This window comes from Methylomusa anaerophila, from assembly GCF_003966895.1.
GTDB classification, from domain to species: domain Bacteria; phylum Bacillota; class Negativicutes; order Sporomusales; family Sporomusaceae; genus Methylomusa; species Methylomusa anaerophila.
Genome location: NZ_AP018449.1, coordinates 2,533,530 through 2,648,872 on the forward strand (window position 1 = coordinate 2,533,530; position 115,343 = coordinate 2,648,872).

110 protein-coding genes and 1 pseudogene (2 of these 111 cut by a window edge) are annotated in these 115,343 nt (G+C 48.1%); 92 read left to right on the forward strand and 19 right to left on the reverse strand.

Annotated features, from left to right (window positions below; translation table 11 throughout):
• On the reverse strand, window positions 1–2,245 hold the 5' portion of the coding sequence (locus MAMMFC1_RS11465) for a HEAT repeat domain-containing protein (protein ID WP_126308638.1). 464 nt of this gene lie to the left of the window's left edge; only the first 2,245 of its 2,709 coding nucleotides appear in the window; its start codon is at window positions 2,243–2,245; the stop codon falls past the left edge of the window.
• Window positions 2,242–3,669 carry an NACHT domain-containing protein gene (locus tag MAMMFC1_RS11470; protein WP_126308639.1) on the reverse strand — a complete coding sequence of 476 codons (1,428 nt, stop codon included), beginning with the start codon at window positions 3,667–3,669 and terminating at the stop codon, window positions 2,242–2,244. Before MAMMFC1_RS11470 ends, MAMMFC1_RS11465 begins: the two co-directional genes overlap by 4 nt.
• Window positions 3,670–4,019: 350 nt before the next feature.
• On the opposite strand from MAMMFC1_RS11470, the gene MAMMFC1_RS11475 reads away from it, so the two are divergent.
• The 12 genes and pseudogenes from MAMMFC1_RS11475 to MAMMFC1_RS11525 all read left to right on the forward strand — a co-directional run bounded on the left by MAMMFC1_RS11475 (window position 4,020) and on the right by MAMMFC1_RS11525 (window position 19,079).
• Entirely contained in the window at window positions 4,020–4,223 is a 204-nt protein-coding gene (locus MAMMFC1_RS11475; protein WP_126308640.1) for a hypothetical protein, read from the forward strand.
• A gap of 313 nt (window positions 4,224–4,536) precedes the next feature.
• Window positions 4,537–6,687 (forward strand): peptidase domain-containing ABC transporter, encoded by a 2,151-nt coding sequence (locus MAMMFC1_RS11480; protein WP_126308641.1) that lies wholly within the window; start codon window positions 4,537–4,539, stop codon window positions 6,685–6,687.
• 1 nt (window position 6,688) lies between these two features.
• A complete protein-coding gene (locus tag MAMMFC1_RS11485; protein WP_232035424.1) occupies window positions 6,689–8,056 on the forward strand; it encodes an HlyD family type I secretion periplasmic adaptor subunit in 1,368 nt (455 codons plus the stop codon).
• A 5-nt stretch (window positions 8,057–8,061) separates the two neighbouring features.
• Entirely contained in the window at window positions 8,062–10,224 is a 2,163-nt protein-coding gene (locus tag MAMMFC1_RS11490) for a peptidase domain-containing ABC transporter (RefSeq protein WP_126308642.1), read from the forward strand.
• Window positions 10,225–10,238: 14 nt separating this feature from the next.
• Window positions 10,239–11,843 carry a tetratricopeptide repeat protein gene (locus tag MAMMFC1_RS11495; protein ID WP_126308643.1) on the forward strand — a complete coding sequence of 535 codons (1,605 nt, stop codon included), beginning with the start codon at window positions 10,239–10,241 and terminating at the stop codon, window positions 11,841–11,843.
• Entirely contained in the window at window positions 11,813–12,385 is a 573-nt protein-coding gene (locus tag MAMMFC1_RS11500) for a class I SAM-dependent methyltransferase (protein WP_197723804.1), read from the forward strand. Before MAMMFC1_RS11495 ends, MAMMFC1_RS11500 begins: the two co-directional genes overlap by 31 nt.
• A 58-nt stretch (window positions 12,386–12,443) precedes the next feature.
• Window positions 12,444–13,649, forward strand: a complete 1,206-nt coding sequence (locus MAMMFC1_RS11505) for a glycosyltransferase family 4 protein (RefSeq protein WP_126308645.1) — start codon at window positions 12,444–12,446, stop codon at window positions 13,647–13,649.
• Between the two features lie 75 nt (window positions 13,650–13,724).
• Window positions 13,725–14,222, forward strand: a pseudogene (locus MAMMFC1_RS22900) (hypothetical protein); the annotation flags it as partial.
• Window positions 14,211–14,891, forward strand: a complete 681-nt coding sequence (locus MAMMFC1_RS22905) for a glycosyltransferase (RefSeq protein WP_408631245.1) — start codon at window positions 14,211–14,213, stop codon at window positions 14,889–14,891. The pseudogene MAMMFC1_RS22900 and the gene MAMMFC1_RS22905, both read left to right, overlap by 12 nt.
• A gap of 22 nt (window positions 14,892–14,913) precedes the next feature.
• Window positions 14,914–16,140: a glycosyltransferase gene (locus MAMMFC1_RS11515; protein ID WP_126308647.1), complete on the forward strand. Its 1,227-nt coding sequence runs from the start codon at window positions 14,914–14,916 to the stop codon at window positions 16,138–16,140.
• A gap of 18 nt (window positions 16,141–16,158) precedes the next feature.
• Window positions 16,159–17,379, forward strand: a complete 1,221-nt coding sequence (locus MAMMFC1_RS11520) for a glycosyltransferase family 4 protein (RefSeq protein ID WP_126308648.1) — start codon at window positions 16,159–16,161, stop codon at window positions 17,377–17,379.
• A 20-nt stretch (window positions 17,380–17,399) separates the two neighbouring features.
• Window positions 17,400–19,079, forward strand: coding sequence for an O-linked N-acetylglucosamine transferase, SPINDLY family protein (locus MAMMFC1_RS11525; RefSeq protein WP_126308649.1), 1,680 nt, complete (start codon window positions 17,400–17,402; stop codon window positions 19,077–19,079).
• On the opposite strand, the gene MAMMFC1_RS11530 is transcribed toward MAMMFC1_RS11525, so the two are convergent.
• Window positions 19,045–20,850 (reverse strand): tetratricopeptide repeat protein, encoded by a 1,806-nt coding sequence (locus tag MAMMFC1_RS11530; RefSeq protein WP_126308650.1) that lies wholly within the window; start codon window positions 20,848–20,850, stop codon window positions 19,045–19,047. The two genes, MAMMFC1_RS11525 and MAMMFC1_RS11530, sit on opposite strands and share 35 nt — an antisense overlap.
• Window positions 20,851–21,157: 307 nt before the next feature.
• Here MAMMFC1_RS11530 and MAMMFC1_RS11535 point away from each other — a divergent pair, with 307 nt between their 5' ends.
• Together MAMMFC1_RS11535 and MAMMFC1_RS11540 are read left to right on the forward strand one after the other, a co-directional pair.
• The gene (locus tag MAMMFC1_RS11535) at window positions 21,158–22,849 is read left to right on the forward strand and encodes a calcium-binding protein (RefSeq protein ID WP_126308651.1); all 1,692 of its coding nucleotides are present in this window, start codon (window positions 21,158–21,160) and stop codon (window positions 22,847–22,849) included.
• Between the two features lie 421 nt (window positions 22,850–23,270).
• On the forward strand, window positions 23,271–28,814 hold the full coding sequence (locus MAMMFC1_RS11540) for a tetratricopeptide repeat protein (RefSeq protein WP_126308652.1): 5,544 nt from the start codon (window positions 23,271–23,273) through the stop codon (window positions 28,812–28,814).
• 90 nt (window positions 28,815–28,904) lie between these two features.
• Here the strand turns inward: MAMMFC1_RS11540 and MAMMFC1_RS11545 are convergent, their stop codons facing one another.
• The gene (locus tag MAMMFC1_RS11545; RefSeq protein ID WP_126308653.1) at window positions 28,905–29,282 is read right to left on the reverse strand and encodes a hypothetical protein; all 378 of its coding nucleotides are present in this window, start codon (window positions 29,280–29,282) and stop codon (window positions 28,905–28,907) included.
• Window positions 29,283–29,424: 142 nt separating this feature from the next.
• Here MAMMFC1_RS11545 and MAMMFC1_RS22910 point away from each other — a divergent pair, with 142 nt between their 5' ends.
• On the forward strand, window positions 29,425–29,601 hold the full coding sequence (locus tag MAMMFC1_RS22910) for a cytidylyltransferase domain-containing protein (protein WP_126308654.1): 177 nt from the start codon (window positions 29,425–29,427) through the stop codon (window positions 29,599–29,601).
• Window positions 29,594–30,910, forward strand: coding sequence for a UDP-glucose dehydrogenase family protein (locus MAMMFC1_RS11555; RefSeq protein ID WP_126308655.1), 1,317 nt, complete (start codon window positions 29,594–29,596; stop codon window positions 30,908–30,910). Before MAMMFC1_RS22910 ends, MAMMFC1_RS11555 begins: the two co-directional genes overlap by 8 nt.
• A 108-nt stretch (window positions 30,911–31,018) precedes the next feature.
• Here the strand turns inward: MAMMFC1_RS11555 and MAMMFC1_RS11560 are convergent, their stop codons facing one another.
• Together MAMMFC1_RS11560 and MAMMFC1_RS11565 are read right to left on the reverse strand one after the other, a co-directional pair.
• On the reverse strand, window positions 31,019–31,276 hold the full coding sequence (locus tag MAMMFC1_RS11560) for a Txe/YoeB family addiction module toxin (protein ID WP_126308656.1): 258 nt from the start codon (window positions 31,274–31,276) through the stop codon (window positions 31,019–31,021).
• The gene (locus MAMMFC1_RS11565; protein ID WP_126308657.1) at window positions 31,269–31,526 is read right to left on the reverse strand and encodes a type II toxin-antitoxin system Phd/YefM family antitoxin; all 258 of its coding nucleotides are present in this window, start codon (window positions 31,524–31,526) and stop codon (window positions 31,269–31,271) included. The genes MAMMFC1_RS11560 and MAMMFC1_RS11565 overlap by 8 nt, the downstream gene beginning before the upstream one ends.
• A 217-nt stretch (window positions 31,527–31,743) precedes the next feature.
• On the opposite strand from MAMMFC1_RS11565, the gene MAMMFC1_RS11570 reads away from it, so the two are divergent.
• From MAMMFC1_RS11570 to MAMMFC1_RS11610, 9 genes are all read left to right on the forward strand, one after another.
• The gene (locus MAMMFC1_RS11570) at window positions 31,744–33,126 is read left to right on the forward strand and encodes a mannose-1-phosphate guanylyltransferase/mannose-6-phosphate isomerase (RefSeq protein ID WP_126310584.1); all 1,383 of its coding nucleotides are present in this window, start codon (window positions 31,744–31,746) and stop codon (window positions 33,124–33,126) included.
• A 14-nt stretch (window positions 33,127–33,140) separates the two neighbouring features.
• Complete coding sequence (locus MAMMFC1_RS11575; protein ID WP_126308658.1) at window positions 33,141–34,520, forward strand: phosphohexomutase domain-containing protein; 1,380 nt, start codon at window positions 33,141–33,143, stop codon at window positions 34,518–34,520.
• Window positions 34,521–34,643: 123 nt separating this feature from the next.
• Window positions 34,644–34,922 carry a type II toxin-antitoxin system ParD family antitoxin gene (locus tag MAMMFC1_RS11580; RefSeq protein WP_126308659.1) on the forward strand — a complete coding sequence of 93 codons (279 nt, stop codon included), beginning with the start codon at window positions 34,644–34,646 and terminating at the stop codon, window positions 34,920–34,922.
• Between the two features lie 209 nt (window positions 34,923–35,131).
• Entirely contained in the window at window positions 35,132–35,449 is a 318-nt protein-coding gene (locus MAMMFC1_RS11585) for a nucleotidyltransferase family protein (protein ID WP_158618741.1), read from the forward strand.
• Window positions 35,425–35,823 (forward strand): HI0074 family nucleotidyltransferase substrate-binding subunit, encoded by a 399-nt coding sequence (locus MAMMFC1_RS11590; protein ID WP_126308661.1) that lies wholly within the window; start codon window positions 35,425–35,427, stop codon window positions 35,821–35,823. The genes MAMMFC1_RS11585 and MAMMFC1_RS11590 overlap by 25 nt, the downstream gene beginning before the upstream one ends.
• A gap of 23 nt (window positions 35,824–35,846) precedes the next feature.
• Entirely contained in the window at window positions 35,847–36,776 is a 930-nt protein-coding gene (gene galU / locus MAMMFC1_RS11595; protein WP_126308662.1) for a UTP--glucose-1-phosphate uridylyltransferase GalU, read from the forward strand.
• 166 nt (window positions 36,777–36,942) lie between these two features.
• Complete coding sequence (locus MAMMFC1_RS11600; RefSeq protein ID WP_126308663.1) at window positions 36,943–38,421, forward strand: glucose-6-phosphate isomerase; 1,479 nt, start codon at window positions 36,943–36,945, stop codon at window positions 38,419–38,421.
• Window positions 38,422–38,621: 200 nt separating this feature from the next.
• Window positions 38,622–39,281 carry a response regulator gene (locus tag MAMMFC1_RS11605; protein ID WP_126308664.1) on the forward strand — a complete coding sequence of 220 codons (660 nt, stop codon included), beginning with the start codon at window positions 38,622–38,624 and terminating at the stop codon, window positions 39,279–39,281.
• A gap of 88 nt (window positions 39,282–39,369) precedes the next feature.
• Window positions 39,370–39,846, forward strand: coding sequence for a hypothetical protein (locus MAMMFC1_RS11610; RefSeq protein ID WP_126308665.1), 477 nt, complete (start codon window positions 39,370–39,372; stop codon window positions 39,844–39,846).
• Here MAMMFC1_RS11610 and MAMMFC1_RS11615 read toward each other — a convergent pair.
• Complete coding sequence (locus tag MAMMFC1_RS11615; RefSeq protein ID WP_126308666.1) at window positions 39,794–40,450, reverse strand: hypothetical protein; 657 nt, start codon at window positions 40,448–40,450, stop codon at window positions 39,794–39,796. The two genes, MAMMFC1_RS11610 and MAMMFC1_RS11615, sit on opposite strands and share 53 nt — an antisense overlap.
• A gap of 295 nt (window positions 40,451–40,745) precedes the next feature.
• Entirely contained in the window at window positions 40,746–41,237 is a 492-nt protein-coding gene (locus MAMMFC1_RS11620) for a hypothetical protein (protein ID WP_126308667.1), read from the reverse strand.
• Between the two features lie 439 nt (window positions 41,238–41,676).
• Here MAMMFC1_RS11620 and MAMMFC1_RS11625 point away from each other — a divergent pair, with 439 nt between their 5' ends.
• A complete protein-coding gene (locus MAMMFC1_RS11625; RefSeq protein ID WP_126308668.1) occupies window positions 41,677–43,569 on the forward strand; it encodes an ABC-F family ATP-binding cassette domain-containing protein in 1,893 nt (630 codons plus the stop codon).
• A gap of 303 nt (window positions 43,570–43,872) precedes the next feature.
• On the forward strand, window positions 43,873–44,019 hold the full coding sequence (locus MAMMFC1_RS21480; RefSeq protein WP_158618742.1) for a hypothetical protein: 147 nt from the start codon (window positions 43,873–43,875) through the stop codon (window positions 44,017–44,019).
• A gap of 136 nt (window positions 44,020–44,155) precedes the next feature.
• Here the strand turns inward: MAMMFC1_RS21480 and MAMMFC1_RS11630 are convergent, their stop codons facing one another.
• Entirely contained in the window at window positions 44,156–44,593 is a 438-nt protein-coding gene (locus tag MAMMFC1_RS11630) for a hypothetical protein (RefSeq protein WP_126308669.1), read from the reverse strand.
• 430 nt (window positions 44,594–45,023) lie between these two features.
• Between MAMMFC1_RS11630 and MAMMFC1_RS11635 the strand changes: the two genes are divergently transcribed.
• From MAMMFC1_RS11635 to MAMMFC1_RS11650, 4 genes are all read left to right on the forward strand, one after another.
• Window positions 45,024–45,524: a sigma factor gene (locus MAMMFC1_RS11635; protein ID WP_126308670.1), complete on the forward strand. Its 501-nt coding sequence runs from the start codon at window positions 45,024–45,026 to the stop codon at window positions 45,522–45,524.
• A 105-nt stretch (window positions 45,525–45,629) separates the two neighbouring features.
• Complete coding sequence (locus MAMMFC1_RS11640; RefSeq protein WP_126308671.1) at window positions 45,630–45,854, forward strand: DUF1659 domain-containing protein; 225 nt, start codon at window positions 45,630–45,632, stop codon at window positions 45,852–45,854.
• Window positions 45,855–45,897: 43 nt separating this feature from the next.
• The gene (locus MAMMFC1_RS11645) at window positions 45,898–46,110 is read left to right on the forward strand and encodes a DUF2922 domain-containing protein (RefSeq protein ID WP_126308672.1); all 213 of its coding nucleotides are present in this window, start codon (window positions 45,898–45,900) and stop codon (window positions 46,108–46,110) included.
• Between the two features lie 11 nt (window positions 46,111–46,121).
• A complete protein-coding gene (locus tag MAMMFC1_RS11650) occupies window positions 46,122–46,265 on the forward strand; it encodes a YvrJ family protein (RefSeq protein ID WP_126308673.1) in 144 nt (47 codons plus the stop codon).
• A gap of 65 nt (window positions 46,266–46,330) precedes the next feature.
• Here the strand turns inward: MAMMFC1_RS11650 and MAMMFC1_RS21485 are convergent, their stop codons facing one another.
• Window positions 46,331–46,474 (reverse strand): hypothetical protein, encoded by a 144-nt coding sequence (locus MAMMFC1_RS21485; RefSeq protein WP_158618743.1) that lies wholly within the window; start codon window positions 46,472–46,474, stop codon window positions 46,331–46,333.
• Between the two features lie 271 nt (window positions 46,475–46,745).
• Here MAMMFC1_RS21485 and recD2 point away from each other — a divergent pair, with 271 nt between their 5' ends.
• Both recD2 and MAMMFC1_RS11660 read left to right on the forward strand, forming a co-directional pair.
• Window positions 46,746–48,923, forward strand: coding sequence for an SF1B family DNA helicase RecD2 (gene recD2 / locus MAMMFC1_RS11655; RefSeq protein WP_126310585.1), 2,178 nt, complete (start codon window positions 46,746–46,748; stop codon window positions 48,921–48,923).
• Window positions 48,917–49,579, forward strand: coding sequence for a ComF family protein (locus tag MAMMFC1_RS11660; RefSeq protein WP_126308674.1), 663 nt, complete (start codon window positions 48,917–48,919; stop codon window positions 49,577–49,579). The genes recD2 and MAMMFC1_RS11660 overlap by 7 nt, the downstream gene beginning before the upstream one ends.
• 381 nt (window positions 49,580–49,960) lie before the next feature.
• Here the strand turns inward: MAMMFC1_RS11660 and MAMMFC1_RS11665 are convergent, their stop codons facing one another.
• A complete protein-coding gene (locus tag MAMMFC1_RS11665) occupies window positions 49,961–50,557 on the reverse strand; it encodes an HD-GYP domain-containing protein (protein WP_232035425.1) in 597 nt (198 codons plus the stop codon).
• A 234-nt stretch (window positions 50,558–50,791) separates the two neighbouring features.
• On the opposite strand from MAMMFC1_RS11665, the gene MAMMFC1_RS11670 reads away from it, so the two are divergent.
• The 8 genes from MAMMFC1_RS11670 (at window position 50,792) to csrA (ending at window position 56,525) form a co-directional block, all read left to right on the forward strand.
• Window positions 50,792–51,214, forward strand: a complete 423-nt coding sequence (locus MAMMFC1_RS11670) for a flagellar protein (protein WP_126308676.1) — start codon at window positions 50,792–50,794, stop codon at window positions 51,212–51,214.
• 79 nt (window positions 51,215–51,293) lie between these two features.
• Window positions 51,294–51,581: a flagellar biosynthesis anti-sigma factor FlgM gene (flgM, locus tag MAMMFC1_RS11675; RefSeq protein ID WP_126308677.1), complete on the forward strand. Its 288-nt coding sequence runs from the start codon at window positions 51,294–51,296 to the stop codon at window positions 51,579–51,581.
• 45 nt (window positions 51,582–51,626) lie between these two features.
• Window positions 51,627–52,115 carry a flagellar protein FlgN gene (locus MAMMFC1_RS11680; RefSeq protein WP_126308678.1) on the forward strand — a complete coding sequence of 163 codons (489 nt, stop codon included), beginning with the start codon at window positions 51,627–51,629 and terminating at the stop codon, window positions 52,113–52,115.
• Window positions 52,116–52,299: 184 nt separating this feature from the next.
• Window positions 52,300–54,114: a flagellar hook-associated protein FlgK gene (gene flgK / locus MAMMFC1_RS11685; protein WP_126308679.1), complete on the forward strand. Its 1,815-nt coding sequence runs from the start codon at window positions 52,300–52,302 to the stop codon at window positions 54,112–54,114.
• 14 nt (window positions 54,115–54,128) lie between these two features.
• On the forward strand, window positions 54,129–55,169 hold the full coding sequence (flgL, locus tag MAMMFC1_RS11690) for a flagellar hook-associated protein FlgL (protein WP_126308680.1): 1,041 nt from the start codon (window positions 54,129–54,131) through the stop codon (window positions 55,167–55,169).
• A gap of 27 nt (window positions 55,170–55,196) precedes the next feature.
• Window positions 55,197–55,757 carry a DUF6470 family protein gene (locus MAMMFC1_RS11695; RefSeq protein WP_126308681.1) on the forward strand — a complete coding sequence of 187 codons (561 nt, stop codon included), beginning with the start codon at window positions 55,197–55,199 and terminating at the stop codon, window positions 55,755–55,757.
• A gap of 86 nt (window positions 55,758–55,843) precedes the next feature.
• A complete protein-coding gene (fliW, locus tag MAMMFC1_RS11700; protein WP_126308682.1) occupies window positions 55,844–56,293 on the forward strand; it encodes a flagellar assembly protein FliW in 450 nt (149 codons plus the stop codon).
• Window position 56,294: 1 nt separating this feature from the next.
• Window positions 56,295–56,525 carry a carbon storage regulator CsrA gene (csrA, locus tag MAMMFC1_RS11705; protein ID WP_126308683.1) on the forward strand — a complete coding sequence of 77 codons (231 nt, stop codon included), beginning with the start codon at window positions 56,295–56,297 and terminating at the stop codon, window positions 56,523–56,525.
• 17 nt (window positions 56,526–56,542) lie between these two features.
• On the opposite strand, the gene MAMMFC1_RS21490 is transcribed toward csrA, so the two are convergent.
• Window positions 56,543–56,707 (reverse strand): hypothetical protein, encoded by a 165-nt coding sequence (locus tag MAMMFC1_RS21490; protein ID WP_158618744.1) that lies wholly within the window; start codon window positions 56,705–56,707, stop codon window positions 56,543–56,545.
• A gap of 15 nt (window positions 56,708–56,722) precedes the next feature.
• On the opposite strand from MAMMFC1_RS21490, the gene MAMMFC1_RS11710 reads away from it, so the two are divergent.
• The 19 genes from MAMMFC1_RS11710 (at window position 56,723) to MAMMFC1_RS11800 (ending at window position 74,989) form a co-directional block, all read left to right on the forward strand.
• Window positions 56,723–57,538, forward strand: a complete 816-nt coding sequence (locus MAMMFC1_RS11710; RefSeq protein WP_126308684.1) for a flagellin N-terminal helical domain-containing protein — start codon at window positions 56,723–56,725, stop codon at window positions 57,536–57,538.
• Between the two features lie 108 nt (window positions 57,539–57,646).
• The gene (locus MAMMFC1_RS11715) at window positions 57,647–57,910 is read left to right on the forward strand and encodes a hypothetical protein (RefSeq protein ID WP_126308685.1); all 264 of its coding nucleotides are present in this window, start codon (window positions 57,647–57,649) and stop codon (window positions 57,908–57,910) included.
• Window positions 57,907–59,754: a motility associated factor glycosyltransferase family protein gene (locus MAMMFC1_RS11720; protein WP_126308686.1), complete on the forward strand. Its 1,848-nt coding sequence runs from the start codon at window positions 57,907–57,909 to the stop codon at window positions 59,752–59,754. Before MAMMFC1_RS11715 ends, MAMMFC1_RS11720 begins: the two co-directional genes overlap by 4 nt.
• Before the next feature lie 8 nt (window positions 59,755–59,762).
• The gene (locus MAMMFC1_RS11725) at window positions 59,763–60,773 is read left to right on the forward strand and encodes an NAD-dependent 4,6-dehydratase LegB (protein WP_126308687.1); all 1,011 of its coding nucleotides are present in this window, start codon (window positions 59,763–59,765) and stop codon (window positions 60,771–60,773) included.
• Window positions 60,770–61,942: a LegC family aminotransferase gene (locus MAMMFC1_RS11730; protein ID WP_126308688.1), complete on the forward strand. Its 1,173-nt coding sequence runs from the start codon at window positions 60,770–60,772 to the stop codon at window positions 61,940–61,942. Before MAMMFC1_RS11725 ends, MAMMFC1_RS11730 begins: the two co-directional genes overlap by 4 nt.
• A gap of 32 nt (window positions 61,943–61,974) precedes the next feature.
• Complete coding sequence (locus MAMMFC1_RS11735) at window positions 61,975–63,363, forward strand: B12-binding domain-containing radical SAM protein (RefSeq protein WP_126308689.1); 1,389 nt, start codon at window positions 61,975–61,977, stop codon at window positions 63,361–63,363.
• A gap of 61 nt (window positions 63,364–63,424) precedes the next feature.
• Window positions 63,425–64,588: a UDP-N-acetylglucosamine 2-epimerase gene (gene neuC / locus MAMMFC1_RS11740; protein WP_126308690.1), complete on the forward strand. Its 1,164-nt coding sequence runs from the start codon at window positions 63,425–63,427 to the stop codon at window positions 64,586–64,588.
• Window positions 64,589–64,704: 116 nt separating this feature from the next.
• Entirely contained in the window at window positions 64,705–65,781 is a 1,077-nt protein-coding gene (gene neuB, locus MAMMFC1_RS11745) for an N-acetylneuraminate synthase (RefSeq protein WP_126308691.1), read from the forward strand.
• Entirely contained in the window at window positions 65,771–66,424 is a 654-nt protein-coding gene (locus tag MAMMFC1_RS11750) for an acetyltransferase (RefSeq protein ID WP_232035426.1), read from the forward strand. The genes neuB and MAMMFC1_RS11750 overlap by 11 nt, the downstream gene beginning before the upstream one ends.
• Window positions 66,421–67,470, forward strand: a complete 1,050-nt coding sequence (locus MAMMFC1_RS11755; protein ID WP_126308693.1) for a nucleotidyltransferase family protein — start codon at window positions 66,421–66,423, stop codon at window positions 67,468–67,470. Before MAMMFC1_RS11750 ends, MAMMFC1_RS11755 begins: the two co-directional genes overlap by 4 nt.
• On the forward strand, window positions 67,467–68,174 hold the full coding sequence (locus tag MAMMFC1_RS11760; RefSeq protein ID WP_126308694.1) for an acylneuraminate cytidylyltransferase family protein: 708 nt from the start codon (window positions 67,467–67,469) through the stop codon (window positions 68,172–68,174). The genes MAMMFC1_RS11755 and MAMMFC1_RS11760 overlap by 4 nt, the downstream gene beginning before the upstream one ends.
• Before the next feature lie 610 nt (window positions 68,175–68,784).
• A complete protein-coding gene (locus MAMMFC1_RS11765; RefSeq protein ID WP_126308695.1) occupies window positions 68,785–69,177 on the forward strand; it encodes a flagellar protein FlaG in 393 nt (130 codons plus the stop codon).
• A 26-nt stretch (window positions 69,178–69,203) separates the two neighbouring features.
• On the forward strand, window positions 69,204–70,676 hold the full coding sequence (gene fliD / locus MAMMFC1_RS11770) for a flagellar filament capping protein FliD (protein WP_126308696.1): 1,473 nt from the start codon (window positions 69,204–69,206) through the stop codon (window positions 70,674–70,676).
• Window positions 70,677–70,692: 16 nt separating this feature from the next.
• Window positions 70,693–71,118, forward strand: a complete 426-nt coding sequence (gene fliS / locus MAMMFC1_RS11775) for a flagellar export chaperone FliS (RefSeq protein WP_126308697.1) — start codon at window positions 70,693–70,695, stop codon at window positions 71,116–71,118.
• Window positions 71,078–71,458 carry a hypothetical protein gene (locus tag MAMMFC1_RS11780; RefSeq protein ID WP_232035427.1) on the forward strand — a complete coding sequence of 127 codons (381 nt, stop codon included), beginning with the start codon at window positions 71,078–71,080 and terminating at the stop codon, window positions 71,456–71,458. The genes fliS and MAMMFC1_RS11780 overlap by 41 nt, the downstream gene beginning before the upstream one ends.
• Window positions 71,459–71,584: 126 nt before the next feature.
• Window positions 71,585–73,333 (forward strand): motility associated factor glycosyltransferase family protein, encoded by a 1,749-nt coding sequence (locus MAMMFC1_RS11785; RefSeq protein WP_126308699.1) that lies wholly within the window; start codon window positions 71,585–71,587, stop codon window positions 73,331–73,333.
• 24 nt (window positions 73,334–73,357) lie between these two features.
• Window positions 73,358–73,669, forward strand: a complete 312-nt coding sequence (locus MAMMFC1_RS11790; protein ID WP_126308700.1) for a hypothetical protein — start codon at window positions 73,358–73,360, stop codon at window positions 73,667–73,669.
• A 38-nt stretch (window positions 73,670–73,707) separates the two neighbouring features.
• Complete coding sequence (locus tag MAMMFC1_RS11795) at window positions 73,708–74,298, forward strand: Uma2 family endonuclease (RefSeq protein ID WP_126308701.1); 591 nt, start codon at window positions 73,708–73,710, stop codon at window positions 74,296–74,298.
• A 391-nt stretch (window positions 74,299–74,689) separates the two neighbouring features.
• Window positions 74,690–74,989 carry a zinc-ribbon domain containing protein gene (locus tag MAMMFC1_RS11800; RefSeq protein ID WP_126308702.1) on the forward strand — a complete coding sequence of 100 codons (300 nt, stop codon included), beginning with the start codon at window positions 74,690–74,692 and terminating at the stop codon, window positions 74,987–74,989.
• A gap of 42 nt (window positions 74,990–75,031) precedes the next feature.
• Here the strand turns inward: MAMMFC1_RS11800 and MAMMFC1_RS11805 are convergent, their stop codons facing one another.
• Window positions 75,032–75,706: a Fic family protein gene (locus MAMMFC1_RS11805; RefSeq protein WP_232035428.1), complete on the reverse strand. Its 675-nt coding sequence runs from the start codon at window positions 75,704–75,706 to the stop codon at window positions 75,032–75,034.
• 68 nt (window positions 75,707–75,774) lie between these two features.
• On the opposite strand from MAMMFC1_RS11805, the gene MAMMFC1_RS21495 reads away from it, so the two are divergent.
• Entirely contained in the window at window positions 75,775–75,924 is a 150-nt protein-coding gene (locus MAMMFC1_RS21495; RefSeq protein ID WP_158618745.1) for an AAA family ATPase, read from the forward strand.
• Window positions 75,925–76,047: 123 nt separating this feature from the next.
• Here the strand turns inward: MAMMFC1_RS21495 and MAMMFC1_RS11810 are convergent, their stop codons facing one another.
• Together MAMMFC1_RS11810 and MAMMFC1_RS11815 are read right to left on the reverse strand one after the other, a co-directional pair.
• Window positions 76,048–76,314 (reverse strand): type II toxin-antitoxin system RelE family toxin, encoded by a 267-nt coding sequence (locus MAMMFC1_RS11810; RefSeq protein WP_126308703.1) that lies wholly within the window; start codon window positions 76,312–76,314, stop codon window positions 76,048–76,050.
• Window positions 76,304–76,552 carry a type II toxin-antitoxin system prevent-host-death family antitoxin gene (locus MAMMFC1_RS11815; protein ID WP_126308704.1) on the reverse strand — a complete coding sequence of 83 codons (249 nt, stop codon included), beginning with the start codon at window positions 76,550–76,552 and terminating at the stop codon, window positions 76,304–76,306. Before MAMMFC1_RS11815 ends, MAMMFC1_RS11810 begins: the two co-directional genes overlap by 11 nt.
• Before the next feature lie 23 nt (window positions 76,553–76,575).
• Between MAMMFC1_RS11815 and MAMMFC1_RS21500 the strand changes: the two genes are divergently transcribed.
• From MAMMFC1_RS21500 to hpf, 6 genes are all read left to right on the forward strand, one after another.
• On the forward strand, window positions 76,576–76,767 hold the full coding sequence (locus tag MAMMFC1_RS21500) for a hypothetical protein (RefSeq protein ID WP_158618746.1): 192 nt from the start codon (window positions 76,576–76,578) through the stop codon (window positions 76,765–76,767).
• Between the two features lie 192 nt (window positions 76,768–76,959).
• Window positions 76,960–77,751, forward strand: a complete 792-nt coding sequence (locus tag MAMMFC1_RS11820; protein WP_126308705.1) for a basic amino acid ABC transporter substrate-binding protein — start codon at window positions 76,960–76,962, stop codon at window positions 77,749–77,751.
• A gap of 216 nt (window positions 77,752–77,967) precedes the next feature.
• Complete coding sequence (locus tag MAMMFC1_RS11825) at window positions 77,968–78,633, forward strand: amino acid ABC transporter permease (protein WP_126308706.1); 666 nt, start codon at window positions 77,968–77,970, stop codon at window positions 78,631–78,633.
• Window positions 78,620–79,339 carry an amino acid ABC transporter ATP-binding protein gene (locus tag MAMMFC1_RS11830; RefSeq protein ID WP_126310587.1) on the forward strand — a complete coding sequence of 240 codons (720 nt, stop codon included), beginning with the start codon at window positions 78,620–78,622 and terminating at the stop codon, window positions 79,337–79,339. Before MAMMFC1_RS11825 ends, MAMMFC1_RS11830 begins: the two co-directional genes overlap by 14 nt.
• Before the next feature lie 111 nt (window positions 79,340–79,450).
• Window positions 79,451–79,648, forward strand: coding sequence for a cold shock domain-containing protein (locus MAMMFC1_RS11835; RefSeq protein WP_126308707.1), 198 nt, complete (start codon window positions 79,451–79,453; stop codon window positions 79,646–79,648).
• A 433-nt stretch (window positions 79,649–80,081) separates the two neighbouring features.
• On the forward strand, window positions 80,082–80,627 hold the full coding sequence (gene hpf / locus MAMMFC1_RS11840; RefSeq protein WP_126308708.1) for a ribosome hibernation-promoting factor, HPF/YfiA family: 546 nt from the start codon (window positions 80,082–80,084) through the stop codon (window positions 80,625–80,627).
• A gap of 67 nt (window positions 80,628–80,694) precedes the next feature.
• Here the strand turns inward: hpf and MAMMFC1_RS11845 are convergent, their stop codons facing one another.
• The gene (locus MAMMFC1_RS11845) at window positions 80,695–80,910 is read right to left on the reverse strand and encodes a hypothetical protein (RefSeq protein WP_126308709.1); all 216 of its coding nucleotides are present in this window, start codon (window positions 80,908–80,910) and stop codon (window positions 80,695–80,697) included.
• 319 nt (window positions 80,911–81,229) lie between these two features.
• On the opposite strand from MAMMFC1_RS11845, the gene MAMMFC1_RS11850 reads away from it, so the two are divergent.
• The 20 genes from MAMMFC1_RS11850 (at window position 81,230) to uvrA (ending at window position 107,986) form a co-directional block, all read left to right on the forward strand.
• Window positions 81,230–82,489 carry a [FeFe] hydrogenase, group A gene (locus tag MAMMFC1_RS11850; protein ID WP_197723806.1) on the forward strand — a complete coding sequence of 420 codons (1,260 nt, stop codon included), beginning with the start codon at window positions 81,230–81,232 and terminating at the stop codon, window positions 82,487–82,489.
• Window positions 82,490–82,697: 208 nt separating this feature from the next.
• Window positions 82,698–83,009: an iron hydrogenase small subunit gene (locus MAMMFC1_RS11855; protein ID WP_126308711.1), complete on the forward strand. Its 312-nt coding sequence runs from the start codon at window positions 82,698–82,700 to the stop codon at window positions 83,007–83,009.
• A 17-nt stretch (window positions 83,010–83,026) separates the two neighbouring features.
• Complete coding sequence (locus tag MAMMFC1_RS11860) at window positions 83,027–83,728, forward strand: cytochrome b/b6 domain-containing protein (protein ID WP_126308712.1); 702 nt, start codon at window positions 83,027–83,029, stop codon at window positions 83,726–83,728.
• A 156-nt stretch (window positions 83,729–83,884) separates the two neighbouring features.
• A complete protein-coding gene (gene secA / locus MAMMFC1_RS11865; RefSeq protein ID WP_126308713.1) occupies window positions 83,885–86,395 on the forward strand; it encodes a preprotein translocase subunit SecA in 2,511 nt (836 codons plus the stop codon).
• An 83-nt stretch (window positions 86,396–86,478) separates the two neighbouring features.
• A protein-coding gene (gene prfB, locus MAMMFC1_RS11870; RefSeq protein WP_194085692.1) for a peptide chain release factor 2 occupies window positions 86,479–87,589 on the forward strand; the annotation gives its coding sequence in 2 pieces (ribosomal slippage) (window positions 86,479–86,550 and window positions 86,552–87,589; 1,110 coding nt in all).
• A gap of 31 nt (window positions 87,590–87,620) precedes the next feature.
• Window positions 87,621–88,313: an LmeA family phospholipid-binding protein gene (locus MAMMFC1_RS11875; RefSeq protein WP_126308715.1), complete on the forward strand. Its 693-nt coding sequence runs from the start codon at window positions 87,621–87,623 to the stop codon at window positions 88,311–88,313.
• A gap of 233 nt (window positions 88,314–88,546) precedes the next feature.
• Entirely contained in the window at window positions 88,547–90,622 is a 2,076-nt protein-coding gene (locus tag MAMMFC1_RS11880; RefSeq protein WP_126308716.1) for a DUF5693 family protein, read from the forward strand.
• Complete coding sequence (csaB, locus tag MAMMFC1_RS11885) at window positions 90,615–91,721, forward strand: polysaccharide pyruvyl transferase CsaB (RefSeq protein ID WP_126308717.1); 1,107 nt, start codon at window positions 90,615–90,617, stop codon at window positions 91,719–91,721. The genes MAMMFC1_RS11880 and csaB overlap by 8 nt, the downstream gene beginning before the upstream one ends.
• Window positions 91,722–91,979: 258 nt before the next feature.
• Complete coding sequence (locus MAMMFC1_RS11890) at window positions 91,980–92,825, forward strand: YitT family protein (RefSeq protein WP_126308718.1); 846 nt, start codon at window positions 91,980–91,982, stop codon at window positions 92,823–92,825.
• A 114-nt stretch (window positions 92,826–92,939) separates the two neighbouring features.
• Window positions 92,940–93,782, forward strand: a complete 843-nt coding sequence (locus tag MAMMFC1_RS11895) for a transketolase (protein WP_126308719.1) — start codon at window positions 92,940–92,942, stop codon at window positions 93,780–93,782.
• 204 nt (window positions 93,783–93,986) lie between these two features.
• A complete protein-coding gene (locus MAMMFC1_RS11900) occupies window positions 93,987–94,922 on the forward strand; it encodes a transketolase family protein (RefSeq protein WP_408631246.1) in 936 nt (311 codons plus the stop codon).
• An 86-nt stretch (window positions 94,923–95,008) separates the two neighbouring features.
• Window positions 95,009–95,749 (forward strand): site-2 protease family protein, encoded by a 741-nt coding sequence (locus tag MAMMFC1_RS11905; RefSeq protein WP_126308721.1) that lies wholly within the window; start codon window positions 95,009–95,011, stop codon window positions 95,747–95,749.
• Window positions 95,750–95,944: 195 nt separating this feature from the next.
• A complete protein-coding gene (gene ftsE / locus MAMMFC1_RS11910; protein WP_126308722.1) occupies window positions 95,945–96,631 on the forward strand; it encodes a cell division ATP-binding protein FtsE in 687 nt (228 codons plus the stop codon).
• The gene (gene ftsX, locus MAMMFC1_RS11915; protein WP_126308723.1) at window positions 96,621–97,508 is read left to right on the forward strand and encodes a permease-like cell division protein FtsX; all 888 of its coding nucleotides are present in this window, start codon (window positions 96,621–96,623) and stop codon (window positions 97,506–97,508) included. Before ftsE ends, ftsX begins: the two co-directional genes overlap by 11 nt.
• Before the next feature lie 272 nt (window positions 97,509–97,780).
• Window positions 97,781–98,911 (forward strand): murein hydrolase activator EnvC family protein, encoded by a 1,131-nt coding sequence (locus MAMMFC1_RS11920; protein WP_126308724.1) that lies wholly within the window; start codon window positions 97,781–97,783, stop codon window positions 98,909–98,911.
• A gap of 116 nt (window positions 98,912–99,027) precedes the next feature.
• Window positions 99,028–100,173 carry a S41 family peptidase gene (locus MAMMFC1_RS11925; protein WP_126308725.1) on the forward strand — a complete coding sequence of 382 codons (1,146 nt, stop codon included), beginning with the start codon at window positions 99,028–99,030 and terminating at the stop codon, window positions 100,171–100,173.
• Window positions 100,174–100,346: 173 nt separating this feature from the next.
• Window positions 100,347–101,606, forward strand: coding sequence for a PDZ domain-containing protein (locus MAMMFC1_RS11930; protein ID WP_232035429.1), 1,260 nt, complete (start codon window positions 100,347–100,349; stop codon window positions 101,604–101,606).
• 36 nt (window positions 101,607–101,642) lie between these two features.
• Window positions 101,643–103,718, forward strand: coding sequence for an excinuclease ABC subunit UvrB (gene uvrB / locus MAMMFC1_RS11935; protein WP_126308726.1), 2,076 nt, complete (start codon window positions 101,643–101,645; stop codon window positions 103,716–103,718).
• Window positions 103,719–103,742: 24 nt separating this feature from the next.
• On the forward strand, window positions 103,743–105,038 hold the full coding sequence (locus MAMMFC1_RS11940; RefSeq protein WP_232035430.1) for a S41 family peptidase: 1,296 nt from the start codon (window positions 103,743–103,745) through the stop codon (window positions 105,036–105,038).
• Window positions 105,039–105,142: 104 nt separating this feature from the next.
• Complete coding sequence (gene uvrA / locus MAMMFC1_RS11945) at window positions 105,143–107,986, forward strand: excinuclease ABC subunit UvrA (protein ID WP_126308727.1); 2,844 nt, start codon at window positions 105,143–105,145, stop codon at window positions 107,984–107,986.
• A gap of 117 nt (window positions 107,987–108,103) precedes the next feature.
• On the opposite strand, the gene MAMMFC1_RS11950 is transcribed toward uvrA, so the two are convergent.
• From MAMMFC1_RS11950 to accC, 3 genes are all read right to left on the reverse strand, one after another.
• Window positions 108,104–108,442, reverse strand: a complete 339-nt coding sequence (locus MAMMFC1_RS11950; protein WP_126308728.1) for a type II toxin-antitoxin system RelE/ParE family toxin — start codon at window positions 108,440–108,442, stop codon at window positions 108,104–108,106.
• Window positions 108,443–108,445: 3 nt separating this feature from the next.
• Window positions 108,446–108,745, reverse strand: coding sequence for a type II toxin-antitoxin system RelB/DinJ family antitoxin (locus MAMMFC1_RS11955; RefSeq protein WP_126308729.1), 300 nt, complete (start codon window positions 108,743–108,745; stop codon window positions 108,446–108,448).
• A gap of 194 nt (window positions 108,746–108,939) precedes the next feature.
• Window positions 108,940–110,271, reverse strand: a complete 1,332-nt coding sequence (gene accC, locus MAMMFC1_RS11960) for an acetyl-CoA carboxylase biotin carboxylase subunit (protein ID WP_126308730.1) — start codon at window positions 110,269–110,271, stop codon at window positions 108,940–108,942.
• A gap of 264 nt (window positions 110,272–110,535) precedes the next feature.
• On the opposite strand from accC, the gene uvrC reads away from it, so the two are divergent.
• From uvrC to MAMMFC1_RS11990, 5 genes are all read left to right on the forward strand, one after another.
• The gene (uvrC, locus tag MAMMFC1_RS11965; protein WP_126308731.1) at window positions 110,536–112,347 is read left to right on the forward strand and encodes an excinuclease ABC subunit UvrC; all 1,812 of its coding nucleotides are present in this window, start codon (window positions 110,536–110,538) and stop codon (window positions 112,345–112,347) included.
• Between the two features lie 856 nt (window positions 112,348–113,203).
• Window positions 113,204–113,362: a rubredoxin gene (gene rd / locus MAMMFC1_RS11975; protein WP_126308732.1), complete on the forward strand. Its 159-nt coding sequence runs from the start codon at window positions 113,204–113,206 to the stop codon at window positions 113,360–113,362.
• Window positions 113,363–113,777: 415 nt separating this feature from the next.
• Window positions 113,778–114,149 (forward strand): four helix bundle protein, encoded by a 372-nt coding sequence (locus MAMMFC1_RS11980; protein WP_126308733.1) that lies wholly within the window; start codon window positions 113,778–113,780, stop codon window positions 114,147–114,149.
• Window positions 114,150–114,219: 70 nt separating this feature from the next.
• Complete coding sequence (locus MAMMFC1_RS11985) at window positions 114,220–115,125, forward strand: BRO-N domain-containing protein (protein ID WP_126308734.1); 906 nt, start codon at window positions 114,220–114,222, stop codon at window positions 115,123–115,125.
• A gap of 153 nt (window positions 115,126–115,278) precedes the next feature.
• Window positions 115,279–115,343 carry the 5' portion of a methylated-DNA--[protein]-cysteine S-methyltransferase gene (locus MAMMFC1_RS11990; RefSeq protein WP_232035431.1) on the forward strand. It continues 481 nt past the right edge of the window, so only the first 65 of its 546 coding nucleotides appear in the window; the start codon lies at window positions 115,279–115,281; the stop codon falls past the right edge of the window.

A 115,343-nucleotide genomic window follows, 5' to 3' on the forward strand; every position in this document is an offset into this window, starting at 1 on the left:
CGATCGCTCCCAGCGTTTTAGCGATAGAAGCACGAATGTCAGGATGCAGGCTCTGGTCTTTTAGGGCAACAATCAAAGGCTCCACGGCTTTTTCGCTGCCGATCGCTCCCAGCGTTTTAGCGACAGAAGCACGAGTGTAAGAATGCAGGCTCTGGTCTTTTAGGGCATCAATCAAAGGTTCCACGGCCTTTTCGCTGCCGATCGCTCCCAGCGTTTTAGCGATAGAAGCACGAATGTCAGGATGCAGGCTCTGGTCTTTTAGGGCAACAATCAAAGGCTCCACGGCTTTTTCGCTGCCGATTGCTCCCAGCGTTTTAGCGGCAGAAGCACGAATGGAAGAATGCAGGCTCTGGTCTTTTAGGGCAACAATCAAAGGCGCTACGGCTTTTTCGCTGCCGATCGCTCCCAGCGCTTCAGCGACAGAAGCACGAATGTAAAAATGCAGGCTCTGGTCTTTTAGGGCAACAATCAAAGGCTCTACGGCTTCGCTGCCGATCACTCCCAGCGCTTCAGCGACAGCCCAACGAATGTAAAAATCCAGGAGTTCGTCTTTTAGTGCCTCCAGCAAAGGCTTCACGGCCTTTTCGCTGCCGATCGCTCCCAGCGCTTCAGCGACAGAAACACGAATGGAAGAATGCAGGCTCTGGTCTTTTAGGGCAGCCAACAAAGGCTCCACGGCTTTTTCGCTGCCGATCGCTCCCAGCGTTTTAGCGACAGAAGCACGAGTGTCAGAATGCAGGCTTTTGTCTTTTAGGGCAGCCAACAAAGGCTCCACGGCTTTTTCGCTGCCGGTCGCTCCCAGCGTTTCAGCGATAGAAGCACGAGTGTCAGAATCCAGGTGTTGGTCTTTTAAGGCAGCCAGCAAAGGCTCCACGGCCTTTTCGCTGCCGATCGCTCCCAGCGTTTTAGCGGCAGAAGCACGAATAGAAGAATGCAGGCTCTGGTCTTTTAGGGCAACAATCAAAGGCTCCACGGCTTTTTCACTGCCGATCGCTCCCAGTGCTTCAGCGACAGAAGCACGAATGCAAGAATGCAGGCTCTGGTCTTTTAGGGCAACCAGCAAAGGCTCTACGGCTTTTTCGCTGCCGATCGCTCCCAGCGTTTCAGCGACAGAAGCACGAGTGTCAGAATGCAGGCTCTGGTCTTTTAGGGCAACCAGCAAAGGTTCCACGGCCTTTTTCCCGCTGATGTCTCCCAGCGCATAAACGACAGCCTTACGAATGTAAGAATGCAGGCTCTGGTCTTTTAAGGCAGCCAGCAAAGGCTCCACGGTTTTTTCGCTGCCAATCGCTCCCAGCGCTTTAGCGACAGAAGCACGAGTTTCAGAATTTAGGAGTTGGTCTTTTAGGGCAACAATCAAAGGCGCCACGGCTTTTTCGCTGCCGATCGCTCCCAGCGTTTTAGCGGCAGAAGCACGAATAGAAGAATGCAGGCTCTGGTCTTTTAGAGCAACCAGCAAAGGTTCCACAGCTTTTTCGCTGCCGATCGCTCCCAGCGCTTCAGCGACAGAAGCACGAATGTAAGAATGCAGGCTCTGGTCTTTTAGGGCAACCAGCAAAGGTTCCACGGTTTTTTCGCTGCCGATCGCTCCCAGGGCTTCAGCGACAGCCCTACGATCGTATGGAGGAATCAGACTCTGGTCTTTTAGGGCAGCCAGCAAAGGCTCCACGGCTTTTTCGCTGCCGATCTTTTTCAGTGCCTTAGCGACAGCCCTACGAATGGCAGAATGCAGGCTCTGGTCTTTTAGGGCATCAATCAAAGGTTTCACGGCCTTTTCGCTGCCGGTGTCCCCCAGCACATAAACGACAGCCCTACGAATATAAGAATCCAGGTTCTGGTCTTTTAGGGCAACAATCAAAGGCCCAACGGCTTTTTCGCTGCCGATCTTTTTCAGGGCATCAACTATATATTCATGGACTACTCTACTATGATCGCTATAGTAGATCGTTTCAAGTAAGGAAATTGCCTGTTCGCTTTCTGTTTCTCCTAAAAGACATATTTTAACAATCAGCGGTAGTTCTTGGTTCATGATAAGTTGTAATGCATCTTTCCGGAACCTTTTATTAACAGCTCCCGCCAATCTGGCGCCAAGAAATATATCAACTTCTAATGCGGCTTCAACGATATCCAGCGTTAATTGTTTTCTTTCCAATAAGTTCAGTAGGATTACAAACGGTTCTGTCCATTTGGTGTAATTTAAATATGCTGCTTTTAATTCTTCGGTCTTTATATCATTTTGTTTCAAAAAATTTCTATACAGGTATTCAGCGCTATAATACTCTTGAAACAATTGATGGGGAAATTCCAATTCATCAGTGGAAGTAGTTTGCAATAGATAATATTTAACGAGCTTTCAATATTTCTTCGTGCAACCTTTATTGGAATTTGTCCTTCTGTCGCAATTTTTTCTTCAACTAAATACTTCTCCCATATTATTTCCACCTCGTCCGGTGGTATGGTAAGGCGAATATCCTTGCTGCTGTCTCCCGTAGTCATCATATGAAAGGATAGTTCTTGCAATAAATCACCTGGAGACGGGAAAATATTCCAGTATATAAAATCTTTATGTCCTGTTTCGTAGGTTTCTATGAACCTGCGAAATAACTGGCCGGTGTTTTCCGGCAGCTTGTTTTGGTTATCATACACAACGGCGCAAACCATTTCCAGGAATAGCGGCGTTTGGCACAGCTCTTTAAACTTTTTATAAATATAAGCAATAATTATTTGACTATTCTTGGGAAAATAATGGGTTACATATTTTTCGATTTGTTCAGGTGTGAGCAATTGTATTTCAAATTTATTAACAATACCGAGTCTATATTCGAAAGAGCTGATCATTCTGGTAGTAAATACCATTGGACATTTGTTATAAGTGTCTTTAAAGTTTTTTAGGCTATTTCTTGCATACTCACTCGGCAATTCATTAATTCCGTCGAAAAGTATTAAAAATTCCCCTTTTTTCAAACAGGAAACAATATTATTGTCCGGCAACGGATTTCCGTTGCTTATAAGCCATTTTTTAATTAAAAGCACCAAATCTTGTTCATTTTTATCTTGTCTGAATTCCGGTTGTTTCGCCGGCATATGCCTTAACTCAATATAAATTGGTATAATTGGAGAAGCTTTCTCCTTATGCTTAGCAGCTTCTTCATAAAGAAGCTGTTTTAATGCCGTCGATTTGCCTGAACCCGGTTTGCCGACCAGCAGTACATGTTGGTCGGCATATTTTCTTATTCCTTCAACAGCTTCGATAATCTTCTTCTCTTTATTACTCGGCTGGTCATTCATTTCTTTTATATCAATTTTAAAATTAAATGGAGATTCATCTTCAGCAGATGGGCTTTGATTTTCTACATTCGTTCTGATATAAAACGATTTCTTTTTTTGATGTCTTTCACAAATTTCAGTTAAATATGAATTTTTGAAAGAAGGATCAAAATCGCCGGATGGGCTGTTTTTTCCTTCTTCTTTATATGCAATATGAATTTTTTTATCGCTTTCAATATTATTATTGTTTTTATTATCTTCATCTCCGCGATTGTCTTCGCGCAATGCGCATGAGTTTTGGAATGCTTTTACAAGCGCGGCTTTTATAATATCCTCAATTTTTTCGTCTCTTGTTTTTTCAATACCTATATTTTTACATAAATCCCTAATTTCAGAATCCATCACTTCTTTTTTATTAGGTTTTTCTTCCTTAAGCTTTTTTTCTACTCCCCGCCAAATAGCCGCAATAACTGGTGAAAATTCGTTTTCCGGTATTTTTTCGTTACTTTTCAGTTGTCGGCGTACAGATTCATAACTCTGCCCGAAATAATACCTGGAACTTCTGGGAATTTCACAAATATCAAGAATAAGGCTTCGAATAAATTCATTTCAGGTATAATTCTGCAAAATGTCCACCTCAATATATGTCAATTTGTCAACACTGTCTACTTAAAAATCTAATAGACACTTTTTCATATAGAATAAAAACATAAGGTGCGCACCTGAATTAAAAAATTGGAGGAATACACGTTATGAAAAAGTGGAAAACTTCAATTCCAGTATGGCTGGCAGGTATGGCAGCTTTGGTGTTGTACCTATTGACCATTGTAGATCACTATGCTCCCAGCCCATACGATCCTTTTCTGAAAAATATCGTATGGGGAATTCGCGATTTAGCTGCGTCCTTCTTTATATTCACTGCGTACGAAATTTGGAAAGATAAAAATGAGAAATGAGATATAATAACCATTTTAACAAATGACCGCTAATAAACATTAGCGGCCATTTGTTTCTCCCAAAGCAACTCTTGATGTCTGCTAATGATTCAATTAAAATAAGATTAACATGTCCGCTAATACAGGTCAAGATACGCTTGGTCCCGCGTTTAATTCGTTCTTTTCGGAAGGATATTAAAGGATATTAAAGGATATTATCTATTTGTGTCGAAATAAAATATCCTGTATCAGAGCCGCCGGGGTCTTTTATTCCATTCCCGTTAACGGGACCGGCGGCGTCAACTATCAACTATCTAGGGACAAGGGGTATAGAATGACAATAAGGAAAAATAATGGATCAGGGAAAGCTGACGGTGAGGCAGGCTTTGACAGCGGTCTGGAATGTCTGTTGATGATCGCCGGCGTTTTTCATATTCCCGTCCAGCGGGACAGCCTCCGGGAGCCGGCAAAACTCAGCGGCGGCGGCATGACCAATGCTGCCATAATAAAAGCCGCCCGGTCGCTGCGCTTAAAGGCGGCGGTGGAAAAGCCAAAGCCCCAGGAGTCTTCGCCGCTGCCGTCGCCGAGCATCGCGCGGCTGAAGGACGGGTCTTATGTCTTGCTGGGCCGGAATGACCGGGGCAGGGTATTTTTGTTTTTGCCCCAGGGGCAGAATGTAGTTGTCGCTTATGAGGAGTTTGTCCAAAAGTGGAGCGGGGAGCTGATCGTATTCACCCCGATGTTTTCCTGGAGCAATTTCAGCCGCAAGTATAACCTGCAATGGTTCACCTCGGTAATCATGCATTACAAAAAGTATTTTGCCGAGGTGATCGCCGCCAGCTTTTTTTTGCAGCTTTTTGGACTGCTCACACCCCTGTTTACACAAGTGGTGGTTGATAAGGTGCTGGGCAACCGGGCCGTGGCCACTTTGGATATTTTAGCCGGCGCCTTGGTATTTTTATATCTGTTTCAGTCGGCTATCGGCGTATTGCGCACTTATTTACTGACTCATACCACCAATAAACTGGATGTTATATTAGGCGTCCGCCTGTTTCGCCAGTTGGTGGCCTTGCCGTTGCCTTATTTCGAGAACCGCCGCGTAGGGGATACGATGATGCGGATCGGCGCCTTGGCCAGCGTGCGGGATTTCCTGACGGGACAATCCATCACCTATTTGCTGGATGCTTTTTTTGCGGTAATTTTTATTTTGGTAATGCTGTACTACAGTGTGCCGCTGACGTTATTGGCGCTTTTGACTTTGCCGGTGTTTTTGGCCATGAATTACTATGCCACGCCGGTATACAAACAAAGACTGGAAGCCACCTGGGAAACCGGGGCGGAAAATAACGCCTTTTTGGTGGAGGCGGTGACCGGCATGCATACCATCAAATCTTTGGCGCTGGAGCCGCAGTTCAACCACCGCTGGGAACAGCTGCTGGCCCGGTACGTCCGGACGACTTTTGACCAGGCGACATTCGGCATCGGCATCAGCAATGCCAGCACTTTGATCCAAATGCTGTCCGGGTTCAGCATACTATGGTTCGGCGGTCATCTGGTGATGGAAGGCCGGATGACTCTGGGCCAGCTGATTGCCTTTCAGATGCTGGCCGGCCAGGCGACTGCGCCCATCATGCACCTGGTGGCCATGTGGCAGTCGCTGCAGCAGGCCGGGCTGTCCATGGAACGGCTGGGGGATATTTTGAACAACCGGCCGGAGCCGGTGCTCGCCCCGGTTAACAGCCAGCTGCCGCCGGTCAAAGGGGAAATCGTGCTGGAAAATGTTAATTTTCGCTACCGGATGGATTTTGAGCTGGTGTTGAAGGATATCCAGCTCCGCATACCGGCGGGCAGCCGGGTGGGAATCGTGGGCCGGTCGGGTTCCGGCAAAAGCACCCTGACCAAGCTGGTTCAGCGCTTGTATGCGCCGGAGACCGGCCGGATTACCGTTGACGGGGTGAACATCACAGAGGTGGAACCGCCTTGGCTGCGGCGGCAAATCGGCGTAGTCATGCAGGAAAACTATTTATTCAACGGCAGTGTCCGGGATAACATCGCTGTCGCCCGGCCCGGCGCCAGCATGGAGGAAGTGATTCGGGCCGCCCGGACTGCCGGGGCTCACGACTTTATCCTGGAATTGCCGGAAGGTTATGATACCAAGGTGGGGGAACGGGGGGCCTCCCTGTCCGGCGGCCAATGCCAGCGGATCGCCATTGCCCGGGCTTTGCTGACCAACCCGAAAATTCTCATTTTTGATGAGGCGACCAGTGCCCTGGACTATGAGTCGGAACGGATCATTATGGAGAATCTGGAGCAGATTGCCGCCGGCCGCACGATGCTGATGATTGCCCACCGGCTGTCGACGGTCCGCCGCTGCGACAGCATCATCGTGATTGAAGAAGGCCGGATTGTTGAACAGGGCAGTCACGAGGAACTGATGGCGGCGCAGGGGCTGTATCAAAAATTGTATGCACAACAAGAGAGGTAATATGATCAATAAGCTGTTAGACATGTTTCGAAAGCGCAAACCGGGTGAGTTAAGCGGCCAGGAAACGGAATTCTTGCCGGCGGTCCTGGAGGTGACGGAAACGCCGCCGTCGCCGGTAGGCCGCCTGGTGCTCTGGACGATTATTATTTTACTGGTGGTTGGTCTGGGATGGACGATTTTCGGCCATATTGACGAGGTGGCGGTGGCCAATGGGAAAATTATCCCGGTCGGCCAGGTCAAGGTGCTGCAGTCCGAGGATAAGGGAGTGGTGAAAGCCATCTACGTCAAGGAAGGCCAGGAAGTTAAGAAAGGCGAGCTTTTGATGGAGCTGGACCAGACCATGTCCGCCGCCGATGTGGCCCGGCTGAGAAAGCAGGTTGCTTATTATACCGTGGAAATTGACCGGCTGCTGGCGGAGCGGACCGGACAGGCTTTTGCCCCCCAGCCTTCGCCGGATTTGGATCCCAAGGACTTGGAGGCCCAGTTGAGTCTATACCGGAGCAGACTGGCTGAATATGAAACGAAGAAGGCTAATGCCGAGGCGGGAGTCCGGCAGAATCTGGCAGCCCAGGACAGCGCTGCGGCCAACAGGGAAAAGTTTGCCAAACTGCTGGTTATAGCCCGGGAACGGGAGGAACGGATGGCCGGACTGGTGGAGGAAAATGCCGTAGCCTTGTTTCAATTCATGGATTATCAATCCAAGCGGATGGAACTGGAGCAAAATCTGGCGGCCCAGGAAGCGGAAATCGCCCGTACCGACGCGGCGCTGGCCGCCAGCCAGGAGGCTCTGTCCAATGTTACGGCGGCCTGGAACAAGGACATTGATACCAAGCTGACTGATGACCGGAAAGAACTGGCGGCCTATAGCGAAGAATTGAAAAAAGCCGACGAAAAGAACCGTTTGGCCAAAATTATATCGCCGGTGGACGGGCGGGTGAACCAGCTGCAAGTACATACACTGGGGGGCGTGGTTAAGGAAGTGCAGTCTTTAATGATGATTGTCCCCTATGATGTGACGCTGGAAGTGGAAGCCTGGGCGGCCAACAAGGATATCGGCTTTCTCCAGGTGGGGCAAAAAGCGGAAGTAAAGGTGGAAACCTTTAACTTCCAAAAATTTGGCACCATTGACGCGGAAGTGGCGGAGATCAGCCCGGATGCGGTGGAAGACAGCCAGGACAAGGACAAGACCATGAAGTACCGGGTGATGCTGAAGCTGGACAAGAACGACATGCTGGTCAATGACCGCAAAGTGCCTCTCAGCCCGGGTATGTCGGCTGTTGCGGAAATCAAAATTCGCCGGAAACGGATCATAGAATACTTCCTTGACCCGTTCCGCCAATATCAAAGCGAGGCGCTTAGGGAGAGGTAAAACAGATGACAGATACTTCGCAACAGCCCTTGGAGTCCGGGCAGAATCAGGCAAGGCGGGGCAAGCCGGATACCGGCCTGGCGTGCCTGGTGACGGCGGCCCGGATTTTAGGGATTCCCGCCGACCAGGAACAAATGCGCCGGGCTTATGTTACCGGCAGCGGCGGCATGGACACCCTTACCATGCTGCGGGCGGCTAAAGACCTAAGTTTAAAGGCCCGCCAGGCCAGACCGCCCCAGGACATTTTTTTCCGTCTGCCTTTTCCGGCCATTGTCCGCTTGAACAACGGCAATTACGCCGTTGTCGTCCGCACCGACGGCAGCAATGTGCTGGTGATTGACCCTTGCCGGCCTCAGCCCTTTGCCATTCCGGCCGAGAATTTCTTCCGGGTCTGGGAAGGGGAAATGATTTTTTTGACCCGCCGTTTTTCCCTGCCGGCAAAGGCGAAGAAATTCGGCATCAGCTGGTTTTTGCCGATTGTGATCCAGTACCGGAAATTTTTTATTCAAGTCCTGTTTTTGTCTTTTATTTTGCAGTTATTTGGCCTGGTCAGTCCTTTGTTCACCCAGATTATTATCGACAAGGTCCTGGTTCACCGGGGCCTGGGCACTCTGGACGTACTGGTGCTGGGGATGAGTGTTATGGCCGTGTTTCAGGCATGGATGACCGGCCTGCGCGCTTATTTGTTCACTCATACCACCAATAAAATCGACGTGGTGCTGAGCAGCCAGCTTTTCCGCCATATTATGGCCTTGCCGTTGAAATACTTCGAGACCTGGCAGGTGGGGGACGTGGTGTCCCGGGTCCGGGAGCTGGACCATATCCGCCAGTTTATTACCGGTTCCTCCCTGACCCTGGTGCTGGACATAATTTTTGCTGTCGTGTATGTGGCGGTGATGTTTACCTACAGCAGTTTGCTAAGCATAATTGCGCTATTGGCTTTACCAGTGTTTATTATTTTGAACCTGATCGTTTCTCCCCTGTTCCGCCGGTTGTTGAATGAACGCTTTTTAATCGGGGCGGAGAATCAGTCCTTCCTGATTGAGACAGTGACCGGGATGCAGACTGTCAAGGCGATGGCGGTGGAACCCCAATTGGTGCAAAAGTATGAACAAATCCTGGCCCGTTATGTCAAGGCTGTTTTTTCTTCTACCAATCTGGCCAATGTGGCCGGCAATATCGGCACCTTTATCCAGCAATTTTTTAATTTGGCGATTTTGTGGGTCGGCGCCCATACCGTGATGGACGGCAAAATGTCCGTGGGTCAGCTTATTGCTTTTCAGATGCTGGCCGGCCAGGTGACGGCGCCGGTTATGCGGCTGGTCAACATGTGGCAGTATTTTCAGCAGACCATGGTTTCCGTGGACCGGGTCGGCGATATCATGAATGAAACGGCGGAGCCGGCTTTTAATCCCAGCCGCACCACATTGCCGGCTATCCGGGGGGAGATTGTCCTGGACCGGGTAACTTTCCGCTACCGCCAGGATACCAGCGAAGTATTGCACCAGGTGAGCCTGCATATCAAGCCGGGCATGCGGGTGGGCATTGTGGGCCGCTCCGGGTCGGGCAAAAGCACGTTGACCAAACTGGTCCAGCGCTTGTATGTGCCGGAGTCCGGCCGGGTGCTGATTGACGGGGTCGACTTGTTTCAGGTGGAACCGGCCTGGCTGCGGCGGCAAATCGGGGTGGTGCTGCAGGAGAACTACCTGTTTAGCGGCAGTGTGGGGGACAACATTGCCCAGGCCGATCAGTCGGCATCGCCGGAAGCCATTATGCGGGCGGCGGAGATAGCCGGCGCCCGGGAGTTTATTGCCAGGCACCCGGCCGGGTACGACATGCCGGTGGGGGAGCGGGGCTCGTTGTTGTCCGGCGGTCAGCGGCAGCGGATCGCCATTGCCCGGGCCTTGCTGACCAATCCGAAAATCCTGATTTTTGACGAAGCCACCAGCGCCCTGGACTATGAATCAGAGCGGATTATTATGGAAAATCTGGACCGGATTGCCGAAGGCCGCACCATGGTTTTGATTGCCCACCGGCTTTCCACGGTGCGGAATTGTGACAAGATTGTGGTCCTGGAACGGGGCAAAATAGTGGAGCAGGGAACGCATGAGGAGCTTATGCAGCGGCAAGGCTACTATTACCGGATGTATCAGCAACAGGAACGGTAGAAAGGGTATTTTGTATGCAACGGCAAAACAAAGAAATCGAGTCCCTGTTTGAACAAGCGGCGGGAAATCACAGAAAAGGTCATCGGCAGCAGGCGGAACAGCAATACCGCGCTTTGCTGGCGGTTGAACCGGACCATGTGAATGCCTTAAACAATTTGGGCGCTATATATAAAGATCAGCAGCGTTACGGGGAAGCCGAGGACTGTTTTCAGCGGGCGGTTGCCATAGACAGCCGGTCAGCGCCGGCTTATTATAATTTGGGCACTATTTACCAAATGCGGCATGAATTTGCCGGTGCCATAAAACATCTGGCAATAGCCCATGAGCTTGCGCCGGATAAGTTTATGGTGGTATTTGCCCTGGCAAACGCATGCTGGGAAAACGACGATTCCGACAAAGCCGAAATGTACTATCGCCGGGCATTGGCGCTGGAGCCGCGGCGGGCGGATGTGCATAACAATCTGGGAGTTGTTCTCATTAAGAAGAATAATTATCCTGCGGCCGTTGCTTGTTTTCAGACAGCGATTTCCCTTCAACCGCAATATGCCGACGCCTACCGCAATTTGTCCGGGGTGTATTATAAAATGGGATTATATGAGCAAGCCCTGGAATGTTGCGGCAAGGCGCTGGCCATAAATCCCGAATTGGAGGAGACCCGCTTTTTTCAAGGCTGTATTTTGCTGGTGCAAGGTCAGCTTGAAGAAGGCTTTAAATTATATGAATCCCGGTTTTTCGGCGAAAAGAAAAATGCCGGTGACTGGGATGTCCGGTATTTTGGGTCGATTCCCCGCTGGCGCGGCGAATTCTTTTCCGGTAAAAAATTATTGGTGCGGTCGGAGCAAGGGTTTGGCGACTGCTTGCAATTTGCCCGTTATTTGCCCCAGGTAAAGGCCAGAGGCGGATATGTCGCCTTGGCGGCAGCCGGTGAACTGCTGCGGCTGTTTCATTCCCTGGAGGGGGTGGATGAGTTGGTTCTTCATGCCGAAGAAGACTTGCGCAGCCGGCGCTTTGATTTGGAGGTTCCGCTCATGAGTCTGCCTCTTATTTTTGGAACGACGTTGAATACAATACCGGCTGCTGTTCCTTATTTGCGGGTAGACGGAAATCTTATTGAAGCCTGGCGGCGGAAGATAACCGGAGATTTGCCGCGGGTAGGTCTGGTTTGGGCGGGAAGCGCCGAGAACAAACTGGCAATCCAGCGGACCTGCGGCTTGCAGGCGATGGCAAAACTGGCCGCTGTGAAAGGCGTATCCTATTACAGTTTGCAAAAGGGCGAAGCCGCCGGCGAATTGCAAAATCCGCCCGCCGGTTTGCAGGTGGCGGATCTGACGGCGGACATCGGGGATTTTGCCGATACCGGGGCCCTGATTGAGAATCTTGATTTAGTTATTTCGATTGATACCTCGGTGGTGCATTTAGCCGGGGCTCTGGGTAAACCGGCGTGGGTGCTGCTGCCCCATGACCACGAATGGCGCTGGCTTTTGAATCGGGATGACAGCCCCTGGTATCCCGGCATGCGGATTTTTCGCCAAAAAGCGGCAGGCGATTGGAATGACGTGATGGGGCTGGCGGCTCTGGAATTGCGAAAATGGGTGAAAGGCAGGATAAAAGCGGGATGAAAAAGTTTCTTCATGTGGGCTGTGGTCCGCATAATCCGAAAAGGACGGCGGATATTTTTCCGCCGGCGGAGTGGGAAGAAGTACGGCTGGATATTGACGCGAATGTAAAACCGGATATAGTCGGCGATATTACTGATATGGCGGCGGTAGCCGCGGCGGAATACGACGCCTTGTTTTCGTCCCACAATCTGGAGCACCTGTATGCTCATCAGGTGCCCCTTGCCCTGGCCGAGTTTTTCCGGGTTCTCAAAAGCGGCGGTTATGCAATTATTCGAGTACCCAATATCCAAGAGGTAGCCGAAGAAGTTGCCAAAGGAAATTTGGAGGGCTTGCTCTATACCGCGCCGGCGGGTCAGATTGCGGCGATTGACATATTATACGGGTTCCGCCCTTCCGTCGCCGCCGGTAATTATTTTATGGCTCATAAAACAGCGTTTACGCCTCAGACTCTGGGAATGAAACTGGTTTCAATCGGCTTTAAGGACGTGAAACTCCGCCGGGACAGCCCGTATGGCATGGAAGCGGTTGCTTACAAGGCTTAGGCCGGGCAGGGGAGTTTGCAGGCAGAATCACTTATTGTAAAGTAAAGGCAGGTTTATTATGCGGCTTCTTGTGATGCACCCTAATTTTCCGGCTCAATTTTTGTATTTGGCCCACTACCTTCGTCAAATGCCGGACAATCAGGTAGTATTTATCACTGCCAATGAAGAAAATAGTATGCAGAATGTCCATAAGGTCCTCTTCAAACCAGCCAGAGAACCTTCGCCGGATACCCATCATTATCTGACATCCATGGAAGAAGCCGTTCTTCAAGGCCAGGCGGTGGCCGACCTGGCTTTCCAGTTAAAAGCCCAGGGCTTCCGGCCTGATGTCATTATCGGCCATTCCGGGTGGGGATGCACCATGTATATGAAGGATGTATTTCCGGATGTGCCTCTGGTTTGCTATTTTGAGTGGTTTTACCGGGCCCATGGCTCAGACTGCGATTTTGGCGGCGCAGTGGTGACCGCCGAAGCGGAGACGCGGATCCGGATGAAAAATGCGCCGATTTTGATCGATTTATATAGCTGCGACCGGGGCATCAGCCCGACCTATTGGCAGCATAGTCAGTTCCCCGCTGAGTATGCAACGAAAATTAAAGTCATTCATGACGGCGTGGATACCGGGTTTTGCCGGCCGCAGCCCGGCGCCAAACTGGTGCTGCCGGACAAAAACCTGGATTTGTCCCAGGTGGATGAAATTGTGACTTATGTGGGACGCGGCTTTGAGCCCTACCGGGGTTTCCCCCAGTTTATGGCGGCCATTCGTATTTTGTTAAAGCGCCGGCCCCATTGTCATGTGGTAATTGTTGGCGAAGACCGGGTATGTTACGGTTCTAAATTGAAAGATGGCAAAACATATAAAGAAGCCATGCTGGAAGAGCTTCCCGATCTTGACACAGCCAGAGTGCACTTTACCGGATACCTGCCCAAGGATCAGTATATGCAAGTGCTGCAGGCATCCAAAGTCCATGTATATCTAACCATGCCGTTTGTACTGTCCTGGTCCATGCTGGAAGCGATGGCTTGCGGCTGTTGCATAGTGGCCTCCAATACCCAGCCGGTAATGGAAGTCATTAATGACGGCGTCAACGGCCTGTTGGCTGATTTTTTCTCACCGGGGCAAATTGCCGGCCGGATTGAGGAGGCGCTTTCTCACCGCCGCTGGCGGGAGGGAATTGGCAGCCGGGCCCGGGAGACCATTCTCGACCGCTATGATGTCCGCAGGACGCTGCCGCGTTATTTGGAATGGCTGTTTAATAAATAAGACAGGTGAAGCACTATGAATATTTTGTTTTTACATCCCAACTTTCCGGCTCAGTTTCTTAACCTGGCTTCAACAATGGGGGCTGACCCGCAGCATAACGTGGTGTTTATAACAGCCAGAGAAAAGGATGAAATTCCGGGAGTGCGAAAAGTATTGTTCGGCCCTTCCCGGCCCTGCAGCAAGAATACGCATTATTATATTCATTCCCTCGAGAGCGCCGTACTGCAAGGCCAGTCGGTATACCGGACCGCCGCCGGGTTAAAAGAGGAAGGCTTTGCGCCTGATGTCATTTTCGGTCACTCCGGCTGGGGTTCGACGCTGTTTATGAAAGACTTGTTTCCCCGGGCGGCTTTAGTTGGTTATTTTGAATGGTTTAACCGGGCTTTTGGCTCAGACAGGGATTTCCATCCCCATGAACAGCCTGACGCCAATGAGCAGCTTCGGTTGCGCACAGGGAATGCGCCGTTTTTATTCGACCTTTACGCCTGTGACGCCGGTGTGACGCCGACGCACTGGCAGCATAGCCAATTCCCGCCGGAATACCGGGAGAAGATTCGGGTTATGCACGATGGGATACGGACCGCTTCCTACATCCCCAAGCCGGACGCCAAACTGGTGTTGCCGGAAATCGGGCTGGATTTGTCGGCAGCGAAGGAGATCGTCACCTATGTGGGCCGGGGTATGGAGCCTTACCGCGGTTTTCCGCAGTTTATGGAAGCCATGGACTTGTTGTTGCGGCGGCGGCCCCGGACTCATGTGGTCATAGTGGGCGCCGACCGCATGGCTTATGGCGGCAAGAAGGCGCCTGACGGCAAGACATACAAGGAATGGATGCTGGAGAAGCTGGCTTTGGATTTATCGCGGGTGCATTTTACCGGCCTTTTGCCCCGTTATCAATATTTGCAGGTGCTGCAGGCTTCTTCCGTGCATGTGTATTTGACCTATCCCTTTGTGCTGTCCTGGTCGATGCTGGAGGCCATGTCGGCGGGGTGCCTTTTGGTTGCTTCCGATACGCCGCCTGTGCGGGAAGTCATTGAGGACGGACAAAACGGGCTGCTGGTGGATTTTTTCTCGCCGGGACAGATTGCCGACAAGGTCGGGGAGGCGCTGGACCATCCGCAAGACATGAAAAAAATCCGGGCCCGCGCCCGGGAAACAATTGTGGAACGGTATGATTTCAATAAGCTTTTACCCCGGCAGCTGGCGTTTCTGCAGCAAATGGCTGAGAGTGAATATCGGTAAATAGGTAAAAAGGAAAAAGACGATGCGCATATTGTTGATTCATCCCGCTTGTACGGTACAGTTAGCCGACTTTTGTGATTTTTTACGAAAAACTTATTTGCATGAAATTGTTCTTTTGACTGGCAGGCAAGGACTGCAACTGCCGGGCGTGCGGGTTGTAACCTATAGACCTTCGCGGCAGCCTTCACCCCAGGGACATCCCTATGTAACGCCGGCGGAAGATGCGGTATTGCAGGGGCAGGCGGCTTATCGGGCGGCGGCTGGGGAGTTGAAATCCCAGGGCTTTATTCCGGATGTTATTTACGGCTATGCCGGTTGGGGACCGACGCTGTATATGAAGGACTTGTTTCCCGGCATACCTTTAATATGCAATTTTGAGTGGTTTACTCATACGGATAATCTTGCTTTCTTTTTTCCCGGTCAAGACCCGACAATTGATAAAGCCTGCCGGATTCGCACCCAGAACGCCCGTATCGTCATTGATTTGTATAGTTGTGATTTGGGCATTACTCCCACTTATTATCAAAAAAGCAAATTTCCGCCCGAGTATGCTGAAAAAATAAAAGTCTTGCATGACGGGGTGAATACTCAGCTGTATCGGCCCAAACGCGGCTATAAACTGGTATTGCCTGAAGGAAAACTGGACTGTTCCCAGGTTGCCGAATTGGTTACCTATGTAGTCAATGGGCAGGAACATTATTCCGGGTACCGGCAGTTTATGGAAGCCGCGTCGATTATACAGCGGCGGCCTAAGTGCCATATTTTGGTCTGCGGCGCCGGGGTGCGCAATCTGGAACGGAAGATGGCTGACGGCAAGACATATAAGCAGCATATCATCGATTCCTGTTCTTTGGATATAAACAGAATTCATTTTCTTGACGATCTGCCGGCGCCATGGTACAGTCAAATTTTCCAGGCTTCCACTGTGCATGTGTATTTAACGGAGCCGTTTTTTTTGTCTTTCTCCCTGCTGGAGGCTATGTCCTGCGGCTGCGCCCTGGTGGCTTCCAATACGCCGCCGGTGAAGGAAATGCTGTTGGATGGCGTGAATGGACTGCTGGCCGATATGCAATCACCGCAAGATATTGCCAACAAAATAGAAGAATTGCTTGATCATCCCGGGCGCCGGGAAGTGCTGGCCGTGCGGGCCCGGGAATGTATTCTGGAAAGGTACGATACGGCCCGGGTGTTTCCCGAAAAACTAAAACTATTCACTGATAGTCAAATATTCAAAAAAACGGGACCGTGACGACAGGAGCGTAGAGACATGAAACTTCTATTCTTGCACCGCAATTTTCCCGGCCAATTCCGTTATATGGCGTCCTATTACGCCGGCAACTCCGGGAATACGGTGGTATTTCTGGCTACCGCGGTTCATGAAGACATACCCGGCGTTCATAAGGTAATATACAGGCCGGAAGGGTCGTCCCGCCCGACGACCCATATATACTTGCGGGGATTTGAGGACGCTGTATTGTACGGCCAGTCGGCATGCCGCGCCGCCATCCAATTGCGGGAACAGGGTTTTATTCCCGATTTGATTATAGGCCATTCCGGCTGGGGGCCTACGCTGTATGTGCAGGATGTATATCCTGATGTTCCGCTGCTTTGCTATTTTGAATGGTTTTACCGTTCTCACGGCTCTACTCATGGTTTTGATCCGGCGACACCGGTATCGGAGGATAACAAAGCGGAGATCAGAACAAAAAATATGGCCATTATGCTGGATTTGTGCCATTCAACGCTGGGGTTAAGCCCGACCCGGTGGCAAAAACAACAATTTCCGCCGGAATTTCACAATAAGATACAAGTTATTCATGATGGGGTAAATACCGCTTTATTTTGCCCGGCCCCAGAGGCTAAGCTGGTCATACCGCGTATTGGCCTGGATTTATCCGAAGCGGAAGAAATAGTCACCTATGTTGCAACCGGCATGGAACCCATGCGGGGTTTTCCGCAGTTTATGGAAGCCGTTTCTTTGCTGCAAAAAAGGCGTCCCCGCTGTCATGTTGTTGTAGTTGGTGAAGACAGGGTTGAGTATTCCAATCCGTTAGCTAATGGAAAGACATATAAACAGTGGATGCTGGAACAGTATGAGTATGACCTGACGCGCATCCATTTTACAGGCAGGCTGAATCTGCTTGAGTATCGCGAGGTGATACAGGCGTCCACAGTCCACGTTTATTTGACGTATCCGTATATTTTATCCTGGTCCCTGCTGGAGGCAATGGCTTGCGGGTGTTTAGTCATCGGTTCCAATACGCCGCCGGTTGCGGAAGTAATCGAAGACGGGGGCAATGGCTTGCTGGTGGATTTTTTTTCTCCCCGTGAGCTTGCCGATAAGATCGACGGGGCGTTAAATGATCCGGGCGCCTGCCAGCTGATTCGCCGGAATGCCCGTAATACAATTTTGGAAAAGTACAGTTTGGATGTACTTTTTCCCAAACAGAGGGAATTGGTTCAGGCTCTTGTTGACCGGCGGGCGTGAGATAGGCAGGGAATGGTGAAATGGCAGTGAAAAACAAAGTTCATGCTATGTTTGAAAAAGCAAACCGGTATGTGAGGGAGCAGAGATATACAGAAGCGTTAGCTCTGTATCAGGCCATTTTACAACTTGACTCCTGTCATCAGGACTCTTTATACAACGCCGGGCAGGCATGCAGCAAGCTGGGCGACTTTGCCGGGGCCGCAGCTATGTTGGAAAGGTTTTTAGCTATAAGCCCGGAAGACGCGCCGGCGCGCATCTGTTTAGGACAGTCGCTGGCGCGCCTGGGCAATGTGGCTGCCGCGCAGTTGCAATATGAAGAAGCTTTGCGTATTGATTCTGAATATAATTATGCCTATGAGGCGTTCATAGCTTTAGCGGATGAATATAATAACCGTATGGATTTTCCGGCCGCCCAACGCTGCAATGACATGATTATTCAGCGCCAACTGGATGTGCGGTACTGGCAGCCTAGATTACTCTCTATGCACTATAACCCGGCAATCAGTCCGGATTATCTATTTAGAGAGCATTTGCGCTGGGCCCGAACCGTTGAGGAAGCTGTCTTGCCTGCGACTCATTCCCTAATGGGACGCAAACAACATACCAAGCTGAGAATTGGCTATGTATCGGCTGATTTTTGCGCCCATCCGGTAGCTTGTTTTATTGCTGCGGTATGGAAGAATCATAATAAGCGGGAGTATCAGATTTACGGTTACTCCAATGCGAAACAGCCGGACCAAATTACTGAGGCGCTGAAATCCCATGTGGATATATGGCGGGATTTTAGGGGCTTGCCGGATAATGATCTATTTTCTATGATTGTTGAGGATGAAATAGATATTTTGGTTGATTTGGCGGGTCATACGGAGGATAACCGGCTTTGTGTGTTTGCCCGGAAACCGGCGCCGGTGCAGGTCACTTGGTTAGGTTATCCCAATACTACAGGACTGTCGCGAATGGATTACCGGATTACCGATGGGGTTGCCGACCCGGTGGGTATAACCGATCGGTACTATACGGAAGAACTGTTTCGCTTGCCTGGTCCCTTTCTTTGCTATTCGCCTATTAATGATGCGCCGCTGGCGGAGCCGCCGGTTGGTCGTAATGACTATATTACTTTTGGCAGTTTTAACAAGTTAAAAAAAATTACGCCTGCAGCGATTGCCTTGTGGGCGAAAGTGCTGCAGGCGACGCCTGGTTCCCGGTTGTTGATGAAAAGTATTTATTTGGATGAAGCGGATGTTCGGCGGCGGATTTCCGCTATTTTTACGGAATACGGGGTTGAAGCGGAGCGGGTGATTTTTATGGAATATCTTGTTTCCCATGCCCGGCACTTGGCGATGTTCAATGAAGTCGATATTGTGTTGGACCCATTGCGCTACAGCGGAACGACTTCTACTTGTGAGGCTTTATGGATGGGGGTTCCGGTAGTTACGCTGGCCGGGGAAATGCATGTATCCCGGGTCTCTTCCAGTTTGCTGGTTCACGCGGGACTGGGGGGGCTGATAGCGGCGACTGACGAACAATATGTACGTATTGCCAGAGATTTGGCCCGGAATGCGCCATTGTTACAGCAGCTAAAGCGCACTTTGCGGGATAGGCTGCGAGCGTCGCCGGTAATGGACGGGGCGCGGTTTACCGCCCAATTGGAAAATGCCTACCGGCTCATGTGGACGCGGTGGCTGGCCGGGAATGGCTAGTTGCCATGCTCTGCAAAGCCGCTGTCACTTCATGCAGGACGGCGGGCCAGTCTTGGGGCTTAGGCTGCCGGAACAGCCGCATGGTCGGGTACCAGGGGCTGTTGTTGCCGGCAGCCAGCCACCGCCACTCGCTGGCAAAAGGCAGCAGGTTCCAGACCGGTTTGCCCATGGCGCCGGCCAGGTGAGCTACCGCCGTATCGACAGATATGACTAAGTCCAGGTTGTCGACCAAGGCGGCAGTGTCGGCAAAGTCTTTGATTCTCCGGGTCAGGTCGATGACGGCCAGACCGTCAGGGGGATTTTTTAATTCCTTGGCGGCTCCGCCAACTTGCAGACTGTAAAAATCCACTGCCGCCGCCACTGCGGCCAGGGGCTTCAGGGCGGCAAGACCGCAGGTGCGGATGAGACCTTCGACATGATTGGGATTGCCGGCCCACACCAATCCTACTTTTAGTTTGCCGTTGGCAATCATATTTTTTGCCCATTTGCGGCTGAGGGCGGGATTTGCCTGGATATAGGGAACTTTGGCCGGAATGGTGGCAAGGGTGGAACCAAAGACGGCCGGCAGGCTCATCTGCGGAATTGCCAGGTCGTAGTTCAGATTGGTTATGGGTTCTTCCGCGTGTTCCACCAGCTGGTCGATGCCCGGGAAATTTTTCAAAAGACGCAATAGAGCTTGTTTGGTAGAAAAAATGACGATTCCGCCCCGGGCTTTTACCAGGGGAAGATAGCGGACAAACTGGAGGGTGTCGCCCAGCCCCTGTTCATGGTGGACCAGGAGCCGCTTGCCGGAAAACAGTTCCCCCTGCCAGCGGGGTTTATGGCAGCACCATTCGAACAGGGGACGGTGTTCGGTGACTTTTGTCCGCCATTCATATTCCTTAAAGCCCAGTTCAAGGTTGCCGCTCTGGAGAATAGCCTGAGCCCGGTTGCCGCATATTTCGGGGCTCGGCTCTATGGCTAATGCCTGGTTGTAGGCGCCAATCGCCGCCAGCGGTTTTTTTAGAGCTTGCAGGCAAACACCCCAGTTGATATAGGCGGCTTTCATCCGGGAATTTAATTCAATCGTTTTTTGATAGGTGGTGCAGGCTTCTTCGTAGTTTTCCTGCCGGCGGAGTTCTTCGCCGAGATGATAGAAGACAGCGGCATTGTCCGGTTGCCGGGCGGCTGCTTTACGCAGGCAGCGGACCGCTTCATCCGGCCGGCCTGACTCCTTATATGTTTGGCATAAGGACAACAAAGCCTCCACATAGGCGGGATTGATGTCCAGGGCCGCTTGGAAGCAATTGGCGGCCTCAGCCAATTGCTTCCGGTGCAGCAGGGCCGTGCCCAGGTTATAGTTGGCAATGGGGTCTGCCGGCGCCCGTTCGACAGCCTGGCGAAAACATGCTTCCGCCTTCCGGTGATTATTCAATTTATGTAGTACATGGCCTAAATTTATATAGGCTTCGATAAAATCCTCTTTAAGTTCCAGGGTTTTGCGCAGCAAGGGCTCCGCCGCGGAATATTTTTCCTGCTTCATCAGGGTAGTGGCCAGGTTGTAATATATTTCCGGCGTGGCAGGCTGCAAGGCAAGCAGTTTTTCAAATGATTTTACGGATTTATTTAAGTCGCCGGTTTGTCCGGCAATAATGCCCAGCAGAAATAAAGCCTGACAATTATTAGGGGACTTGTGAATGACTTTGGTTACTAATTGTTCGGCTTTCGCTGTCTGGCCCCTATTGAGACAATCTTTTGCCTGCTGTAAGGTGTTTTGAAACGAACGTTGCATTTTTTCTCCTTGGCTTGCAGATATTTGTATTTATAATACTAAAATACTATTATTTTATCACAAAATGCTTGGAAAGAAAATATGGGGAAAATGTATGTTATTGGCTAGCGTGCTAAACCATGGTTAAGGTGGCTGAGCAACCTGTGCTGCAAGCTGCAAGACCCTGACCTCGGCGATCCACTGATTGACATTTATCGGAAAAATCCGTAATATATAGTTGTATATAATTGTATATAGCTTTATATAGTTGGGTTTATTATTGCCCCATTTTTGGAAGAAAGAAAAAAGTTTAAGTGAGGTTGGAAGCATGTCGCTGCAACAAGGCAACACTGTGTACGGAGGAGACTCCGGGGAAGAGATTAATTTGTATGAGCCTGGTTATGAGAATGTTACCAATGTGTATGGCGGACAAGGCGGCGATGTCCTGCGGGGCAACCGTCTGAACAATATGCTTTCCGGCGGGGCCGGCGATGATCAGTTGTGGGGCGGTTCCGGCAGCGATGTCTTGCAGGGCGGCAATGGCAACGATGCCTATTGGTGGGGCCGGGGCGACGGCGCCGATACGGTGGCGGTTGACGCCGCCAATGGGGAAGATATGTTGGTTCTATATAATGTTAACGTAGGAGAACATTCATCTTACCGGGCCGGGAATGATTTGTACCTGTCCCTGGGGAATGGCGACACAGTGGATTTGCAAGGGTGGTATGCCGCTTCCGCCCGGCAAAGAGTGCAAAGTTTTGTCTTTTCTGATGGTTGCGCCTATGCTTGGAATAATGACGCCGGAGCGGAAGTCAACTTGTACGACAGTATATATGAAGCCAACGGCATCAGCCGTTTAAAAGGCGTGGACGGCGGCGCCAGCACGCTGCGGGGCGGGTCCCGCAACGATGATATTTCCGGCGGTGCCGGCGATGACCAGTTGTGGGGCGGTGCCGGCGGCGCTGATACTTTGGCCGGCGGCGACGGCTGGGATACATATTGGTATGGCGCCGGCGACGGACAGGATCTGATCGCCGACGGATCAGGCAATAGCGGCGACACCATCCGGTTCTACAATATTCAAAACAGTGACGGGCTGGCTTTGACCCAGTCAGGCAGCGACCTGGTGTTAAGTTTTTCCGGCGGAAACAGCATTACGCTGCAAAACTGGTATTCTTCGGCTGCTAACCGGGTGAACCGCTTTATTTTTGCTGATGGTTCGGTAAAACAAATTGTTAATAATTCCTGGCAGACTATTGGCGATGATTCCGGGGGGTTTCAGATTGAGGTTGATTATTCCCGTTATGACCAAGACGGTTTTTTCGCCGGCCATCCGGAGCGGCAGGCGGTAGTCGAGGAAGCTTGCCGGATATGGGAGTCCCTGATTAATGATGAGTTTGAAAATGTAAGAACCGGTACAGTGATTCAGGTTGTCAATCCCAATACGTTGACGACGGATACCATCTATCTGGACCAGGAAATTGACGATTTCAAGTTTTATGCCGGGTCTTCTTCCATGGGGGGTTCCACTCTGGGCGTATCTGCGGCTCTGAGTGTTTCCAACCTGGGAAATTCGCGGCTGGACAATAGGTATAACGGATATGACGACATTGAGCCGTGGGTGGGATCTATCTCAATAAATACGGACAACGCGAATCTGTTGTATTTTGATCCTACGCCCAATGATCCATATGATGACACGGTTCCGGAGGATAAGTATGATTTTTTGCATATTGTGCTGCATGAATTAGGCCATGCCCTGGGTTTCGGGCCGCAAAAAGCCGGATCCCAGTATGTGACATACAGTAACGGCCAGCCGTATTTCAACGGGCCTCATGCCGTCGCCGTATACGGCGGTGCGGTTCCATTAAATTTTGACAGCGGGTCTCATATCGCTTCCTCGTCCCGGACCACTTCCCTAATGGAGCCTACCTTGTATTCCGGTACAAGGGTATTGCCATCAGCATTAGATAAAGCTATTTTCGCCGATATTGGCTATAATATCACTGGCGTCAGCTGATTGACGAAGATCTGGTAGGAATTTGAATTTGCGCATAGAATACTTTTTGGGTCCAAACCCTGCGGGACTATGGGTATGTGGAGCATATGGGCATGGGGGTCCGGAATAAAATTATTCAGGGCATGCTGGCGCACAACGGCAAGGGACCGGAATTTACAGCCGACGAGGACCGGTTGACAGTAAAATTATTTAGGTGACGGCAGTGTTTTAATCGGCGCTTCCCTGCCTAATTCCTCGCGGATTTTTTCGGCTATCCAAGACCTGACCATGGTTTGATACGGGAGGCCTTTTTTTTTGGGCGATGGTCTTCAAGTCATTGATTTGGTTGTCGCGCAAACGGATTACGATTGTATCGAAGCTGCAGAGGTACAGTCTTTGCTAAATGGATGATAAATAATGGACGGAAAAAGGGGAGCAGAGCATGGACTTTTCTGAAAATATTGAGGTTGACTTTGAGGATGAGGACGAGGATAGAAAGCTAAATAGTTTCTCTAATCGAGTGGTGCCTATACGGATTTTTATCGAAGCGCTACACAAGGATGACTATTCGGGAAAAACTATTTATTTTCACGGAAATGGCGGTAATGGTAAATCTCTTCTGCTAGCTTATCTGCACAAAAATTTCTGTAAACGGGTGGATAATGCCACATGGATAATCATAAAGGACCTTGACGACGAGGCGCTAAGAGACAGGCTGCTGACAACACCTGTAACGGCACTCACAGGTTCTGGTCTGTTAAGCCGTCAGTTTCCGGCGTGGAAGCTGTTGGACTCAAATAAAACAAAGTGCGAGTCCGTACCGTCGGTGCTGATTGATTTCGGCGAACTCACCAACGAAGTTCAGCCGCAAAATCCCTTTTCTGCCACTTGTTATATGCGTAAGATGTTGGCCGGAAAAAATTTAAGGTTTGTATTGTTCGACTATGCGTATGTGCTGTATTTGACGCGGATCGGCAAATTAAATGAAGGATTGGTCAAAAGCGTCATTTGTGACGGCGCCATCGACGAGATTCTGGAGTTTGCCAAGGCGTCGTCGGAGCTGCTCCCCGGCTCAAGTATAGTACTGAAGCTGCTGCAACGGGCCATTAGCGACAAGATGTTTCTATATTTTAAGCAAAGAAAGGTCGATGAGCAGTTCCTCACTCAACTGCGCAACATCAAGTCGAACAGCGAATTAGAGAAGCGGATGCCCTACCTGTTTGCTCTTGACCTGGTGGCTTCTATGCGTTCAGCAGACTCGCCGCCTCGCCTAGTGCTGTTTTTTGACACTCACGAAAAGCTCTGGCTGACCCAAAGAGATCTTTCACCTGTCGAGTATTTCAGAAAAGATGCATGGCTGCGCATCATGCTCAATGTCCTGCAGACCAGCGGTCGTATCGTGACGGTGGTGGCAGGGCGAGAGCCCCCCAGGTGGAGCGAGGCCCATAAGAACGCTATCCCGGCTGATCGGATTATTGCTCATCCGGTCGGGCTGATTCCCTTAGCTGACGCCCGAGAGAGTCTGGAGAAAAGAGGTATATATGATGTTGCTCTTCGGGAGGCAATTGTTCGCTATACAGAAGTCGAGCAGGGTGAGGTTCACCCCATGTATCTCGGCATTTGTGCCGATGCAGTGCATGCCAGGCTCGAAAAGGGCATAGCGATTTCGCCCGACGATTTCAAGACGGTCGTTTCGCCGGAGAAGCTGGGGGAAGAAGTACTGCTGCGTCTGTTGAGCGATGTTGCCGGCACACTGCAACCCGCCATTATCGCCCTGAGTGTCTGCCGCAGTTTCAATTACGCTATCTTTCGCGAACTGGCCCAGAAGAGCCTGGGGTCAAGCGGCGACCGGCCAGTGTTTGAGCAGGTGCTGACCAAGTATTCGTTTGTCAAGAAGCTGTCAGGCGGGTACTACCAGATTCACCAACTGGTAAGAAAGCTGATCGAAGAGGTCACGGAACATGACGGAGAAATCAGGGCTAATCGGGAGGTGTTAGAACATTACTTTCTGGCGCTTGCTCAGAACGGTGACGAAGTAGCCTGCGTGGAGGCGATTTACTATGCCAACCAGTTAGACCCCGGACGCGGGGTAGATGAATGGTTGGTAACTTTTCGTGACCGACTGGAGCGGTGCCAATGGGAATTATGCGGAAAGCTCAGCGAATTGAGCCAGGAATTAACTTTTGTCACCTCGACCGGATTGGCCGAGGCAATGCAACTGATGGGCCAGTATTATCAACGTATATCATTCTATACCGATGCTAAAATCAAATATTTGAGCGCACTTAGCCATATTGATGCACAGTCGGATGGGGACCAGATTGATGCCGGTTTGTTAGCACAACGCTGTGCTATTCTCAATAATATGGTAGATATGCTGTCTTATTTGAGTGAACATAAACAGGCCGCAGAATACTTTCAGATGGCGCTGTCGGCCTACCAGGAAGCGTTGCAAAGGCTTGGCAGTGAAGCGGAGTTCTATAGTGGTAAAGGCGAAGTGCTATGCATTTATGGTTATGCCCAGGAGCGCCTATCGGACATGGTTGCGGCTGAAAAAATGTATATTGCGGCTGTCGAGGCCTGCGATCAGGCTCTTTTGCTTGACCAGACATGTGTGGACGGCCATAAGAACAAGGCACGGGCGCTGCGGCGGCTGAGCGAGTTCCAAGGGAATAATGGCCGCGGTGATGAAGCCGCAGAGGCGATTTCATCAGCGTTGAATTGTGTAGAAGAAGCCTTGCGATTGCAGCCGGACAAAGCTGATTTATATAGATTGAAGGGGATGGTGCTGGCTGCCATTGGGAATCACTATCAAGCTGCAGGGAAAATCGCCAAGGCTAAAGCCGCTTATGAGGAGGCCGGGAAATGGATTGATCAGTCACTTGCCATCGCCCCAAAAAACGAACAGGCCATTTTTGAGAAAGGGATTATTTTCTGCAATATTGCCGAACTGTTAACCGAAGGGCAGACAAAAAAAGAGGCGGAGTTATTCTTGAATCAAGGGATTGATTGCTACCGGGATGCATTGATCATCGCACCTCAAAGCGCTTGGGTTCACTGCCAACAAGCCACGGCATTACAGCGTATCGCCAATTTGCGGGCTTTGGAAAAAAGGCTGGCAGAAGCCATGGTCTTTTACCAGTCGGCTGTCCAAAGCATTGACAATGCTCTGAAGATAGCGCCAAACGAAGCCTGGCTGTGGAATATAAAGGGAACATGCCTGCGAGATCTGGGGATGGTTCAGAATGAGGGCGGAGATGGGGAAATGGCTCTGGAAAGTTTTCAAGAAGCCTACCGCTGTTGTGACAAGGCAGTCAATCTAACTCCTCAATTTGCATCTGCCCATATTAATAAAGGTGACAGCCTGCATCTTTTGAGTAAGCTGGGTTCAGGTCCATTAGCATTGGAACAGCTGCTGCAGGCGGTGGCAAGCTATGGTCAAGCCTCCCAAATTGATCCGAAAAATTTCTATGCTTATTTCAGTGCAGGGATATCGCTGCTGGATTTTGCTGAATTACAGAACGTTTTTTCTGAGACTGCGCTGGATAGTGTAGTGCAGTCGGCGGAATGTTTCGACAAAGCACTGTGGCTCAATCCTAATGATATTGAGGCCAATTTATATAAAGGGTGGGCTTTGCTGGAATGCGGGCGTATTCTGAAAGCTGTGGGGCGTTCCGGCGAGGCGGAAATAGCCTATAGTGGAGCCATTGACAGCTATGGGATAGTGTTGCGGCTAAATCCGGGCAATGAAAGTGCGAATAGAAATATCCAGTGGATTTTCGAGCAGATTAAGGGGACTGTGCTGGCGGAAAAACTGGCGGCTAAGGCGGCGCGTGACGCCTTGGCACAGATCTACCTAATAGATGAGCAGCACTTCCGCAAGCCACTGGACTTAGGTCTGGCACCGGTGGATGAGGAACAAGCGCAGCGGTTCTTGGCGGACATTTGCGCAACAGAGTCGCCAGAACTGTCTGCGGTACTGGCAACGGTTCTGCCATTTAGCGAAGAGTATCGGCTTTATCAGTACACTGACAGGTCGACCGGGTCGGCTGCCGTGTATTACTACCTGTATAAACCTGGGGATGCTCGCTTGCTTAATTGGACATTCGCACCCCTGCAGGAAATGATCGCTAATGGCGCATTGGTTTTGAAGCAAGAAACAATAATTCCATATGTACGGTTTTTCGCTTATTTCGTGCGGGTAGAGTTTGGCAACTTCATTTTTGTCGAAAGTTCTGAAGATATTGTCTGGCGTCCGGAAGCTTCGGAGCAAGACCGTTTCAAGATTAACCAACACCTTAGGCCGCTGGCCTTTATCGAGGAAGATGATGAAGCCTTCTGGCTTAACGGGATGATGCTTATGAAGGATGTTTTGGTAAATGTTGATATCGTTATTCCCAAAAAGCCAATATCTATCAAAAATGGCATTAATGGACAAATGGTAGATATCCCCAACGGTTTTGTCGTACCGGTTAATGAAAAATACATTTATAGAGATATGAAGGTTGCACTGCCTCCAGGATCTGAAAAGTTTTTTGAAACAATAACCAAGAACTTGCGTGCTAATGTGGCATCCCACGACTTGAACGACGAGCAACGTTATCGAATACCATTGAATCTCGGCTTGAAGTCGGTGAGCGAAAAGGAAGCGGGACAGTTTCTCGAGGATATTTATGCTCCGGAGTCGCCAGAACAGTCAGAGATAAAGGTGGCGAAGTTACCGTTTTACGAGGAGTACCGTCTGTACCAGTACACCGACAAGACGGTCGAACCGGCCGCCGTGTACTACTATCTATATAAACCCGGGGATGCTCGGTTACTTAACTGGACCAATGCTCCTATCTATCTTCTGAATGAGGACGGAGCGTTCAAACTGACGATAGAAACCGTAATCGACTACGCCAAGTTTTTCTTTTACTTTGTCCGGGGGGATCTTGGCATGTTCATAATCGTTGAGAAGCCGCAGGATCTAGTGTGGTTGCCGGAGGCAATGGAGGAAGAGAAAGCAGCGGTGGAAAACCTATTGATGCCGGTGACCTATAAGGGGATTGATGAAAAAAATCGCTACGTGTTGAGTTGTACCATCATCTTCAAAGATGCTTTATTTAGGTCTGACATTATCATAGCGCGTGAGGACATCAAGCTGATTGACCCCGATACCAATGAAGAAATAGAAATGAAAAAAGGGGAATTGTTGCTTGCCAACGAGGAATTGTTGTGTGAAGAGCAACAGGTGCCTCTCCAGCCGCCGCCGGACTCGGTTAAAGCGCGGAAACTGGCCGCTAATAAAGCCAGAGAGGATGTTTGTCACGGTTCTGAGGCGGAGAAGTATTACAGAACGCAAGTTGATTTCGGACTAGCGCCAGTGAGTGAACAGGAAGCCAAACGATTTTTAGAGGATATTTACGCCCCGGACTTGTCGAACATATCTGTGGTGCAGGCGGCAGCACTGCCGTTTTTCCGTCGTCGCAAGCTTTACCAATACATTGATAAAACCTTTGAACCAGCGTATGTCTATTATTATCTGTACAAACCAGGAGATGCGCGGCTGATGAATTGGACGACAGAATCTATCAAGGGACTTGTGACTGAGGAATTTAAACTAGAGCCGAGTACGGTTATACCTTATGTGCGGTTCTACAATTTCTTTGTGCGCGGCCAGAATAACCAGTTCATTATTGTTGAAAAACCTGAGGACATCGTTTGGCAGTCGGAGGCGACTGAGGAGGATCAGGTGGAACTAAACAGGCATTTGATTCCCTTGGCTTATCTTGGGATGGACGATAAGTATTATTTGCTGAAAGGTACCGGATTAATAAAGGACATGCTATTTCGTCTGGAGCTGCGAATTCCTTCTGAAAACATGACCATAATTAATCCGGATACGGATTTGCCGATGGAACTGGAGCCGGGGATAGTTATTTTTGCCAATGAGCAGCTAGTCGCCAAGGATCTTAAGGTTGCGATGCATGATTTTCTCCGATAATATTCTTCTGGAGCAGGTAGTCATTAGACTAATAGGACACCTGGGGACGTTCCCTTTTTATCACTGAGCGCCCCTTTTTGTCCCCCGTTTTTATTTTGCTTTCTTTAATAACCGAATGTCGGCTTCGTGTTCAAAGGTACGGTCATTTAGAGCATCAAGTTTGGCCTCTAGCCGGGAGATTTTTTCGGTTTCATGGTAAGTCTTTTCAACCAGATCAAGAAGGGCGGCGTCAGCTTCCTTAAGGTTTTTGATTTCGGCTAAGATTTCTGTTTGGCCTTGTACAAGAGAATTCTGGCCTTGTACAAGAGAACTCTGGCCTTGTACAAGAGAATTCTGGCTTTGTACAAGAGAATTCTGGCCTTGCTCCAAGTCTTTGATGCTAGATTCTAGGCTAACCAGTTTTTCAAGAACTAGTTTTTGGAATTCTTCATTTGTCACCTTAATCCATGCTCCTTTCTTTACTGCCATTATCTTCAGCCTACCGCTAGACTTGAATTTCAATACAAGTATTTGAATTTCAATACAAGACCAGCTTAGCATATTATACGTACGACGTAAATATAATAAGATTGCGACAAAGTCGGTTCGACATTGTCGCAATCTTATTTATATGCTATTATACAATAAACTATTAGGAATTATTCAAGCCCGTATGATATTTTCGCGGTTGCCCGGAAAGGTTTTGATGCCTATCCTTGGTAAGCCGATGCTGGGGCTGCAATTCCGCAAGAGATTATTAGAAGATACTGTTTATAATACAAAGCAAAGGAAGTATCCATATGTATAAAATAGTGGTAGCAGGAACAGGTTACGTCGGCTTGGTTGCAGGCGTCTGTTTCGCCGAAGTTGGCCATCAAGTAACCTGTGTTGATATTGACGAGAAGAAAGTAGATATGATGAAACAAGGTATTTCTCCCATTTATGAGGCTGATCTCGAAGCGTTGATGCGAAAAAATTATGCAGCCGGCAGATTAGACTATACCACTGATTACGCTGCAGCCTACAAAAATCCGGACGCTGTCTTCATTGGCGTGGGAACTCCTGAACAGCCGGACGGTTCTGCCAATCTTTCCTATATAGCATCAGTAGCAAGACAAATTGCGGAAAATATAGAAAAAGACTGCCTGGTTGTGGTAAAATCTACGGTTCCTGTCGGGACAAATGACAAAGTGGAACAGTTTATTAAGGATTTCTTGGTTAATGACGTAAAAGTAGAAGTAGCTTCCAACCCGGAGTTCCTGGCACAAGGAACTGCAGTGCGCGATACGCTGCAAGCGGCAAGAATCATCATCGGAACGGAAAGTAAATGGGCTGAAGAAATGCTTATGAAGATATATGAACCGTTTAATCTGCCCATAGTATCCGTAAGCAGAAGATCGGCGGAGATGATAAAATACGCTTCTAATGATTTCCTCGCTCTTAAGATTTCATATATGAATGACATCGCCAACCTCTGTGAACTGATAGGCGCTGATATTCAGGATGTGGCTCGGGGCATGAGCTTTGATCAACGTATTGGCAGTAAATTTCTCAATGCTGGTATTGGTTATGGCGGCTCATGCTTTCCTAAAGATACGAAAGCACTGGAATATCTGGCAAAACAGAATGGTTACGAGCTAAGAACAATAAAAGCCGCCATTGATGTGAATACTGACCAGAAGACTATATTATATACTAAAGCAAGCAAAAGACTCATTACGTTTAATGGCCTGAAGGTAGCTGTTCTTGGGCTCACATTTAAACCGGGGACTGATGATCTGCGGGAAGCGCCGTCGCTTGAAAATATACCTTTATTATTGGCCCAGGGAGCAGATATTTATGCCTATGACCCTGTTGGTATGGATAATTTTAAAAGAAAGTATCCAGCGGGAAAAAACGGCAGGGGAAGCATACAATATGCTGATAAGGTGGCGGAAGCTTTAGAAGGCGCGAATGTTTGCCTTATCTTTACCGAATGGGGCGAAATAAAAGCTGTAAAACCGGAAGCTTATAAGCAGCTTATGAGAACCCCCTTGGTTTATGACGGCAGGAATATATATGAAATTAAAGCAATGAAGGATGCGGGAGTCGAGTATTATTCTATTGGGCGGAAATAAATATTCCAAGAACTTTTTATAAAGAGCCGAATTTCATCAATGAGAATCAGGCAGTATGTAAAAATACCCTTCTGCCATTAAGCGCAGAAAAGGGTATTTTTACATACTTCAATCATAGTGACCACGACATTGCAGGATATAAATATTTTCATCGTCAAATTTGTAAATAAGCCTATGTTCCGGAGTGATTCTCCTGCTCCATAAGCCTTCTAATTCGTATTTAAGAGGTTCAGGTTTGCCTAGCCCTTCATTTCCGTGCCGTTCAATATCCTTAATTAACTCATGGATCTTCTTTAATACTTTTTTATCCGTGGTTTGCCAATATAGATAGTCTTCCCAGGCAATATCGGTAAAAACTTTATTCATCTTCGATAATTTTTCTGGTTTGGGCTTTGCCTGACTTCAATTGTTCCATTGATTCTAAAAGCCTGTCGTAAGTTTTCTTATTGCTGCGGATAAACAGATTTTCCATAATATTGTTGTATTCAGCTTCTGAAAGCAAAACAACGTTACCGCCTTGCTTGCGGGTAATAACAATTGTTTCAAAATCATTATTCGCTTTATCGCAATAGGTTTTAAAATTTTCCCTTACACTTGAATAGTTTACAGCCAACATGAAATAAACACCTCCTGTACAATATATTGTACAACGAAAAATGCCTTTATGCAACTTTTTTTAATTGCTTGCGAAAAATAAGGGAAAAAGAATTTAGTGGTCTATATGATGGGCCTTAGCGTAAAATAGACATAGACATCCCGCTATGCTAGAATAGAATGAGTAAAATATTGTCGTGACTATCCCTTTACAATATAAAGCAGAAAGGGTAATGATAATGAAAATTATTATTCTCGCCGGCGGCGGGGGAACTCGTCTGTTTCCGCTGTCCCGCACCTGCATGCCCAAACAATTTTTAAAATTGGGCGACGACCATTCGCTGTTGGCGCAGACAGTGAAACGTTTTCTGCCCCTGGTTAAGGCAACGGATATCGTGATTGTGACCAACCAGGACTACCTGCACCATGTTAAAGCGGAACTGGCGGCTTGCGGCACTCGCGAAGCCCACATTTTACTTGAGCCGGAAGCCAAAAATACTGCGCCCGCCATAGCTTTGGCAGTGCGCTTTTGTCTGGACGAATTAGGAGTAACCAATGACGAGGTGTTGTTTGTTTCCCCTGCCGATCATATTATCGAACCGGTAGACGTATTCATACAAAGTGTGCGGCGGGCAGTGGAACTGGCCGGGCAGGGCCAGCTGGTCACCTTTGGCGTGAAACCGACAAAACCGGAGACCGGGTACGGCTATATTCAGGCCGGCGAGCCGTTCCAAGCCGGTTATAAAGTACAAAGTTTCCGCGAGAAGCCTGACAGGAAGACGGCCGAGGCTTATCTTGCCGCCGGCAATTATTATTGGAATTCAGGCATGTTTGCTTTTACCGCCGGTTGTATGCTGGAAGAGCTGGAACGGTATCAACCGGAAATCTTCACCCTGGTTTCAAAACCATTTGCCGAAGTAAAAAATAATTTTGCCGCGATGCCCAGTATATCCATCGACTATGCGGTCGCGGAAAAATCAGCGCGGGTTCTCACCGTGCCCCTTGCCGCCGAGTGGAATGACATCGGCTCCTGGGATGCCATTTATGATGTTTTGCCCAAGGATACTGAGGGCAATGCCATCAAAGGCGATTGCATTCCCATTGATTGCAATAACACGCTGATGATGGGCCGCAGCCGGTTGATCGCCGGCATCGGACTGGAAAACCTGCTGGTAGTGGAAACCGACGACGTAATTGTGGTTGCCAAACGGGGAGAATCCCAGAAGGTCAAGGATGTGGTGACTGAACTCAAACGCTGCGGCCGCAAGGAAGTGGATGAACACACCACCATGTACCGCCCGTGGGGAAGCTACACGGTGCTTGGCGAAGGCCCCGGCTACAAGATGAAAAAGATTGTTGTCAATCCCGGCCAGCAGCTAAGCTTGCAGCTGCACTATCACCGCAGTGAGCACTGGATTGTAATCGGCGGTACGGCGAAAGCTACCATCGGCGACAATGAGCAAATGGTGCATGAAAACGAGAGCGTGTTTGTACCCCAATCTACCAGACACCGCTTGGAAAACCCGGGGAGAATCTCTCTGGAAATTATCGAGGTGCAGAACGGCAGCTATCTTGAAGAGGACGACATTGTACGATTTGAAGATATCTATGGCCGGAGTTAAGGGGAGAAAGATCAATGTCGATAGACAAGTTCAAGCGCGACGCATTTAAAGCTTATGACATCCGGGGACGTGTGCCGGATGAATTAAATGAAGCAATGGCTGCCAGAATCGGTATGGCCTTTGTGAAACTGCTGGGCGCCAAAAAAGTGGTTGTGGGCCGGGACGTGCGCCTGTCCAGCGAGCCGCTGGCTCAAGCTGTCGTCAAGGGCTTGAACGACATGGGCTGCGATGTGCTGGATATCGGTTTGTGCGGTACCGAGATGGTGTACTTCGCTGCTTCCCATCTTGGGGCAGACGGCGGCATCATGGTGACAGCCAGCCACAATCCAATGGATTATAATGGTCTGAAGCTGGTGCGGGAGCAGTCTAAGCCCATCAGCGGCGATACCGGATTGCGGGAAATGGAGGAACTGGTTGTAGCCGGCGATCTGGCGGCGGGCTGTGAAGTTTCCCGGGGAAAAGCAGCAAACGTCGATATTATGGCTGAGTATGTCAAGCATCTGATGACCTACGTTAATCCGGCAGCTTTAAAACCCCTTAAGATCGTGGTGAATGCCGGCAACGGCTGTGCCGGTCCTGTCATTGACGCCCTGGAAAAACTTCTTCCTTTCGAGTTTATCAAGGTAAACCATCAGCCGGACGGAACTTTTCCCAACGGCATTCCCAACCCGCTACTGGTGGAAAACCGGGAAGCCACCGCCAAGGTTGTACGGGAAACCGGCGCCGACTTAGGCGTGGCCTGGGATGGAGATTTTGACCGATGCTTTTTGTTCGACGAAAAAGGCGGCTTTATCGAAGGTTACTACATTGTCGGCTTGTTGGGGGCGGCCTTTCTCCGGCGGTTCCCCGGCGCCAGGATTATTCACGACCCGCGTCTTACCTGGAATACGATTGAGGTGGTGCAGGCCGCCGGGGGGCTGCCGGTGCAAAGCAAAACCGGCCATGCTTTTATTAAAGAGCGCATGCGCCGGGAAGATGCCGTGTACGGCGGAGAAATGTCCGCCCACCATTATTTTCGAGAGTTTTTCTATTGCGACAGCGGCATGATTCCCTGGCTGATTGTGGTGGAGAATCTGTGCCATACCGGTAAGACCCTTTCGGAGATGGTTGCGGAGAGAATGGAAAAATACCCGGTCAGCGGTGAAATCAACCGCAAAGTAGTCGACGGGCAAGCAGTTCTGAAGGCAATTGAAGAGAAGTATGTCACCGCCGGCGCAATAATCGACCGCACCGACGGGCTGAGTGTGGAATATACTGACTGGCGGTTTAACCTCCGTATGTCCAATACCGAGCCGCTGCTGCGCCTGAATGTTGAGAGCCGGGGCAACAGGAAATTAATGGAAGAAAAATCGAGTGAAATATTGGCTGTGATTGAACAGTTTAGCGGTTGCTAGCAAAAGCAGCTCATTCCGGATGGATTTTCCTCTTAAAATGGCTCGCATATTCTTTATTATGCCTTGCAATTTGGGAGTGATTATGGTATGAATTAATCATACTATAATAAGGGGTGAAGTAATATGTCTTCAGTTGAAAAAATCACCATTGCCTTAACGCAAGAATTGGCAGTTCTTGTACGTCAGGCCGTTGAGAACGGGGAATATGCTTCTAGTAGCGAAGTTATCCGCGATGCATTGCGTGATTGGAAAGTCAAGAGAACCCTTCAGCAGCAGCAAATTGATGAATTGCGCCGCCTTTGGAATGAAGGAATCAATAGCGGAGAAGGCCGCTTTTCGAACATGGAGGAAATCGTAAAAGAAGCGAAGAGGCATTTCGATGCCAAACGTGCCAATATGTGAGACGTTGTTATGTCTAAAATATCCCTAAGTTTGATTCAGTTGCAGCGGAAATTTGCGGACGATTTGGTGTGGAATAAGCTGGTGCTCCATTTGTGGCGGTAATGGTTGAGGGTCGACAGCGCGGGCAAAATGCCTGGGCTGTTTATTAATGGAAATTTTGGTATAATATAATTGGTATAATATTATAAAAAAAAGGTATGAGGGAGGCCATGATGGCTGATCACGCGGCGGTATTGGATCGAGTTAAAGAGTTGGTGCTGGCGGGTTTGGGTTCTTTAGATGCGAGAGTGTATCTTTTTGGATCGTGGGCCAGAGGCGAGCAGCGCAGGGGCTCTGATATTGATATTGCGGTTGAATATAAGAATGGGGTACCGCCGGCCATTATGGTAAAAATTCGGGAATTATTGGAAGAGTCTGCCGCTATTCCTTATCGGGTTGATGTTGTCGATCTGGTTAAGGCTGGTTGCGATTTCGCCGGCAGGGTAAAACGGGAGGGAATTATTTGGCGCGACTACACGAAAGGTTAGATGCCGCGAAAAAAGCTTTGGCCAGACTGCAGGAAGCAATGGCACTGGTACACCCTACATTATTAGAGCGGGATGCAGGCATTCAGAGATTCGAGTTTTCCTTTGAGGCTGTATGGAAAGCTGCCCAAGCGTTTTTGACCGGACACGAAGGGTTGGATGCCGCTTCGCCCAAAGGAGTGATCCGCTATTGCCGGGAAGTGGGTTTGTTGAATGATGATGAAACCATAATGGCGCTCCATATGGCGGATGATCGAAATTTGACTGCCTATACCTATAACGAGCCGCTGGCGGCTGAGATTTATGCCCGCGTTAAAGAGTACGGTCCATTATTAGAAAAATGGCTGGACCGGATGAGGAAAAGGCTGGAAGATTAATATAATTACTGGGAGGTGTTAGTATTAAAAAGGGACGAATAATTCGTAAAGCCGTAATACCGGCTGCCGGGCTGGGCACGCGTTTTTTGCCTGCGACCAAGGCGCAGCCGAAAGAAATGCTGCCGATCGTTGATAAACCTGCCATTCAGTTCATCGTTGAGGAAGCTATTCAGTCGGGGATAGAGGAAATCCTGATTATCACGGGACGCAACAAGCGGGCGATCGAAGACCATTTTGACCGGGCGGTGGAGTTGGAGCTTACCTTGAAAGCCCAGGGGAAATACGACCTTTTGGGACTGGTTGAAGAATTGTCGGAAGTGACTATTCATTATGTCCGGCAAAAAGAGGCCAAAGGACTGGGGCATGCCGTTTTGTGCGCCAGACAGTTTGTCGGCAATGAGCCCTTTGCCGTGCTGCTCGGCGACGACATTATCGACGCCGCGGTGCCTTGCCTGCGGCAGCTTATGGACGTATACCAGGATTGTCCGGGCACTATCTTAGGGGTCCAGGAGGTTCCCCGGACCGCCGTTTCCAGCTATGGGATCGTAAGACCCCAGCCTGTTAAGGAGAACCTCTGGGAAGCAGTGGATTTGGTGGAGAAACCTTCCATGGAGGAAGCGCCGTCTCAGTTGGCTGTCTTAGGCAGGTACATTATCGAACCTGAAATTTTTGCCATTCTGGAGAACACCACTCCCGGGCGCGGCGGTGAAATACAGCTGACTGACGCCCTGCGCCGTTTGCGCGAAAAGCCGGTGTACGCTTTTAATTTCCAGGGCCGCCGGTATGATATCGGTGATAAGCAGGGCTACCTGGAGGCGACCATTGAATACGCCTTAAAGCGTCCCGACTTACGGGAGCGTTTCCTAAAATATCTGATCAAACAGACCGGTTCGCTGGTAACGGAAGAAGAGCCCGCCACCACTGCCGAGCACCAGCCGGAGAAAAAGGCATAGTACTTGTAACTACTCAGGTACCTGAGTAGTTACGGGAGTCAGAATTCAGAAGTCAGAAAGAGGAACAGTTAAGGTTCGAACTGCTTGCGGCATATTTTGAATTCTGACTCCTGAATTCTGAATACCAGAGTAGTTATGAATACTTTTAAATGGGGGCGTGTTTATCTTGAATCAGAACAACAAGCAAACTCTGACATTGGCATCGGGTTTTACCTTTGACTACACTAATTTGTATGGCGACGATAAGGTAACCGAAAAAGATATTGCCGCGATTGAAAGCCGCTTAACGGCTGCTCACCGGGCGATAGAGCACATGCGGGCCACCGGCGAGGTGCGGGGCCATCTTTCCAAGGACGGCTTGCCGGAAAAAGTATTGTTTACCCAGCTGCCGTATGTGCGGGAAGGCAACCTTAACAGTCCTTCCTCCCTGGAACGGTTGCAGGCCTTTAGCCGTTCCATCCGCAATAACATTGACGCTGTAATATCCTTTGGCATCGGCGGGTCTTTCCTGGGAAACAAGGTTTTATTCGATGTCCATTGCGGCGAGTTCTGGAACAGCAAGACGGCGGAAGCCCGCAACGGCTATCCCAAGCTTTACTTCAGCGGCAACAACATGGATCCCCGCCGGACAACCGAGCTGATCGGGCATATTGAGACGGAAGCGCGCATTAAAACGCTGCATTCTCCTAATACCGCCTATAAAGTCATGCTTGTTGTCATCTCTAAGTCCGGTTCCACCCTTGATACCATGTCGACCTTCATGGTGGCTTATGACAAGTTAAAAAAGATCGGGCCGCATATTATAGTGGAAGTCGTCGCCGTTACGGATCCGGCGGCGGGGAGCGGGGAAACATTGCTGCACAAGCTGGCTGCCGGGCAAGGCTGGCCGATGTTTAGCGTTCCTGACGGCGTTGGCGGGCGGTTCAGCGTGTTCTCCGAAGTCGGACTTATCACTGCCGCCTGTATCGGCCTTGATATCGAAAAATTTTTGGCCGGCGCCAGGGCCATGGACGAAGCCTGCCTGACAGATAACATCCGGCACAACCCTGCCATGCTGAATGCCGCGCTCAAGTATCTGGCTGCGGAAAAATATGGCCGGGATATTGAAGTATTCATGCCCTACGCCGACTATTTAAAATCCCTCGCGGAATGGTATATTCAACTGCTGGCGGAGTCCCTGGGAAAAAGAACCGACCGGTCCGGCCGGGAGGTGTTTTACGGCCGGACTCCTATCGCAGCTGTAGGCACAACGGACATGCATGCCCAGACCCAGCAGCATCAGGACGGGAAGAAAGATAAAGTGGTGCAATTTATCAAAGTGGCTGAATGGGATGATGACCCGGTGATCCCGAATGTCTTTCCCGGTGCCGCCAAGCTGGCGGAGATATCCTCCATCCGGTTGAGTCAGGCGCTCGATGCGGCGCGGGAGGCAAATGCGGCGGCACTCACAAGCGATCAACGTTTTAATGCCACAATAGTCTTGCCCCGGCTCAACGCCTACCATTTGGGAGAGCTTCTGTACCTCTTGGCCTTATCTGTTGCTTATGAGGGGGAATTGGCCGACGTAGATGCTTTTGATCAACCGGGGGTAGAAACCTACAAACGTATTTTGGGACCACGCTTAAAAGAACTTAAAATACAATGATATTTAACCAAAAAAGGAGCTGAGGGAAATATTCCTTCTGCTCCTTTTTTTTTACAGTTATAGAATTTTTATTAAGATTTGGCGATACTGGGTTGCAGGATTTTGACAAAAGAAAGCGAATTTACAGTTGAAAAGGAATAATTGCATACTATCTGTCGCATTTTGTAATCGCGGCAAAAGTTTATGGGGGTGAGCGCTTGTTGCCGATAAAAATATTGATTGCTGATGATCACGCGCTCTTGCGGCAGGGTATTAAGAATGTACTGGCTCTGGAAGCCGACTTTTGCGTAGTCGGGGAAGCGATTGACGGCGAAGATGCGATTGAACAAGCGAAAAATCTTCAACCCGATATTGTTTTGCTGGATATCAATATGCCCAAGATGAATGGATTGGAGGTAACCCGCGAAATTCGCGCCCGCCTGCCGCGAATGAGGGTCGTTATTCTCACCATCCATGACGACGAAAACTATGTTTTTGAAGTGGTCAGGTCCGGAGCGGCGGGTTATCTCCTGAAAGATGTTGAACCTAGCATGCTTGTGCAAGCCATCCGGTTGATAAACGAGGGTCAGTCCTTCATTTACCCAACGTTAACCCGGAGTCTTTTTGACGAGATTTCCAGGCGGGACGAAGTTGTTTCCATGCTTGACAAGCGGAAAGAAGAGCGGTTGACTTACCGGGAGATTGAAGTATTGAAACTGGTCGGTGAAGGCATGAGCAACATAGAAATTGCTGATAAACTTTATTTGAGCCAGAAAACCGTTAAGAATCATTTAACCAATATTTTTCGAAAAATCAGCGTTGGCGATCGAACCCAGGCAGTTTTATACGCTATCAAAAACAAGATTGTGGTAATCGAGTAATAGGAATCATACATACTTATCTTAAATATCAACAGCCTTATTAACTGCATATACTATTCTATCCAAGAGTAGAAGGGGGTAGGGTAGTTTGTTTTTATCTTACACCGCTAGCGTAATTGTAGTATCACTGGCTTTGTACGGGTTGTGGCACTTTATTAAAGACCTGTGGGAATGGTATGCCAATATGGAGTTGGTATGCCACCCCAATTCCAGTCTGCTCATTCTGGTGAAAAACATGGAAAATGAAATTGAGGATCTAATGCGGTTTTTGATACTTGAACTGGAGTCTGCCGGCGAGGAACACTGCGATGCGGTAGTGATTGACTTGGGATCTCAGGATTTAACCCTGGCTATTTTAACCCGGATGGCGACCCAAAGCGAGTGTTTTACCTTTATAAGTTTACCTCACGTTGCGAGACCGGTTGAGGAAGCCTTACCCATGTGCCGGGGGGGAGTCGTTCACGTACTGGACCTAACCAGCCGGCTTACTGCCAAAGAATTTATCGTTAGTGTCAGTGCTTTGCTTCGCCAGGACACGAAGAAGGTGGCAGTGAAGTTTGATTAAGCAGAGTAATTTGTTTCAAAGCCAGAATATCGTAGAATATGTCAACCAATTTGGCGGCCAATAAATGGATTTCCGGGTTATAAACAGCATTGGACTCGCGCAAAGTTTTGCCGCCGTATAAGGATGGATAGCCGGCGGATTCGGCAGCAGCCAAACGGGCAAGAGCCAGTTGGCGGTTTACCGAGGCTGCGGACCATAATACGGGTATCTCAGTCTGACCGGCTATTTTGATCAGTGAATGATAAGGCTTGTTGTTGCTCCGGTATACTTCCTTGACAGTGTGAAGATTAATATAGCCGTATGTTGCATCCCCCGCGATTCTTGGCAGCCGCGTTTTCACCGGAATTAGCACCAGTCTGGGGGTAATGGGCAGCGGCGGCAGCAGAGTCCGTTGAGTTAATGCGCGTACTTTGTTTTTTAACTCATTTAGATCTATGGCCCGGCTTCTGGCCAAACGGAGGATAACGCGGGGAACGCGCGCCGACAGGGTAGTGGATTTGCCATCAGTTGAGATTATTATAGTGGAATCGCCGCTGGTATTATAGGCAGGGATAATAGCCGCGATTCGCTCAAAGGTCTCAGGGGTGGGAAAATAATCGCTCATTGTTGCCTCCTTAGGTTTATGATTAATGCGTAGAGAAGGATAAAGATAGGGTCAGTATCGAACATATGTTCGATACTGACCCTATCTTAGCAAAAAATTGGAATTTTGGCAATACATTTTATGGAAGATTGATTGTTTGATTGTGGCTAAGATTCCACTTGCCTTCGTGCAAGGGAATTCTGGTCTTTCCCCAAGTCTTTGATGCCGGATTCTAAGCTGACAAGTTTTTCAATGACTAATTTTTGAAATTCCTCATTAGTCATTGTTAGTCATTGTTAGTCATCTTTCGGTGTGCTTATTCCGCCAAGCGTATCTTTCTGATATCACTTTCATGTTCAGCCGATTTGCGAACCAGAAAAGCAATATCAAGAGCAAGGCGGTCAATATCTTCTTTCGTAGCGCAGTTGGCAACTTGTCCGGTTAGTTGGTTTATATTATGCCCTATGGAATGAAGCTGAGCATTGATTTCTTCATTGTTATGGCGCAGTGCTTGGACAATTCGGTTGGTTTCAATCATTTGCCCTTCCAGATTGGAAATATCGGTTTTCATTTCGGAGACATCGGACTTGAGGGTAGAGACATCGGACTTAAGGCTGGAGACATCAGACTTAAGGCTGGAGACATCGGACTTAAGGGTAGAGACGTCGGACTTAAGGGTAGAGACGTCGGACTTAAGGGTAGAGACGTCGGACTTAAGGGTAGAGACATCAGGCTTAAGGCTGGAGACATCGATTTCAATCCCGGTTACTTTTTGTAAAAGCAATTCCAGTAATTCACGGTCAGTCATAGTCAGTCATCCTCACTTTTTCGAAGAATTTGGTTATAATTTCTCGTTCCTCTCAACTAAGCTTTTTAGCAGCTCGTAGATCAGGTTCAAGTTTAGGCTTGTCCAATATCCATATTTATCCTTATTAAAACTTATCTTAATTGTGATTATATCACATATTTTTTTAAAATAATTATCATAAAGAGGATTGATAATATTTCTTAAATAGGTAAAATCATAATCGAGATACGGAACGGAGGTTATTATGGATAAATTAACTGAAAGACTGAAAACATTGCGCGAAAGCAAGAGAGTCTCGACAGGCGGAGCTTGTCCCCGTATATCGACATGTGAATCTTTATGGTAAAATAATAGATGCAATGCAATTCAATAATGAACGTGAGAGTGGTTCAAAATGCTTAGATGGTTTTCAATCACTCTTGCCGTGAGGGTGTGAAGCATGAGTCTGCTGCAGGTGCAAGGCCTGTCAAAGTCCTTCGGGACTCATACAATACTGGAAAATGTCAGTTTCGAGATTCGCCGTGGTGAAAAGGTTGGGCTTATTGGTCCTAACGGCGCCGGGAAAACCACATTGTTTCGCATTCTGCTGGGATTGGAAACGTCGGACAACGGACTGGTCGCTCTGACTCCCGGCCAACAGGCGGCCTATGTTGAGCAGGATATAGAATTGAGGCAAAACACTCTTTATGAAGAACTTTGTACGGCATTTCAGGACATTCTTGCCTGCCAGCAGCAAATGCAGCGGCTTGAAGCCGCGATCGCCTTAGAACAGGACAAGGATAACCTGGCTTCCCTCATGAAGGAATATGGTTTGGTTGTTGACCGGTTCGAACGGGGCGGCGGCTACGAGTACGAGAATACCGTCAGGAAAGTGGCTTTCGGCTTAGGTTTCACCAATGAAGATTTAGCCAAAAATCCCCGGGCATTTTCCGGCGGCCAGAAAACCAGAATCAGTTTGGCCAGGGCTCTGATCCGGCAGCCCGACTTTCTCTTTTTAGACGAGCCTACCAACCATTTAGACTTAGGTATGGTAGAATGGCTGGAAGAATTTTTAGCCGGATACCCGGGGGCGGTTCTGGTGATCTCTCATGACCGCTACTTTTTGGATGAAGCGGTTGACCGTATCCTGGCTGTGGAAGACGGCCAAATCCAAGACTATAACGGAAATTATAGCCAATATCTGGAACAAAAGGCTGAACGCACCGAGGCGCTGGAACGGGCCTATAATAAACAGCAGGCTATGATTGCCAAAACCGAGGAATATATCAGCCGCTACCGGGCCGGGATCAAATCGAAACAGGCCAGAGGCCGGGAAACAAGGCTAAAGCGCTTAAATCGGCTGGAGCGGCCCGGGGAAGCCGGCGGATTTGATTTCTTCGTTTTTAATCCGCCGGGCGAATGCGCCGAACGGGTGGCGGAGCTGGGGGAAACTGCTGCCGGGTATGGGAATAAACCAGTTTTTTCCGGGGTGTCGCTTTTAATCCGGCGGGGTGAGGGTGTCGCCCTGGTCGGACCAAACGGGGCGGGGAAAACAACGCTGTTAAAACTGTTTACAGGCGATTTGGCCCCTTTAAGCGGCAGGGTTAAACTGGGCAGCCGGGTGAAAATAGGGTATTTTTCCCAAGAACACGAGGGACTCAATCCCAATAACCGGGTCCTGGATGAGATTATGAACGAATTCGCCTTTAGTGAAGAGCGGGCGCGGCACTATTTAGGCGCCTTTCTGTTCCGGGGCGACGAAGTCTATAAGTTGGTGGGCGACCTTTCCGGCGGTGAAAAAGCACGGATAGCCCTGCTTAAACTGATGCTTACCGGCGCCAACTTCCTGATTCTCGACGAACCGACCAATCATCTTGACATTTCCGCCCGGGAAGCCGTGGAAGAAGCTATTATGAGTTTTCCCGGAACCTTCCTTACCGTATCTCACGACCGTTATTTCCTGGATAAAGTCGCCGACCGGGTTGTGGAACTGGCGGCAGGAAGTATAACCGAGTATGCGGGCAACTACAGCTATTACCGGGATAAAAAGGCTGCCGCTCTTAAAGAAGCTGCCAGGACGGCGGCGAAAGCCGTTCAAGCTAAGAGCAAACCGGCAAAGCCGGAGGGCAGGGACGCCTATCGCGGGAAGAAGCCTGACCCGGCTAAACTGGCAAAAAAGCTGGAAGAAGAAATCACCGGCCTGGAAGCGGAACTGGCCGAGCTGGAGCTAAGGCTGAACGACCCTGACAGCCACACCGACGCCGGCCTTAGCCGGGAACTGGCGGAACAATACAGTAAGGCGCAAGCTGCGCTTGAGGCGAAGTATAGTGAGTGGCTGGAGCTTACCAATTGATTTTTATCACTATTTTCAATATGTATTGAAGTTTTTTGGATAAATCGGTTATAATAAATATAGAAATAAACATCAAACGCCCCTGCGGGAACAGGAGCGTTTGACTTTGGAATAGGGAGGTTATCTCAGCCAGATAACTACTTGTGCTGGTTTAAGTAAGATTATCGCCAGAGCGATAATCAACCAGACAAGTATCCGTGGAGAAATCCACATGAATTTCACCTCCTCTATTCGTTTTGGGACAGAGTTCGTGGCTCTGTCCTTTAAACATTATAAACATACATAAATGGAAAAACCGGCCTAATGCAGGCCGGTTTTTCCATTTATGTATCCAGGCTTTTTCTTGGCGTTCCTGGCAGATTCTCGGCACGATTGGCGGTTGGAAAATTTCCAGTGTGTCGGCATATCTCCATGGTAAAAAAAGCTGCGGCAGGCATGGGCTTGAAATAAAAACAGACCAAGTTACAGCGACGGGACTATCGACTTGCCGTAACTTGGGCCTTTGTTCTTTTTTCGCCGGAATGGTACGGTTAATGCGGCGCTAATTTACGAAGGACCGGTTCTTTGGTTTTCTAATGCCAAGATGTTATTTTGCAAGTTTTATAATAGCAGTATCATGTTCGGCAGTCTTACGGACAATGAAATTGACGTCCAGTTGAAGAGTCTCAACTTTTTCATTAAGACTATTCAATTTGCCTTCGATTTTGTTTACTGTAGTTCCTAATGAATGAAGCTGAGCGTTAAATTCTTCTTGGTTATGCTGGAGTGCTTTAACAATTTGATTCGTTTCAGAAAGTTGTCCTTCCACATTATCAAGCCGGTTATCTATATTATCAAGCCGGTTATCCATATTATCAAGCCGGTTATCCATATTATCAAGTCGGCTATCTATATTATCAAGTCGGTTATCCACATTATCAAGTCGGCTATCTATATTATCAAGTCGATTATCTATTGAGTCTAATCGGCCGCTGATCTTACCTATCTGGTCAATCACTTGTTTTTGAAATTCTTCGTTAGTCATAGTTTCATTTCACCTCTAATAATTATTGCAATACCCTCCTGAGATTCAATCGGGCAGACTTTTAAAGGAATATCCACACTATCATCCGCCAGATAAACATTTGTCATATAGCTATGACAATATTTTACACTATAGAAGACGAAAAAAACAGGCCTATTTTTATAGTAGGATAAAAAATATTTTTGTAAGCGCTTGTCGATCATAAATATTTTCTTTGGCTTTAAATAATTGTATATGTTGCTGCTGCGGCATTTGCGAAATGACACGACGTAATTCAGCCGGATCGTTATCGGAATAAAACCAGGCCAAGTGGCGACAACGAGACTATCGACTTGCCGTCACTTGGCCTTTGTTCTTTTTTCGCCGGAATGGTACGGTTAAGGCGGCGCTAATTTACGAAGGACCGGTTCTTCACCCAGGGTGAGGAAGAATGGATTTGCATACATTGGTTATTACGGCCCAGCAAGATACGGACGCTGGGAGCTCAATGGCGGAAATATGCCGCCGGTTTACCGGGCTGGTCAAAAAACATGCCTATCAGCCGCATCTGAAAGGACTTCATGAAGACGCCATGGGGGAAGGGTGGTTAGCTGTAGTTCAGGCTGTCCGTAGTTTCCAACCTGCGGCCGGAGTGCCTGTTGCGGGATATATAGAAAGCCGGGTTAAATTCGCCGTCTGGAATCTGTTCAAGCGGGAGCGCCGCCGGTGGGAGCGGGAAATGTCCCTGAACGGCGGCGGGGACGATGACGAAGGCGGCGCATTGCCCCTCCTGAATCTATTGGCGGCAGATGCGGATGTGCCGGCGGCAGTGGAAGCCAAGCTAAACGCGGTCAAGGTGAGACAGGCACTGAGCGGCCTGCCGGAAAAAACAGCGGCTGGCTTTGACCCGGACATTGCTGACGGATCAACGTTTGAAAGATGTGGCCGGTGAACTGGGCGTGTCGGTTCAGGCAATTCATAATCTGCGGCAGCGGGGGCTGGCCCGTTTAAAAAAATCCCTCGCGGGAATGTATGAAAGCGAGAGGGGGTGAGTTTGATGGCAATAGTAAAAGTACCGCAGACCGGCAAGTTGCTGATTAAGGTGCAGACCGGGCTGAACACCGCCGGTAATCCTGTTTATCGGCAGCGTACTTTCGCCAATGTGAAGGCGGGAGTGAGCGACGACGATTTATTCGCAATCGGTCAAGGACTGGGAAGTCTTCAGCAGCATACCGTGAGTGACATTACCCGCGTGGATGCCGGCAATCTCGTTGACCAGTAATTTTTGCACCGGCAATGACTTGAAGGAGAGGAGGTAAAAAACTATGGCGAAAACCCTGGAACTTGTTTTCCGCAACGCGGCAGGCAAAGAAGTGGTACTGAGCCTGCCTGACCCCAAGGATGGCCTGACCTTAGCCGAAGCTCGAACTGTAATGAACGACATCGTCAGTAAAAACATTTTTTCGGTCAAAGGGGTTGACCTGGTAGAGGATGCGGAGGCTCGCGTCCGCACCAGTGATACCGTTGAATTGGTATAAGGTGATGAAGGATGGAACAACTGCTAAGCTATATGTCCGGCTATGGTTTTCCGATGGTGGTAGCCGCGTTTCTGCTGGTACGCATGGAAGGGCGATTGGAAAAGCTTACTGCCAGTATTAGCGATCTGACGAAAATTATAACGGAACGCCTGTAAAGAAAAAAACTGTCATGCCCTTATCAGCAGGGTATGGCAGTTTTTCTTTTGCTGTTATAAAATAATTACCGGACCAGATGAACCAATGCGGTAGTGATATACAGTATTGATGATAACAACGCAGCATGGAAAATGTAGCCTGACTTACGCGAAGGGCGCATGACCGCGCGCCGGCGATAATAGTGATAAGTATACATATACTCTTCCATTTCGACAACCCTTCCTCACATTTTGTAAATTTATGTAACTAATACTGCATTTTTGTTAAAAACTCCTGCGGACTAAGGTCCTGACTATATAGGAATTTCGAAGGATTTTTAAATATCACTTCGAATTTATATTAGCAAGCCAAGCAAAACTTATCTAGTCGATAAATGTTAATTCTGTATTAATTTTGTAAATTATTGTCTTGCAAATTTAGAGAGAATCGGAAGTGACGACTTGGGAACTGAAGAGAAACCGGCGGCAGAACAAACCAATATGTTTGACGCGGTGGACAAGTCGCTGGAAGGTATTGTGGACAGCATCACCTTCCAGAGCGGGGACGGCAGTTTCACCGTATTTCGCTTGCGGCCCGGCGGACAGGAGCGGGGGACAGTCGCGGTCGTCGGCAAGTTTCCTGCGCCGCTGATGGGAGAACAAGTGATTCTCGCCGGCCAATGGGTGGAACACCTGCGCTTCGGGCGGCAGTTCAAAGCTGATACGTACCGGCGGATAGCTCCTACCAGCGAAAAAGGCATAGAACGTTTTTTGGCTTCCGGCGCCGTCAAGGGTGTGGGCGCGGCGATGGCGGCCCGGCTGGTGAAACATTTTGGGGCCAAAACCCTGGAAGTTATTGAATTTTTCCCTCAGCGCCTGGTGGAGATCGAAGGAATTGGCAGCAAAAAAGCGGACATGATCCACAAGTCGTATACCGACCAGGCCGAGCTGCGGGAAGTTATGCTGTTTCTGGAAATGAACGGCGTTTCCGGCGCATACGCTGCCAAAATTTATGCCTGTTATGACGCCGACGCCATTGCCGTGCTGCAATCAGACCCGTATCGAATGGCGGAAGAAGTGTCCGGTATCGGCTTTCGTATCGCCGATCAGATCGCCGGCGCCCTGGGGTTTTCACGCGATCACCCGTCCCGGCTGGCCGCCGGCGTCCAGTATGCCCTGCTGCAAATCGCCCAGGCCGGCCACTGCTGTGTGCCGGAAGAGATGCTGACGCAAGAGACGGCAAAACTCCTTGGCCTTGATTCGGCTGAAGTGGCTGCGGTTGTCGGCACTCTTATTAAGCAAGGGAAACTGCGTACCGAAGATTTCCACGGGATGCTCCTGGTGTACCCAACCTATTTGTACCGGGCCGAAAGATACGTTGCCCAGCGGCTGCTGGAGCTTAAGAAAAAAGTTGCCGCAATTAACGACAAAGATTTTGCCGCCCTGGTAGCCGCCTGGGAGGCCGACTCCTCCCTTAGGCTGGCCGGCGCCCAGCGTAACGCGCTGGTAGCTGCTTTGGAACATGGCATACTGGTCTTGACAGGAGGGCCCGGCACAGGGAAAACCACCACCGTACGAGGAATTCTGAAGTTGCTTCAGGATCAGGGGCTTAAAATCGTCTTGGGCGCTCCCACCGGGCGGGCGGCTAAACGGTTAAGTGAAACAACGGGGCGGGAGGCCATGACCATTCATCGCCTGCTGGAAGCGGGCGGCGGCGGTGAAGAAGATCCTCTGTTTGCCCGCAATGAGGACAATCCGTTGGACGCCGCCGCTGTTATTATTGATGAGACTTCCATGATGGATATTACCCTGATGAGCCATTTTTTGCGGGCGTTGCCGGACGGATGCCGGGTCATTCTGGTGGGTGACGTGGATCAGCTGCCGGCGGTTGGGCCGGGTTCGGTATTAAAGGATATTATCCGTTCAGGTGTCATTTCCGTGGTCAAACTTACTGAAGTTTTCCGGCAAACAGGCGAGAGTATGATTGTTTTAAATGCCCACCGCATCAACCGGGGCTATATTCCGGATTGCAAAAGCAGTCTGGATTTCCAGTTTCGCGAAATTGACGAAGGGGCGGCAGTCGCCGACGCCATTGTTGAACTTTGCCGGTCGGAGCTGGCAAAGGAAGGGTTTGACGTTCAACGGGAAGTACAGGTTCTTTCCCCCATGCACAAGCAGGTTTGTGGCGTTGAAAACCTTAATAAACTGCTGCAGGCGGCGTTAAACCCCCATACGGAGAACAAGGCCGCCATTATCGGCGTGAATCAGTTGTTCCGGGAAGGGGATAAAGTAATGCAAACCCGCAATAATTATATCAAGCGGGTGTTCAACGGCGATATCGGCTTCATTTTAGCCATCGAGGAAGGAAAAGTCATTGTCCGTTACCCGGATGATGATGTGGTATATGACCGGGGTGAGCACGATGAACTTACCCTGGCCTACGCCATGAGCGTACACAAAAGCCAGGGCAGTGAATATCCGGTGGTTATTATGCCCTTAACCCCGGGGCATCACATCATGCTGCAGCGCAATCTTTTGTATACCGCCATCACCCGGGCCAGGGAACGGGTTATTTTGCTGGGGACGCGGGCCGCGTTACAGACGGCTGTCGGCAATGACCGTACCCGCAGACGCTATTCCCTTCTGGCTGAGCGGATTCGGGGAGAAGGATTATGCTAGGCGGCTGGCTGAACGCTGTTTTGGACATTCTTTTTCCGCCCCGCTGTCCGGCCTGCCGGCAATGGGTCGGGATTCACGGCGCGTGGTGCGCCCGGTGTTTTGGCGAATTAATGTCCGTAAGACAGATCCCGCTGGCGGAACATCGCCTGAAATATCTTGACGAATGCCTGGTACTGAGCGATTATACCGGACCGCTGCAGCGTCTTATCCGGGACATGAAATTTCGCAGCTTAAAGCAGCATGCCCCCAGTCTGACCTATGTGGTGGAACAGGGGATGAAGGAGCGCAGCGGGGGGATGCAGGCGCGCAGTGTCATACCGGTTCCCCTCAGCAGGCAACGGCTGAAAGAACGGGGTTTTAATCAAACCGAGGCAATATTTAAACCATGGGCCGCCAAGCAGGGATTAAACTGGCTGGACGGCCTGGAACGAATACGCCTGACTGCCCCGCAATGGGAACTGAACCTCACCGAACGCCGCAAAAATATAAAAGGCGCGTTTCGCGTAACGCGCCCCGAGGACGTAAAAGGCCACTGCATTCTCTTGGTCGACGATATCTTCACCACCGGCATCACCCTGGACGAGTGCGCCAAAGTCCTAAAACAAGCCGGCGCCGTTAAAGTAAAAGCCCTAACCCTAGCCAGCGGCGCAAGATAGAGACTATTGAAAAATCCTCGCGCCCCTTCGGTTTGACTGTATTAGCCGGAAAGTGTTCAGCTTACTATGTTCCTATGACGACAAACGTAAGATATACAACAGACACCTACATTTTCTTAAACAGCCTCATTATCCCTAACCGTATCGTGCTCAAATCATCAAATGCCACGAACTGCTTAGAAACTGTTAGATACCGTTGCATATGAAAAAAACTTATTGTAATGATATTTGCTAATTACAGTTCGAACTATCATAGTCAGACCGTCTAGGCGTGATGAGGACCGGAACGCAAGCGTACTGGTTGTACGCTGGAGTGAGGACCGCAGGAACAACGAAGCAGATGACGGTTTCTAAGCAGTTCCCCATCTTAATAGGCAGCCACTACCCCAATGCATCGACAAAAGCTTTCACCACATCAGGATCAAAAGCCATGCCGGACAGGCTGAACAGCTCCTGTGCCGCTTCATCCCGCGTTTTTACCCAAAAGTGAGTGCAAGGATTGATAAACCGGTCATAGTAATTGGTTACGGCGATGATTCTGGCCCCGAGAGGAATATTAACCCCTTTCAGTCTTTTCGGATATCCTTTGCCGTCAAAACGCTCATGATGATGCCGGATATAGGGAATAAGCTCCTGACAGCAGGAGATATTTTCCAACATGGCGCTGCCGGCATTGCAATGATTCTTAAATACGCTCATTTCGCGGGTGGAGAGGTAAGGCATTTTAGCCAGTATCGCATTGGGAACGGTCAAATGCCCCAGGTCATGCAGCAGCGCAGCCAAACGGATCCGCTCAATTTCCTCTGGGGACAGACGCATCTTGGCAGCCACACTGACAGAATAATTGGCCACCTGCTGACTATGGAGAAATAATTTGAAGTTTTTCAGTTCGATGAGATGCAATAGGCTTGCAATTATACTGTTTGACGCTTCCCCGCCGTCGGGATAAACGTCCGGGTCTTCCATAAGTGTCAACATATACATGACAAGCTGCCTTTCATCTTAAAGTTGTTAAAGTTGTTAAAGTTGTTAAAGTTGATAAAATCAAGGGCCGTAATTAGAGCAAGTATATAATTTGCTAAAATTCAACATAATCCTGCATATAAACAGCAAAAACGCCATTTTTTACAAAAAATGAGACAAAAGCCCTAGGACAAATATTACCTTTTATTATAGAATGTAATCAGACAAGTGTCAAAGGAGGACTATGGCATGGAACTGGCGAATTGCCCCGAATGCGGCAAGGTGTACCTGGAAAACTCATACAAAATGTGCCCTGACTGTTACCATCAGGAAGAGGAGGATGCGGAGAAAGTCGTCGAATATTTACGGGATAAAAATAAAGCAACCATTGACGAAATACACAAAGCAACAGGCGTCAAGCATAAGATAATCCTGCATTTGTTGCGGCGCGGCCGCATTGTCGGGGAAATCCTTTACCCCTGTGAGAGTTGCGGCGAATTAATCAGCAGCGGGCGGATCTGCTATGAATGCAGTAAAAGCCTCATGGACCAATTAGATGTATGGAAGCAAAAGGAAGAAAAAAGCAAGAAGGACGGAATTTCCCACCAAGAGTATTCGCGCATGTATGGAAATCTTAACAACCCGAAAAAAGAGATTGAAAAAAAGTTTTAAAAAGTTTTAAACGGGGATTAATATCCCTGTATTTTTTTTCGATAATAATAGTGAGATTTTCCTCAAGAGGTGCGAGTTTATGAATATAAAAAATATCCAAAACGTATCAAAAGTCTACGGACAGAGCAAGAGCGCCGCAAAACCGGCTTCACCCCTAAGCCCCGGTTCTTCCCAGCGCCCGGATGAGGTTGTGCTGTCCAGCCAGGCGCAGGAGTTCAGCCAGATATTGAAAAACATCCGTGATTTGCCTGAAGTGAGAGAAGCCAAGGTAAAGGAGTTTGCAAACCGTATCGCCGCCGGCAATTACAAAGTCAGTGCCGAGGATATTGCCAACCAGATCATAGCCTATTCGAAAATTGGCCGTTAAACTTTAAACTTTAATTATTTTAATATTGAGAGGGGTTCTCTTAGAATGACTGCCATTTGGGAAAAGCTGATTACCATCATGCACCAAACCATCCAGCTATATCAGACCCTGCTGGAATTAAGCCGGCAAAAACGCGAGGCTCTTGTGGCGGTAAATATTCAGGAAGTCGAATCCATCACCAGGCAGGAGGAATTGTTGATTATTGAGGCTGGCAAACTGGAAAAGTCGCGGCAAGCGGCGATTGAACAAATTATTGCCCGGCATAATTTATCAGCTGCCAACCCCACCCTGATGCAAGTGAAGGAATTGGCGGATGAACAAACGGCTGCCAGGATTGAATCAATCGGGGAGCAGATTGCAAGCCTGGTAAAAGAACTGGTCGCTTTAAATCAGTTAAACACCAAGCTAATTAATCAATCGTTGGAATATATTAATTTCAGTATCAATGTCATGACCCAGGCTGCAGCCGAGCCCACTTACAGCCCGCAGGCCAGTCAACCCCAACCCCGCTCCATACTTGACTGGAAAGTATAGAGTCACTACTCAGGCGCTTGAATAGTTACTCTAGTCAGAAGCCGGAATTCAAAAACCAGAATGAAGACAGCTAACGCCTATTCTGAATTCTGACTCCTTGATTCTGACTCCTTAATAGTATCGATTATTAACAGTATAGCTTGTGTATTTTAAAGATGCAAATTTGAAATGAAGGTGGAAATGAATGAGATCTACGTTTAGCGGTCTTAATACGGTAACACGCGGTTTATTTGCCCAACAGATGGCTTTGGACACCGTCGGCCACAACGTCGCCAACGCCAGTTCCGACGGCTATTCCCGCCAGCGGGTGAATGTGGCGGCTACATTTTCCCAGACTATCTATGCCGGCAGCGGTCCTAAACAGATTGGCACCGGTGTTTCCATTACTTCCATTACCCGGGCCAGGGACGTTTTGCTGGACCGGCAGATGTGGGACGAGTCCCCCACTTTATCCTACGGACAAACCATTCAGGATAACCTGGGAAAAATCGAAACTATTTTTGGTGATCCTTCCGATACCGGCATCCAGTCTATATTGGATTCCTTTTGGACGGCATGGAGCAATCTGTCTACCGATGGCTCAAATGCCGCCAACCGGTCGGAAGTCATTCAGCGCGGCGTACAACTGGCGGATGCCGTCCAAACGGCCAAGGACCAGCTGTGGAGTACGGTGGATGATATCAATGATGTGATTGACAAGCGCGTCGGCACGGTCAACCAGATTACAGCCGAGATTTTGTCGCTGAACAAATCAATTTCCCTGCAGGAAATGGGCGGCGCCAGTAATGCCAACGATCTGAGAGACCGGCGCGACTATCTGGTTGATCAGCTGTCCGGGATCATCAACGTAAATGTCCGGGAAGACAGTGACGGGAATTACGTGGTGCAAACTACCGGCGGAGTGCTGGTTGACGGGCATAATGTCAATCAACTGGATATTCAAAAAGGCCCGGAAGCCACCGGGCAGTATAATTACGAAATCTATAACGTCGTGTTTAAGGACGATCCTACTAAGGTTATCAATTTTTCCAACGGAGAAATTCGCGGGTTAATGGATGTTCGCGATTCGGATATTTACGGCGTAAAAGGTTATCTGGACAAGCTGGCCGGCGTGAGCAAGTTTCTGTTAGAGGAATTTAACGATGTGCACCGGGGCGGCATTGATTTAAATGGCAACACCGACATAAATTTTTTTGGGACTGCCACTGAGAATTACAATGATGCAACAAATTTTGCCGCTATTTTTGGTACCGCTGCTCCGGCAAATTATCAGTGGATTAATGCCTTGCAGGTAAATCCGGCTTTGCTTGCTCCCTCAGACGGGACTTCCAAAGTGGCTGCCCGGACCCAGTTTGGTTCTCTGGCGATAACGAAGAGTAACTATAACGGGGGAGATGCCAGTCTAAGCGGAAAATTTACAGGGACTTTACCCCTTGCCGCGCCGCTAAGCTATACTGTGACCATCAGCGGCGTTAATGCCGACGGCCGGGTGACCGGCGTGACCTGCTCGGTGGCAGGCGCCGTGACTCAATTAACGCCGGATACGGGCACGGCCGATGTGTTTACTTTGCCCAACGGAGTACGAATCCGTATCGCCACCGACACTGATAATATTGTTGGCAACACGTATACGTTCACGGTTGACAATGATTCCTTCCAGGGTGTCGCCGCCGGCGATAATGCCGTTAATCTTGGCAACCGTTTGAAAACGGATATTTCCGCCACTATCGGCAGTATGTCCCTGGACTCCTATTATCAAACATCGGTGGGAACTTTGGGCGTTCAGAAGCAAAACGCCAAGAGACTTACAGATAATCAGCAAACCTTGGTGGACCAGATTACCAACGCCCGGGAATCGGTATCCGGCGTGAACATGGACGAGGAATTATCCAATATGATCAGGTTTCAGAAGGGATATAGCTCCATTGCCAGAGTCCTCACCGCTCTGGACGAAAGCTATGACAAGCTAATCAACGGCACCGGCGTTGTCGGCCGATAAGGAGGCGGAGAAGAATGGTCACGCGTATTTCCAATAATATGGTTTATTATAACTTTCTGTCCAGTTTAAATAAGTCTCTCAACAAGCAATACACCCTCCAGGAGCAGCTTGCCGACGGCAAGGCCATTCACCGGCCTTCCGACGATCCGGTCAAGACCATGCGCAGCCTGCGGTTTACCGTGAGTTTGACGGAAAATGAGGAATATACCAAGCATGTTTCCGATGCCAGATCATGGATGGAAACCACTGACGGAGCGCTCTATGATATAAATAATGTCATCCAAAGCGCTCGCGAACTTGTCATCGGGGGTATAGAACCGAACCCGGCAATTGCCTATGAGACCATAGCGGAACAACTGGACGGACTTATCAATCATATGGTTGAGCTCGGCAACACGAAACTGGGCGACCGTTATATTTTTGCCGGACAAGCCGACAGGATGAACAGTAAACCGCCGTTTGAGCGGCAGAACGTCCCTGCTGCAGTCGCCACGGCTGCAGGCTTGTTTGAGGCAGATGGCGTGACGCCGCAAACGGATCAAGTGGTTTACAACGGCGACACGCAAAAAATATCCATGGTCATCAAGCCGGGAGCGGTAACTCCTGCTCAGGACAGTGTCAACCTTACCGGTCAGGATCTTTTCGGTGATCCGGATACCCATGCCCTGACAGCTGTGGATATGGACGGGGATGGCACCAATGACACAAAAATCTGCGACGTATTTAATATGTTGATCCAAATCAAGCAGGAGTTTCAAAAGAATCCTCCCGATCTTACCTGGCTTTCCGGCACAGGTCTTGGCAATATTGACAAAATCCACGACCAGGTTCTCAAAGCCCAGACGACAATCGGTTCCCGTTCCGTTGCCTACGAGATGGCGGAAAACATGCTGACCAAGTTTAATACGCAAATTAACGCCGATATCGGCGCCAACGAGGACTTGGACCTTTCCAAAGGCATTGTTGATTTTAAAACAGCCGAGACCGTATACCGCACCGCTCTTTCCGTAGGTGCGCGCATTATGCCGGTTTCTTTAGCCGACTTTTTAAACTAGGAATGCTCGCAAAGTGGGGATGATTAAATGCTCCGCGTTAATATCAGGCAGCAGTATGCCCAAATCCAACTGAACATCAAGCCCCCTCAGCTTGAGTTGAAAAGTACCCTGCCGGCCATGGCGATGAATTCCGAAGCGGCCAAGGTGGAAATTACGCGGGTTAGAGGCGGACTGGACATTGACCAGTATCCCAGCTGGTATTCCCGAGGCATAAGAAACTTTGCGGATATGGCTCATGATATTGCCGCGGCAGGTATGCGGCAGGCGGCTGAGTTTGCCGCCAGGATATCCCAGGATGGCGACCGGATGGCGCAAAATGAAAAGAAAACAAACGCTGCTGCCGATATTGCCTATGAACGCCTGCAGCCGCCTGAAACCGAAGTGGAATTGACTCATGTTGAACGGCCACAAATTCGCTATACGCCGGATAAACTGGAGTTTCAACCGCAAGCCGGCAAAGTAAACGTTGCGTTCCATCCCGGCAGGGTGGAAAATAATTTTGCGTGGGGACAGGTGGATATCCGGCCGTCACGATATAACAGCATCAGAATGTGGACAACCAAAGAGAAGTGGGATGTGTATGCTTAACAAGCTGAGTGCCGGAAGAAATTCCGGCGCTTTCTTGCATTTAAAGAGCTCAATAATGTATTATTATATTGACGAGGTGAGCATAAATGATCATAAATTCCACAAGATTAGGTGAAATAGAGATCAGTGAGCGGGAAGTAATAAATTTTCCCGAGGGTCTGCCAGGATTTCCCCAGGAAAAAGCTTTTGCTCTTCTTCCCTATAAGTCGGAAAGTCCGTTTTTCTTTTTACAGTCACTTACCGACCCGGATTTAACCTTCTTGCTGGCCGAACCTTTTTCCTTTTTCCCCAATTATGAGTTTGAGATTGACGACCAAACTATCGCTAATTTGGAACTAAGTGATAAGAATACGCCGGAAGTCTATGTCATTATCACTTTTCCCGCAAAAGTCGAAAACATGACGGCCAACCTGTTAGCTCCCCTGGTTATAACCCGACAAAGCAGGAAGGGAAAACAAATCGTGCTTGAAAGAACGGAATACACTACCCGCCACAAGCTGTTTAAGAAGATCGATACCGCGGAGGTGGGTAAGTAATATGCTGGCTCTGACACGAAAGACCGGGGAGCGGATCATCATCGGCGACACCATAACCCTTACCATTGTCGAAATCAAGGGCGAAAGCGTGCGCGTTGCCATCGATGCTCCCAAAGATATAAAAATCTATCGCGGCGAAATTTATCAGGCCATAATTGACGAGAATAAGAAAGCGGCGCAAGAGGGACCAAATCTTGAGATATTAAATGGTATAAAAAACATAAAAACATAAAAAACAGATGGTAAAAATCAAAGAAATTTCAAAGAAATTTCAAAGACACTATTAATATTTTGCCGAATGATGACGATATATAAATAGAGACGTCTGGCGGCGCCTTCCTGCCAGCGGCCGATGACGGGACAGGCGCAGGGCGTAACAATATTGGGCAAGGATGCCCCAATAATGAAATTCAAGGAGGAATATCCCTAATGATTATCAACCACAATATTTCCGCAATCAACACCCAGCGTCAGCTGAGCATCAACAACAGCGCTACCTCTAAATCCCTGGAAAAACTGTCTTCCGGTCTCCGTATCAACCGTGCCGGCGACGACGCTGCCGGTCTGGCTATTTCCGAAAAAATGCGCGGCCAAATCCGTGGTCTCGACATGGCTTCCAAAAATGCTCAAGACGGTATCTCTTTGATCCAAACCGCTGAAGGCGCTCTGAATGAAACTCATGCCATTCTCCAACGTATGCGCGAACTGGCTGTCCAATCAGCCAACGATACTAATACTTCCACTGACCGTAGTCAATTGCAGAAAGAAGTAAGCCAACTCAAAATCGAAATTGACCGTATTGCCAATACCACCCAGTTCAATACCAAAGATCTTCTTCACGGTACTTTCTCCGGCAAATTCCATATCGGTGCTAACACTGGTCAGGTAATATCCGTTAATATCATAACTCTGGGTGCAGGTGCGCTTGGCATATCCGCTGGTGTAGCAGGAATAAGCACTCAAGCTTCGGCCAACGCGTCAATCAGTGTTTATCAACAAGCTATTGACAAAGTTTCCAATGAAAGAGCTAGACTCGGTGCTTATCAAAACCGCTTAGAGCACACTATCAACAATTTGGGTGTTGCTTCCGAAAACCTGTCTGCTGCCGAATCCCGTATTCGTGACGTAGACATGTCCAAGGAAATGATGAACTTTACTAAGAACAACATTCTGAACCAAGCCGCTACTGCCATGCTGGCGCAAGCCAACCAATTGCCGCAAGGGGTTCTGCAACTTCTGCGGTAAGAATCTTCAATAACTCTATATATAAGGAGCTCAAGATTTTTTCTTGAGCTCCTTATGATATCTACATTTAGATTATGTAATGATTTCCTCAATTAGGAGAATGATCACATGCATAAGCAAATTTTGGAGCAATCCGCTCAAATCCGAAAATTGGTTTTTGACTATAAAATTCAGGATGCTATAAAGGCGACGACTGTGGCACTGGAGCAGTTAGCAGCGATAAGCAACGATTCGGATTATACGCAAAAGGTTAATATCCTTGCTCAAAACTGTATGATTGCTCTGGAAAATAAGGATTATTTGCTGTTAGCAGACTTAATATTTTTTGAAATTCATAATATGTTGTATTCGGAACCGGAGGCGCTGGCATGAGCTATTACGCAAAAAACATACAGTTTTTTGAAGCAAATTATCCTTTATTGGCTCAGCGCATTAAAGCGGACGAAGATTCTTTGATTGTTGTTCAAGTAGATAATGTAGATAAATGTGAGGGTTCTTATCTGCTGTCAAATGGTAGTTCCAGATGCTTTTTGCATAGCGTCTATAGTATCGACCATGAATTGGAATGGATGTTTCAAGACGCGGAAGATGAAACGGACGACATTGTTCTTTTTGGTCTGGGTTCGGGACAAGCTCTTCCGTATATTTTTGATAGATTTCGTTCTTTAAAGAAATTAATCGTTGTAGAGCCAACTTTTTCCATATTCAAGCATTTACTGCATGAAATTGAATTTTCTCAGTTGATTCCGGAACGCGCATTGGACAAAGTCATATTAGCTGTCAACTGCCCGCCTAGAATCGCTGTAGATACTATCATCGACACAGTGTCCATGGGTGAGAATACGTGTGTGTTTTTTGGCAATCATGTCAGCTATAGAACTATTTTTGCTGAATACCATAGGGAATTTGCTGAACGGGTTGTAGACAAGGTACGCTTAAGCAAGATCGGTATCCGGAGCATGCAACGGCATATATTGGCAATGACAAAAAACAGTGTACTGAATATGACCGTTCCCGCCCATGCGATGGAAAACTTCATCGATTTTTTCAAGGGAAAGACAGCTATTATTGTGTCGGCAGGCCCATCGTTGGAAAAAAATATTCACCTTTTAGAAAAGGCAAAAGAAAAAGCGGTTATAGTCGCTGTAGGTAAAACAGTTCATATACTTAACAATAGGGGTATAAGACCTCACTTTCGCATGGGGCTTGATTCCAACTCGCTGGAAAAGGCGTATTTTGACGATATTTCGGACACTAGTGTACCGCTTTTTTTTATGAACATGCTATATCATGAGATTGCGCCGCAATATCCCGGACCGCTTGTAAGAATGATAAGTCGGACGGATAATTTGGGTACATACATTTATCGTCAATCCAATCTTCCTTTAATCCTCTTTCCGATTGGCACATCGGTGGCAAATGCAGCCGCATGCGCCCTGGCGGAACTGCAATGTAGTAATATCATATTTGTCGGACAGGATATGTGCTCATATAATAACAAAATATACGCCGACGGTCAGACAGCTGATACTAATAATACTAACTTAGAGGTATATCATAAGAAGGATATCTACGGTAACGAAGTAATTTCCCCTTTAGGTTACTATACTATTAAACTTACCTTGGAAGATGAAGTACGCTACTATCAAGGCCGTGTCCGGTTCGTCAATGCTACTGAAGGTGGGCTAGGTATTGAGGGGGTTGAAAATGTAACTCTCAAAGAGGTACTTGATAGTTTGCCTGCTGCCGGAGATATTCAAGCGCAAATAGAGACAGTACTGCAAGAAGTTCCGGCGAAAGATTTTCAGCTTGCTTTGAAGAAACTGCTGCCTCAGGTTAAACGTGGTCTCCGAATAACAGGGAAGATTTCCAAGCTTTTTTCGAAGATAAATGATATTGACTTATTTAAAGATGAAAATAGCAAAAGAACGGCTGTTGAAACTCTTAAGAAGATACAAGCCTTGGACAAACAATTACAGTCTGTGGCACTTTATAAAGAAATTGTCGAACCCGAACTGCAGTCCTTATTTGTTGCATTTCACGGATTTTGGGATAATGGGTTATCCGGTTCCGAGGAAGAACAATTGAACTCTGTCCGAAATATTATTACGAGAAAAATGATAGAAGTACATGCCTACCTGGCTTGTTTAAAACAAAACATTGAAACCATTATGGAGAATAAAAAAACCTGTGAAGATGAAATACAAACAGAATAGGTGAAAAAATGAAGTTGCAGGGAAACAAGATCCTGATTACCGGGGCGGATGGTTTTATTGGCTCCCATTTAACTGAGGAACTTATTCGACAGGGCTGTGACGTAAGGGCGTTTGTCATGTACAATTCTTTCAACTCGTGGGGTTGGCTTGATGCTTCTCCTGTCAGCATCAAGTCGGAGCTGGATGTTTTTGCCGGCGATATTCGTGACCCACATGGTGTGAAGGCTGCGATGAAAGGATGTCAGGTTGTGCTCCACTTGGCGGCCCTGATTGCTATTCCTTACTCCTATCATTCTCCCGACACATATGTAGACACAAATATCAAAGGCACCTTAAATATTGTTCAGGCGGCCAAAGAGCTTGGGATAAATAAAGTCGTTCACACATCCACTAGTGAAGTGTATGGTTCAGCTCAATTTGTGCCGATAACCGAAGATCATCCGTTGCAAGGACAATCGCCATATTCTGCATCTAAAATCGGGGCGGATCAAATGGCTATGTCCTTTTATCGTTCTTTTAATGTGCCTGTCGCCATCATCCGGCCTTTCAACACTTACGGTCCACGGCAGTCAGCCAGGGCTGTAATACCAACCATTATTACACAACTGGCGAATGGAAAATCTGACATTAGGTTGGGTGCAACTAATCCTACACGCGATTTTAACTACGTTAAAGATACTGTGAGGGGTTTTATTGCAATTGCAGAGGCTGATCAAGCCATAGGTGAGATTATAAATATCGGCAGCAATTATGAAATATCGGTTGGCGAGGTTGCAGCTTTAATTAGTCAAATAATGGGTGTAAATATGACGATTGAGACTGACAATCAGCGCTTAAGACCGGAGAAAAGCGAAGTTGAAAGATTATGGGCGGATAATGCAAAGGCCAGGACACTGCTTGGCTGGGAGCCGGTATATGGAGGAAAAGAAGGGTTGAAAAGAGGTTTAAAGGAAACCGTGGAGTGGTTTACAGACCCGAACAATTTGAACAGCTATAAGGCGGGTGTGTATAACATATGAAAACAGATACTGACTTAACCAGGATCGTTGAATCCGTTAAGGCAGTTCTTCCTTATCAACAGAATATAGGTCTTCATGAGCCTTGCTTTCAAGGTAACGAGTGGAAATATTTGAAGGAATGCATCGATACAGGATGGGTTTCATCAGTTGGAAAGTTTGTGGATCAGTTTGAACTCAAATTGGCTGATTTTACTGGGGTGAAAAAAGCAATAGCAGTTGCAAACGGGACAGTTGCGTTACACTTATGTCTGAAAGTAATTGAGACTGAACCAGATGATGAAATTTTGGTTCCGGCGCTTACTTTCGTCGCCACTGCCAATGCTGTATCCCACTGCGGTGCGGTTTGCCACTTTGCTGATAGTGAAGAACATACATTGGGAATTGACCCCATTCGGTTAGACAAGTATTTACAGAAGATTGCAATTCTAAAAAATGGAAGTTGCTATAATAAAACTACCGGTCGCCGCATTAAAGCGGTGTTGCCGATGCATACTTTCGGTCACTCAGTAGACTTGGATGCACTCGTTGAAGTATGCAATACCTATAAGTTAATGCTTGTAGAGGATGCTGCGGAATCTTTAGGTTCGTATTATAAAGGCAGGCACACCGGTAACCATGGAGTGGTTTCAGCGTTAAGTTTTAATGGAAATAAAATTATAACTACCGGTGGCGGCGGAGCCGTCATGACGAATGATGAAAGATTAGGCAGGCTGGCAAAACATCTTAGCACTACGGCGAAAGTTCCCCACGACTGGGCTTTTTATCATGACATGGTAGGGTATAATTACCGCATGCCCAACATAAATGCTGCGTTAGGTTGTGCTCAACTGGAGCAAATGGCTATATTTATCAAGCGCAAGCGAGCTCTTGCCGACTTATATGCTAAAGCGCTAAAAGACATACACGGTGTTACCTTTTTTACGGAACCTAGGTTTTCCAAGAGTAACTATTGGTTAAATGTGATTTTGTTGCAAAATACGGACATCGAATTACGAAATAGGCTGATTACTATGTTTCGAGGTAACGGACTGATGGTGCGGCCGGCATGGACTTTGATAAATAAACTGCCAATGTATAAAGATTGCCCAAGTATGGAATTGCCTGTAGCGGAAAAGATCGAAGCCAGTCTGGTCAACCTTCCTAGCAGCGCGGGCTTGCTCTCAGTGTGAATTGAAATAGTTGAACTAGAGAGGAAAAAATAATGAAACTGTTATTAATTGCCTATGACAATGATTCGTATATTTCATGGTTTCCTCAGGGTCTGGCCTATATCGCTGCAGTCTGTAAACAGCAAGGTCATGAAGTACGTATTTACAGTCAAGATATTTTTCACTGGCCTGAGTCCCATTTGATTAATTTACTTAATGAGGAGCATTTTGATGTCGTTGGAATAGGAGCATGTGGCGGTTACTATCAATATCGCAAAATATTGGCTTTATCCAATGCAGTAAACAGCACAAAAAATCGACCATTTTTCATTTTGGGCGGGCATCTTGTATCGCCTGAACCCGAATACTTTTTGAAGAAAACTAAGGCTGACGCGATTGTGATTGGAGAAGGAGAAACAACAATTATCGAACTGCTGGACCAGCTACAAGCAAAAAAAGACTTTTCATCGGTTAATGGCATTGCTTACATGTCTGACAATAAGTTTGTAAAAACACCGCCAAGAGAATTAATTCAAAATATTGATAGGATTCCCTTGCCGGCATGGGAGCTATTCCCTATGGATCACTATACCCTATTAAGAATGCCAAATATAAAAAATAGTGAACGCTGTGTACCTGTCTTGTCCGGCAGAGGTTGTACTTTTAAATGTAATTTTTGTTATCGTATGGATCAAGGTTTTAGACCTAGATCACCTGAAAATATCGTCGAAGAAATAGAAATATTAAAGCGAGATTATAATGTTGCGTATATTGCTTTCTCAGACGAGTTGCTGATGAGTTCGGTTGAACGTACAACACAGTTGTGCGAAACTTTTATAAAAGCGAAATTAGATGTTCACTGGTGTTGTAATGGCAGGCTAAACTATGCAAAGCCTAATGTGCTTGCTGTAATGAAAAGAGCGGGATGTGTATTCATCAACTACGGTATAGAATCATTGGATGAAAATGCACTGAGAATAATGAAGAAAGGTCTTACTGTTCCGCAAATTTCAGAAGGAATTGAAAATACGCTGGCGGCCGGTATAAGTCCAGGATATAATATAATTTTCGGACATATTGGAGAGAACGCAGAGTCGTTACGTAAGGGTGTGGACTTTTTATTGAAATACGACGATCATGCTCAAATGAGAACAATTCGACCTGTCACCCCTTATCCAGGTTCACCTTTATACTATCATGCAATTGAAACCGGCTTACTAAAAAATTGTGAAGATTTTTATGAGTGTAAACATACGAATTCTGATCTATTATGCGTTAACTTTACGAATTTAACTGACGATGATTTTCACCTGGAATTATATAATGCTAATAAAAAGCTACTTGAAGAATATTTCCGGGCTCAGCTACAAAAATCCGTAAAAAGTGCACAGAACTTGTATATTGACAAAGATGCCTCCTTTAGGGGTTTTCGCCAAAGCTAAAATTGCAGGGAGGGGCGAAAAACTTGCTGGGTGAGTTTAGTCATATATAATGGTGAAAAGAATGACGAATAGGCGTAAAATATGCATAGTGACCGGGTCGCGGGCAGAATATGGTTTATTACGGCCGTTGATGCAGGAAATAGCCAACGATCCTATGTTAGAACTACAAATTGCCGTGACGGGAATGCATTTATCCAACGAATTTGGACTTACTTATAAAATTATTGAAGAGGATGGCTTTACTATAACGGCAAAGGTAGAAAACCTGCTAGCAGGGGATTGCGCAGTCAGTATTGCCAAATCGATTGGCTTGGGAGTCATAGGGTTTGCTGATGTGCTTGCCAGACTACAACCTGATGCAGTTGTAATACTGGGTGACCGTTTTGAAATCTTGGCAGCAGCCCAGGCAGCTATGGTACATCGGATTCCTATCGCTCACATTCATGGCGGCGAGACCACCGAAGGAGCGATTGATGAATCCATCCGGCATTCTCTTACCAAAATGGCCCATTTACATTTTGTGGCTGCCGAAGAATACCGAAAGCGGGTTATACAGTTGGGAGAACACCCGGATCGGGTCTTTAACTTCGGGGCAATCGGTCTCGATAACATTCATCAAGATAAACTGCTCAGTAAAGAAGACTTTCAAAAAGCCATTGGGTTTCGTTTAGCTAAGGAGAATTTTTTAGTTACCTACCATCCAGTCACGCTTGATATGAGAGGTCCTCATGCGCCGATGGAGGAACTGCTTCAGGCGTTGGATGAATATCCGGAGACAAAAGTAATATTCACAAAATCTAACGCGGATACTGGCGGCAAAGTGATTAATAACTTGATTGACGAGTACGTGAATAAGAATCCCCAAAGATGCGTGGCTTTTGCATCCTTGGGACAATTACGCTATTTGAGCGCGATCCGTTATGTTGATGTAGTTATCGGCAATTCCTCCAGCGGTTTGATTGAAGTGCCTGCTTTTAAGAAGCCGACGGTTAATATCGGCGACCGTCAAAAGGGACGAATAAGAGCAGTATCGGTTATTGATTGTCCCGAAGTTAAAGGCGATATTGTTAAAGCCATTCAGAAGGCGTTGTCGACGGAATTCATTCAACAGATTGCTGCTGTAAGGTCACCGTACGGTTGCGGTGATACGGCTGTTCGCATAAAAAAGGTGCTGAAAGAAATAAAATTAGACGGCATCATTAGGAAACAGTTCTATGATATATAGAACAAGGCTAAAGGGAGATTACTTTGTCAAGAGTAGAGATTAATATCTGATTCTGAGAAAAATAGAGGCGTGGCAGGCGACAAGTACTCAGAACGGCTGAAGGAGAGTACATACTGATGACAGAGACTTTTATTATCGCCGAAATAGGAGTGAATCATAACGGTTCGATTGACTTGGCAAAAGAACTAATCAAAGTAGCGGCGGATGCCGGAGCTAATGCGGCTAAATTCCAAACGTTCAAAACGGAGAAACTGGTGGCGAAAAAAGCACCTAAGGCGGATTATCAATGTTTGACTACTGATTCAAATGAAACGCAGCATGAAATGTTGAAGAAACTTGAATTTAGTTTTCAAGAGTTTGCAGCATTAAGCAATGATTGCCGGCAGCAGGATATTATGTTTTTATCTACCCCTTTTGATGAAGATAGTTTGTTTTACTTGTCAAACGATTTGAATGTGCCATATATAAAAATTCCATCAGGCGAACTTACGAATGCCCCCTTTTTGCTTTGCGCCGCCAGAACCGGCAAGCCGATAATCCTATCCACCGGAATGAGCACCTTGGGTGATATTGAAGCAGCCTTGGGAGTATTGGCATACGGTTATATGTCACAGACTGAACCTTCTGGTATATCTGCTTTTCAAAAAGCTTATTCGTCACTTGCGGGACAGGAAGTTTTGAAAAAAAATGTCGTCCTGCTTCACTGTACAACAGAATACCCGGCTCCTTTCGCAGAAGTAAATTTGAAAGCAATGGACACCTTGGGGCAAGCTTTTGGTCTGCCTGTCGGCTATTCGGATCATACTGCCGGTATCGCAGTGTCTATAGCTGCTGTTGCCCGCGGCGCCGTAGTGTTGGAAAAGCACTTTACCCTGGATAGAAACCTTCCCGGTCCGGATCACCAAGCCTCCCTTGAACCGGAAGAATTGAAAAACTTGGTTCGGTCAGTCCGGGAGGTAGAGCAGGCTTTGGGAGATGGTCGAAAATCTCCGACCCCGGCGGAATTAAGAAATCGCCTGATTGCCAGAAAGAGTCTGGTAGCTGCTCGGAAAATCGCCTATGGTGAACCTTTTACCGCGGAGAATGTGACTTGTAAACGGCCGGGCGATGGTGTATCGCCGTTATATTATTGGGAGTGCCTCGATAGAAAAGCGCAGCGAGACTTTGATAAGGATGAAAAAATTGAATTATAAAGTAAATAAGCCTATCATTATTGTTGGCGCAGGTGGGCATGCAAAAGTGCTGGTCGACTGTCTCCTGCACGCTGGATTAAAGATAGAAGGTATTGTAGATCGGGATTCCGAGAAGAGTCGCCATGACATATTGGGAATCCCGGTAATTGGCGATGACAGTACAGTCTTGTCATATTCGCAAAATGATATTTTGCTGGTGAATGGTTTAGGGTCAGTACAATCTACAATAGCCAGAAAAAGTATCTACTTGTATTTTAAAGAACAGGGATACTCGTTTGCTAAAGTGATACATCCAACTGCTATTATCGGCTATGAAGTCGCTATCGGGGAAGGCGTACAGATTATGGCAGGGGCCATCGTGCAACCGGGGTGTACAATCCATGACAATAGCATCTTGAATACTGGTGCCATGGTAGATCATGATTGTGTAGTGGGAAAGCATGTGCATATTGCGCCAGGAGTGCGGTGCTCCGGTGGAATAACCGTTGGTGACTGCACTCATATTGGTACAGGTGCGACGGTGCGGCAGGGAATAAATATCGGAGAAAATTGTTTAATCGCGGCAGGTTCGGTAGTTGTCTCTGATGTTGCGAATGACTGTTGTGTTATGGGAATACCAGCCAAAGTGAGGGGAAAAAAGTGAAAAAATGGCAAAATGTTCTAATCGGTCCTGAAGCAACGATAAGACAAGCCATCGAGGTCATTGACAAAGCAGCATTACAAATTGCGTTAGTGGTTGATACGGAAAACCATCTGCTCGGGACAGTAACCGATGGAGACATAAGGCGGGGAATCATTCGCGGAATGGATTTGGGTGAGAGAGTTGAGCTTCTAATGAACCGGCAGCCTCGCTCCATAAACCGAACATACAATCGGGAGATGCTAATTCAACTAATGCATTTAACAGGGTTGCGTCAGATTCCAGTGTTAGACGACAAAGGCAGGGTAATCGGCTTAGAGCGACTGGATGAACTGCTTCAGACCAGTTATTATGACAATTTTGTTATTCTGATGGCTGGCGGACTGGGCACCAGGTTAAGACCGTTAACTGAAGACTGCCCGAAACCTTTATTAAAGGTGGGGAATAAACCGATATTGGAAACCATACTTGGCAACTTTATTGAATACGGTTTTCGCCGGTTTTTTATTTCCGTCAATTATAAAGGTGACATGATCGAATCGTATTTTGGGGACGGCCGTAAATGGAATGTGGACATCCGATATTTAAAAGAAAATGAACGATTGGGGCCAGCTGGACCTCTCGCCCTGCTGCCGGAGAAACCTGCCCATCCGGTCATTGTTATGAATGGTGATTTACTTACAAAGGTCAATTTCAGGCAACTGCTGGATTTCCATGGACAAAATAATGCTGCGGCAACCATGTGTGTACGGGAATATGATTTTCAGGTGCCTTTTGGCGTAGTAAAGACTGAAAGTCATTGGCTGCTGGATATTGATGAAAAACCTATTCACAAGTTTTTTGTCAATGCCGGAATCTATGTACTACAACCAGAAGTTCTCCGTTTCATCTCCGACGGAGGGTACTGTGACATGCCGGAATTATTTAATAAAATTATTTCCAACCGTTTACCGACCGCTGTTTTTCCCATAAGGGAATATTGGATGGATATCGGCCGCATGAGTGATTATGAACAGGTAAATGTGGAATATATTGAGGTGTTCGGATGATCGACGAAAAATCCATTTTGGCTGTAATCCCCGCCCGCGGCGGTTCTAAAGGTGTCCCCCGAAAAAACATCCGAATGCTAGCGGGGAAACCATTAATAGCCTGGACCATTGCCGAAGCTTTACAATCTAAATATATTGACCGGCTGATTCTATCTTCTGAAGACGAGGAAATTATCGAGGTCGCCAAACAGTATGGGTGTGAAGTGCCTTTTCAGCGACCCAAGGAGTTTGCTGCCGACGATACTCCTGGTATAGAACCGATTTTGCACGCTGTACAAGCTCTTTCTAAGCCATATGATTATGTTCTGGTTTTGCAACCCACATCGCCTCTGCGTACAGTTGGAGATATTGACGGGTGTATTAAACATTGCTTTAGTCACGAAGCATCATGTTGTGTATCCATATGTGAGGCGAAGGAATCGCCTTATTGGATGTTTCAGCTTAATGAAACGTCGACTATGTCTCCTTTAATTCGTTCCAACAGACAGTACATGCGGCGGCAAGATTTGCCTAAAACATACCTTTTGAACGGAGCATTATATTTGGCAGATGTAAAACAATTAATACAGACAAGGTCATTTGTCACTGATAATACAATTGGCTATATCATGCCTGCTGAAAGATCAGTTGATATTGATAATGAGAGAGACTTTCAGCTTTGTGCTGAACAATTAATGGCTTCACTTGGCTTTCAGTATCTATAAGGGATATAACCCGGTAATCAATGCAGAAGACGACAGTATCATGTATTTTAAGGTGGTGCGGCCCGGGATTAGGCCCCTTATCGGGCTTAATCAGAGCCATACTTTGAAAGTGTGGTTTTGATTAAGGAAGGTTTAAAATGGCATATATACAGAAAGAAAGAGAAGGTTATTGTTCACATTCTCAATGCCCATTTCCGGTCAAAACAACTCATGGTTATGAATGTATTGATATTAGCGGTGGTTTTTGTGAAATAGGGGACGATTGTTTACCAGAACGTGAGTTTTCTTGGAAGTATATCTTGAACAAGCAAAAGATCAGAAATACCAGGACTCGCATACCGAATTTGGAAAACACTTAGCTAATCTAAAAATGAAATTGACAGACGATCCTATAGATAATGAAAAAATAAGGAATCTTTGTAGTGAAATACACAAGCTAGGTTCGATATACTGACATGAGCTTTTCATTGTTTATTTCATTCTATGTAGGTAATAGAGTTATTTTTTTCAGGAATATGATTGGGAAATCATATAATCGAAAAATTTTTGCTAAAGATTTTTTTATTTTCTTTCGATAATATTTGTAAAGATCTATTTTGAGGTGGAGCAAGTGAATATTACAACGATAAAGGGTCAAGATCTGCCGGCCGGCAACTATTCTACGGGTTCGTCTTCCAGTACTGACAGCCAAACCGCAAATGAGAATTCTATTATACAAGTTGAGGATTTATTTTTGCAAACAAGTAATGTTGGCGGCGATAAAGATGCCAAGACAGCCGATGCTGCAAAAGTGAAAAATCAGGCTCAGGCTCTGACAAAACTGATGCAATTAATGAATGCCGACCTGCAATTTGAAGTTCATGAGGAAACTAAATCTCTTATGGTCAAACTTGTTGATGTGAAGACTCAGAAAGTTCTCAAAGAGTTTCCACCCCACGAATTTTTGGATATGATCGCCAAGATCAGGCATTATGTTGGAGTTCTGCTGGATAAACAAGCGTAAAATCTGATTTATTGGAGGAGTAAAAAATGGTTACAAGGATATCCGGTTTAGGTTCAGGTTATGATATTGATTCCATGGTGAGTGCATTGATGCAAGCTCAACGTATTCCCCTGGACAAACTCAACCAGAACAAGACGCTGTTGGAATGGAAAAAAGACGATTATAGTACAACGTATAATTCCATTAACGATTTGTATACCAAGCTCTTTGACTACACACAGAGTGCAACGGTTCTTCCGCTACAGGCAACATCATCGAATGAGTCGGTTGCGACCATGACGGCAGCCGGCAGTGCCGCAACGGTAAGTCACACCCTGGTGGTTACCCAACTGGCTGCCGGCGCGAATGTCACCAGCGCGGATTCATTGGGATCACAGTCTGACAAGACTTCCTTGTCTGCCCAGTTTGCCGGGAATCCCAGTCTGCCCGGCGCCGACTTTAATATTGTAATCAATGGCAAGACGATTGCTGTTAAAACCGGTGAAAGCATTAACACAATGATCGTCAACATCAATGCCGCCGGGGCCGGCGTAAAAGCCAGTTATGATTCCAACTTAGACCGGGTCTTTATTAATTCCACTGCTACCGGCGCCGCCGCAACCATTGATTTTACTGGTACCGATGCTAACGGCCAGGCGTTTTTGAAGGATGTGCTAAAGTTTGTTGATGGTTCCGGCAGCTTAAAGACGGTTACTGCCGGCCAGGATGCCGCATTTACTTTAGATGGTGTTGACCTTACTGCGGCCACTAATAATTTTGCAATTGCCAATGTAAGTTACACTTTGAAATCAGCCGGCACCACTTCCGTTAGTGTATCCACCGATGTCGACACAATTGTAAAAAATGTAAAATCATTTGTTGATTCCTACAATTCACTTTTGTCCAGCATGAATACCGAAGTAAATGAAAAACGCAACCGGGATTACCTGCCGTTAACAGACACCCAGAAAGGAGACATGAAGGATTCCGAGATCACAGCGTGGGAAGCCAAAGCCAAAAGCGGCATGCTGTATCATGATTCAATCTTAAACACTACAATAGACAAAATGCGTACGGATATTTATACTCCTGTTTCCGGCATAACCGGAACATACAACTCATTGTCGTCTTTAGGCATAACTACCGGCGGCTATTACGAAAACGGCAAATTATACCTGGATGAGGACAAGCTGCGTACGGCCCTGGCAGATGACCCGCAGGCAGTAAGCAAACTGTTTGTTACCTCGGGCACCACTAGCAGTACAAAAGGGGTCGTCAATCGGTTGCGCGATGACCTCAAAGCAGCTATGGACAATATCGGCAGTAGTGATTACACTGCGAAATCCATCCAAGAGTCACTAGCGAAACAAATTAAGGACTATAACAGCCGGATCTCGGATCTGACAAATCGCTTAACCGATATTGAGACCCGGTATTACCGGCAGTTTGACGCTATGGATCAGTTGGTGCAGCAAATGAATCAGCAAAGTTCATGGTTGTCGCAATTTACCAGTGGTTGATTAAGGGGGCCCATTCATGAACGCTTTTACGACTGCCGACGTGTACAAGAATCAGCAAGTATTAACCGCGCCGCCTGAGCAGCTTACCTTAATGTTATATAATGGAGCAATTCGGTTTATCAATGAATGCATTCATGCTATTAATGAAGGCAAGGTGGAAAAAGCTCATAATGCCAATATACGAACCCAGCAGATTATCAGCGAGCTTATGACAACTTTGGACATGCAGTATGATATATCCAAGAATTTGATGGCGCTGTACGACTATATACAATACCGCTTACAGATGGGTAATGTAAAGAAAGATGTTGCGCAAATGGAAGAAGCTAAAGGCTTGGTGACTGAGTTGCGGGATACCTGGCTGCAAGCGATGAAGCTGGCCCGTAAGGAACGTGGCGCTGATGCTTCGGACCAAGCCTACGCAAGGCAACGCCATGGCTGATGTATTAACTAGAGGTATCCGTCAATTGTGGCTTGACTACCAGTTTCTCACAATCGAAATAAATAAGTTTGCCGAACAGCAGCATCTGGAACTGGTGTCCGAGTTAATGAGCCAGCGGGAAAAACTACAAACCATCATTGCTGAGAGGAATGATACAGAGTTTATTTACTCGGAAGAGGGAATTGAAATTCTAAAAAATATTCAAGAACTAAATCAGCTTGCCGGACAAAAACTTCAGTTCATGTCGAATCGCGCCAAACAACAACGGTCTGTTTCCCAAGCCTATGAAGGTACGGGGGAAGCATTTTCAGTCGGTCGCCGCATGAATAGAGAAACCTAATAGAATTTGGCAACGCCCATGCCTCTCAGTTAGGAAAATGCCAGGTGCATCCTATGAGAGGCATTTTGCTTCATCATATGATTAGTTTTTGACGTTAGCTTTTAAAATGATTAGGACGGATTAATAATGGAGGATGATTGGGTGGGACATATCCGGGAAATCCGGCCGGTTAAAGCTCATAGCGGGTCTCTAACCTTGCAGGCGGAAACGGGCGCCGGCCGGAATTATTTTTTGCACAGTGTTTACGATCCGGAAGCAGAAGCGCAAAACTGGCTGAAATGGGTCAGGCTCACACCCAATACGGCTTATCTGGTATATGGATTTGGGTTTGGTTATTATGTTAAAGCGTTGTTGGATAAGCTGCCGGAAAATTGCCGGATTTTTGTTATAGAGTATTCGTACGAGGAAAGCTTTGCCCGGGCTGCCGCCCAATTATGGCCTGATATGCGCTGGATGGCGGACAAGCGAATTGTTTACCTGACAGGCCCAAACATCCGCAATATAGTTGGGGCGGCGGTGGAATATATCCGGACAAACGTATTGGATACCATTACTGTTTGCCGGCACTTTGCCGTTATGCAGCTATTTCCGGAATTTTTCCGCCAGCTGGAAGATGAGTTGGTGCGGGAGGTTATGGACCAGTTAGCCCTGAATGTCGGCTTTGCCCTGAAATATGGTTTGCTGTATCTGGAAAACTGTTGGCGCAATCTGCCGCATATTTTCAGTAGTCCGGGCAACGGACAATATACCGATATGTTTAATGGTATGCCGGCAATTATTGTCGCTTCCGGCCCGTCCTTGGACAAAAATGTTGATTTACTGCACCACTATTTGGATAAAGCCGTCATTATTGCGGCCAGTACGGCAATTGGCGCCTTAAACAAGCGGGGCATTGTTCCCCATTTTTTGGTGGCCATAGATCCCAATCCCGCAATGTATCAAGTATTATGTCATGATATTGGTACTGCCTCGACATTGGTTGCCACCTATGACACCGATAAAGATCTTATCGCCCGCTACCCCGGCCCTAAATTGTTTTGCCGGGCATCGGGCGGGGATGATCTGGCTCAACTGGCGAAATACCTGCCAGCGGTCACTGTACTGCAGCGCAGCCTTAGCGGTGCTACTGTCGCCTTTGAATTTGCCAATCACATTGGTGCTGATCCCATCATATTTATCGGTCAGGATATGGCCTTCGCTGAAGGGCGCAGTCATGCTACGGGTGTAAGGACAAACTATAACGAAAATGATCCCCAGTCGTCGTATTATTGGGTGAAAGGTCAAAACGGCGAGGTGTTAAAAGCCAACCGTTTTTTGAAAGACTTGCGGGAATATTTCATTAGCCGGATCGCGACAGTTTACAAAAATAAGACGATAATCAACGCCACTGAGGGCGGCGCCTATTTGGACGGAGCGATGCACATGCCGTTGCGGGAGGCTGCGACACAGTACTTTGGGCGCACCATTGACGTTGCCGGGAATATTGCGCGGGTACATAAGCAATTTACACCTGCAAACCCTAAACGCTTGCTGCAGGCTATCCAGAGCCTGGGTGAAACCGCCGGGAAAGTCATAAAGGAAATTACATCCCTTAATAATGAAGAGTTTCGCGCCGGGCTGACTGTGGCGGAGGCTATCGAATGTTATCAAAAGGCATTTGCCAAACTTCGCAAATCGAATATTTATCCATTTATTGCGTTCTATATAGATGCCTGCTACTTACGCCAGGTCTACGAACACCGGGAAGGATGCCCGGCAGCTCAGCAGCTTGCCGACTGGGAAGAATTATTCCGGCGGGTAGAACAGGCCCTTACCCTAATTTCATCACAAGTTGATGCAACCGTACTCTCCTTGCAAAATAAAAGGAAGATTTAGACAAAAGCGGGTGAAGTTGATTGTATGCCGGAAAGCCAAAAAATTAAAGAAATACTGATATCTTTACGCAATACTGCCGAACATTATTATCAGAGTTCTTTTCAACTGGAACCCTATCGCTGTAAAGCTATTTTATCCCTGCTTGTGCAAGATTTACAAAAAATGGAATCGCATCTGGGGCCCGAGGGACAGACCGAACTCTGCCGCATTACCGATTTGGTTTGGACGGCGTTGGAGGCTGAGGATTGGGTCTTAGTAAGGGACTATCTTCATTATGAATTAGAACCATGGTTGGCGCAGCTGGCAATTGGGGATGAAAAGCCATCTGTTTTTTGATATAATAAACTTACAATCAATTGACGGGAGGTGTCGCTATGGCTGCTGAATCTCAATGTAACGAGGCTGCTTTACCGTATGAAGCCGGGACAAAAGGAAGGTATACCTATGAAGATTACGCGCGGCTGCCGGCAGGAGCGCCATACCAGTTGATTGGGGGAGAGTTGGTGATGGCGCCGTCGCCGGGGAAAAGGCATCAAAAGATTTTACTCAAACTTGCCATTGCATTTGAGCGATTTATTGAAAATAACAATAGCGGCGAGCTGTTTATAGCGCCGCGGGATGTGTATCTGGCTGCCAAGGAAACTTACCAACCGGATATTCTGTTCATCGCCGGCGAACGGGTTGAAATTTCCGCCGAGGATAAAGTAAACGGCGCGCCTGATCTGGTGGTGGAAATATTATCGCCGTCTACAGCGTATTATGATTTGCGTAAAAAGTATAAGGTGTACGAAAAGTACGGTGTTAAAGAATATTGGATTGTTGACCCCGAGGAAAACAGCGTTGAGGTATATCAGTTGTCGGACGGGAAGTTTGTTCCTGCAGCGCGGGCGGAAGGGACAGGTGTCGTAGATTCAGTATTGTTGCCGGGTTTTCGTGTGAAGATTGAGGATATTTTCAAACTCTAGACATTAACGGGTTAGAACGTGCCGTATAGTGAAAAATATACGCTTGCTTTTTTGGGGTATGAATTTTATAATTTAAACTAAGAACCAGTTTGCTTAGGTCTGTGGTTGAAAATCGATGCCAGTCGCAGGCGAAACGATCCACGTAAGGAGTCAAAATGGCTTTGAGCATGGTGCGGCTTAGATGTAAGTCCTGCCGAGTTGAGAAGTGGGAGGCGGGAAGTTGAATGTGGGAAAGGGTGCATTCAAACCCCGGCGAGATGGATAATTCGAGAGAGGTAGTAGTGAGGGGATGGGAATCTGGTAGCGAACCTTCCAGCAGGCGAGTGTGGGGTCAAAGACCAGGTCGGCTAAGCAGCGGTTTTTAATTTCTAAAGGTGAGGGGATTTCGTTAATGGCTTTTCAGGACAAAACTCTTAAGTGCAAAGACTGTGGAAAAGATTTTATTTTCACAGCAGGAGAGCAGGAGTTCTATGCAGAAAAAGGGTTTGAAAATGAACCTGCTCGTTGCCGCGAGTGCCGTGGTAACAGACGGCGGAGCCGTGAAGGCGGCGAAGCTCAAGGGACCCAGCGCGAAATGCATGAAGCGGTGTGTGCTCAATGTGGTGTAGTCACGCAAGTTCCTTTTAAACCCCGCAATGACCGTCCTATCTATTGCCGCGACTGTTTTATAGCCAGAAAAGAACAAGAATAATTCTTGCAACTATAACGCCCGGGAAACCGGGCTTTTACTTTTTTAGTCAACAGAAAGTATTGGTGCATTGGTTTCTTCATTTAGGGAGTAACTGGTGCTGCGACCGCCTCCTGTGTCTTTTTTTAAAACCCCTTGATTTATGAGGTCGTTAATATCACGGGAAGCTGTATCTTGTGAGCATTTGGCTAATTTAGCCCATTTTGTTGAGGTTAATTTTCCTTCGAAACCATCTAAGAGTCTATTTAGAATTAAACGCTGGCGGTCATTAAGCGTAAGGTTGGCCCAAGAATTCCAATATGTTGCTTTACGGAGTACATCTGCCAATATTATCTCCGCACTATCAAAGGCATGATCCAGGCAATCCAGGAACCACTCTAACGGCTCTGTAATGTCAAGTGTCCCTTTTTGAGCATATTCCAGCATATCGTAATAGTCCTCTCTTTCTTGCCGTACTTGCGCCGACATGCTGTAGAAACGTTGTGTGTTTTGTTCGGAACGAGCGAGCATCATATCGGTGATTGCGCGCGCGATACGCCCGTTGCCGTCTTCGAATGGATGGATAGTCACGAACCAAAGGTGGGCAATACCGGCACGTAAGACAGGATCGGTGCCGTCTTCGCCATTGTACCAGTCAAAAAAGGCCAGCTTCATCCGTTGCTGGTTGAAAATATTGTGAAAAAATTTCATGATCCCGACCAAAACACAGGCAATGCTCAATTGATTTTTCCACTCATAATACCAATTTATTGACGCAAACCCTATTTCGCCGTGATCAGGTTTGGTTTGTGGAGAAGAGCCCGGAAACGGGTGCTACCGACATTTATTCTTTACTTGATATAGGCGTTCGTAAGGATGAAAATATCGAAAAAGGATATTTGGCTGGGCGATACGGCGCTGTGCCCTTTCTGGGAGAGGAGCCGGAGTGCAATGGCTAAAATAACGGAAGCTCCTCGCAGTAGAAATAGAAGGCAACCGGGGTATACTGCCCTTATCGTTTGTGAAGGCGCGAAAACAGAAAGGATCTATCTGCGAACTTATCGGACATTCAGTGCGGCCGGCTAAAATCGCCTATAGACTGTGCCGTCGTTGCGGGGGCCTACTGCCAGCACTCGGACAACACCGTCTTGAACATCGTACACAATGCGATACTCGCCGATATCCACCCGGCGATAGTCGGAGCCGGTCAGCTTCTCGGAGTCGTTGGGGAACGGGTTGCGGAGAAGGGAGAGCATTTTCAAAGCCACTTGCTTAAACTGCTTGTTTTCCAGGTCTGCCAGGGCCTTCCCGGCCCGGTTGGAGAGGTCCAGCACGTAGCTATTCGGCATCCAGCCGCTCCTTCAAGAACTGCGCGGTCTTCTCCGGCCCCATAAGCCCGCTCTTTAGCCCTTCCTCCGCCTGGGCAATCCAGTAGGCATCCTCCAAAGCCTGAAGCTCCCGAAACCGTTCAACCGAAAGGACGACTACGACCTCCTTGCCGGATTTTTCGATAATAACCGGCTTGACGCGAGCTGCGTCGATGATCTGCCCGAACTTCTGTTTTGCGACGCTGGCGGAAACGGTCATGCCCGACACCTCCTTTAATCAAAATGGCCATTTTGTCTATATTGTCCATTTTGATTATAATATATCACGGCAATTATCGAAAGTCCAGGGGAATTTTACTGGCCAGCGCCCGCAGTGCGCTTCACCCCAATCCGGCCTTGGCCGCATGCCGGGCAGACCTTCGGCTGCTCGTCGGCACCTTTACTATATGGAATTCAAAAATGATTTTCTATTAATCGTAATGCTAGGAACGCTTCGACGCTGCCGCTTAACCTACGCTTATCCTAGCATTACGATTGTAACTCATTTTTGAAAACTATATAGATTAGTAGAAAAGGTGCGTCTTCTAAAAAATTTCTTGAAAAATCCGACATCTAGACGTATAATTATTTACGACTTGTACTATTATGTCGAGGGGGGAACCGCAAATGACAAAAAAGACCATTGCTCTCATTGTATTAACCATGTTCCTGTTGACCTTAGGGCTTGCCGGCTGTGGCGGGCAGCAGGCAGCAAAATCGGCGGAGCAGTCTGCGGCTAAAACGCTGAAAGTAGGTTCAGACACCGCCTTTGCTCCGTTTGAAGTCCAGGATGAAAAGACCAAGGAATATGTCGGTTTTGACATGGACCTGATTAAAGCCCTTGGCAAGCAAATGGGAATACCGGTTGAAGTTCAAAGCATGAACTTTGATGGTCTCATTCCGGCACTGGAAGCGGGAAATATCGACATGGTTATTTCCGCGATGACGATCACGCCGGAACGGGCACAAAAAGTAAACTTCTCCAAACCTTACTACAAATCCGGTTTGTCTATGGTGGTAAAAAGCGACAATAACACGCTGAAATCCTTTAAAGATTTAGAGGGTAAGCGGATTGCCGTACAAATCGGTACAACCGGCGCCGACGAAGCGAAAAAGATCAAAGACGCTAAAATCCGCGAGTTCAACACTGCTCCCGAAGCCTTTTTGGAACTTAAAGCCGGCGGTGTAGACGCTGTTGTGAATGACCTGCCTGTCAACGAATATTATATTGCTCAGGCCGGCGGCAAAGACGCCAAGATTGTTGGCGAACCGCTCACTTCGGAAGATTATGGTATTGCTACTGCCAAGAAAAATACTGAACTTGGCAACAAGATCAACAAGGCCCTTGACGAACTGAAGCAAAATGGGGAGTATGAAAAAATCTACATAAAATGGTTCGGCAAAAAACCTCCCCAATAAGGGATTCCTGTACGCAAAGGCGCGACTTCCGGGTCGCGCCTAAACTATTTTCTATCTTAATTTTCGTGCTGCTGGGGCTTTCGTGCTGTTCCGAACTGCGGCAGGCTTACATGTATACTTTTTTGCTTTGGCTAAAACATATTGACACTCCAGGCCTGGCCGCATATAATTTTTGGTGGATTGTATACATAATTTGAATTTATAAGGGTGAGATAATTGAACTTTGATTTTGACTTGATTGTCCGCTCGTTTCCCCTGTTATTAATGGGGGCGGGCGTTACCATTCAAATCACCGTTCTTAGTGTTGGTTTCGGCTTATTTATCGGTATGTTTATGGGTATGGCCCGTTTGTCGAAGGTTTGGGCAATCAAAGCTTTGGCTGCGGTTTATGTGGATTTTATTCGCGGTACCCCGCTTCTGGTGCAAATTTTCATTATTTACTTTGCTTTGCCCCTAGTATTAGGTCAGCGTATTGATCCTTTTTTTGCCGCCATTACCGCCTGCAGTATTAATAGCGGCGCTTATTTGGCCGAAATTTTCCGGGCCGGTATCCAGTCCATCGACCAAGGGCAGATGGAGGCCGGCCGATCGCTGGGTATGACTTGGGCCCAGACTATGCGCTATATTATTTTGCCACAGGCATTTAAACGGATTATTCCGCCTTTGGGTAACGAGTTCATTGCCATGTTAAAAGATTCTTCTTTGGTATCGGTTATCGGCTTTGAAGAGCTTACCCGTCGCGGTCAAATGATTATTGCCCGCACGTATGGATCTTTTGAAATCTGGCTGACAGTGGCTTTTATTTATCTTATTATGACGCTGACCATATCCCGCCTGGTGGATTATCTTGAGCGGAGGTACAAAATTGATGATAAGCATTAACAACCTTCATAAAAAATTTGGCGGGCTGCATGTGTTGAAAGGGGTCAGCGCCCATATCAACGAGCAGGAGGTAGTGGTTATTATCGGCCCCAGCGGTTCAGGGAAAAGTACGCTTTTACGCTGCATCAATTACCTGGAGCAGCCTACGGAAGGGGAAATTATTGTTGACGGCATTCCCTTAAATAACGAAGCAAATATCAACAAAGTCCGGGAAGAAGTCGGCATGGTGTTCCAGCGATTTAACCTGTTCCCGCATATGACCGTATTGGAAAATATCACCTTAGCGCCGGCGAAAGTACGTAATGTGTCCCGGGCGGAGGCGGAACAAACCGCTCTTGGTTTACTCGCGAAAGTCGGTCTTGCCGATAAAGCTAACTCCTATCCGGACCAACTGTCCGGCGGGCAGCAGCAGCGGGTGGCTATTGCCAGAGCCCTGGCTATGCGTCCCAAGGTTATGCTGTTTGACGAACCCACATCCGCCCTTGATCCGGAGATGATTAAAGAAGTGCTGGATGTTATGAAAGCTCTGGCCAATGAAGGAATGACCATGGTGGTGGTTACTCACGAAATGGGTTTTGCCCGCGAGGTAGGCGACAGGGTCATCTTTATGGATGAGGGCCGAATTGTTGAGGAAGGTAATCCGAATGAGATTTTTTTAAACGCGAAAGAAGAGAGGACACAGACTTTTCTGTCGAAAATATTATAGCTCCTCCCGCCGGGAAGTTACATTGTTACATTGACATGAATCCCAATTTATGTTATAATCCCATCTGTGGCCAACGATTGGCCTGTAGTTCAATCTTAGGAGGAGTTTCAAATGATTGGAAAAGTTAAATGGTTTAGCGCGGAAAAAGGGTACGGTTTTATTGAAAGGGAAGATGGTGGCGACGTATTCGTTCATTTTTCCGCTATCCAGGATCAAGGATTTAAAACCTTGAATGAAGGTCAACAAGTAGAATTTGATATTGTCGAAGGCGCACGCGGACCGCAAGCTGCCAACGTATATAAAGTATAATTGCTTGTTTGTCCCAACCCGGCGGTAACGCCGGGTTATTTAATTTACAAATTAAATAATTATTGAATTTTATGAACTTTTGGACAGGAATTTTTATACTAATAGGGAATACTAAATAACAAGGGTAACTACTTAAGTTGTAAGTCGTCAAATGCCTCGAACTGCTTAGAAATCGTCAGATACCGTTGCATATGAAAAAAACTTATTGCAATGATATTTGCTAATTACGGTTCGAACTATCATAGTCAGACCGTAGGCGCGACGACGATTCTGATTTCGTTGACTTAGCATAATAGTTTGTGCGGGGACCTTACGCAAGCGTACTGGTTGTACGCTGGAGTGAGGACCGCAGGAGCAACGACGCAGATGGCGGTTTATAAGCAGTTCCCTACTTAAGGTGAAAAGTTATGAATTCAGAAAGGGGATGCGTAGTATGGCAATTACAGTACGTGGAAAGAACATTGAGATTACATCAGCATTGAAAGACTACGTCGCCAAGCGTGTGGGCAAAATTACCAAGTATTTCGACCCCGCCAGCCTGGGTGATATTACTGCAATCCTCACCGTGGAGAAAGGTCGCCACATCGTTGAAGTCACAGCCGCTGTAAACGGACTGCTCTTACGGGGCGAAGAGGCCACCAGCGACATGTATGCATCCGTTGATTTGGTGATTGAGAAGCTGGAAAAACAAATTGAAAAATATAAAACCAAACTTTCGCGGAAATTCCGTTCCGGTGGTTTTAAAGCCGATCTGACACCGGCGGCAACCTTGGCAAGCGAAGCTGAAGCTTTTGCAGAAGCTGAAGTTGTAAAAACCAAGCGGTTCGCCGTGAAACCGATGGCCCTGGACGAGGCGATTATGCAGATGAACCTTATCCATCACGATTTTTATGTATTTAGGAATGCGGATACGGAAGAGGTCAATGTGATCTATCGACGTAGAGACGGTAATTACGGGCTTATCGAACCTGAATATTAATATAAGCTAAGCCGGGCTTTTATAGCCCGGCTTAGCTTATAGGTATTCAGAATTCAGAATTCAGTAGTCAGCGCATTTCCGACCGGCGTTTTATAATAATTTCCGCCAGGGATGCCCTCTCCAGCTCCTGGCCTTTTTGCCCGAATTCCTGCCTTGAAATTATGCCTTTCTCAATCAGCAATTCAATGAGGACGGAAATTGCCAGGGTATTTCTATAATCTATGTCCTTCATATCCGCCAACTGGCCGGCCGCATCAAGAACGCTTTTCACATCACGGTTCATTTGTAACCTCCCGGTAAATATTTACAATTATATATATTTATTATGTGCAATTTGGTGAAAAAAAATACGATTTGTTGTTAAAATTAAAGATTTGTTTATAAAGTTAGTAAATTGTGAAAATACATTATTGACAACCAAGTATAAATAAATTACATTTTTAAGAGAGAATTAAATATTTATTATTTATTTTTTGTTAAAAGGCACTAAACGATTGTGAATGTTCTTTTATTCACAATCACAAGTAATATCTTCGAAAGACTATTTCGAAGATATTACGGCGAATTCATTCACTTTATTTTTTTATAGGGAGGTTTCATATTTGAAAGGATTTCAAACACAGGAGTTAACCCGCGTAGTTGAAATCGACCGCAATACCTGTAAAGGCTGCGATTCCTGTAAGGCGTTCTGCCCATCAGCGGCAATCGACGGCAAATACGGTGCTGTGCATAAAATTGACAGCGAAAAATGTATTAATTGCGGTCAGTGTTTGGTGAACTGTCCTTTTGGTGCGCCGAAGGATACAGTTGACGCTGTTGACAGGGTAATTGACAAACTGAAGAACAAGCAAGTGACTGTTGTCGGTACCATCGCACCGGCCGTACGGGTTGCCATCGGCGAAGAATTCGGGATGGAGCCGGGCAGTCTGGTCACCGAGAAGCTTTATGGCGCATTAAAGCAAGCAGGTTTTAAGGTTCTTGATACCAATTTTACCGCCGATCAGACAATTATGGAAGAAGGCATGGAACTCATCGGCAAGATCCGTCACTACGCCCTGGGCGAGCCGGCGGCAGGTCATCTGGGTCCATTGCCGCAATTTACTTCCTGTTGTCCGGCGTGGATCCGGTATACCGAATTATATTATCCTGAACTTATTCCCAATTTATCATCTGCCAAGTCGCCGATGATGATGGCCGGTGCCCTGGCTAAGACTTACGGCGCAAAAGAAGTTTGGAAAATAAAGCCCGAAGACATTTATATGGTTGGTATCATGCCCTGTACCGCGAAAAAATTTGAAGCATCCCGCCCCGAGTTTGCAAGTGCCGCCCACTACTGGACTACGCAAGGCAAAAGCGGACAGTATCCGGATGTGGATGTAGTGCTTACCACCAGGGATCTTGCCCGTCTCTTTAAAAAGTTGAACATTGACGTTAAGACTGTGCCGGAATTTACCGATCAGGACAATCCTTTGGCCCAATATAGCGGCGCCGGTACTATCTTTGGCAATACCGGCGGTGTAATGGAAGCCGCCCTCCGGACTGCGTATTTCGTCATTACCGGCAAAGAGCTTGACATACTGGAATTTAAACCGGTCCGGGGACTTGCCGGCGTGAAGGAAGCCGACGTCCCGCTGAAAGATGCCAAAACCGGCAAGGAAATTACGCTGAAAGTAGCTGTGGCTCATGGCATTAAGGATAATGTGAAACCGCTTCTTGAGCAGGTTAAAGCCGGCAAATCGCCCTATCATTTCATTGAGGTCATGAACTGCCCAGGGGGCTGTGTCAATGGCGGCGGCCAGCCGATCAACCCGATGGGCACATCCTGGCTGGACAAGGCGAAAGCCATATTGCCCTGGTCATAACGTGTTGAATCTCGTATTTCTCAGTCATGGATTGCCTCGAATTGCTCAAAAATCGTCAGATACCGTTGCATATGAGAAAAACTTATTGAATATCAACTTAATAATCATTTATGATCAATCATAGTCAGACCGTCTAGGCGCGACGACGATTCTGATTTCGTTGTCCAACTTAAAGTGATAAGTTAATTGTTTATATAGGAGGTTTAGTATGGCCCGTTATGATTATATTGAAAAAGCCGTGAAAGTTACCCGGCGGGAGTTTCTCGGTGTTTTGGGAGTAGCCGGCGCTGTTTTGTGGACAGGCGCCTATGTGGCCACCGATTTAGTGCAGGACCGGACCAAATATATTAAAATGAGAACCAAGGGACTCTACCAAGATGACAATAAAGCTAAAATTCGTCAAAGCCACAACAACAAGGCTGTGCAGGATGTGTACGCCAAGTTCGCGGAAAAACCCCTCAGCCACTTGGCCGAAGAGCTGTTTCATACCAAGTACGTTAACCGGACCAAGTTAGGGTAAAGGAGGAGAAAACTAATATGAGTCAACATGATGAGCACGGCCCGCGGGTGTTAAAGCACCCTTTGATTTCCCGACTGTTTCATTGGGGACTGATTTTTGGATTTTTACCGGCGGCTGTAACCGGTTTCTTTATCTGGCTTAAGCCTTTCAACGACGATATACAGAATCTGCTCATGCAAATCCATATTGTGGGTGCCGTCATTCTATCCGTTTCCGTCATTTTATTTTCCCTATTTGCATTGGACCGGATCGTGGCTTTTACTCGCAGGATCTTCACCTGGGATGAACGGGATAAAGGCTGGATGATGGTCCAGGGCGGCTATCCCCAGAAAATGCTCCTGGGCAAGATAATTCCTGTGCCGCCAATGGGTAAGATAAATTCCGGTCAAAAGATTTTCGGTATCTGTTTGCTGTTTGGCGGTGCCATCCTGATTGTTACCGGCTGGGTGCTTTACGCCTTCCTTCCGGTCGCTCCCAAACTCGTAATGTACTGGTTTGACCAGGCCCATCTGGTATTGGGAATTTTCCTCGGTTTGTTCATGATTGTTCACATATTCCTTGGAATCTACAACTGGGGTGAATTCCTGGCCATGTTCGGCGATGGCACTCAACCTCTCCATGAAGCTGAGCACCACAACCCGGTATGGGTAGAAAACGAGATTGAACCAGTGAATAAGGGCGGTATTGTCAGTACCCCCGGGCACCATCACGCAGGTTAACAAAAACTCGCATAGTAAAATACAAAGGTTAAAAACAGCCGGCTGAATGCCGGCTGTTTTTGACTTTTCATACCCATTCTGTTAAAATCATATATTAGAGCATGTTTTCTTGTATTTCTAATATTTCTTGTATTTGTATTGCCGGGAGTTGATAACTTGTTAAAGTTCATAAAGAATCTATTTGGTGACGATAACGAAAAAGAAATTAAACGCATGCAGAAAATCGTCGCGCAAATTAACGGCATTGAACCTGAACTAACGAATATGAGCGACGCATCCCTGACAGCTAAAACAGGCGAATTCAGGCGTCGATTGGAAAAAGACCAGCCTCTGGATGATATTCTGCCTGAGGCATTCGCTGTAGTCAGGGAGGCATCCCGCCGGGTACTGGCCATGCGACATTTTGACGTCCAGTTACTTGGCGGCATTACCCTGCATGAGGGTAAAATCTCCGAAATGCGTACCGGTGAAGGGAAAACTTTGGTAGCTACCTTGCCGGTTTATTTAAATGCCCTCACCGGCCGGGGAGTTCACGTAGTCACCGTTAATGACTACCTGGCCCGCCGGGATAGCGAGTGGATGGGGAAATTGTACCGCTTTTTGGGGCTGTCGGTTGGCCTTATTATTCATGGCCTTGACTATGATGAACGGCGTATGGCGTACAATGCCGACGTTACTTACGGCACCAACAATGAATTCGGCTTTGATTATCTGCGGGATAACATGGTAATTCATGCGGAACAAATGGTGCAGCGGCCGCTTCATTACGCCATCGTCGACGAAGTGGACAGCATTTTGGTCGACGAAGCCCGAACCCCGCTTATTATCTCGGGACCAGGCGAGAAATCAACCGACAAATACTATGTTTTGGCTAAAGTTGTACCCAAACTTAAAGAGGGCGAAGACTACACCATTGACGAAAAGGCCCATGCCGTCCTTCCCACCGAAGCCGGCATTGCCAAGGTGGAAAAGCTGCTCAACGTAACCAACTTGTACGAAAGCGACAATATGGAACTTTCCCACCATTTCAATCAGGCGCTGCGAGCCCATGCCCTGATGAAACGGGATAAGGATTACGTAGTTAAAGACGGGGAAGTTATTATCGTTGACGAATTTACCGGCCGGCTGATGTTTGGCCGGCGCTATTCTGACGGGCTCCATCAGGCTATCGAAGCCAAGGAAGGAGTCAAGATTGAACGGGAAAGCCAAACCCTGGCCGCAATTACCTTCCAAAATTATTTCCGGATGTATGGCAAGCTGGCCGGCATGACAGGCACAGCCAAAACCGAGGAACCGGAATTCCGCAAAATTTACGGCCTGGATGTTATCGTCGTTCCCACCAACAAAAACTCCGTTCGCGAGGACCTGCCCGACGTTATTTATAAGACCAAGCGGGCCAAATATAAGGCTGTTGTGGAGGAAATTGTCCAGCGGTACGCCAAAGGGCAACCTATGCTGGTGGGTACAACTTCCATCGCCCAGTCGGAAGACTTGTCTTCCATGTTGAAAAAACGCGGCGTTACCCACAACGTACTAAACGCCAAATACCATGAAATGGAGGCCCAGATTGTGGCTCAAGCCGGCCAAATGGGCGCCGTTACCATCGCCACCAATATGGCCGGCCGTGGTACCGACATTGTACTGGGAGACGGTGTTCCGGCTTTGGGCGGACTTCACATTATCGGTACGGAACGGCATGAAAGCCGGCGTATTGATAACCAGCTCCGCGGCCGGTCCGGACGTCAGGGTGACCCGGGATCTTCCCGTTTTTACCTGTCGCTGGAAGATGATCTCATGCGGTTGTTTGGCTCCGACAATATTGCCAGCATCATGGATAAACTGGGTATGGAAGAAGACGAGCCGATAGAGCACTCCCTTATTACCCGCTCCATTGAGCAGGCGCAGAAGAAAGTCGAAGCCAAAAACTTTGACATTAGAAAGTATGTTCTTGAATATGATAATGTTATGAACCAGCAGCGGGAGGTTATCTATAGCCAGCGCCGCAAAATTTTGGTTGGCGACAATCTGAAGGATAATATCTTCCTCATGATGGAAAAGATTATCGACCATGGTATGGATGTTTACGCCAACGAGAAAATCTATCCGGAAGAATGGGATTATAACGGACTGATCGAGTACTGCGAAGGTTTCTTTGCCCCCGAGGGACAATTGAAAGTTGATGACCTCGACAAACTAAGCCGGGTGGAGCTTAAAGAAGAACTGGTGCGGGTGGCAACTACCGCTTATGATGGCAGGGAGGCGCTGTTCGGAGCAGACAACATGCGGGAACTGGAAAAAGTAGTCATGCTAAAAGTGGTTGACACCAAGTGGATCGACCATCTTGACGCCATGGAAATGCTTCGCCAGGGTATCGGACTGCGGGCTTACGGCCAGAAAGACCCGCTTATCGAGTACAAAATCGAAGCTTTCGATATGTTCCAGCAGATGATTGACCATGTTCAGGAAGATATTGTCCGCTACATGTTCCATGTCAATATTATTTCGCAAACCCAGTTGCAGGACCACCTGCAGGAAGCCCAAACCAGCCACGGCGAGGAAGAGGCTCCCAAGCAACCCATCGTGAACAAGAAAGAAGTCGGCCGTAATGAGTGGTGCCCCTGCGGCAGCGGTAAGAAATACAAACACTGCTGCGGCCGCAATCAATAAAGTCTAAGAATAAGGAACGAACCGCAGAGACACGGAGGACACAGAGGGACACAGAGAAATAAAAAAGGCTGGAGTTGAGAGTATTGCTGTTGGAGGAATTGAAAGGGCCCATTGACGTGTTGGCCCAAAGATTAAATGAAATGAGGGTTTCTCTTTGACGTTGCCGGTAAGGGAGAACAGATAGAAGAACTGGAGGACCGCATTGGTTCTCACGGGTTTTGGGACGACCCGGATACAGCCCATAAAATTATGCAGGAATTGACCAGGCTCAAGGACAGTATTAGCGAATATCAGGGAATGGCCAACCGTCAGAGCGACCTGGCTGTTCTCTGGGAACTGGGCATGGAAGAAGGAGACGATTCCCTGTACCAGGAAATTGACGCCACATTAAAAGAACTGGCGAAGGATATGGAACGCCTGGAACTAAACCTTCTTCTCGCCGGCGAATACGACGGCAATGACGCCATTTTGACTCTTCACGCCGGGGCGGGCGGAACTGAGGCTCAGGACTGGGCCCAAATGTTGCTGCGGATGTATGTACGCTGGGCGGAAGACAAAGGCTACAAGATAGAAACCATCGACTTTTTGGCCGGCGATGAAGCCGGCGTGAAAAGCGTGACGATACAGGTAGCCGGCCGTAATGCCTACGGCTACCTGAAGGCGGAAAAAGGCGTACACCGTCTTGTCCGCATTTCCCCCTTCGATGCCAGCGGCCGGCGGCATACTTCCTTTGCCGCCGTTGACATCATGCCGGAAATCGATGACTCGGTGGAAGTCAACATCAACCCCGTTGACCTGAGGGTGGATACTTACCGGGCCAGCGGCGCCGGCGGCCAGCACATTAACAAGACCGACTCGGCGGTGCGTATGACCCATATGCCCACAGGCATCGTGGTTCAATGCCAAAGTGAGCGTTCCCAGATTCAGAACCGGGATAAATGTATGCGCCTCTTACGCGCCAAACTGTTTGAACTGGAACGCCGGCGGCAGGAAGAAAAAAAGGCGGAAATCGGCGGCGAGTATCAGGCGATTGAATGGGGAAGCCAGATTCGCTCTTACGTGTTTCATCCCTATAATTTAGTTAAGGATCACCGTACCGGGGCTGAAACCGGCAACGTCCAGGCCGTGATGGACGGCGAAATCGATTTGTTTATTGAAGCCTATCTTAAAAATAACATAAGCAGTAAAAGCTAGAATGGAGATTCTCGCATAAGGAGCGGAGCTTATGAGCAAACGCTGGATAATTGCCATTTTGCTGGTTCTTTTCCTGGCAGTGATAGCGGAAGTGATGCTGTCTAAAATTGTGTCTGATGCTGTTGCCCAGGGAATGACCGGTTTAACCGGCAGCCGCCAGGTGGCTGCCCATGTAGAAAAAAGTCCGGCTTTTTTGATGCTGGGCGGCCGGTTTGACCGGGTCGACATTGATGCTCAGGATGTAAAACTTGACAAGATCGCTTTGGCCGATATGCATGTCCTAATGACTGACGTTCAATTGGATATGGAGGCGTTAATCACCCGGCGGGCGCTTGTCATACAAGGGGTAAGGGATATCGACCTTACCACTGTGGTCACTCAGGACGAACTGGCGAAATATCTCAATAGCTCCGTCAAAGGAGTGAAAAATGCCAACGTGGCAGTTTCCCCCGGAAAAGTAGAGGTAAACAGCCAATTGACCCTTGGCGGGATCGCCCGGGTGGACGTGAAACTGGAAGGCAGGATTACAGGCGAGCAAGATAAAATTAAGTTTGTTGCCGAGCGCTTTTGGCTTAACAACTCTCCGGTGGGAAATATTGGCGGCGCATTGCTGACGGAAGTACCGTTAGTTGATTTGAGTAAATTGCCCTTTAAAGTAACGGTCCGCGATATTGTTACCGAGGAAGGTAAAGTGGTAATTCATACTGATAACCGGTCTCGCTAAAGCCCGTACGGGCCATTTTTTTTGCCAGTGACTGCTCTAATTTTTCATAGTTTTGAAAACGGTTCAAATTTTTCTTAAGCTGGCAGGAGATTGTAATTATGCAGCAGAATATGGTTAAAGTTGCTATGAGATGCTAAGCCGTATAAATCTGGATAAAATGGCGAAAATATCATATTAACCGTCTTATACTTATTCCCGGAATACTGAATAAAAGCGTAAGGTGGAGGAATTTTGTGACAAGTCTTACATATAACCGGATTTTAATAGGAATTATTATAATCGGCCTGTTGGCGGCGCTCACAATAAACTGGCAGCGCCACCTGGTTGAAGAGAAAAATACTACTATTGAGATGGTAATGGATTATGAAGATCTGGTTGAATTGGCACAGATTGAAGGTATTCCGCCGGCTAAAGCTTTTAAAGACTTTAAAGAGGCGGGTGTTACTTCCCTTGCTGTCTATGAGTCTACGCTGGAGAAACTTGACAAAAGAGGCAAAGCAGCTGTATTTTCCGGCGCGAACATTTTGGATCAAAGCCGTACCGGCGGTCTGACCGATCCGTTTTGGCGGGATATGGTTGCGGCGGGAAGAATTGCGCCCGAAGATGTTTATATAACTGCTCAGGATAAAGAAGTGTTTGCTGAAGTCCGGGAAGATCTGAACCGGCGCTTGGGTCCCGGCAGGGTAGTTATACTGAATGAAGGAGAACGATTGATTCTTGCCGCCAAGGCCAATTACGAAAAAGTTATAAAATGGAATTTGGGTTTGCCTAAATCTGAACTTAGAGAAGTGGTCAATCAAGGGTATTATCTGGTGCCTCGTCCCACGAATTACACCAAAGTCACCCCCGGCGATGTCAATTCGGTGTTTGAACGCCTGCAAGCCGTTGACAGCAGCAAAGTGTCGGCAGTGATGTTTACCGGTGATGAAGTGCTGGGCTATCCTGACCTTTTACCCCTTACAGTTCAAAATTTTAAGGACCGCGGGTTGACTCTGGCGATGATTGAGCATCCTCTCCAACTGAGATTTGTAAAGCAGGAGGGGCTGTTGGACCTGGCAACGGCGATTCATTACAAGGCTGCCAGGGTGTACACCATTCCGAAGGATGAACAGCTGAAAATGAAAATATCGGAGGCAATCCTCCGGTGGGAAACGACCACGAATCTGGAACGCAACATTCGTATCAACCTGCTGCACCGGTTCGAAAAAGCCGAACCGGGGATGAGTTTATATGAAACCAACCTCGCCTATATCTCAGGCGTGAAAAAAGCTCTTGCCGCCCAGGGCTTTGCCTTTGGGCGGGCGGGAACATTCGAGCCTTATTTTCCCCAGCCCTGGCTATTGGCGTTAGTAATGTTGGGGGCGACTGCCGCCGGCGTATTACTTTTATCTTTGATAGTTCCCCTGCCGCTCCGCTGGCAGGGCCTGCTTCTTATTGGCCTGGCTGCGGTATTGATATTCCCGGTGCTGAAGGGCGGCGGTACACTTACCCGCCAAATGACTGCCTTGGCCAGTGCGCTGATTTTCCCGGTGTTAGGCATGACTTGGCAAATTGACCGCTGGCGCAAACAGGAAATAGCCGGTGAACTGACGGGGCGGAAGGGTATAGGATCACTTATAACCAACGGGATGGGCGCTCTAATAGCCACGACGGCGATTTCGCTGGCTGGCGGCATGTACTTGGCTGCGGTTTTAAGCGACATTCGTTTCTTTTTGGAAATGGAGATTTACAGGGGTGTAAAACTAACCTTTGTTATGCCGCTGGTCTTAATTACAGTCGTATACTTTTCCCGTTACAATCTGTTTGATTTTGATGAAACGGCCGGAATTAAAGGTATATGGCGACAAATTGTAAAAATATTAAACCATCCTATTGACGTGAAGACCTTGCTGTTTATTGGCGCGGCCGTTTTTGCCGCTTGGGTATATGTGGGACGTTCCGGTCATACCGCCGGGGTTCCTGTTCCCGCTGTCGAGCAGAAGCTGCGCATGTTTTTGGAACAAATGCTGTACGCCCGGCCCCGGGAAAAGGAGTTAATCGGTCATACCGCTTTTTTGCTGGCGGTTATGTCCATATATCAGCGTTGGCCAAGGTTTACCCAATATTTGCTCATCGTAACGGCTACGATTGCCCAGGGATCACTGATCGAAACATTCGCTCATTTAAGAACTCCGGTATACATGTCTTTCATCAGAGGTCTGGACGGTTTGGTTCTGGGAGTGCTTATCGGTTTGATGGCGCTTGTTGGCTTATATGCGGTATTCTCTTTGGTACGGGCATGGAGAAGGAGACCTGCTACCCATGAGTGAAATTGTCGTTTCCGGTTATTACGGTTTTGGCAATGCCGGCGATGAAGCCATGCTGGCAGCCATGATTGAAGCCTTGACCGAACTTAAACCAGACATCAAAATCACTGTTCTTTCCGGCAATCCGGAGGACACACGGCGCCGCCACGGTGTGGACGCCGTGTATCGCCTTAATTACCCGGAAATAATTCAAATCATGAGGCGGAGCGACCTCCTGATCAGCGGCGGGGGAAGTCTCCTGCAGGACGTAACCAGTGACCGCAGTTTATACTACTACCTTAGTATTATGATGTTAGCCAAAAAACTTGGCAAGCAAGTGATGTTGTACGCTCAGGGAATCGGACCGGTACAAGGCGCCATCGCCCAAGGCGCCATGAAATATATCGGCAATATGGTAGACCTTATCACTGTCCGGGATGAAGGTTCTTATGAAGAACTTAAACGGCTGAAAGTAAAGGCTCCTCCTATTTATGTTACCGCCGATCCGGTACTGGCCATGCACCCTGTCGATAAGCAGATTGGACGTTCCATTCTGCGGAAATATGGTCAGGAGGGTGTGGCTCCCTTGATTGGCATATCTGCCAGGGAATGGAAGGACTGGGGCCACTATAAACAAGTATTGGCGCAGGCTGCCGACATTATGGTGAAGGAATTTGGTGCCAAGGTGGTATTTTTGCCTATGCAGTGGCCGGATGACCGCAGCGTATCCCAAAAGATCGCCGCCAGAATGCGGCAGCAATCGGCTGTGCTGGATGAGGAATATACTACCAGCGAACTGCTGTCGCTGGTAGGGAACTTTGATTTGCTTGTTGGCGTCAGACTCCATGCCCTCATTTTTGCCGCAGTTATGCATGTGCCGACGGCCGGCATATCCTATGACCCTAAGATTGACCGCTTTTTGGAAACTCTCGGCGAACGCCACGTCGGCACCTTGAAAACCATAACCGTAGACACTCTAATGACCCGCATACAGGAATTATGGGATGAGAAAAAGCATCCCAAACGTTCACGGGAGCGGGAGGAACGCATCAGCCATCTCCGCAACAAGGCCTTCCATAACGCCGAATTGGCGCTGACCCTGATCGGCGATAAACAACGATGACCTATTTACTTTAAGTAGGGAACTGCTTATAAACCGCCATCTGCGTCGTTGCTCCTGCGGTGCTCGCTCCGGCGTACAACCAGTACGCTTGCGTTCCGGTTCTCGTCGTGCCTACGGTCTGACGATGATAGTTCGAACTGTAATTAGCAAATATCATTGCAATAAGCTTTTTTCATATGCAACGGTATCTGACGATTTCTAAGCAGTTCGTGGCGATTATAAGCTGAGCAGCGACAAATAAAAGGAGGGAGTACCTAAATGGGACATAAACTGGCATGGTTGCGCGGTTACCTGGGGATAACCCTGGGGGCGGCGGTTACAGCTGTGGCCCTCAATATGTTTCTTATCCCCAACAAAGTGGCGGCTGGCGGCGTTAGCGGCCTGGCTACCGTGCTGCACTATACCTTCGGTTTACCGGTGGGGATGACTATGCTGGCCCTTAACATTCCTTTGTTTTTAGGAAGCGTCAAAGTGCTTGGCGCCCGGTTTGGGATAAACACTTTGTTTGGAGCCGCAGTTTTGGCGGCTGCCATTGACATCATGGCGCCGTTTACCCCCGTATTAACCAGCGATTTGCTGTTAAATTCCCTGTACGGCGGCGTACTGTCCGGTATCGGCATGGGGCTTGTATTTAAGTTTAAAGGCACAACCGCCGGCACTGATCTGGCAGCCGCAATTATTAATAAGTTATTCGGCGTCAGTATAGGGCAAGCATTGTTAGGGGTGGATTTTTTTGTCATAGCTTTGGCGGGCTTGGTCTTCAACAGTGCTGAACTCTCATTATACGCACTTATATCCCTATTTGTAACTACTCAAATCATTGACTTGGTGCAGGAAGGGCCCAGCTCCGCCAAAGCTTTTGTCATTATGACCAATTGTCCGGCGCAGGTGGCGAAAGCCATCCTGGAAAAACTGGGGCGCGGGGTGACATTTCTCTCGGGGCGGGGCGCTTATACCAATACGCAGCGGGATGTTGTATTCTGCGTCGTCAGCACCAGTGAGGTGTCCTATATGAAAGAATTGATTTACAAGCTTGACCGTAAAGCGTTTGTTATCGTTGCTGACGCTCACGAGGTGTTGGGGGAAGGATTTAAATCTCATTAACCCTCGCTCGCGTGTGGCGGCAAGTTTAAATATATCTAAATAAGCTTGCTTTGTGGATCTCGGATGTCAAACCATGAGATGATGAAAGACAGGCGCAAACAGGAGGGTTAAATTGTGGCAACTAAGCTTAATCCGGACCAAATCCGAGAGCTGACCAACCGCGCCGCATCCGTACGGCGCAACATTGTAAGCATGATTACTGAAGCGGCATCCGGTCATCCTGGCGGTTCCTTATCGGCAACGGATATTCTGACTACTTTGTATTTCGCCCAAATGAAAATCGATCCGGGGCAGCCAAAGGACCCTGACCGGGATCGCTTTGTTCTGTCCAAAGGGCATGGTGCGCCTGTTTTGTACGCTGTACTGGCGGAAAAAGGATTTTTTCCGCGGGAAGAGCTGTTAACTTTGCGTAAAGTTGACAGCCGTCTCCAGGGACATCCGGAAATGAAACATACCCCGGGAGTGGATATGACTACCGGTTCTCTGGGACAAGGCATAAGTGCGGCTTGCGGCATGGCCTTGGCGGCTAAACTGGACGCAAGGGACTACCGGGTATTTGTCCTCCTGGGAGACGGTGAGCTGGAAGAGGGGCAAGTTTGGGAGGCGGCGATGTTTGCTGCCCATTATAAACTTAATAACCTGACGGCTTTTGTTGATTTTAACGGTCTTCAGATTGACGGACCGGTAAGTGAAGTCATGTCGCCGCTGCCTATCCCTGAAAAATGGGCGGCATTCGGCTGGAATGTGCTTCAGATTGACGGACACGATTTCAATGCCATTTACGACGCGATTGAAACTGCCAAGACAGTGCAGGACAAGCCTACCGTAATTGTTGCTAAAACGGTAAAAGGCAAAGGGGTCTGCCAGATGGAAAACGTTGTTGACTGGCACGGTAAAGCTCCCAGCCGCGAGGAATGCGACACATTTTTGAGTACGATGGGATCTATAAATGATTAGTGGATATTCGACTTAAAGAGGGGAACTGCTTATAAGCTGCCATCTGCTTCGTTGCTCCTGTGGTCCTCACTACAGCGTACAACCAGTACGCTTCCGTTCCGGTCCTCGTCGCGCCTAGCAGCTAACGACTTCTAAGCAGTTCGGGGCAATCCGTAATATGCGTGAATACTGAAATAAAATATAGAGGTGTTTTTCATGAGTAAAATGATTGCAACCCGGGAAGCTTACGGTGTTGCGTTGAAGGAATTGGGGGAGCGAAATAAAGACGTGGTTGTTCTTGACGCCGACCTGTCCAAATCGACGAAAACCAATGTTTTCGGTAAAGCTATTCCTGACCGGTTCATTAATGTAGGTATCGCGGAGCAGAACTTGATGGGCGTGGCCGCCGGGCTGGCTGCCGCGGGAAAGATTCCTTTCGCTTCGACTTTTGCCATGTTTGCCGCCGGGCGGGCGTTTGAACAAGTTCGCAACTCCATATGCTACCCCCGTCTTAATGTAAAAATCGCGGCCACTCATGCGGGAATTACCGTAGGGGAAGACGGGGCGACCCATCAGGCGTTAGAAGACCTATGCCTCATGCGTTCATTGCCCAATATGACTGTCATTGTTCCCGCCGACGCTGCTGAGACCAGGCGGGTTGTGGATTTCGCCGCTGAATATGACGGACCTGTTTACATTCGCTTAGGACGAGCCGGGGTGCCGGAACTGTTCGGCGAATCCTATGAATTTCAACTGGGAAAAGCCGTTCAGCTTGCCGATGGCAAAGATGTGACCATTATTGCCTGCGGCCTGATGGTGTCGCCGGCGCGTACTGCGGCTGAGTGGCTGATTGAGGCGGGATATAGCGCCAGAGTATTAAATATGGCTACAATTAAACCGCTGGACATTGAATCCATCGTGGCGGCCGTAAGGGACACCGGCGCCGTCGTAACCTGCGAAGAACATTCCATTATCGGCGGTTTAGGCGGCGCCGTCGCCGAAGCGATGGCTGAACACGCTCCGGCCCCGCTGGAAAGAGTAGGCGTGAAAGACACCTTCGGGGAATCCGGCACTCCCGCCGCCCTCTTGCAAAAATATCACCTGACTGTCGATGATATCGTGGCGGCTGTCAAACGGGCAGTCATCAGAAAGAAAGGATAAAATAAATAAAACGGCTCCTGCATGCATATGTATGTAGAGAGTCGTTTTTTATGTGCATACGTAAGAAGAAGGGAGGGAGAGAAAGTGTGAGCCAGTGGAAGGTAATTTATTTTGGCAGGCGGGTAGTTCGCCGGCTATGGGTTGGGCTAATGGGGCTGATTGCCGTCTTAAAGCTTGGTGGCACTATGTCTGCCGCTGTGTCCATGGTTCTATCTTTACTCGTATATGCACTGGCTTTCGGCGTCCAGTTCGCCGCCGGATTTATCATATTGCTCCTGGTGCATGAACTGGGTCATGTTCTGGCTTCCCGCGTTGTCGGTATTAAGGCTGCCGGTCCTATGTTTATCCCCTTTATTGGGGCAATCATTCATCTCAACAAAATGCCCCTCAATGCCAAAATGACTGCGAACATCGCCATTGGCGGCCCGGCTGCCGGAACGATCAGCGCGATGATTTGCCTGGCATTCTATCTTTGGACAGATAGCGTGTTGATGCTGGTACTATCTTATACCGCCTGTATTCTTAATCTTTTCAATCTGATTCCCTGTACGCCGCTGGATGGTGAACGGATCGCCGCAGCCATTTCACCCCGCCTTTGGTGGCTGGGAAGCTTGGTTATCGGCGTGGTATTTTTATATACGTATAATATTTTTATTCTGGTAATTTTCCTGTTTTCTCTCCTGCAGTTGTGGCAGGGAGAGGAAGAGAAGGATGAGCAATATTATCAACTCACGGCTTTTCAGCGGTTTACCGTTGCCTGGTGGTATTTTGGCTTGTTGTGTGTACTGGGATTTACAACTTTGTATGTAACCGACCTGCTGAAGTAAATTGCCGCAACTATTCGCCTTGGCAGCGGTATCAGGCGATTTCTGAGCAATTCGCGGCATTGGCTGACCGGAATAGATATAAATTGTCATTTGTTTCCAAAGAAAGCAGCTGATTTGCATAGCAAGGAGGTTTTTTGCTATGTATGTCGAATATCAGTTAAATGTTGCTTCATACTGTACAGGAGGTACCAACTGTTGATCTACATGAGTGAAGTGTCGAAAATTTACAGCAACGGCTTAGTTGCATTAGCAGATATAACGGTCGAAATCGCCAGCGGTGATTTTGTATTTATTGTGGGTCCCAGCGGCGCCGGTAAATCGACATTCATAAAACTAATCTTCCGGGAGGAATTGCCAAGCAGTGGGAAAATTGTAGTGAACGGACGCAACGTTGCCAATATGTCGCCCGGCGATGTTCCCTATCTCCGGCGTAATTTAGGGATAGTTTTTCAAGACTTCCGCCTGCTGCCCAATAAAACGGTTTATGATAATGTTGCCTTTGCCATGAGAGTTGTTGAAGCCCCGCGGCGGGAAATACAAAAACGGGTGTACAACGTACTGGAATTAGTCGGGTTACGACATAAAGTCCGCACTTATCCGGCGGAATTGTCCGGCGGAGAACAGCAGCGGGTAGCCATCGCCCGGGCGATTGTCAACAATCCGGCGGTTGTGATCGCCGACGAGCCGACCGGTAACCTTGACCCGGATACTTCCTGGGAAATTATGAAAGTGTTGGACAGCATTAACAAGGCAGGCACCACCGTTGTCATGGCGACTCATGACAAAACGGTGGTTGATGGTATGAGGAAACGGGTTTTGGCGATAGAAAAGGGCCGTATAGTTCGTGATCAGCAAAAAGGGGTATACGGCTATGAAGATTAGGGCTGTTGAGTACTTTATCAAGGAAGCCTTGTCTTCTTTGCGCCGCAATAGCCTGATGAGCATAGCTTCTATTACTACGGTAGCATTGTCGCTCTTGATTTTGGGTATGTTTTTGACCGTGGTTCTTAACTTGAACCATATCGCTTCCACTCTTGAAAATCAAGTACAAATTTCCGTATATCTGCAGGACGATTTATCCGATCTGGATATGCGGGAAATCGGTACGCGCATAACAAAGATTCCAGGAGTTACACAGGTACTGTTTGTTGATAAAAATGAGGCCATGGCCCGTTTCCAGGAGCGGCTGGGTGAACAGAAGGAATTATTGACTGCCTTGGGAGAAACCAATCCCCTGCCCAATGCCTTTGAAGTGAAAGTGGACAAGCCGGAGCAGGTCAAGCCGGTAGCCCAAAGCGTTGAACAGCTGGAAGGAGTGGAAAATACCAAATTTGGCCAGGCAGTGATCGAGCAGCTTTTTAGCTTGACCCGCATGATCCGTATTTTGGGGCTCATTCTGATTGTATTTTTGGCGCTGGCGGCGCTGTTCATTATTTCCAACACCATTCGCATAACAGTATTTGCCCGGCGCAAGGAAATCGGCATCATGAAATATGTCGGCGCTACCGACTGGTTTATTCGCTGGCCTTTCATGATTGAGGGCATGGTTTTAGGGTTTGGCGGGGCGCTCATCGCTGTACTCATCCTGAACCAGACTTACTCCGCCCTAACCGCTAAAGTATATGAGTCGCTGGCTTTTCTGCCGCTTATTCCGAAACAACCTTTTCTTACAAATGTCAGCATCATTTTGCTTGTGACCGGGACTGCTATCGGCGCTTTGGGGAGTAGTATATCATTACGCCGCTTCATGAGGGTGTAGTTTTCGGCTGTTATAGTAGGGAACTGCTTATAAACCGTCATCTGCGTCGTTGCTCCTGCGATCCTCACTCCAGCGTACAACCAGTACGCTTGCGTTCCGGTTCTCGTTGCGCCTAGCAGCTAACGATTTCTAAGCAGTTCGAGGTATTTGTTAGCGGAGCCGATTAAAAAAAACGAAGTCTTGGAGCAGGAAGAAAGTAAGTAGTCGTTAAGAAAAGTTCATACTTCAGTTTTTTATAAAAGTTTAAGATTGTCCAGGAGGAGAAGGTTTCGATGAGACGTTATTTGGCAATTGGTTTGGCTGCGTTGCTGGTGGGGGGAATGGCGAGTCCCCTGGCGCCGGTGGCGGCGGATGAAATCCAGCAGAAACAGGAGGAATTGCAGGGCATTCAGCAGCAGATGGAAAATGAACAAAATCGCGCCGCCGCGGCTCAGCAACAGGTGGAGAGTGTTTCCGAACAGCTGAGAGTGATACAGGGCAGCTTGGATGCTACCATCAATGAATACAAAGCTATAATGTCCAAGCTGGAGGCCACTCAGCAGCAAATAGCCGTAAACACTGAGATTTTGGCTAAGGTGGAGGCCAGTCTTGCTGAACGCACTAAGATTTTGAACAAACGCATGCGGGATATCTATAAAAACGGTCAGGTAAACTATCTGGATGTTCTGTTCGGCGCGGTGGATTTTAATGATTTCACGACCCGGGCTGAACTCCTAAAAAGAGTGGTTAATCTGGATATAACGCTGGTTACCAGAGTGAAAGCCGAGCGCGAACTGGTTCTGCAAAAACGGGCTGAATTGGAACGGGACAAGGCTGCCATTGAGCAATTGAAACAAGAAGCTGCTGCCAAGAAAGCGGTAATTGAAGCCCGCAAACAGGAACAGGAGAAAGTTTTGGAAACCGCGGTTACCGAGCGGGATGTTGCTAACCAGGCTTATCAGGAACTGCTGGAAACATCCCGGCAGATTGAAACTATGATCCGTAGAATCCAGGCCGGCAGTAGAGGTCCCAGCGGTGCCACCGGTGCTATGATCTGGCCGGCATCGGGTCCGATTACCTCACCTTTCGGCTGGCGGACGCATCCTATTTTCGGCACGCAGTTGTACCATACCGGTATTGACATTGGGGCAGACTTTGGTGATGCGGTTGGGGCCGCAGACGGCGGGGTGGTTATTTATGCCGGCTGGATGGGCGGCTACGGCAATGCGGTAATTATCGACCATGGCAACGGCATATCTACGTTATACGGTCACAACAATGATTTGGTAGTGGGGGAGGGTACGCGCGTATATAAAGGGCAGACCATTTCCCATGTAGGATCAACCGGCTATTCTACCGGGCCTCATCTTCACTTCGAAGTGCGTGAAAACGGTACACCCGTGAATCCGCTGGGGTATTTATAAATTTTTAATAATCTGTTGACGTAGAATATTATCCCGGTTTTTTACATATAGTTAAAGTAGTTTTTTGCTCCGCCACCAACGTAAAGGGGCGGTAAGAAGCGAGAGAGGTGTGTTTATTGAGTCGCCGTAAGATTATAATCGGAGCTGTTTTGCTGGTCCTTTTTACATTTGTCGCGACATCAGGCGCGTTTTTATACATGCTGCATATTAACTCCACGGACATTGCCGGCACTCTGAAACTATTCCGGGTCATCCAGTTAATTAAATCACGGTATGTGGAAGAAGTGCCTTCTGATGCTCTGTTGGCCGGGGCCATTAAAGGTATGGTCAATTCTTTGGGCGATCCTCACTCCATATACTTGGACCCGAAGATGTATAAAGAATTTATGATTGAAACGGAAGGGTCGTTCGGAGGAGTAGGCATTGTTATCGGTATCAAAGATAAAATGTTGACGGTGGTGGCACCTATTGAAGGGACGCCCGGGGATAAAGCCGGCATCAAGAGCGGGGATCAGATTCTCAAAATTGATGGGCTTGACACCAAAGACATGGCTCTTGACGAGGCAGTGAGCAAGATCCGGGGACCGGAAGGCAGTCATGTTACTCTTAGTATTTTGCGGTCCGGGCAGGATGCCAAAGAATACACTTTGACCCGTTCGAATATCCAAATCAAGACTGTCACCGGTAAAATGCTTGAAAACGATATCGGCTATGTCCGGCTGTCCATGTTCAATGAAAATACCGGCAGCGATATTGGTAAGAAGCTGCAGGAACTGGAAAAGCAGGGAATGAAAGCTGTTATCCTGGACCTCAGGGATAACCCCGGCGGTCTGTTGGAAGAGAGTGTGAAAGTAGCCGGCAATTTTGTTCCTAAAGGGCCGGTGGTATCCGTGGTAACAAAAGACGGTACCCGGGAAACCCACTCTTCCAATTTGGCTGCTCCCAAGTATCCGCTGGTCATACTGGTTAACGGCGGCAGCGCCAGTGCTTCGGAGATTGTAGCCGGAGCAGTGCAGGACACGGGGGCCGGAACATTGATTGGCACTAAGACCTTTGGCAAGGGATCGGTGCAGACGATTATACGCTTGGACGGTGGTTCAGCCATGAAGCTTACCATTGCTAAATACCTTACTCCCAACGACCGTTCCATTAACGGCGTTGGTATTGAACCGGACATTAAGGTTGAAATGCCTGATTTTAAGGAAAACGGCAAGGATCTGCAGTTGGAAAAAGCCATCGAAGTTTTGAAAGGAAAACTATAAACTAGTTTGTGTAAGGCCGGTTCGAAGCGGACCGGCCTTTTTGTTTCTATCGCGTTAAAGAATCGACATCTTCTTATCATCTTAACTTGTTTGTAATTTACTTACAGGTATGGTACTATTGTGTCGGACCTATGTTTGCCTTAGGAAAATCCATGACTCGCAGAGGTGAAAGCGTGATTACAGGAATTACCGCCTTTCCCTGGCCGAATATACTGCTGCTGATTATCGACCGGGCTTTGTCGGTTTTGCAGCAACCCATATTTTGGGTGATACTGGCCTTGGTAGGCTGGCAATACCGGCAGATGCGGCAAAGTCAGCAGAAAATGTTCGGCGTTTATTCCTATAGCCTGGTACGGCAAGTGCTGCTTGCCGGATTTTATGGACTGCTTGGCGGTATTGTCGGTAGTTTTTTGCTGACTGTTGCCGGTGTCACCCTCAACAAATTGGGTCTTAACTATATTTGGCCTGTGGCACTGGCGCTGATGCTCATCAACATGCGGTTTTTATGTTTTGCTTACGCCGGGGGCTTAGTCGCCCTGGCCAATATTCTGTTTGGCTGGCCGGACGTCAATGTGCCGCAGGTATTAGGGCTGGTAGCCGTTCTCCATATTACCGAGAGCGTGCTGATTGCTGTTAGCGGCGGTTACAGTGCCGTGCCGCTGATTGTAAAACGGCAGGATGGCCGGATTGTGGGCGCTTTCAGCCTGCAGAACTTTTGGCCTTTGCCTTTGGCCCTCCTGGCTGTTATTTCTATTCCGGCGGATAGTGCGTCGGAAGGACTCCTTTATATGCCGGAATGGTGGCCGCTTATTCCGCTGGGGGTGGAACCGCCGGCTGGCGAAAGCCTGATTTATGCCATGCTGCCGGTGGTAGCCGCCCTGGGCTATACCGATATTGCCGTGTCCAGCCTGCCCGGTGAGAGACGGCGGCGATCGGCATTACACCTGGCGCTCTATAGTGTTTTATTGCTGATATTGGCCATATTATCCGCCCAGTATTCTTGGCTCAAGGTTTTGGCCGCCCTGTTGTCGCCTTTAGGTCACGAGGCGCTGATTCAGCTTGACAACCGGCGGGAATTGACGCAGCGCCCTTATTTCATCCCGCCTGACCACGGGGTTAAAATTCTTAATGCTATTCCGGATACCCCGGCCGGAAAAATATTAAAACCGGGAGATATTCTTCTCAGTCTGGATGGAATAACGATAAACAGCCGCTATGACTTGGCGGCTGCCATCAGTTATGCGCCGGCGGAATTCACTGTGGAATTTGAACGGAAAGGTCTAAGGCACAGCCGGCAAGTCAAATTCAAAAACGGCGAGAGAAAGCTGGGCGTTATTCTGGTCCCTGACGGGGATGAATCCTATTATGTCGAAATGAAAAGCGAAAGATTCGGTTTGCTTGACTGGATTAAACGGAAATTACCCAAAAGATAAAGAAGACTGTTCAACCGTCTTAGAGGTGATAATAGAATGGCGACTGTTCCCAAACTGGCAACCAATCACAATGAGGGCGGAATTCCGTTTACCGTGGAAGCCCCCTTTATTCCTACCGGTGATCAGCCGGCGGCCATTGCCAAGCTGGCGGACGGCGTATGCAGCGGGGACAAGGCTCAGGTACTGTTGGGAGCTACCGGCACCGGCAAGACATTTACCATTGCGAAAGTAATCGAGGCAGTTCAGAAACCAACCCTGGTTATCGCTCACAATAAGACCCTGGCTGCTCAATTAGCCAGCGAGTTTAAAGAGTTTTTTCCCCATAACGCCGTAGAATATTTTGTCAGCTACTATGACTATTATCAGCCGGAAGCTTATATCGCTCAGACTGATACCTATATTGAAAAAGACGCTTCGATTAATGATGAGATTGATAAACTGCGACACTCGGCTACCAGTTCCCTGTTCGAGCGGCGGGACGTTATAATCGTGGCCAGTGTATCCTGTATTTACGGTTTAGGTTCGCCGGAAGACTACCGGGATTTAATGTTATCCTTGCGACAAGGACAAGTCAAGGACCGGGATGATATCCTGCGTAAGCTGGTGGACATTCAATACGAGCGCAACGATATAAATTTTACCCGCGGTAAGTTCCGGGTACGGGGCGATATAGTTGAAATTTTTCCCGCCGGTTACGGGGAAAAAGCGCTGCGGATCGAACTTTTCGGCGACGAGGTGGAACGCATCCTGGAGGTGGACACCATGACCGGGGAGATACTGGCTGAGCGTAAGCATATCGCTATCTATCCCGCTTCCCACTATGTCACTTCGCGGGAGAACATGCTGCGGGCCATCCGGGACATCGAGGCCGAGCTTGAACAGCAACTGGCTTTTCTAAAGTCGGCGGGCAAGCTCTTAGAGGCTCAGCGGCTGGAGCAGCGCACCAATTATGACCTGGAAATGATGCTGGAGATGGGATATTGCTCCGGGATCGAAAACTATTCCCGGCATCTGACCAATCGCCGGCCGGGAGAATCTCCCTACACGCTGGTGGATTATTTCCCCCAGGACTTTTTGATTGTGATTGACGAATCCCATGCGACCCTGCCCCAACTGCGGGCGATGCAGGCCGGGGACCGGTCGCGGAAAGAGTCCCTGGTGGCAAATGGTTTCCGGCTGCCTTCCGCTTTTGACAATCGCCCGCTCACCTTCAATGAGTTTGAGCAGCGAATTAATCAAATTATTTATGTTTCGGCCACCCCGGCGGCCTATGAGCTGAAAGCCGCCAAACAAGTGGCGGAACAGATTATACGTCCTACCGGGCTGGTGGATCCGGTCATTGATGTTCGGCCTATTGCCGGACAGATGGATGATCTATGGGCTGAAATCAAAGCCAGGACTGCTGCCAATGAGCGGGTGCTGGTGACTACCCTGACCAAAAAGATGGCGGAAAACCTTACTGAATATCTGAAAAACATGGGTATTAAAGTCCGCTACCTGCATTCGGATATTGCCACTATTGAACGGGTCGAGATAATTCGGGATCTCAGGGCCGGTGAGTTTGATGTTCTGGTGGGCATAAATTTACTCCGGGAGGGCCTTGACCTGCCGGAGGTATCATTAGTCGTTATATTGGATGCCGACAAGGAAGGCTTTTTGCGTTCGGAGACCTCTCTGATTCAGACTATCGGCCGGGCGGCCCGGAATGCTCACGGCAAGGTTGTCATGTACGCCGATACCATTACCGAATCCATGGGGCAGGCTATTGGCGAGACTGAGCGCCGGCGGATGATTCAGACAGAGTACAACACCAGACACGGCATTACTCCGAGAACCATTGAGAAACGGGTAAAAGAACTTATTGAAACCACCAAGGTGGCTGAAACCGGTGTTGAATACAAAACTGACCGTATCGGCAGCATGAACCGCACCGAAATGCTGGAACTGGCGGCCAACTTGGAGAAAGAGATGCGGCAGGCTTCTAAGCTGCTTGAGTTTGAACGGGCCGCCGAACTCAGGGATATGATAATAGAACTTAAGCAAAAAGCAGGAGAACCCGCGCCGAAGCCGAAAACATCTTTAAGTAAGACTGCCCGCCACCGAAAAAAGTGAACTAAAGATAGAGGAGGAAGATTTATGCGACTCATCAAGAACATCAAATTGAAACTTATTATAGTTAGCATTCTCGCGGTCAGCATGGCCTTTGGCGGGTCATCCCTGACGGCGCACCAGCCGGTTGCGGCCGTCGGACATGAATGGCTCACGGCGGCTGCCGCCCGGAGTGACGTTCCTGTTTCCGCTGCTCCAGTCATTATTAGCGGCAAACAGGATATAGTCAAGTCCTACTCCATTAATGAAATTAACCGGTACTTGTCGCAGATGGATTCGACGGATATTGCCGCTACCGTAAAACTTTTCCGGGCCATTGAACTGGTAAAATCCAGGTATGTGGGAGAAACGGCTACCGATACTCTAATGTCCGGCGCCGTTAAAGGCATGGTCAATTCATTAGGCGATCCTTATTCCTTGTACATGGACCCCAAGATGTATAAAGAATTTACCATTGGGACGAAAGGGTCATTTGGCGGCGTAGGCATCATACTCGGCGTCAAGGACCAATTGCTGACGGTTGTGGCCCCCATTGAGGGAACGCCGGGAGAACAGGCCGGTATTTTGAGCGGGGACCGGATTGTTAAGGTTGACGGCCGGGATACCAAAGACATGGCACTTGACGAAGCGGTGAATTTGATTCGCGGTCCGGAGGGCAGCGAAGTAACCTTAACCATCAGCCGCGCCGGACAGGACTTAAGAGATTTCACCCTGGTCCGTTCCAATATCCAGCTTAAGACCGTTGACGGCAAAATGATGGAAAGCGATATCGGCTATATCCGCCTGTCCATGTTCAATGAAAATACCGGCGACGACCTTTTCAAGAAACTGCAGGAACTGGAAGGGCAAGGTATGAAGGCGGTTATTCTGGATCTTAGAAACAATCCGGGCGGGCTGCTGGAAGAAAGCGTAAAAGTAGCCAACAATTTTGTCCCGAAAGGTCCGGTGGTTTCCGTCGTTGCTAAAGACGGAAGCAGGCAAACCTTTTCCTCTAATCTGGAAACACCTAAGTTTCCATTGGTTGTCCTGGTTAACGGCGGCAGCGCCAGCGCTTCAGAAATCGTAGCAGGCGCAGTGCAGGATACCGGCGCAGGAAAACTGATCGGTACCAAGACCTTTGGCAAGGGGTCGGTACAGACGCTATTGCCGTTAGGCGGCGATTCCGCTATTAAACTTACCATTGCCAAGTACTTTACTCCCCGGGACCGTTCCATAAACGGCGTGGGGATTGAGCCGGATATCATAGTTGAGATGCCTGACTTTAAAGAAAACGGCAAAGACCTGCAACTGGAAAAAGCTATTGAGGTTTTAAAAGGGAATTGACTTAACTGAATATTAATTTACTTGCCAATATAAAAGCATAGGGGCGCTTGGTAAAGCGCTCCTGTGCTAATATGCTTGATCTAGAAAAATGAAAGGGAAGCATCGTGAAAGAACAGATTGTCATCAAAGGGGCCAGACAGCATAACCTGAAAAATATAGATGTCATCATACCCCGCGACCAATTGGTTGTTATCACCGGCCTCAGCGGCTCCGGCAAGTCCTCGTTAGCCTTTGACACCATCTACGCTGAAGGACAGCGGCGGTACGTGGAGTCCCTGTCGGCTTACGCCCGTCAATTTCTTGGTCAAATGGACAAACCGGACGTGGATTATATCGAAGGCCTGTCACCGGCTATTTCTATTGACCAAAAGACCACCAGCCGCAATCCCCGTTCGACTGTCGGCACGGTAACGGAAATTTACGACTACCTGCGTCTTTTGTTCGCCCGGGCGGGACGGCCGTACTGTCCTAAATGCAACAAGCCCATCAGCCAGCAAACAGTGGACCAAATAGTAGACCAGCTGATTGCTTTAGGGGAAGGGGCCCGGCTGACCATTATGGCGCCGGTGGTACGGGGAAAAAAGGGCGAGCATCAAAAAATAGTGGAAGATATCCGTAAGCAGGGTTTTGTGCGGTTGCGCGTTGATGGTGAAATCCGGGATGTCACCGAGGCGCTTAATCTGGAAAAAAATAAAAAACATACCCTTGAGGTGGTTGTTGACCGGATTGTTGTGCGGGAAGGGGTCCAAACCCGTCTGGCAGACTCTTTGGAAACGGCGCTTGATCTGGGCGGCGGTGTCGTGAACGTCGCCGCCGCCGGGACTGGCGAACTGACATTCAGCCAAAATTTTGCTTGTGTCGACTGCGGCATCAGTCTGCCCGAGATTGCCCCCAGGATGTTTTCCTTCAACAGTCCTTTTGGCGCTTGTCCCGAATGTACCGGCCTCGGCAACAACCTGGAGATTGATCCGGCTTTAGTAATACCTGATCCTTCCAAATCTTTGCTTGACGGAGCTGTTGCTCCCTTCAGCAAAAGCAGCGCTTCCTATTTTATGAATCAATTGGAAGCAGTGGTGGAGCATTATGGCCACTCTGTCTACGACACCTGGGAGCAACTGCCTGATAATCTGAAAGAGGTAATTCTGTGGGGAGCGGGTCCCGACAAGTTCACCTTCCACTATGAAAACATGTATGGCGAGCATAAGACTTACTACACCACATACGAAGGCGTTATTCCCATCCTCAGCCGGCGGCACCGGGAATCTACCTCAGACTATGCCCGGGAAGAAATTGAAGAATATATGAGCTCCAAACCCTGTCCGGCCTGCAGGGGGGCCCGTTTAAAGCTTGAGGCGCTGGCTATCAGGGTAGGGGGAAAAAACATCTATGAAATAACCCGGTTTACAGTGGCTGACTGTCAGAAATTCTTTGCCGGTTTGGAACTGACCGCCAGAGAGACGGCAATTGCCAATCAGATATTGAAAGAGATCAATGCCCGTTTGGGATTTTTACTGAACGTGGGCTTAGACTACCTGACCCTTGACCGGGCAGCCGGCACTTTATCCGGCGGCGAGGCCCAGCGTATCCGGCTGGCTACTCAAATCGGTTCGGGGCTGGTGGGAGTGCTCTACATTTTGGATGAGCCCAGCATCGGCCTTCACCAGCGGGACAACAACCGTCTCTTAGCTACCTTGAAGCACCTGCGGGACTTGGGCAATACGCTGCTGGTGGTGGAGCATGACGAAGACACCATGTACGCCGCCGACCATATCATTGATATTGGTCCGGCTGCCGGACTACATGGCGGCGTAGTAGTGGCGCAAGGCGACATTGAGACGATCAAGGCCACTGAGCAGTCAATAACCGGTCAATACTTAAGCGGCAAGAAATACATTGCTATCCCCGCCACGCGGCGTCAGTCCAACGGTAAGTGGCTGGAGGTGGTGGGGGCCAGGGAAAACAACTTAAAAAATCTCAATGTCCGTTTTCCGCTGGGAGTTTTTACCGCCGTTACCGGGGTATCCGGTTCCGGCAAAAGTACCCTGGTCAACGAAATACTGTATAAAGGGCTGGCCAGCCAGTTGTACCGCGGCAGTCACAACCGTCCCGGCGTCCATGACGAAATCCGGGGAGTGGAATATATCGACAAAATTATTGATATTGATCAATCACCCATTGGCCGTACCCCCCGTTCCAATCCGGCAACTTATACCAGCTTGTTCGACTCCATTCGCGAGGTATTCAGCCAGACGCCGGAAGCCAAAATGCGCGGTTACCGGCCGGGACGTTTCAGCTTTAACGTCAAGGGGGGGCGCTGTGAAGCCTGCCGGGGCGACGGTATTATCAAAATTGAAATGCATTTTTTACCTGATGTTTACGTTCCTTGCGAAGTCTGCAAAGGCGCCCGCTACAACCGGGAGACGCTGGAAATTCATTACAAGGGAAAAAATATTGCCCAGGTGCTGGATATGATTGTGGATGAGGCGGTGGAGTTTTTTCGCAATATCCCCAAAATACACCGGAAGCTACAAATCATGCAGGACGTGGGTTTGGGATATATGAAGCTGGGACAGCCGGCAACTACGCTGTCGGGCGGTGAAGCGCAGCGGATAAAACTGGCTGCCGAACTGGCCCGGCGCAGTACCGGCAAGACTCTCTATATTCTGGACGAACCGACTACCGGCCTCCATACCGCCGATATCCACCGCCTGCTGGAGGTCTTACAGCGCCTGGTGGATGGCGGTGATACGGTAGTTGTCATCGAGCACAATCTGGATGTCATCAAAACAGCCGATTACATCATTGATCTGGGGCCGGAGGGCGGTTACCGGGGCGGCGACATTGTCGCCCAGGGTACGCCGGAAGAGATAGCAGCCGTTCCTGTATCTTACACCGGCATGTTCTTAAAACCGGTGCTTGAACGCCGGCTGCAGAAAGGACCTGTTTAAGCGCAGAGGGCACTCTGCATCCTTCTAGTGGTCTGTATCATGAGTTGCACGCTACTTCTTTGATAGGAGCGAGATCATGAATAGAGGCGTCATCCCTTTGCAGGACAGCGCCTCTGTTTATTCCATATCCATCTGAGAAAGCTGTTTTATTTGGTCACGCTGGCCGTAGATAACGGCGGTAACCTGTACCTTGTCATTTCCTTCGTCAATCCAAAAGTAAATAAGAAAGTTTTTTACAGGCAGTTTATGAATGCCTGAGTTTCGCCACGGTTCTTCTTCTGTCAATGCAATCCGCTGCGGAAACTGAGAAAGCGATGAAATTGCCCTTTCTATTTCGTCAAGCAAACGCAGGGCGGCTTTTGGAACTCTTAACTCAGAAGCAATGTATTTTATGATTTCTTGCAGTTGTTCCTCTGCCTGTGCGGTGATTTTAACGATGTATGTTTTATCCGCCATAAATTACAGTCCCCGTCTTAACTCTTTAAACACCTCAGAAGCAGGACGGGAACGGTCTGCCCTTGCTTCATCCAACCCCTTTTGCATGATTGCGTCAAATGCGGCGGCATCCATTTCATCCAACGCCAGCGGAGCGGCAGGAAGCGACAGGGAAAACGGAATGCTTTTAGTCATAACAATTTGTTTATAGAGCATGTTGATTACAACGGAAGCCGGAACTCCCAGCTTTGCCATGATAGATTCTGCTTTTTCTTTTATGTCCGGCTCGACACGAGCGAGAACATTTGCTGTTTTTATGGCCACAATAGTTCCACCTTTCATTTTTTCTTTATTATATTCTATTGTATAACGTTTAGCAATACATTATTCAAGTTTTTTCTAACTAAAACTTCAGGTGCATATATTGAAACGCAAGTGAGACACTTCACTTGAAGTGTCTCACTTGCGGCATTTCCATATTTCCGCCTCCGTTATCTTGTATCCTGCTGCGTTATAATTTACGAAATCATTTGTTTATAAACAAACTGGGTGTCAACATTCCCCATCCGGAACTGGGGATTGCGCAATACGTTCTTATGGAAGTCAATGGTAGTATCAATACCGGTGATAATAAACTCTCCTAAAGCCCGTTCCATGGTTTTGATGGCGTCTCCCCGCGTTTTCCCGTAGGCAATTACCTTGGTAATTAGGGAATCATAATAAGGTTGAACAACAGAACCCGCGCATACGCCGCTGTCTACCCGGACGTTTGGGCCGCCGGGCTGGTGGTAAAAGTCGATTTGTCCCGGGCAGGGCATAAAGTTGGCGTTGGGGTTTTCCGCATTAATGCGGCACTCAATGGCATGTCCGTTCAGTTTCACGTCGGCTTGGCTGAATGTCAGCTGATGTCCCGCTGCAATCTGGATCTGCGTTTTTACAAGGTCAACGCCGCTGACCATCTCAGTGATGCCATGTTCCACTTGAATCCGGGGGTTAATTTCCATAAAATAAAAATTCCCACCGCAATCCAAAAGGAATTCGACCGTACCAACATTGGTATAATGGATGCTCTTGGCTGCCCGCACTGCCAGTTCACCAACTTTTTGGCGCATTTCCGGCGTAAGAATACTGGAGGGAGCTTCTTCCAGAATTTTTTGATTGCGCCGCTGAAGAGAACACTCCCGTTCTCCCAGGTGAACAATATGCCCGAAGTTGTCGGCAACAATCTGGACTTCTATATGACGGGCGTTGCAAATATATTTTTCAAAATAATACGGAGTAGAAGCAAGACTGGAAGCATCATATTTACGAACAGCTTGATGCAATTCCGGCTGGTTGTTGACAACAAACATGCCATGTCCGCCGCCGCCTGCTATGGGCTTTAAAATAACAGGGTAACCAATGCTTTCCGCCTGACATATAGCATTATCCAGGTTATCTACCAAATCGCTGCCCTGGGACATAGAGATTCCGGCCGATCGCATTACGTCGCGGGCGGCATCCTTGTTTCCCACCTGACGGATGACGTCGGCAGACGGGCCAATAAAAGCCAACCCTTCTTTTGTTACCAATTCCGCAAAATCGGCGTTTTCCGATAAGAAGCCGTAACCAGGATGAATAGCATCTGCCTGGGCCGCTTCAGCAGCAGCCACAATCGCTTTGCCGTTCAAATAGCTGTGCGCAGCATCTGCCGGTCCAATATTACAGGCATAGTCAGCCAATTGGACATGAAGGGAATCTGCGTCGACATCAGAATAAACAGCCACGGTTTCAATGCCAAGCTCCTGGCAGGCCCGGATAATTCGGATGGCTATTTCCCCACGGTTCGCGATCAAAACTCTGTCAAACATCGGCATAGACCTCCCATTTGCATCTCGTTTCCCGGCCGATATCGGCCGGGCCTAATGATTAAGATTATAATTAGAAATAACAATTTAAGCAAGAGTTTAAAGCAATGTATACAAGATAGCATGGATATTTAACAATTATTAACAATTTTTAAAACTGTTAATAAAAAAATAAGGCTTTTCGACGCTGCCGCTTAATCTCAGTTTATCCCAATATTCGGATGTCATTCTTTAATGCGGCATATATAGCAAGGATGAGGTGTCCCCGTGAACGAACTGGAAGAAAAACTTGCGGTTTTGCCGGATAAACCGGGTGTATATGTAATGAAAGATGATAAAGGCCGCATCATCTATGTCGGCAAGGCGATTAACCTAAAAAACCGGGTGCGTTCTTATTTTCAATCCAGCCGCCATCATTCCCCCAAAGTGCTGGCGCTGACGGCCCGGATTGCCGACCTGGAATACATCATTACCGCTTCGGAAATCGAAGCTCTTATCCTGGAATGCAATTTAATCAAAAAGCATCGTCCCAAATATAACATCAGCCTGCGTGATGATAAAAGCTATCCTTACATTAAAATAACTGTGAACGAGGATTTTCCCAAGGTATATGCCACCCGCAAAGTGCAGAAAGACGGCGCCAGGTATTTTGGGCCTTACACCAGCGCCGGCGCAGTCCATGAAACGCTGCAGCTTTTAAGAACCTTGTTTCCGGTGCGCTCCTGCCGTAACCTTGATGCCAGGCGGCCTTGTTTGGAGCATCACATCAAGCGGTGTCTGGCCCCCTGCGCCGGAAAAACAGATAAAATTGTTTACAGTGAAATGATAAAAGCTGTTTGCCTATTTTTGGAAGGGCGTAGCAATGCTTTAATGAAAAAGTTAAAACAAGGCATGGATGACGCGGCAGAAAACCTGGAATTCGAGCAGGCGGCCCGTTTGCGGGACCAGTTGGCGGCAGTGGAAAAAATAATAGAAAAACAAAATATTGTTACCGGCAGCGGTGACCAGGACGCCATCGGACTGGCCCGCTCAGCAATCGGAACCTGTGTCCAGGTATTTTTTATCCGCAGCGGCAAATTGGTGGGACGGGATTACTTCATGCTGACCAACAGTGAACACGAAAGCGATGCGGATGTTCTTGCAGCGTTTATCAAACAATATTACATTCAGGCGGCGTTTATTCCCCGGGAAATTCTTCTGCCGGTCGGTCTTGAGGAACAGCACCTTCTGTCCGGCTGGCTTACCGGTATAAAAGGGGGGCGGGTGCTGCTGGAAACACCCTGCCGGGGTACCAAGAAAGATTTGGTTAACATGGCTGCCGGCAACGCCGCTACCGTTCTCACAGAGCAATCCGCCAAAATCCAGACCAAAACCGACCATAGCGAAGGAGCAGTGGCTGAGTTGGCCCGGTATTTAGGTATTCTTGAGCCGTTGGCACGTATCGAATGCTTTGACATTTCTCATATCCAAGGCGCGGAGACGGTTGCTTCCATGGTCGTATTCGAGGGGGGACAGGCCAATAAGGCCGAATACCGGCGGTACAAACTGACTACCGTGGAGGGAAAACCGGATGATTTCCGCTCCATGCAGGAAGTAGTGGGGTGGCGCTACCGGGAGGCGGCGGCGAAAGGTCCGGTGCCCGACCTTATCATTATCGACGGTGGCAAAGGGCAGCTTAATGCGGCCTTACCGGTCATTCGGGCGGCAGGGCTGACGGAAGTGACTGTCATTGGTCTGGCCAAAGAATTCGAGCATATCTTCCGGGAAGGAATCAGCGAGCCGCTTATTTTGCCCCGCTATTCCCAGGCATTGTATCTCGTTCAGCGCATCCGGGATGAGGCCCACCGGTTTGCCATTACCTATCATCGCAAATTACGGGCCAGGCGTAATTTGACATCGGTGCTGGATCATATTAACGGTATTGGTGAGAAGCGGCGCAAGGCACTGTGGGACCATTTCGGCAGTTTGGCTAAAATCAAAGAAGCGACAATAGAAGAATTGGCTGCTGTGCCAGGAATGACCAAACTGGCGGCGAAAGCCGTCTACAATTTTTTCCGGCAGGGTAGCTATTCACCTTAAGGGGGGAACTGCTTATAAACCGCCATCTGCGTCGTTGTTCTTGCGATCCTCGTTCCGACCTTTCTGGCCTAGTTAGCCTTTTCCTAAGCAGTCTGTGCGGACCCCCAAGTACGCCTCCACTGCGGTTCTCATCACGCCTACGGTCTGACTATGATAGTTCGAACTATAATTAGCAAATATCATTACAATAAGTTTTTTTCATATGCAACGGTATCTGGCACTTTCTAAGCAGTTCGTGGCACTTGATGGGCTGAGTGGATACAAGGTATAGGTTCGGAGAGGTTCTCTACGTTATCATTGAATGTTTTTTTAAATTTTGATGCATGGTTTGTTGAAAAACAGCCATAATAGAATTGTAAAGGGTTCGTAATGGTCGAGCCAAGAGTAGCGTCGGATCTCTATTTAGGGGTTCGGCGTTATTCGGCCAAAGATTGGTGCCGGGTCTGCGGGCTCGGCATCAGTCGGCGGGCAGATTGTCATATGTCCTGTCAGGCTGTGCGGCAGCCCAACTGTTGTCGTATGGTCGAAAGGGATGTATGGCGGTCGAGCTAAGATTGCCAGGGGTTCCGGAGTGGTTCCCCGGAGCCGTTAAAATGGGTCTATTGCAGTCGGGAGATTGCAGTAGGTTCGGCAGGTATCTCTGGCGGTCGAGCAAAGGTCAGTACCGGTTGTGTAATGCTCGTGGGTAGTCGAAAGATTGCGTATGGGTATGTAATGATCGGTATTGGCTGTAGCGTAGATCATTACGGGCTCTTTTATTATTTTTTTATATACACTGTTTTGGGGCTTGCATTTATAGCGCCGGATGGTATAATTATTTTCATGGATATAAATTATTATCAAGGAGTGAATAGTAATGGGAAAATACAAATGTGCGGTTTGCGGTTATGTGTATGATCCCGCCGAAGGCGATATCGACCATGGTGTTAAACCCGGCACCGCTTTCGAAGACGTTCCTGACGATTGGCAATGTCCGGTATGCGGGGTTGGCAAAGATCAATTCGAGAAAATCTGATACATATATAAACAACAGGGCAGTCTTAGGTGCGTGTCCATAGGGACATAAGCTGAACCGTAGGTATCCATGAAGGCAGACAGCAGATTTTGCTGTCTGCCTTTGCCTGTTAAACAGCTATTTTCCTTGCTTCTTCCCTGAAGGCTTCCAGTACACCGAGGTCGCGGTAGCGGATGACAATTTTCTGTTCTGCGGTTCTGGAGTAGCGTTCCCCGCGTTCTCCGACCTCGGTGCGCTCAATGAAGAGACGGCTCGGCGGGCAAATCCTCCACCTCGGCGCTCCATGTAAATATGGATTTAATCTTTACAAATGCGTAGAATCTATTGTAAAACGCATGCGGATTTTGGTAAAGTTTTATAGTAGAGTTGAGTTTGGAGAGTGGAGAGTTGAACGTGGAAAGCGGAGTGTGGAGTTATGAGTGTTGAGAATACGGCAAAATATAAAAGCAAGTGCTTTGCGATCAGAATAATCAAGCTCTATAAGTTTTTGACGGAGACAAAGAAAGAGTTTGTTTTGTCAAAGCAATTGCTGCGAAGCGGAACAAGCATTGGAGCAAATCTTGCTGAAGCGGAATGCAGCATCAGTCGAAAAGATTTTTTGGCAAAGGTATATATTGCATTAAAAGAATCTGCTGAGAGTTTGTACTGGCTTGAACTTTTGCCCGAAACAGAGTATTTGAGTGATACGGAATTCCAATCTGTTTATAACGATTGCCTTGAAATCAAGAAAATGTTAATGGCAACCACCAAAACTATGGCCAATAAAAATTCAACTCCTAACTCTTAAAAATTAACTCTCAACTCTCAACTCTCAACTCTCAAAACTTACGCTAATATGAGTTATTGGAGGCCTTGCCATGGACGATAATAATAAAATCCAGCTTTTCGAGGATAAGCGCATTCGCACCGCCTGGGATGAAGAAGCCGAAGAATGGCTATTTTCTGTCGTCGATGTGGTCGGCGTTCTAACCGACCAGCCGACGCAACGCAGCGCGAGTAATTATTGGGCAAAACTGAAAGAGCGTCTAAACGAAGAAGGCGCAAATCAGTTGCTGACAAATTGTCAGCAACTGAAATTAAAAGCCGCTGACGGGAAACGCTATAGCACGGACGTAGCCAACACCGAGCAGCTTTTACGGATCATCCAGTCGATTCCCTCGCCTAAAGCCGAGCCTTTCAAACTGTGGCTGGCCCAGGTCGGACGCGAGCGAATTGAGGAGACCATCGACCCGGAGCTCACCATCGACCGCGCACTTGTCACCTATCTGAAAAAAGGATACTCCCGAGAGTGGATTAACCAGCGCCTGCAGGCTATTCAAGTACGGAAAGAACTTACGGACGAGTGGGATAACCGTGGCATAAAGCAGGGGGCGGAGTACGCCATCCTTACCGACGAGATAACCAAGGCCTGGTCCGGTATGAGCACCCGCCAATACAAACGGCTTAAGGGGTTGAAGAAGGAAAACCTGCGCGACAACATGTCCACGCTGGAACTGGTGCTGAACATGCTCGCGGAGGCCACGACAACTGAACTGTCAAAAGAAGAGGAACCTCAAACCTTCAACGAAAACAGGAGTGTAGCGCGTTCCGGAGGCGAGGTTGCAGGTAACGCCCGGCGCGACATTGAAAACAGGACCGGCAAGCCTGTTATCACCGCAAAGAACGCCGTTGACTTCTCACGCCTGCTTGGCAACGTGATTGAAGACGTAGCCGGCAATGCGGACGACGGCGATAAGTCCGGCTCGGGAGGTGACGGCAAATGAAGCTGCAATTCAAAGTGCGTTTGAAAGAAGTGCAGTTTCTTTTTCAAATAAAATTCGTGGCATGATTATAGCACAAATCCCAGCCAGGAGGAACGGCAATGGACGTAAATGCGGCGGCGGCCGCGTTTGTCCGGTATGTAACGGGGAAATCTTATGGTAGAAAGTAAGGTGGTGAATGAATCCATGCAAAAAGTATGCACAGTATTGTCAACAGCTTG

Excerpts from the sequence above, each read along its gene's own strand:
- MAMMFC1_RS11730 (WP_126308688.1), top strand. The coding sequence starts at position 60,770 with ATGAAAACAGATACTGACTTAACCAGGATCGTTGAATCCGTTAAGGCA.
- MAMMFC1_RS11735 (WP_126308689.1), top strand. The coding sequence starts at position 61,975 with ATGAAACTGTTATTAATTGCCTATGACAATGATTCGTATATTTCATGG.
- MAMMFC1_RS11860 (WP_126308712.1), top strand. The coding sequence starts at position 83,027 with ATGAGTCAACATGATGAGCACGGCCCGCGGGTGTTAAAGCACCCTTTG.
- MAMMFC1_RS11520 (WP_126308648.1), top strand. The coding sequence starts at position 16,159 with ATGAAACTTCTATTCTTGCACCGCAATTTTCCCGGCCAATTCCGTTAT.
- fliW (WP_126308682.1), top strand. The coding sequence starts at position 55,844 with ATGATCATAAATTCCACAAGATTAGGTGAAATAGAGATCAGTGAGCGG.
- MAMMFC1_RS11545 (WP_126308653.1), bottom strand. The coding sequence starts at position 29,282 with ATGGCAGTAAAGAAAGGAGCATGGATTAAGGTGACAAATGAAGAATTC.
- neuC (WP_126308690.1), top strand. The coding sequence starts at position 63,425 with ATGACGAATAGGCGTAAAATATGCATAGTGACCGGGTCGCGGGCAGAA.
- MAMMFC1_RS11500 (WP_197723804.1), top strand. The coding sequence starts at position 11,813 with ATGGGTGAAAGGCAGGATAAAAGCGGGATGAAAAAGTTTCTTCATGTG.
- MAMMFC1_RS11615 (WP_126308666.1), bottom strand. The coding sequence starts at position 40,450 with ATGAGCGATTATTTTCCCACCCCTGAGACCTTTGAGCGAATCGCGGCT.
- MAMMFC1_RS11505 (WP_126308645.1), top strand. The coding sequence starts at position 12,444 with ATGCGGCTTCTTGTGATGCACCCTAATTTTCCGGCTCAATTTTTGTAT.
- MAMMFC1_RS11785 (WP_126308699.1), top strand. The coding sequence starts at position 71,585 with ATGGAGGATGATTGGGTGGGACATATCCGGGAAATCCGGCCGGTTAAA.
- MAMMFC1_RS11495 (WP_126308643.1), top strand. The coding sequence starts at position 10,239 with ATGCAACGGCAAAACAAAGAAATCGAGTCCCTGTTTGAACAAGCGGCG.
- fliD (WP_126308696.1), top strand. The coding sequence starts at position 69,204 with ATGGTTACAAGGATATCCGGTTTAGGTTCAGGTTATGATATTGATTCC.
- neuB (WP_126308691.1), top strand. The coding sequence starts at position 64,705 with ATGACAGAGACTTTTATTATCGCCGAAATAGGAGTGAATCATAACGGT.
- MAMMFC1_RS11475 (WP_126308640.1), top strand. The coding sequence starts at position 4,020 with ATGAAAAAGTGGAAAACTTCAATTCCAGTATGGCTGGCAGGTATGGCA.
- MAMMFC1_RS22905 (WP_408631245.1), top strand. The coding sequence starts at position 14,211 with ATGCACGATGGGATACGGACCGCTTCCTACATCCCCAAGCCGGACGCC.
- MAMMFC1_RS11920 (WP_126308724.1), top strand. The coding sequence starts at position 97,781 with ATGAGACGTTATTTGGCAATTGGTTTGGCTGCGTTGCTGGTGGGGGGA.
- MAMMFC1_RS11890 (WP_126308718.1), top strand. The coding sequence starts at position 91,980 with ATGGGACATAAACTGGCATGGTTGCGCGGTTACCTGGGGATAACCCTG.
- MAMMFC1_RS11835 (WP_126308707.1), top strand. The coding sequence starts at position 79,451 with ATGATTGGAAAAGTTAAATGGTTTAGCGCGGAAAAAGGGTACGGTTTT.
- MAMMFC1_RS11815 (WP_126308704.1), bottom strand. The coding sequence starts at position 76,552 with ATGACCGTTTCCGCCAGCGTCGCAAAACAGAAGTTCGGGCAGATCATC.
- MAMMFC1_RS11565 (WP_126308657.1), bottom strand. The coding sequence starts at position 31,526 with ATGTTGGCTGTAAACTATTCAAGTGTAAGGGAAAATTTTAAAACCTAT.
- MAMMFC1_RS11625 (WP_126308668.1), top strand. The coding sequence starts at position 41,677 with ATGAGTCTGCTGCAGGTGCAAGGCCTGTCAAAGTCCTTCGGGACTCAT.
- fliS (WP_126308697.1), top strand. The coding sequence starts at position 70,693 with ATGAACGCTTTTACGACTGCCGACGTGTACAAGAATCAGCAAGTATTA.
- MAMMFC1_RS11680 (WP_126308678.1), top strand. The coding sequence starts at position 51,627 with ATGACTGCCATTTGGGAAAAGCTGATTACCATCATGCACCAAACCATC.
- ftsX (WP_126308723.1), top strand. The coding sequence starts at position 96,621 with ATGAAGATTAGGGCTGTTGAGTACTTTATCAAGGAAGCCTTGTCTTCT.
- flgL (WP_126308680.1), top strand. The coding sequence starts at position 54,129 with ATGGTCACGCGTATTTCCAATAATATGGTTTATTATAACTTTCTGTCC.
- MAMMFC1_RS11570 (WP_126310584.1), top strand. The coding sequence starts at position 31,744 with ATGAAAATTATTATTCTCGCCGGCGGCGGGGGAACTCGTCTGTTTCCG.
- MAMMFC1_RS11810 (WP_126308703.1), bottom strand. The coding sequence starts at position 76,314 with ATGCCGAATAGCTACGTGCTGGACCTCTCCAACCGGGCCGGGAAGGCC.
- MAMMFC1_RS11720 (WP_126308686.1), top strand. The coding sequence starts at position 57,907 with ATGAGCTATTACGCAAAAAACATACAGTTTTTTGAAGCAAATTATCCT.
- MAMMFC1_RS11585 (WP_158618741.1), top strand. The coding sequence starts at position 35,132 with ATGATGGCTGATCACGCGGCGGTATTGGATCGAGTTAAAGAGTTGGTG.
- MAMMFC1_RS11485 (WP_232035424.1), top strand. The coding sequence starts at position 6,689 with ATGATCAATAAGCTGTTAGACATGTTTCGAAAGCGCAAACCGGGTGAG.
- MAMMFC1_RS21500 (WP_158618746.1), top strand. The coding sequence starts at position 76,576 with ATGGCCATTTTGTCTATATTGTCCATTTTGATTATAATATATCACGGC.
- MAMMFC1_RS11900 (WP_408631246.1), top strand. The coding sequence starts at position 93,987 with ATGATTGCAACCCGGGAAGCTTACGGTGTTGCGTTGAAGGAATTGGGG.
- MAMMFC1_RS11525 (WP_126308649.1), top strand. The coding sequence starts at position 17,400 with ATGGCAGTGAAAAACAAAGTTCATGCTATGTTTGAAAAAGCAAACCGG.
- MAMMFC1_RS11820 (WP_126308705.1), top strand. The coding sequence starts at position 76,960 with ATGACAAAAAAGACCATTGCTCTCATTGTATTAACCATGTTCCTGTTG.
- MAMMFC1_RS11665 (WP_232035425.1), bottom strand. The coding sequence starts at position 50,557 with ATGTTGACACTTATGGAAGACCCGGACGTTTATCCCGACGGCGGGGAA.
- MAMMFC1_RS11560 (WP_126308656.1), bottom strand. The coding sequence starts at position 31,276 with ATGAATAAAGTTTTTACCGATATTGCCTGGGAAGACTATCTATATTGG.
- MAMMFC1_RS11950 (WP_126308728.1), bottom strand. The coding sequence starts at position 108,442 with ATGGCGGATAAAACATACATCGTTAAAATCACCGCACAGGCAGAGGAA.
- MAMMFC1_RS11830 (WP_126310587.1), top strand. The coding sequence starts at position 78,620 with ATGATAAGCATTAACAACCTTCATAAAAAATTTGGCGGGCTGCATGTG.
- MAMMFC1_RS11715 (WP_126308685.1), top strand. The coding sequence starts at position 57,647 with ATGCATAAGCAAATTTTGGAGCAATCCGCTCAAATCCGAAAATTGGTT.
- rd (WP_126308732.1), top strand. The coding sequence starts at position 113,204 with ATGGGAAAATACAAATGTGCGGTTTGCGGTTATGTGTATGATCCCGCC.
- MAMMFC1_RS11575 (WP_126308658.1), top strand. The coding sequence starts at position 33,141 with ATGTCGATAGACAAGTTCAAGCGCGACGCATTTAAAGCTTATGACATC.
- csrA (WP_126308683.1), top strand. The coding sequence starts at position 56,295 with ATGCTGGCTCTGACACGAAAGACCGGGGAGCGGATCATCATCGGCGAC.
- uvrB (WP_126308726.1), top strand. The coding sequence starts at position 101,643 with ATGGCGACTGTTCCCAAACTGGCAACCAATCACAATGAGGGCGGAATT.
- MAMMFC1_RS11640 (WP_126308671.1), top strand. The coding sequence starts at position 45,630 with ATGGCAATAGTAAAAGTACCGCAGACCGGCAAGTTGCTGATTAAGGTG.
- csaB (WP_126308717.1), top strand. The coding sequence starts at position 90,615 with ATGAGTGAAATTGTCGTTTCCGGTTATTACGGTTTTGGCAATGCCGGC.
- MAMMFC1_RS11630 (WP_126308669.1), bottom strand. The coding sequence starts at position 44,593 with ATGACTAACGAAGAATTTCAAAAACAAGTGATTGACCAGATAGGTAAG.
- MAMMFC1_RS11620 (WP_126308667.1), bottom strand. The coding sequence starts at position 41,237 with ATGACTGACCGTGAATTACTGGAATTGCTTTTACAAAAAGTAACCGGG.
- flgM (WP_126308677.1), top strand. The coding sequence starts at position 51,294 with ATGAATATAAAAAATATCCAAAACGTATCAAAAGTCTACGGACAGAGC.
- MAMMFC1_RS11760 (WP_126308694.1), top strand. The coding sequence starts at position 67,467 with ATGATCGACGAAAAATCCATTTTGGCTGTAATCCCCGCCCGCGGCGGT.
- MAMMFC1_RS11710 (WP_126308684.1), top strand. The coding sequence starts at position 56,723 with ATGATTATCAACCACAATATTTCCGCAATCAACACCCAGCGTCAGCTG.
- recD2 (WP_126310585.1), top strand. The coding sequence starts at position 46,746 with ATGTTTGACGCGGTGGACAAGTCGCTGGAAGGTATTGTGGACAGCATC.
- MAMMFC1_RS22910 (WP_126308654.1), top strand. The coding sequence starts at position 29,425 with ATGCTATTATACAATAAACTATTAGGAATTATTCAAGCCCGTATGATA.
- MAMMFC1_RS11795 (WP_126308701.1), top strand. The coding sequence starts at position 73,708 with ATGGCTGCTGAATCTCAATGTAACGAGGCTGCTTTACCGTATGAAGCC.
- MAMMFC1_RS11725 (WP_126308687.1), top strand. The coding sequence starts at position 59,763 with ATGAAGTTGCAGGGAAACAAGATCCTGATTACCGGGGCGGATGGTTTT.
- MAMMFC1_RS11515 (WP_126308647.1), top strand. The coding sequence starts at position 14,914 with ATGCGCATATTGTTGATTCATCCCGCTTGTACGGTACAGTTAGCCGAC.
- MAMMFC1_RS11480 (WP_126308641.1), top strand. The coding sequence starts at position 4,537 with ATGACAATAAGGAAAAATAATGGATCAGGGAAAGCTGACGGTGAGGCA.
- MAMMFC1_RS11670 (WP_126308676.1), top strand. The coding sequence starts at position 50,792 with ATGGAACTGGCGAATTGCCCCGAATGCGGCAAGGTGTACCTGGAAAAC.
- MAMMFC1_RS11790 (WP_126308700.1), top strand. The coding sequence starts at position 73,358 with ATGCCGGAAAGCCAAAAAATTAAAGAAATACTGATATCTTTACGCAAT.
- hpf (WP_126308708.1), top strand. The coding sequence starts at position 80,082 with ATGGCAATTACAGTACGTGGAAAGAACATTGAGATTACATCAGCATTG.
- MAMMFC1_RS21480 (WP_158618742.1), top strand. The coding sequence starts at position 43,873 with ATGCAGGCCGGTTTTTCCATTTATGTATCCAGGCTTTTTCTTGGCGTT.
- MAMMFC1_RS21485 (WP_158618743.1), bottom strand. The coding sequence starts at position 46,474 with ATGGAAGAGTATATGTATACTTATCACTATTATCGCCGGCGCGCGGTC.
- MAMMFC1_RS11650 (WP_126308673.1), top strand. The coding sequence starts at position 46,122 with ATGGAACAACTGCTAAGCTATATGTCCGGCTATGGTTTTCCGATGGTG.
- MAMMFC1_RS11540 (WP_126308652.1), top strand. The coding sequence starts at position 23,271 with ATGGACTTTTCTGAAAATATTGAGGTTGACTTTGAGGATGAGGACGAG.
- accC (WP_126308730.1), bottom strand. The coding sequence starts at position 110,271 with ATGTTTGACAGAGTTTTGATCGCGAACCGTGGGGAAATAGCCATCCGA.
- MAMMFC1_RS11660 (WP_126308674.1), top strand. The coding sequence starts at position 48,917 with ATGCTAGGCGGCTGGCTGAACGCTGTTTTGGACATTCTTTTTCCGCCC.
- MAMMFC1_RS11530 (WP_126308650.1), bottom strand. The coding sequence starts at position 20,850 with ATGCAACGTTCGTTTCAAAACACCTTACAGCAGGCAAAAGATTGTCTC.
- MAMMFC1_RS11780 (WP_232035427.1), top strand. The coding sequence starts at position 71,078 with ATGCTTCGGACCAAGCCTACGCAAGGCAACGCCATGGCTGATGTATTA.
- MAMMFC1_RS11940 (WP_232035430.1), top strand. The coding sequence starts at position 103,743 with ATGCGACTCATCAAGAACATCAAATTGAAACTTATTATAGTTAGCATT.
- MAMMFC1_RS11555 (WP_126308655.1), top strand. The coding sequence starts at position 29,594 with ATGTATAAAATAGTGGTAGCAGGAACAGGTTACGTCGGCTTGGTTGCA.
- MAMMFC1_RS11470 (WP_126308639.1), bottom strand. The coding sequence starts at position 3,669 with ATGGATTCTGAAATTAGGGATTTATGTAAAAATATAGGTATTGAAAAA.
- MAMMFC1_RS11535 (WP_126308651.1), top strand. The coding sequence starts at position 21,158 with ATGTCGCTGCAACAAGGCAACACTGTGTACGGAGGAGACTCCGGGGAA.
- MAMMFC1_RS11845 (WP_126308709.1), bottom strand. The coding sequence starts at position 80,910 with ATGAACCGTGATGTGAAAAGCGTTCTTGATGCGGCCGGCCAGTTGGCG.
- MAMMFC1_RS11855 (WP_126308711.1), top strand. The coding sequence starts at position 82,698 with ATGGCCCGTTATGATTATATTGAAAAAGCCGTGAAAGTTACCCGGCGG.
- MAMMFC1_RS11980 (WP_126308733.1), top strand. The coding sequence starts at position 113,778 with ATGAGTGTTGAGAATACGGCAAAATATAAAAGCAAGTGCTTTGCGATC.
- MAMMFC1_RS11580 (WP_126308659.1), top strand. The coding sequence starts at position 34,644 with ATGTCTTCAGTTGAAAAAATCACCATTGCCTTAACGCAAGAATTGGCA.
- MAMMFC1_RS11800 (WP_126308702.1), top strand. The coding sequence starts at position 74,690 with ATGGCTTTTCAGGACAAAACTCTTAAGTGCAAAGACTGTGGAAAAGAT.
- MAMMFC1_RS11635 (WP_126308670.1), top strand. The coding sequence starts at position 45,024 with ATGGATTTGCATACATTGGTTATTACGGCCCAGCAAGATACGGACGCT.
- MAMMFC1_RS11490 (WP_126308642.1), top strand. The coding sequence starts at position 8,062 with ATGACAGATACTTCGCAACAGCCCTTGGAGTCCGGGCAGAATCAGGCA.
- MAMMFC1_RS11645 (WP_126308672.1), top strand. The coding sequence starts at position 45,898 with ATGGCGAAAACCCTGGAACTTGTTTTCCGCAACGCGGCAGGCAAAGAA.
- MAMMFC1_RS11875 (WP_126308715.1), top strand. The coding sequence starts at position 87,621 with ATGAGCAAACGCTGGATAATTGCCATTTTGCTGGTTCTTTTCCTGGCA.
- MAMMFC1_RS11695 (WP_126308681.1), top strand. The coding sequence starts at position 55,197 with ATGCTCCGCGTTAATATCAGGCAGCAGTATGCCCAAATCCAACTGAAC.
- MAMMFC1_RS11985 (WP_126308734.1), top strand. The coding sequence starts at position 114,220 with ATGGACGATAATAATAAAATCCAGCTTTTCGAGGATAAGCGCATTCGC.
- flgK (WP_126308679.1), top strand. The coding sequence starts at position 52,300 with ATGAGATCTACGTTTAGCGGTCTTAATACGGTAACACGCGGTTTATTT.